86 protein-coding genes and 3 pseudogenes are annotated in these 100,618 nt (G+C 73.9%); 47 read left to right on the forward strand and 42 right to left on the reverse strand.

The genetic code is table 11. The features are described 5' to 3' along the window. On the reverse strand, window positions 1-359 hold a 359-nt coding region (locus tag ACRWND_RS08405), incomplete at its 3' end, for a transcriptional regulator (RefSeq protein ID WP_431947586.1). After that, a complete protein-coding gene (locus ACRWND_RS08410) occupies window positions 356-1,066 on the reverse strand; it encodes a hypothetical protein (RefSeq protein WP_431947588.1) in 711 nt (236 codons plus the stop codon). The genes ACRWND_RS08405 and ACRWND_RS08410, both read right to left, overlap by 4 nt. 1,156 nt (window positions 1,067-2,222) lie before the next feature. On the opposite strand from ACRWND_RS08410, the gene ACRWND_RS08415 reads away from it, so the two are divergent. Together ACRWND_RS08415 and ACRWND_RS08420 are read left to right on the forward strand one after the other, a co-directional pair. Next, on the forward strand, window positions 2,223-2,411 hold the full coding sequence (locus ACRWND_RS08415) for a hypothetical protein (protein WP_431947589.1): 189 nt from the start codon (window positions 2,223-2,225) through the stop codon (window positions 2,409-2,411). A gap of 312 nt (window positions 2,412-2,723) precedes the next feature. Next, window positions 2,724-3,365 (forward strand): carbonic anhydrase, encoded by a 642-nt coding sequence (locus ACRWND_RS08420; protein WP_431947591.1) that lies wholly within the window; start codon window positions 2,724-2,726, stop codon window positions 3,363-3,365. 55 nt (window positions 3,366-3,420) lie between these two features. Here ACRWND_RS08420 and ACRWND_RS08425 read toward each other — a convergent pair whose 3' ends face one another. Continuing rightward, the gene (locus tag ACRWND_RS08425; protein ID WP_431947593.1) at window positions 3,421-4,401 is read right to left on the reverse strand and encodes an L-threonylcarbamoyladenylate synthase; all 981 of its coding nucleotides are present in this window, start codon (window positions 4,399-4,401) and stop codon (window positions 3,421-3,423) included. A gap of 159 nt (window positions 4,402-4,560) precedes the next feature. On the opposite strand from ACRWND_RS08425, the gene ACRWND_RS08430 reads away from it, so the two are divergent. The 4 genes from ACRWND_RS08430 (at window position 4,561) to ACRWND_RS08445 (ending at window position 6,348) form a co-directional block, all read left to right on the forward strand. After that, window positions 4,561-4,908: an ArsR/SmtB family transcription factor gene (locus ACRWND_RS08430; protein WP_431947595.1), complete on the forward strand. Its 348-nt coding sequence runs from the start codon at window positions 4,561-4,563 to the stop codon at window positions 4,906-4,908. Between the two features lie 4 nt (window positions 4,909-4,912). Further along, the gene (locus tag ACRWND_RS08435) at window positions 4,913-5,149 is read left to right on the forward strand and encodes a hypothetical protein (RefSeq protein WP_431947597.1); all 237 of its coding nucleotides are present in this window, start codon (window positions 4,913-4,915) and stop codon (window positions 5,147-5,149) included. Window positions 5,150-5,436: 287 nt separating this feature from the next. Then, window positions 5,437-5,745, forward strand: a complete 309-nt coding sequence (locus ACRWND_RS08440) for a GYD domain-containing protein (RefSeq protein WP_431947599.1) — start codon at window positions 5,437-5,439, stop codon at window positions 5,743-5,745. A 303-nt stretch (window positions 5,746-6,048) separates the two neighbouring features. After that, on the forward strand, window positions 6,049-6,348 hold the full coding sequence (locus tag ACRWND_RS08445; RefSeq protein WP_431947601.1) for a hypothetical protein: 300 nt from the start codon (window positions 6,049-6,051) through the stop codon (window positions 6,346-6,348). A 159-nt stretch (window positions 6,349-6,507) separates the two neighbouring features. On the opposite strand, the gene ACRWND_RS08450 is transcribed toward ACRWND_RS08445, so the two are convergent. The 3 genes from ACRWND_RS08450 to ACRWND_RS08460 form a co-directional block, all read right to left on the reverse strand. After that, the gene (locus tag ACRWND_RS08450; RefSeq protein ID WP_431947603.1) at window positions 6,508-7,251 is read right to left on the reverse strand and encodes a hypothetical protein; all 744 of its coding nucleotides are present in this window, start codon (window positions 7,249-7,251) and stop codon (window positions 6,508-6,510) included. Beyond that, complete coding sequence (locus ACRWND_RS08455; protein WP_431947605.1) at window positions 7,248-7,838, reverse strand: RNA polymerase sigma factor; 591 nt, start codon at window positions 7,836-7,838, stop codon at window positions 7,248-7,250. Before ACRWND_RS08455 ends, ACRWND_RS08450 begins: the two co-directional genes overlap by 4 nt. 79 nt (window positions 7,839-7,917) lie before the next feature. After that, window positions 7,918-8,337 carry a hypothetical protein gene (locus ACRWND_RS08460; RefSeq protein WP_431947607.1) on the reverse strand — a complete coding sequence of 140 codons (420 nt, stop codon included), beginning with the start codon at window positions 8,335-8,337 and terminating at the stop codon, window positions 7,918-7,920. Between the two features lie 191 nt (window positions 8,338-8,528). Here ACRWND_RS08460 and ACRWND_RS08465 point away from each other — a divergent pair, with 191 nt between their 5' ends. The 3 genes from ACRWND_RS08465 to ACRWND_RS08475 all read left to right on the forward strand — a co-directional run bounded on the left by ACRWND_RS08465 (window position 8,529) and on the right by ACRWND_RS08475 (window position 11,809). Continuing rightward, window positions 8,529-8,750 (forward strand): cold shock domain-containing protein, encoded by a 222-nt coding sequence (locus ACRWND_RS08465; protein WP_431947609.1) that lies wholly within the window; start codon window positions 8,529-8,531, stop codon window positions 8,748-8,750. 555 nt (window positions 8,751-9,305) lie between these two features. Continuing rightward, window positions 9,306-9,515: a heavy-metal-associated domain-containing protein gene (locus tag ACRWND_RS08470; protein ID WP_431947611.1), complete on the forward strand. Its 210-nt coding sequence runs from the start codon at window positions 9,306-9,308 to the stop codon at window positions 9,513-9,515. Then, the gene (locus ACRWND_RS08475) at window positions 9,512-11,809 is read left to right on the forward strand and encodes a heavy metal translocating P-type ATPase (RefSeq protein ID WP_431947613.1); all 2,298 of its coding nucleotides are present in this window, start codon (window positions 9,512-9,514) and stop codon (window positions 11,807-11,809) included. The genes ACRWND_RS08470 and ACRWND_RS08475 overlap by 4 nt, the downstream gene beginning before the upstream one ends. 258 nt (window positions 11,810-12,067) lie before the next feature. On the opposite strand, the gene ACRWND_RS08480 is transcribed toward ACRWND_RS08475, so the two are convergent. Then, window positions 12,068-14,434, reverse strand: a complete 2,367-nt coding sequence (locus ACRWND_RS08480) for a D-alanyl-D-alanine carboxypeptidase (RefSeq protein ID WP_431947615.1) — start codon at window positions 14,432-14,434, stop codon at window positions 12,068-12,070. 250 nt (window positions 14,435-14,684) lie between these two features. Between ACRWND_RS08480 and ACRWND_RS08485 the strand changes: the two genes are divergently transcribed. The 4 genes from ACRWND_RS08485 (at window position 14,685) to ACRWND_RS08500 (ending at window position 19,200) form a co-directional block, all read left to right on the forward strand. Then, window positions 14,685-15,395: a GOLPH3/VPS74 family protein gene (locus ACRWND_RS08485; protein WP_431947617.1), complete on the forward strand. Its 711-nt coding sequence runs from the start codon at window positions 14,685-14,687 to the stop codon at window positions 15,393-15,395. A 264-nt stretch (window positions 15,396-15,659) separates the two neighbouring features. Further along, a complete protein-coding gene (locus ACRWND_RS08490) occupies window positions 15,660-16,517 on the forward strand; it encodes a helix-turn-helix domain-containing protein (RefSeq protein WP_431947619.1) in 858 nt (285 codons plus the stop codon). 182 nt (window positions 16,518-16,699) lie between these two features. Then, the gene (locus ACRWND_RS08495; RefSeq protein WP_431947621.1) at window positions 16,700-16,909 is read left to right on the forward strand and encodes a DUF397 domain-containing protein; all 210 of its coding nucleotides are present in this window, start codon (window positions 16,700-16,702) and stop codon (window positions 16,907-16,909) included. Between the two features lie 761 nt (window positions 16,910-17,670). After that, window positions 17,671-19,200: a sodium:solute symporter family protein gene (locus ACRWND_RS08500; protein ID WP_431947623.1), complete on the forward strand. Its 1,530-nt coding sequence runs from the start codon at window positions 17,671-17,673 to the stop codon at window positions 19,198-19,200. A gap of 58 nt (window positions 19,201-19,258) precedes the next feature. On the opposite strand, the gene trxA is transcribed toward ACRWND_RS08500, so the two are convergent. Both trxA and ACRWND_RS08510 read right to left on the reverse strand, forming a co-directional pair. After that, window positions 19,259-19,594 (reverse strand): thioredoxin, encoded by a 336-nt coding sequence (trxA, locus tag ACRWND_RS08505; protein WP_431947625.1) that lies wholly within the window; start codon window positions 19,592-19,594, stop codon window positions 19,259-19,261. Beyond that, window positions 19,591-20,010: a MerR family transcriptional regulator gene (locus tag ACRWND_RS08510; protein WP_431947627.1), complete on the reverse strand. Its 420-nt coding sequence runs from the start codon at window positions 20,008-20,010 to the stop codon at window positions 19,591-19,593. Before ACRWND_RS08510 ends, trxA begins: the two co-directional genes overlap by 4 nt. Before the next feature lie 152 nt (window positions 20,011-20,162). On the opposite strand from ACRWND_RS08510, the gene ACRWND_RS08515 reads away from it, so the two are divergent. The 4 genes from ACRWND_RS08515 to ACRWND_RS08530 all read left to right on the forward strand — a co-directional run bounded on the left by ACRWND_RS08515 (window position 20,163) and on the right by ACRWND_RS08530 (window position 25,479). After that, window positions 20,163-22,736 (forward strand): bifunctional FO biosynthesis protein CofGH, encoded by a 2,574-nt coding sequence (locus ACRWND_RS08515; RefSeq protein WP_431947629.1) that lies wholly within the window; start codon window positions 20,163-20,165, stop codon window positions 22,734-22,736. Window positions 22,737-22,935: 199 nt separating this feature from the next. Then, the gene (locus tag ACRWND_RS08520; protein ID WP_431947631.1) at window positions 22,936-23,724 is read left to right on the forward strand and encodes an SCO2400 family protein; all 789 of its coding nucleotides are present in this window, start codon (window positions 22,936-22,938) and stop codon (window positions 23,722-23,724) included. 17 nt (window positions 23,725-23,741) lie between these two features. Next, window positions 23,742-24,227 (forward strand): hypothetical protein, encoded by a 486-nt coding sequence (locus ACRWND_RS08525; protein ID WP_431947633.1) that lies wholly within the window; start codon window positions 23,742-23,744, stop codon window positions 24,225-24,227. Between the two features lie 145 nt (window positions 24,228-24,372). After that, window positions 24,373-25,479, forward strand: a complete 1,107-nt coding sequence (locus ACRWND_RS08530) for an ADP-ribosylglycohydrolase family protein (RefSeq protein ID WP_431947635.1) — start codon at window positions 24,373-24,375, stop codon at window positions 25,477-25,479. Between the two features lie 343 nt (window positions 25,480-25,822). Here the strand turns inward: ACRWND_RS08530 and ACRWND_RS08535 are convergent, their stop codons facing one another. Then, window positions 25,823-26,512 carry an AMP-binding protein gene (locus ACRWND_RS08535; RefSeq protein ID WP_431947636.1) on the reverse strand — a complete coding sequence of 230 codons (690 nt, stop codon included), beginning with the start codon at window positions 26,510-26,512 and terminating at the stop codon, window positions 25,823-25,825. A gap of 336 nt (window positions 26,513-26,848) precedes the next feature. Here ACRWND_RS08535 and ACRWND_RS08540 point away from each other — a divergent pair, with 336 nt between their 5' ends. Together ACRWND_RS08540 and ACRWND_RS08545 are read left to right on the forward strand one after the other, a co-directional pair. Then, complete coding sequence (locus tag ACRWND_RS08540) at window positions 26,849-29,803, forward strand: BTAD domain-containing putative transcriptional regulator (protein WP_431947638.1); 2,955 nt, start codon at window positions 26,849-26,851, stop codon at window positions 29,801-29,803. Between the two features lie 167 nt (window positions 29,804-29,970). Further along, the gene (locus ACRWND_RS08545) at window positions 29,971-30,105 is read left to right on the forward strand and encodes a hypothetical protein (RefSeq protein WP_431947640.1); all 135 of its coding nucleotides are present in this window, start codon (window positions 29,971-29,973) and stop codon (window positions 30,103-30,105) included. Between the two features lie 662 nt (window positions 30,106-30,767). Here the strand turns inward: ACRWND_RS08545 and ACRWND_RS08550 are convergent. After that, entirely contained in the window at window positions 30,768-33,113 is a 2,346-nt protein-coding gene (locus ACRWND_RS08550) for a PQQ-binding-like beta-propeller repeat protein (RefSeq protein ID WP_431947642.1), read from the reverse strand. A gap of 132 nt (window positions 33,114-33,245) precedes the next feature. After that, complete coding sequence (locus ACRWND_RS08555; protein ID WP_431947644.1) at window positions 33,246-34,046, reverse strand: VOC family protein; 801 nt, start codon at window positions 34,044-34,046, stop codon at window positions 33,246-33,248. A 193-nt stretch (window positions 34,047-34,239) separates the two neighbouring features. Between ACRWND_RS08555 and ACRWND_RS08560 the strand changes: the two genes are divergently transcribed. Then, on the forward strand, window positions 34,240-34,887 hold the full coding sequence (locus ACRWND_RS08560) for a TetR/AcrR family transcriptional regulator (protein ID WP_431947646.1): 648 nt from the start codon (window positions 34,240-34,242) through the stop codon (window positions 34,885-34,887). Window positions 34,888-35,338: 451 nt separating this feature from the next. Further along, on the forward strand, window positions 35,339-36,535 hold the full coding sequence (locus ACRWND_RS08565) for a flavin-containing monooxygenase (RefSeq protein WP_431947648.1): 1,197 nt from the start codon (window positions 35,339-35,341) through the stop codon (window positions 36,533-36,535). 29 nt (window positions 36,536-36,564) lie between these two features. On the opposite strand, the gene ACRWND_RS08570 is transcribed toward ACRWND_RS08565, so the two are convergent. Beyond that, on the reverse strand, window positions 36,565-36,939 hold the full coding sequence (locus tag ACRWND_RS08570; RefSeq protein WP_431947650.1) for a hypothetical protein: 375 nt from the start codon (window positions 36,937-36,939) through the stop codon (window positions 36,565-36,567). 46 nt (window positions 36,940-36,985) lie between these two features. Further along, a complete protein-coding gene (locus ACRWND_RS08575) occupies window positions 36,986-38,290 on the reverse strand; it encodes an MFS transporter (RefSeq protein WP_431947741.1) in 1,305 nt (434 codons plus the stop codon). A gap of 187 nt (window positions 38,291-38,477) precedes the next feature. On the opposite strand from ACRWND_RS08575, the gene ACRWND_RS08580 reads away from it, so the two are divergent. Further along, window positions 38,478-39,503 (forward strand): GlxA family transcriptional regulator, encoded by a 1,026-nt coding sequence (locus tag ACRWND_RS08580; protein WP_431947652.1) that lies wholly within the window; start codon window positions 38,478-38,480, stop codon window positions 39,501-39,503. A 79-nt stretch (window positions 39,504-39,582) separates the two neighbouring features. On the opposite strand, the gene ACRWND_RS08585 is transcribed toward ACRWND_RS08580, so the two are convergent. Then, window positions 39,583-40,056 carry an ATP-binding protein gene (locus ACRWND_RS08585; protein WP_431947654.1) on the reverse strand — a complete coding sequence of 158 codons (474 nt, stop codon included), beginning with the start codon at window positions 40,054-40,056 and terminating at the stop codon, window positions 39,583-39,585. A gap of 587 nt (window positions 40,057-40,643) precedes the next feature. On the opposite strand from ACRWND_RS08585, the gene ACRWND_RS08590 reads away from it, so the two are divergent. Then, window positions 40,644-41,747, forward strand: a complete 1,104-nt coding sequence (locus ACRWND_RS08590) for a tetratricopeptide repeat protein (protein ID WP_431947656.1) — start codon at window positions 40,644-40,646, stop codon at window positions 41,745-41,747. 128 nt (window positions 41,748-41,875) lie between these two features. Here the strand turns inward: ACRWND_RS08590 and ACRWND_RS08595 are convergent, their stop codons facing one another. The 3 genes from ACRWND_RS08595 to ACRWND_RS08605 all read right to left on the reverse strand — a co-directional run bounded on the left by ACRWND_RS08595 (window position 41,876) and on the right by ACRWND_RS08605 (window position 45,611). Further along, a complete protein-coding gene (locus ACRWND_RS08595; protein ID WP_431947658.1) occupies window positions 41,876-43,426 on the reverse strand; it encodes a cellulose binding domain-containing protein in 1,551 nt (516 codons plus the stop codon). Window positions 43,427-43,543: 117 nt separating this feature from the next. Beyond that, the gene (locus tag ACRWND_RS08600; RefSeq protein WP_431947660.1) at window positions 43,544-44,986 is read right to left on the reverse strand and encodes a glycosyltransferase; all 1,443 of its coding nucleotides are present in this window, start codon (window positions 44,984-44,986) and stop codon (window positions 43,544-43,546) included. Window positions 44,987-45,233: 247 nt separating this feature from the next. Further along, on the reverse strand, window positions 45,234-45,611 hold the full coding sequence (locus ACRWND_RS08605) for an STAS domain-containing protein (protein ID WP_431947662.1): 378 nt from the start codon (window positions 45,609-45,611) through the stop codon (window positions 45,234-45,236). Between the two features lie 228 nt (window positions 45,612-45,839). Between ACRWND_RS08605 and ACRWND_RS08610 the strand changes: the two genes are divergently transcribed. Then, a complete protein-coding gene (locus ACRWND_RS08610; protein ID WP_431947664.1) occupies window positions 45,840-46,388 on the forward strand; it encodes a sigma-70 family RNA polymerase sigma factor in 549 nt (182 codons plus the stop codon). A gap of 56 nt (window positions 46,389-46,444) precedes the next feature. Then, window positions 46,445-47,761 carry a maleylpyruvate isomerase N-terminal domain-containing protein gene (locus ACRWND_RS08615; protein WP_431947666.1) on the forward strand — a complete coding sequence of 439 codons (1,317 nt, stop codon included), beginning with the start codon at window positions 46,445-46,447 and terminating at the stop codon, window positions 47,759-47,761. Between the two features lie 455 nt (window positions 47,762-48,216). On the opposite strand, the gene ACRWND_RS08620 is transcribed toward ACRWND_RS08615, so the two are convergent. The 3 genes from ACRWND_RS08620 to ACRWND_RS08630 are packed head-to-tail and all read right to left on the reverse strand — an operon-like array spanning window position 48,217 to window position 51,393. After that, the gene (locus ACRWND_RS08620) at window positions 48,217-49,782 is read right to left on the reverse strand and encodes a transporter (RefSeq protein WP_431947668.1); all 1,566 of its coding nucleotides are present in this window, start codon (window positions 49,780-49,782) and stop codon (window positions 48,217-48,219) included. After that, the gene (locus ACRWND_RS08625) at window positions 49,779-50,690 is read right to left on the reverse strand and encodes an ABC transporter ATP-binding protein (protein WP_431947670.1); all 912 of its coding nucleotides are present in this window, start codon (window positions 50,688-50,690) and stop codon (window positions 49,779-49,781) included. Before ACRWND_RS08625 ends, ACRWND_RS08620 begins: the two co-directional genes overlap by 4 nt. Window positions 50,691-50,724: 34 nt before the next feature. Further along, a complete protein-coding gene (locus tag ACRWND_RS08630) occupies window positions 50,725-51,393 on the reverse strand; it encodes a bifunctional DNA primase/polymerase (RefSeq protein ID WP_431947743.1) in 669 nt (222 codons plus the stop codon). A 277-nt stretch (window positions 51,394-51,670) separates the two neighbouring features. Here ACRWND_RS08630 and ACRWND_RS08635 point away from each other — a divergent pair, with 277 nt between their 5' ends. Together ACRWND_RS08635 and ACRWND_RS08640 are read left to right on the forward strand one after the other, a co-directional pair. Continuing rightward, a complete protein-coding gene (locus ACRWND_RS08635; RefSeq protein ID WP_431947672.1) occupies window positions 51,671-53,053 on the forward strand; it encodes a transcriptional regulator in 1,383 nt (460 codons plus the stop codon). A gap of 237 nt (window positions 53,054-53,290) precedes the next feature. Then, window positions 53,291-54,571 (forward strand): hypothetical protein, encoded by a 1,281-nt coding sequence (locus ACRWND_RS08640; protein WP_431947674.1) that lies wholly within the window; start codon window positions 53,291-53,293, stop codon window positions 54,569-54,571. Window positions 54,572-54,700: 129 nt separating this feature from the next. Here ACRWND_RS08640 and ACRWND_RS08645 read toward each other — a convergent pair whose 3' ends face one another. Continuing rightward, window positions 54,701-55,975, reverse strand: a complete 1,275-nt coding sequence (locus ACRWND_RS08645; RefSeq protein WP_431947676.1) for an ABC transporter substrate-binding protein — start codon at window positions 55,973-55,975, stop codon at window positions 54,701-54,703. Between the two features lie 160 nt (window positions 55,976-56,135). On the opposite strand from ACRWND_RS08645, the gene ACRWND_RS08650 reads away from it, so the two are divergent. Further along, entirely contained in the window at window positions 56,136-56,582 is a 447-nt protein-coding gene (locus tag ACRWND_RS08650) for an SCO4402 family protein (RefSeq protein WP_431947745.1), read from the forward strand. 116 nt (window positions 56,583-56,698) lie between these two features. Beyond that, window positions 56,699-57,577, forward strand: coding sequence for a formyltetrahydrofolate deformylase (gene purU / locus ACRWND_RS08655; protein WP_431947678.1), 879 nt, complete (start codon window positions 56,699-56,701; stop codon window positions 57,575-57,577). A 10-nt stretch (window positions 57,578-57,587) separates the two neighbouring features. Here the strand turns inward: purU and ACRWND_RS08660 are convergent, their stop codons facing one another. Together ACRWND_RS08660 and ACRWND_RS08665 are read right to left on the reverse strand one after the other, a co-directional pair. Then, on the reverse strand, window positions 57,588-58,502 hold the full coding sequence (locus ACRWND_RS08660; protein ID WP_431947680.1) for an alpha/beta fold hydrolase: 915 nt from the start codon (window positions 58,500-58,502) through the stop codon (window positions 57,588-57,590). A 566-nt stretch (window positions 58,503-59,068) separates the two neighbouring features. Then, window positions 59,069-59,761, reverse strand: a complete 693-nt coding sequence (locus ACRWND_RS08665) for a metal-dependent transcriptional regulator (RefSeq protein ID WP_431947682.1) — start codon at window positions 59,759-59,761, stop codon at window positions 59,069-59,071. Window positions 59,762-59,872: 111 nt separating this feature from the next. Between ACRWND_RS08665 and ACRWND_RS08670 the strand changes: the two genes are divergently transcribed. Beyond that, the gene (locus ACRWND_RS08670; protein ID WP_431947684.1) at window positions 59,873-60,622 is read left to right on the forward strand and encodes an SIS domain-containing protein; all 750 of its coding nucleotides are present in this window, start codon (window positions 59,873-59,875) and stop codon (window positions 60,620-60,622) included. An 8-nt stretch (window positions 60,623-60,630) separates the two neighbouring features. Here the strand turns inward: ACRWND_RS08670 and ACRWND_RS08675 are convergent, their stop codons facing one another. Further along, a complete protein-coding gene (locus ACRWND_RS08675) occupies window positions 60,631-61,947 on the reverse strand; it encodes a PAS domain-containing protein (RefSeq protein WP_431947686.1) in 1,317 nt (438 codons plus the stop codon). A gap of 416 nt (window positions 61,948-62,363) precedes the next feature. After that, window positions 62,364-62,987 carry a pyridoxamine 5'-phosphate oxidase gene (gene pdxH / locus ACRWND_RS08680; RefSeq protein ID WP_431947747.1) on the reverse strand — a complete coding sequence of 208 codons (624 nt, stop codon included), beginning with the start codon at window positions 62,985-62,987 and terminating at the stop codon, window positions 62,364-62,366. Window positions 62,988-63,271: 284 nt separating this feature from the next. Between pdxH and ACRWND_RS08685 the strand changes: the two genes are divergently transcribed. Both ACRWND_RS08685 and thpR read left to right on the forward strand, forming a co-directional pair. Beyond that, window positions 63,272-64,372, forward strand: a complete 1,101-nt coding sequence (locus ACRWND_RS08685) for a citrate synthase 2 (RefSeq protein WP_431947688.1) — start codon at window positions 63,272-63,274, stop codon at window positions 64,370-64,372. 60 nt (window positions 64,373-64,432) lie between these two features. After that, a complete protein-coding gene (thpR, locus tag ACRWND_RS08690) occupies window positions 64,433-65,002 on the forward strand; it encodes an RNA 2',3'-cyclic phosphodiesterase (protein WP_431947690.1) in 570 nt (189 codons plus the stop codon). Between the two features lie 261 nt (window positions 65,003-65,263). Here the strand turns inward: thpR and ACRWND_RS08695 are convergent, their stop codons facing one another. The 3 genes from ACRWND_RS08695 to ACRWND_RS08705 form a co-directional block, all read right to left on the reverse strand. After that, window positions 65,264-65,683, reverse strand: a complete 420-nt coding sequence (locus tag ACRWND_RS08695) for a CBS domain-containing protein (RefSeq protein ID WP_431947692.1) — start codon at window positions 65,681-65,683, stop codon at window positions 65,264-65,266. 68 nt (window positions 65,684-65,751) lie between these two features. After that, on the reverse strand, window positions 65,752-66,750 hold the full coding sequence (locus tag ACRWND_RS08700) for an aldo/keto reductase (protein ID WP_431947694.1): 999 nt from the start codon (window positions 66,748-66,750) through the stop codon (window positions 65,752-65,754). 34 nt (window positions 66,751-66,784) lie between these two features. After that, entirely contained in the window at window positions 66,785-67,477 is a 693-nt protein-coding gene (locus ACRWND_RS08705) for a GDSL-type esterase/lipase family protein (protein WP_431947749.1), read from the reverse strand. Window positions 67,478-67,653: 176 nt separating this feature from the next. Here ACRWND_RS08705 and ACRWND_RS08710 point away from each other — a divergent pair, with 176 nt between their 5' ends. Continuing rightward, window positions 67,654-68,667 carry a hypothetical protein gene (locus tag ACRWND_RS08710; RefSeq protein ID WP_431947696.1) on the forward strand — a complete coding sequence of 338 codons (1,014 nt, stop codon included), beginning with the start codon at window positions 67,654-67,656 and terminating at the stop codon, window positions 68,665-68,667. A 302-nt stretch (window positions 68,668-68,969) separates the two neighbouring features. On the opposite strand, the gene serC is transcribed toward ACRWND_RS08710, so the two are convergent. Beyond that, window positions 68,970-70,088 carry a phosphoserine transaminase gene (gene serC, locus ACRWND_RS08715; RefSeq protein WP_431947698.1) on the reverse strand — a complete coding sequence of 373 codons (1,119 nt, stop codon included), beginning with the start codon at window positions 70,086-70,088 and terminating at the stop codon, window positions 68,970-68,972. 86 nt (window positions 70,089-70,174) lie between these two features. Between serC and ACRWND_RS08720 the strand changes: the two genes are divergently transcribed. Then, a complete protein-coding gene (locus ACRWND_RS08720; RefSeq protein WP_431947700.1) occupies window positions 70,175-72,976 on the forward strand; it encodes an FAD-binding and (Fe-S)-binding domain-containing protein in 2,802 nt (933 codons plus the stop codon). A 37-nt stretch (window positions 72,977-73,013) separates the two neighbouring features. On the opposite strand, the gene ACRWND_RS08725 is transcribed toward ACRWND_RS08720, so the two are convergent. From ACRWND_RS08725 to ACRWND_RS08735, 3 genes are all read right to left on the reverse strand, one after another. Next, entirely contained in the window at window positions 73,014-73,592 is a 579-nt protein-coding gene (locus ACRWND_RS08725) for a Uma2 family endonuclease (RefSeq protein WP_431947702.1), read from the reverse strand. 246 nt (window positions 73,593-73,838) lie between these two features. Beyond that, window positions 73,839-75,323, reverse strand: a complete 1,485-nt coding sequence (locus ACRWND_RS08730; protein ID WP_431947704.1) for an MFS transporter — start codon at window positions 75,321-75,323, stop codon at window positions 73,839-73,841. Window positions 75,324-75,341: 18 nt separating this feature from the next. Continuing rightward, a complete protein-coding gene (locus tag ACRWND_RS08735) occupies window positions 75,342-75,797 on the reverse strand; it encodes a MarR family winged helix-turn-helix transcriptional regulator (RefSeq protein ID WP_431947706.1) in 456 nt (151 codons plus the stop codon). A 144-nt stretch (window positions 75,798-75,941) separates the two neighbouring features. Between ACRWND_RS08735 and ACRWND_RS08740 the strand changes: the two genes are divergently transcribed. Further along, on the forward strand, window positions 75,942-76,151 hold the full coding sequence (locus tag ACRWND_RS08740; RefSeq protein ID WP_431947707.1) for a FitA-like ribbon-helix-helix domain-containing protein: 210 nt from the start codon (window positions 75,942-75,944) through the stop codon (window positions 76,149-76,151). Here the strand turns inward: ACRWND_RS08740 and ACRWND_RS08745 are convergent. Then, window positions 76,121-77,065: pseudogene (locus ACRWND_RS08745) on the reverse strand (solute carrier family 23 protein); the annotation flags it as partial. The gene ACRWND_RS08740 and the pseudogene ACRWND_RS08745 sit on opposite strands and share 31 nt — an antisense overlap. Window positions 77,066-77,204: 139 nt before the next feature. On the opposite strand from ACRWND_RS08745, the gene ACRWND_RS08750 reads away from it, so the two are divergent. Continuing rightward, on the forward strand, window positions 77,205-77,489 hold the full coding sequence (locus ACRWND_RS08750; RefSeq protein WP_431947709.1) for a DUF2530 domain-containing protein: 285 nt from the start codon (window positions 77,205-77,207) through the stop codon (window positions 77,487-77,489). 178 nt (window positions 77,490-77,667) lie between these two features. Then, a complete protein-coding gene (locus ACRWND_RS08755) occupies window positions 77,668-80,097 on the forward strand; it encodes an HAD-IC family P-type ATPase (protein WP_431947711.1) in 2,430 nt (809 codons plus the stop codon). 6 nt (window positions 80,098-80,103) lie between these two features. Here ACRWND_RS08755 and ACRWND_RS08760 read toward each other — a convergent pair whose 3' ends face one another. Together ACRWND_RS08760 and ACRWND_RS08765 are read right to left on the reverse strand one after the other, a co-directional pair. After that, window positions 80,104-83,274 (reverse strand): sacsin N-terminal ATP-binding-like domain-containing protein, encoded by a 3,171-nt coding sequence (locus ACRWND_RS08760; RefSeq protein WP_431947751.1) that lies wholly within the window; start codon window positions 83,272-83,274, stop codon window positions 80,104-80,106. Between the two features lie 1,191 nt (window positions 83,275-84,465). Further along, complete coding sequence (locus tag ACRWND_RS08765) at window positions 84,466-85,368, reverse strand: DUF3027 domain-containing protein (protein ID WP_431947713.1); 903 nt, start codon at window positions 85,366-85,368, stop codon at window positions 84,466-84,468. 213 nt (window positions 85,369-85,581) lie between these two features. Between ACRWND_RS08765 and ACRWND_RS08770 the strand changes: the two genes are divergently transcribed. The 4 genes from ACRWND_RS08770 to ACRWND_RS08785 all read left to right on the forward strand — a co-directional run bounded on the left by ACRWND_RS08770 (window position 85,582) and on the right by ACRWND_RS08785 (window position 89,122). Further along, window positions 85,582-86,961 (forward strand): MFS transporter, encoded by a 1,380-nt coding sequence (locus tag ACRWND_RS08770; protein WP_431947715.1) that lies wholly within the window; start codon window positions 85,582-85,584, stop codon window positions 86,959-86,961. Window positions 86,962-87,073: 112 nt separating this feature from the next. Next, complete coding sequence (locus ACRWND_RS08775; protein WP_431947717.1) at window positions 87,074-87,544, forward strand: hypothetical protein; 471 nt, start codon at window positions 87,074-87,076, stop codon at window positions 87,542-87,544. Between the two features lie 19 nt (window positions 87,545-87,563). Then, window positions 87,564-88,265 (forward strand): futalosine hydrolase, encoded by a 702-nt coding sequence (locus ACRWND_RS08780; RefSeq protein ID WP_431947719.1) that lies wholly within the window; start codon window positions 87,564-87,566, stop codon window positions 88,263-88,265. Beyond that, a complete protein-coding gene (locus tag ACRWND_RS08785; RefSeq protein WP_431947721.1) occupies window positions 88,262-89,122 on the forward strand; it encodes a 1,4-dihydroxy-6-naphthoate synthase in 861 nt (286 codons plus the stop codon). The genes ACRWND_RS08780 and ACRWND_RS08785 overlap by 4 nt, the downstream gene beginning before the upstream one ends. Before the next feature lie 19 nt (window positions 89,123-89,141). Here ACRWND_RS08785 and ACRWND_RS08790 read toward each other — a convergent pair whose 3' ends face one another. Next, the gene (locus tag ACRWND_RS08790) at window positions 89,142-89,525 is read right to left on the reverse strand and encodes a cold-shock protein (protein ID WP_319161765.1); all 384 of its coding nucleotides are present in this window, start codon (window positions 89,523-89,525) and stop codon (window positions 89,142-89,144) included. 187 nt (window positions 89,526-89,712) lie between these two features. Between ACRWND_RS08790 and ACRWND_RS08795 the strand changes: the two genes are divergently transcribed. Continuing rightward, a complete protein-coding gene (locus ACRWND_RS08795; RefSeq protein WP_431947723.1) occupies window positions 89,713-89,958 on the forward strand; it encodes a hypothetical protein in 246 nt (81 codons plus the stop codon). Here the strand turns inward: ACRWND_RS08795 and ACRWND_RS08800 are convergent. Together ACRWND_RS08800 and ACRWND_RS08805 are read right to left on the reverse strand one after the other, a co-directional pair. Then, window positions 89,928-90,572: an HAD family hydrolase gene (locus ACRWND_RS08800; RefSeq protein ID WP_431947725.1), complete on the reverse strand. Its 645-nt coding sequence runs from the start codon at window positions 90,570-90,572 to the stop codon at window positions 89,928-89,930. The two genes, ACRWND_RS08795 and ACRWND_RS08800, sit on opposite strands and share 31 nt — an antisense overlap. Before the next feature lie 10 nt (window positions 90,573-90,582). Next, the gene (locus ACRWND_RS08805; RefSeq protein ID WP_431947727.1) at window positions 90,583-91,476 is read right to left on the reverse strand and encodes an HAAS signaling domain-containing protein; all 894 of its coding nucleotides are present in this window, start codon (window positions 91,474-91,476) and stop codon (window positions 90,583-90,585) included. Window positions 91,477-91,752: 276 nt separating this feature from the next. Between ACRWND_RS08805 and ACRWND_RS08810 the strand changes: the two genes are divergently transcribed. Together ACRWND_RS08810 and ACRWND_RS08815 are read left to right on the forward strand one after the other, a co-directional pair. Next, entirely contained in the window at window positions 91,753-94,176 is a 2,424-nt protein-coding gene (locus ACRWND_RS08810) for a helicase C-terminal domain-containing protein (protein WP_431947729.1), read from the forward strand. A gap of 140 nt (window positions 94,177-94,316) precedes the next feature. After that, the gene (locus ACRWND_RS08815) at window positions 94,317-95,948 is read left to right on the forward strand and encodes a DNA repair helicase XPB (RefSeq protein WP_431947731.1); all 1,632 of its coding nucleotides are present in this window, start codon (window positions 94,317-94,319) and stop codon (window positions 95,946-95,948) included. 189 nt (window positions 95,949-96,137) lie between these two features. Here the strand turns inward: ACRWND_RS08815 and ACRWND_RS08820 are convergent, their stop codons facing one another. Continuing rightward, window positions 96,138-96,311: a hypothetical protein gene (locus tag ACRWND_RS08820; RefSeq protein WP_431947733.1), complete on the reverse strand. Its 174-nt coding sequence runs from the start codon at window positions 96,309-96,311 to the stop codon at window positions 96,138-96,140. A 260-nt stretch (window positions 96,312-96,571) separates the two neighbouring features. Here ACRWND_RS08820 and ACRWND_RS08825 point away from each other — a divergent pair, with 260 nt between their 5' ends. Then, window positions 96,572-98,632: a HelD family protein gene (locus tag ACRWND_RS08825; protein WP_431947735.1), complete on the forward strand. Its 2,061-nt coding sequence runs from the start codon at window positions 96,572-96,574 to the stop codon at window positions 98,630-98,632. A gap of 8 nt (window positions 98,633-98,640) precedes the next feature. Here ACRWND_RS08825 and ACRWND_RS08830 read toward each other — a convergent pair. Both ACRWND_RS08830 and ACRWND_RS08835 read right to left on the reverse strand, forming a co-directional pair. Next, a pseudogene (locus ACRWND_RS08830) lies at window positions 98,641-98,970 on the reverse strand (N-acetylmuramic acid 6-phosphate etherase); the annotation flags it as partial. Then, window positions 98,967-99,802, reverse strand: a pseudogene (locus tag ACRWND_RS08835) (MurR/RpiR family transcriptional regulator). The pseudogenes ACRWND_RS08830 and ACRWND_RS08835, both read right to left, overlap by 4 nt. Before the next feature lie 144 nt (window positions 99,803-99,946). Here ACRWND_RS08835 and ACRWND_RS08840 point away from each other — a divergent pair. After that, window positions 99,947-100,333 carry a hypothetical protein gene (locus tag ACRWND_RS08840; protein ID WP_431947737.1) on the forward strand — a complete coding sequence of 129 codons (387 nt, stop codon included), beginning with the start codon at window positions 99,947-99,949 and terminating at the stop codon, window positions 100,331-100,333. Window position 100,334: 1 nt separating this feature from the next. Continuing rightward, the coding region (locus ACRWND_RS08845; protein ID WP_431947739.1) for a DUF4031 domain-containing protein at window positions 100,335-100,618 on the forward strand (284 nt) is incomplete at its 3' end.

Consider the following 100,618-nt stretch of genomic DNA (forward strand, 5'->3'; position numbering starts at 1 on the left):
CCGATCACGGGGCCGGAGGCCTCCAGGCGGTGGACGAGTGCACGCAGAGCCCGGAGTTCGGCGTCCAGTGCCTGCGCGCCTTCGCGGGTGAGGGCGATCCACGTACGGGGGCGCTTGCCTGCGTAGCCCTTCTCCAAGGTGATCAGGCCTGAGTCCTCCAGCACCTTCAGATGCCGGGAGAGGTTTCCATCGGTAACGGCCAGGTGCTTCTTCAGGAAGACGAACTCAACCCGGTCGGCTTCGCGAGCGACGGTGAGGATGCCGAGCCGCACGCGCTGGTGGACGGTGTCGTCCAGCGCGTGGGTCGGATGCAGTCCTTCGTGGTTGTCACGCGCGACAGACGAGTCCTCGACGCTCATGAGGCGACGGTACCGGCAGCACCCGGGGAGGCCCGGCGGCGGACCGCCACCCGCTCCGCCAGACCAGCGAGGAGCAGGACGGCCGCAAGCAGGAGAGCCTTGGCCTGCGGGCCGTCGGTCCAGCCGGGGTGGGTGGGGTGCTCCCAGGGGAGCCACCCGCTGCCCCAAGAGGCTCCCAAGTACCCCGTGAGGACCACGGCGTGAGCAGTGCCGGCCGCTGCGGCGATCCAGCTGCGTTCGGCCATGCCGAGGGTGAGGAGTCCGATGCCGACCAGGTACCACGGGGAGGCGTAGCTGTTCTCCAGCAGTGCAGCCTCCCACGGTTGGTTCCTGCCGAACAGCAGCATGACCAGGGCCGTCGTGATCGCCGCGGTGGCTGTGACGGTTGCGCGAGTCCACACAGCGCGGCGCGGGACGATGCCGCGGGTCTCGCCACGCAGGCGATACCAGCGGGCGAAGACCAGCCATGCCAGGGGGAGGAGCGCGAACCAGACGCCCCAGGCCGCGAAGCGCAGGACAGCGCCGTCGAACTCGCCTTTCAAGCAGGGAGTTCCCGGCTCATGCACGACGCACAGGCCGGTCACCTCGGCGTAGGCGAAGGCCGGATAAGACCCGATGTAGCGCCCATGGGCCCCGAAGTTGAAGGCGTACCGGGCGACCGGAGCGACCGCCAGCGACAGGAGACGAAGCCGAGGAGCGGGACCCACGAGCCGTTCAGCTGTGTGCGGGCCCTGGCCCGCAGGCCTTCCGTCGCGGCCAACAGGCCGGCCGCGCGCGCCCTCGTCTCGGAATCCGCGCTGCTCGGTGCGGGTGGCGTTCCCATGATGTCCCCCGGTGGTCGCGTTTCGGCAGCGCTGGACATCGGATTGTCAGCTGCCATCCGCTACCGATCAACTTTGGAACGCAAAGTACATGGCCGTCAAGAGCAAGTGCACACCGACGGTGCCCCGACGGACCCCATGGGGGTCGACCACGGTCACTGCGGCCGACCGGCCAGGCCCAAGAGCCTGTTCGGCGGCTCCTGGCGGCCGAAGATGACGGCAACGGAGCTGTACGTACTCGGACCTCGGTGGTGCCGGGGGGCCTGACTCGAGGCCCTGCCACGGCAGCGCGGCAGCGCGCACAGCCACGAACAAAAATTGAAGCGGGCAGGTTCGAATCCGCCTAGGGCATACAGCGAAAGGGCCGGTTCAGGGGTTTGATGCCCTCGGACTGGGCCTTTCGCCATGAGATCCCGGTCCGGGGCGCCACCTCGCCCACAGGGAGGCACCGCGTGAGAGGGCGCGGCGCCGCTGCTCCGGTTCAGAACGGCGGGGACAAGCCACCGTGGGCACAGCCCCTTCTCGGTCTCCCGTCACGTTAGCGACTGCCCGTGATGCTCGCCCACCGACCCGAACGGCCGTCTCGCCGATTCCTCCTCCTCACCGAAGGGGCCGTCGGTGTCCTCGCAGCCGGGGAAGGTAGTGGCCCGGCCCGTGGCTCGGGGATGACCGCAGCCCGGGTGAGGCGGCGATGCCGTCGCTTGCGGGACCGCCGCTACAGCGCGAGCCGGTCGCTCACCGTTGCGAGACGGGCATCGGGAAGAGGCAGGCCGAGCCGGCGGCAGCCGAGCAGGAACGGCAGGTGCGGGCGATCGCCCGCAGGCAGGTCGACACGGGCCGCGGACCGGCGATCTCCCGAGAACGGGACGCCGAGGCGGCCGCACGCAGCACCGCCCACCGGGGGCCTGCCGGACGGGTCGCGTCACCGACCACGCACCGACAGCAATATCACCCGAACGGCCCACCATGACATGTCGCCCACACGGATGAACATCAAGCTGAGTAGTGACCCAACCGAGGCAATGCGTGAAAGGCGGACCACATGCGCATTCGACGAATCCTCACCGCCATCATCGCCACGGCAGCCCTCGCCGGACTCGGCCTCACGGGCGCTGCCACCGCCAACGCCGAAAGCCGCACCCCAGGTGAGTGCGAGCAGGGCGGCGGAACGGTCGATTGGGGACACAACATCTGCAAGGGCGGACAGTACGACGGACAGATGGTCGACTAGCCACGACCAGCCCCTACTATGCGCCCCGCGGCCGGCCGCTGCGGGGCGCACCCGCGCGACGTGAGAGTCCACGGCCTTCGGAATGCCCGTGCGTGCAGCGCCCGGGTCATGGGCCGGTCGCGGGGATGACGGACCGCCCCGGACCGCTGCCGTGATCCGGGGCTTCGCTTCTCGGCCCGCGCTTCGCCCGCGCGTCGGCCCGGAATGGGACGGCACGGTCGTGTGACCAGGCGGAACGGTCGGTGTGACCCACTCGGAGGACTCCGGTGGGCAGGAGGGGACTGCCGCTGGAAGGGGCTGTAGGCTGCCGAAATGACCGACATCCAGATCACGACGCCGCGCGACGCCTTCGATCTGCTCGTGGCCGGCAACCAGCGCTTCGTCAAGGGCACCCCCGAACACCCGAACCAGGACGCCGCTCGCCGCGCCGAGATCGCCCCGGGCCAGCAGCCCTTCGCCGTGCTGTTCGGCTGCTCGGACTCCCGGCTGGCCGCCGAGATCATCTTCGACCGCGGCCTGGGCGACCTGTTCGTGGTGCGCACCGCGGGCCACGTCGTGGGCGCGGAGGTGCTGGGCAGCGTCGAGTACGGCGTGGACGTCCTGGGCTGCCCCCTGGTCGTCGTTCTCGGTCACGACTCCTGCGGCGCGGTCGGCGCGGCGTGCGCCGCGCTGGAGGCCGGCATGGCGCCGGCCGGATATGTCCGGGACGTCGTCGAGCGGGTGACCTCCAGCGTCCTGGCGGCGCGGGCCGCCGGACGGGTCGAGCCGGAGGAGATCCTCGCCGAGCACGTCCGGCACACCGTCGACCTGCTGCTCGACCGTTCCCGAACGCTCGCTGAGAAGGTCGCCGCCGGTCAGGCCGCCGTCGTCGGCCTCTGCTACGGGCTGGCCGACGGAAATGCGCGGCTCGTGGCGGCCCGCGGCCTCGACGTGCTCGTTCCCGCTGCGTCCTGACCGCCCCGGCGGGGCAGGAGCGGTCGTCTCGCCCCGGCCCCGCATGCGGCGGCCCTCACAGACGCTCGGGCCGGGGACCCGCGGCGCGGCGGAGCCGGTTGGCGATCGCCAGGCCGAGCCCCTCCTCCCTCGGCAGGGACGCGATGATGAGCTCGCACCCGCGCTGGTCGAGCTCGCGGAGGAAGCCGTACAGCCCGCGCGCGTAGGCGTCCATCGAACCGGGGACCGCCACCGCGGCGTGCGCCTCGACCGGCGCGCCGGCGAGTGAGGGCGGGAGGAAGACTCCCACCCGGCGGCCCTGCCGCTGTGCGACCTCCGCTTCGGCGACCACCCTCTCGGGCTCCACGAGGACGACCCGGGCACGCGGCGCGTAGTGCGAGGGATGCTGCCCCGGCACGCGAACGCCGCTCGTCGAGGGGACGGCGAGTGGACGCCCCAGCGCGGCTTCGAGGTCCTCACGCGTCACCCCGCCGGGCCGCAGGATGCTCGGGGCCTCGCCCGTGACGTCGACGATGGTCGACTCGACGCCGACCGCGCAGAGGCCGCCGTCCAGCACGAAGTCGACGGCGTCGCCGAGCTCCGCGCGGACGTGGTCCGCCGCGGTGGGGCTGACGTTGCCGAAGCGGTTGGCGGACGGAGCCGTGACACCGCCGCCGAAGGCCGCCAGCAGCGCGAGGGCGACCGGGTGGTCGGGCACGCGGACGGCCACCGTCTCCAGGCCGCCGGTGGCCTCGTAGGGCACCCGGCGGCTGCGGCGCAGCACCAGGGTGAGAGGCCCCGGCCAGAAGCGTTCGGCCAGCAGGCGCGCGGTCTCCGGCACGTCCTCGACCCAGTCGTCCAGCTGGGCCGCGCCACCGATGTGGACGATCAGCGGGTGGGAGGGCGGGCGCCCCTTGACCTGGAAGATGCGCGAGACGGCGGCGGCGTCCTCGGCATTGGCTCCCAGGCCGTAGACGGTCTCGGTCGGAAAGGCCACCAGCCCTCCGGCGCGCAGCGTCCCGGCCGCCTTCTCGATGTCATCGATTCGTTCCGTCACGCTCGCAATCCTAGATGTGCGCCATTGGGTGCGTATGGCCGTCCGGCCCGGGACTGAGGGGGTCCGCGGGCAGCCGCGCGCTCCCCCGGGCGGCGCCGCCGTGATGGTTGACACGCCTTCTGCACATGCCAATAATTCTTTGCAGGTGCAGGAGGTCTTATGCAGACTAAGGATCTGACGGGCGAGGGTCTGGTCAGAGTGCTGGCGACGCTCGCGAGTCCCCACCGGATGCGCGTTCTCGCTGCCCTGTCGGCCGGTCCCACCTATGTGAGCCAGCTGGCCCGCGACCTGGGGATCAGCAGGGCTCTGCTGCAAGTGCACCTCAAGCGGCTGGAGGCGGTGGGCTTGGTCGCGTCCTGGATCGAGGTGTCCGACGACGGCAAGGCGATGAAGTTCTACGCAGTGACGCCGTTCGAGTTGCATCTGACACCGCAAACGCTGACGACTGCGGCCGAGTCGCTTCCGGAGGGTTCGGAACGCGGCGAGGCCACCGAGAAGGAGCCCTGAGGACATGCCCAGCTGGATCATCGAGGAGATCGTCGCCATCCCCGTCATCGGTTTCGTGCTGGTGGCGGTGATCCGGCTGATCGGCACGCACCTGCGGTCGAAGGCCGAACTGGCCCGGGACGTCGAGTACCGGGCGATCGCCGAGCGGGCCGTCGCGAACCAGGAGGCCCTGCAGAGCAGTCTGTCCGGGATAGAGGCGCGGGTCGCGAAGATCGAGCACGTCCTCAAGGACGTCGAGTGAAGGCGGCACCACATCGCTGTCCTCCGCCCGGTCCGGCGAGTGCGGCCGTAGGCGGGCGGCGCTCGCGGACCGACGAGGCCGTCGTCGGCGCGAAAGAGGCGCGAGGGGCAGGCGGCCGGGCGCCCGGCGGCCACGGTGCCGGGCGCCAAGGCGATGGCTTCGCAAGGGCGTTGGGGCATGAGGCTCCGGGACCGACGGCCGGCCACGCGCCGGATGCGGCCCGCCTGGGGCGCACATACGCTGAGAGGGAGCGCTGTTCTCCGTTCTCCGTGTCGAGGTGAGAGACCGTGCCGCGCTACATCACGCTGCTGAACTGGACCGACCAGGGGATCCGCGCGTACGCCGACACGGCCGAGCGGGCCGACGCGTTCGGCGCCGCGCTGCGGGACGCAGGGGGGAGACTGGCCGAGATCTACTGGACGGTAGGGCCCTACGACCTCGTCGCGGTCGTCGAGGCGCCCGACGACGAGACCGCCGCCGCGGCGCTGCTGCGGCTCGGCGCGGTCGGCAACGTCCGCAGCACCACCATGCGGGCGTTCGGGCGGAACGAGGTCGAGGGCGTCATCGCCAAGGCCTCTGACCGAGGGGCGGGTTGAGAGGGGCGGGTTGACGCGAAGGCGGCGATCGGAGCGGCCCCCCGTCGTGGGTGCGCCGGCCTTCGGATCGTGGGACCCGGCCCGGTGAATGGGGCGATCGCGCACATACCGCCTCGGCGCGCGGCCCACCGGTTGCCGTGCGGGCTCTGGGTGTTGACCTGCGTTCCAGATCATCACAAGATGACGCGTACGGCACCGCGCCGCGTTCGCCGGCCGGGCCGTCCTCGACCGCCTCGCCCGCTCCGGCACGGGCAGGCCGGTGTGCCCTCCGGTGCGTCCGGAATCCTGGAAGGTCACGCATCCATGCAGAGCTTCGCCTCGACGCAATTGGCTCCCCCTGCCGCCTACTTCCAGACAGCGGCGCTCTGCTGCCTGGTGGCGGTCGTGCTCATACGGGCGGGCCGTGTGTGGCGCCGCGCGGCCCGGGGCCTGCTCGCCCCCGACGAGCCGGTGCGGGTGGAGTCCGCGACGGCGCCCCTTCCGGCGCCGGCACGGGCGAAGGGCAACCGGACGGTGGGGCGGGTCTACCTCGGCTTCGGCTGGTTCCTGGCGGTGGGGACGGTCGTCAACCTGGTCAACGGTTTCCGTTCGGTCTGGGGCTGAAGGCCGTCTCGCGGACGGTGGACGGCGCGGCGACGCCCGCCGTGCCGGGAACCCTCGTCGTCTCGCACGGTGTCACATCACACACGCCCACGGTGTGGACCTGACGGCGTACGCCCGCGCCCGGTGGGTCGCATTCCGTCCCGTCCGGGCATCCGCTCCTCAACGGCTGCGGCGTCCCTCCGAAGGCGTCCCGGAAGCCGGTGGCCGCGCAGCGACGCCGGCGCCCGGAACGCCTTCGCAGTAGGGGCCCACGGCCTCTTCCCCGCCCGCCGCCTGCTCCAGCGCGGCCCGTCCGGCGGCGTCCATGGCCTCGCCGCGCCCGGCGGCCCTGGCGTACGCGCGGCAGAGCCCCTGCGGTTCCGCCCCGGCGAGGCCGGGGGGCGTGGCGCGTGTGTGCGGCACGGCCGGCGGCGCGCCCGGGGAGGACCCTCGCGCCGTGGGTCTCTTGGGCGGCGTAGGCACCGGTGCGGAGGGCGTGGCGGCGGCGGAGGCGGTGCCGGCGGAGGCGGTGCCGGCGGGGGCGACCGGCGCGGCCGGCCCTGCCGAGCCGGAGGTCGCCGGACGGGGTCCGGTCGTGGCCGAGTGGAAGGGGTTCCGCAGCGTGCCGGACTGCGCGGCGACGGCCACGCCGCCCAGCGCCAAGACCGCCGCCAGCTCGCCGACCGCCGCCCGGGCGCGTCGGCCGAGGACCCGCCGCGAGGCACGGGCGTCCCGCGCCTGTCGGTAGGCGGCCAGCGCCTCCTGCTCCCGTTCCGGGTCCCCCGGCGACGGCACCGATGCGGCCGCCAGGAGAGCGGCCAGACGGGACGCCCCGCCGTCGGCGTCCTCGGCGGCAGCGCCGTCGAGCAGCCGCTCCGCGAGGGCCGCGGTCAGCCAGTCCTGGTGTGCTCCGCTGTCCTTCATCCTCGGCTCCCCCCGTCACCGTCAAGGCGCTCCGCCAGCCGTTTGAGGCCCCGGTGGGCGGCGGTGCGCACCGCGCCCGGCCGCTTGCCCAGGACCTTGGCCGCGGTCGGCGCGGTGAGTCCGACGACCACCCGCAGCAGGACCGCCTCGGCCTGGTCCTGCGGCAGCCCGGCGATCAGATCGAGCGCCCTGCGCGTCGACAGGTTCTCCAGGGCCGAACCGCCGGCGTCCTCGGCGGTCATCGGCTCGGTGGCGCCGTCCTCGAGGGGCGTGGTGCGCGGCCGCGCCTTGATCCTCCTGACGTGGTCCAGGGCCCGGTGCCGGGCGATGGCCGCGGCCCAGCCGCGGAAGGCCTGGCCGTCGCCGCGGAAGCGCGGAATGCCCCGGACGATGTCGTGCCAGGTCTCGGAGGCCACGTCCTCGGCGTCGTCGCCGACCAGGCCGCGCAGGTATCCCAGGAGCATCGGATGGACCTCGCGGTAGACGACGGCGAACGCGGCCTCGTCACCGCCGCGGGCCTGCCGGACCGCGTCCCCCAGTTCGCCCTCGTCCGCCCGGCCGTGCCGACGGACCTCCGCCTTGCCCACTGCGTCCTCTTCGTGCTCGTCGCCCCGTGCGTGCCGCCGTGTCGCGCCGCGGGAGTCCGGCCCCGCGGCAGGGCGGAACTCACCCCTGGCTCCGGCCCAGCACGGAGAGGCAGAAGAGACGCAGACTGTCCGCCGCGCCGTTCTCGTACCGCTTCACCACCCGTCCGAGCGGGTTCCAGACCCGCCCGTCCGGTGTGCGGATCCCGAACGGCTGCCCGAATGTACCGCGCTCCGTTTCATCGAATTCCACCCAGGCGGCCCCCGCGGCCCGGACCAGCACCTCGCCCGTGTAGGCGCCGAAAGCCCGGAGGGTGGGTGCCACCGCCTGGAGAGGGGGTTCCTCACGGCGGATGGCCTCGATGACCCGGTCGACCAGGGTGAGGCTCGCCGGGGTGTAGTCGAGCCTGATCCCGGCCCCTTCCCGGGCCGTCGCCACCACGTCCGCGGCGAGGCGGGGCCCGAGCACGGCCACCGGTGGGTCGTTCACGTCCTGCTTCATCTGCCCCTCGCTCCTCGGGCCCGTGTGCGGCGCCGCACGGTGCTCTTCACGGGGGCGCAACCGGCCTCGAAACCGTTACACCCCGGTCCGGGCCGGCCGGCGGGGGCTGCGGCAGGGACGTCGCGCGGGGCCGTGACGCCCTGCGGTGTCGTGGACGCGCCGGGCGGCGCGGACGCGCTTAGGCTGCGGGCATGGCTCATGCGACCGTACGCGAGTGGTACGAGGAAGAGGGCTGGGGCGTGCTGGACTGCCCGGAGACGCCCGGGGGGTGCTTCGCCCACTACAGCGACATCGAGATGAACGGCTTCCGCACGCTGTCCGCCGGCCAGTCGGTGGCTCTGGAGTGGGAGGCGCCGGGCTTCGCCCAGGACGGGTACGCGTACCGGGCCCTGCGGATCGTCCCGAAGGGCTGACCGGGTCCGCGGCTCGGCCCGCGTCCCCCGGGAGACGGCGGTGCGGTCGCCGGTGTGCGGCGCCGCGCACCTCGGGGGACGTCATGGACGACCAGGGCGCAGGGCAGGGCAGGGCCCGGCGGCGGACCTCCGTGTGGACGGCCTCGCCGCGGGCGGCGAGCGCATCCGCGTCGGGTGCGGGCGTCCACCCGTACCCCCCGGGAAGGACGGACCGACCGGAGGCGTTCTATCGCTGGACGTCTCCTTGCGACGCGCACCCGGGCATGCCGTCCGGCTCGGGCAGCGCGGTGCCGCGAGGCGCGGCGCCCGAACCGGCGGCGACGGGCACGACGCGCCCGCCGCGGAGGGGCCGGCGAAGCCCCGGCAGGTCGGGCCGAGTTGCCGCGGCCTGCCGCGCGGCCTGGGCCCGCGGGGCGCGCGGACCCCGCGCCACACCTCCCCCGGTTCTCCCGCCCTCCCCTTCCCTGATACCCCCAGGGGGTATAGTTTGGCGGAGGTGGACGACACGGTGCCCGCGCCGCCCACCGGACCACACAGAACGCAGGAGGAGAACCCATGTCTGTCAGCTACAGCGTCTCCGGGATGAGCTGCGGTCACTGCGAGTCCGCGGTCAGCAAGGAGGTCTCGGCCCTCCCCGGCGTGACCGGCATCACCGTGGACGCCAAGACCGGCCTGCTCACCATCGACTCCGACGCGCCCCTGGAGGAGGCGGCCGTCCGCGCGGCCGTCGACGAGGCCGGATACGAGCTGGTCGGCCGGGCATGACCCTCCCGGATCAGCGGCAGGTCACCCCGCGGATCGCCGAGCAGGCCGCCCCCGCGGCCGTCACCGAGCTCGAACTCGCGATCGGCGGGATGACCTGCGCCTCGTGTGCGGCGCGGATCGAGAAGAAGCTCAACCGGATGGACGGCGTCACGGCCACCGTCAACTACGCCACCGAGAAGGCCAAGGTGGCGTTCGGCGACGGGATCGGCGTCGGCGACCTGATCGCCACCGTCGAGGCCACCGGCTACACCGCCGCGCTCCCCGCCCCGCCGGTCGCCGCCCCGCCGCTCGACGCCGCGCCCCAGCAGGAGCCCGAACCGCACGAGCTCACCGTGCTGCGGCAGCGGCTGCTGACCGCCGTCGTGCTCGCCGTGCCCGTCATCGCGACGGCCATGGTGCCGGCCCTGCAGTTCCGCAACTGGCAGTGGCTGTCGCTGGCCCTGGCCGCGCCGGTCGTGGCGTACGCCGCGTGGCCCTTCCACCGGGCGGCGTGGACGAACCTGCGGCACGGCGCCACCACCATGGACACGCTGATCTCCATGGGCACGCTGGCCGCCTTCGGCTGGTCGGTGTGGGCGCTGTTCCTCGGCGACGCGGGCGCACCCGGCCTCACGCACCCCTTCGAGCTGACCGTCGCCCCCGGCCACGGCTCCGCCGACCTGTACCTGGAGGTCGCCTCCGGCGTCACCGCCTTCATCCTGGCCGGGCGCTACTTCGAGGCCCGTGCCAAGCGCCGGGCGGGCGCCGCGCTGCGCGCCCTGATGGAGCTGGGCGCCAGGGACGTCGGCGTCCTGCGCGACGGGCGCGAGGTACGCGTCCCGACGGCCGAACTCGCCGTCGGCGACCTCTTCGTGGTGCGCCCGGGCGAGAAGATCGCCACCGACGGCGTCGTACGGGAGGGCACCTCGGCGGTCGACGCCTCGATGCTCACCGGCGAGTCCGTACCGGTCGAGGTGGGGCCGGGCGAGGCCGTCACCGGCGCCACGGTGAACGCCGGCGGCCGACTGGTCGTGGAGGCCGCCCGGGTCGGCGCCGACACGCAACTGGCACGGATGGCACGCCTGGTGGAGGACGCCCAGAACGGCAAGGCGGCGGCGCAGCGCCTCGCCGACCGGATCTCCGCGGTGTTCGTCCCCGTGGTGATCGGGCTCGCCCTGGCGACCCTCGGCTTCTGGCTCGGCAACGGCTCGGGCCCGGCCGCCGCCTTCACCGCGGCCGTCGCCGTGCTGATCATCGCCTGCCCGTGCGCGCTCGGCCTGGCCACGCCCACGGCGCTGCTGGTCGGCACCGGACGGGGCGCACAGCTGGGCATCCTCATCAAGGGGCCCGAGGTCCTCGAGACCACCCGGCGCATCGACACCATCGTGCTGGACAAGACCGGCACGGTCACCACCGGCGCCATGACGCTGACCGCCGTCCATCCGGCCGAGGGGGAGCGGGAGGACGAGGTGCTGCGCCTGGCCGGCGCGCTGGAGCACGCCTCCGAGCACCCCATCGCCCGCGCCGTCGCCCGGGCGGCGGAGGAGCGCACCGGCGCCCTGCCCGGCGTCACGGGCTTCCGGGCCCTGTCCGGCATCGGCGTCCAGGGCACCGTGGACGGCCACGAGGTCACCGTCGGGCGCCAGGAGCTGCCCGAGCCGCTGCCGGCGGGGCTGGCCCGCGCCAAGGCGGAGGCCGAGGCCCGCGGCAGCACCGTCGTCACCGCCGCCTGGGACGGCCGGGCCCGGGCCGTGCTCGTCGTCGCCGACGCGGTGAAGCCGACCAGCGCCGACGCCGTGCGCATGCTGCGCGGGCTGGGCCTCACCCCGGTGCTGCTCACCGGGGACAACGAGACGGTGGCCCGGGCCGTCGCCGCCGAGGTGGGCATCGACGCCGTCGATGTGATCGCGGACGTCATGCCGGAGGACAAGGTCGCCGTCGTGGCCCGGCTCCAACGGGAGGGGAAGTCCGTCGCCATGGTGGGGGACGGCGTCAACGACGCCGCCGCGCTGGCCCGCGCCGACCTCGGGCTCGCCCTGGGCACCGGCACGGACGCCGCCATCGAGGCGAGCGACCTGACGCTGGTCCGGGGCGACCTGCGGGTCGCCGCCGACGCCATCCGGCTGTCCCGGCGGACCCTCGGCACGATCAAGGGCAACCTCGTCTGGGCCTTCGGCTACAACGTGGCGGCCCTGCCGCTCGCCGCCGCCGGGCTGCTCAACCCGATGATCGCGGGCGCCGCCATGGCCTTCTCGTCGGTCTTCGTGGTCGGCAACTCCCTGCGGCTGCGCGGCTTCCGGCCCCTCGCCCGCTGACGGCGCCGAGCACGCCGAGCGCCGCGACCGCCCCCGGACCGCCGGGGGCGGTCGCTCGCGTTTTCGGGCCCGGCGCCCCGCCGGTCTGAACGAACGTCAGGGCAGGTGGCGGGTGCGGGCAGCGGGTGCGGATGAGCGCCGGGCCGTTCCGTCCGCCCGCCGAGTAGGCGAAGGCGGGCCGGCCGGCTGGACCATCGCACGTGGTCCGGCCGGCCCGCCCCGCCGATGGACCCGCAACCGCGGGCGGGGCCGACCGGGTCAGGAGACCCGGGTCAGCTTCGAGCCGAGGGAGGGTTCGACGAGGGCCGTCTCCAGCAGCACCGGCACGGTGGTCGCGCCGTCGCCGCTCCCGACGACCAGCGTGCCGACCCGGGCGCCGGCCTGCGCCGTGTGCGGGACGCCGCCCTTGAGGGCCTCCACCGAGATGGCGACCTTCAGACCGGCCCAGCCGATCGCGGTGACGTCCTTCCCGGCCACCACCGGGGTCCGGCCGCCGAGACCGTCGTCGACGTAGCCGACGACATCGCCCTTCTTGATGATCGTGGCGGAGGCGAGCGCGTCCCTTGTGCCGTCGATCAGGGTGCGGCTGCGGCTGAGGACGGTGTCGATGATCGGCGCCTTCTGCTGGTCGAGCATCGCGCCGACGATCAGCTGCCGGGTGCCGCCGATCGTGCGGTAGGCGGCGAAGAGCAGGTTGCCGCCGGCCTTCGTGCTGGTGCCCGTCTTGATGCCGACGATGCCGTTGTAGCCGGCCAGCTGGTTGTAGTTCTTCTGGACCCCGCCGTTGATGTCCGTGTACTGGATCTTGCCGGCGATCTCCGCGAAGACCGGGTCCTGCATCGCCGCGTGCCCCAGCTTGACCTGGTCGCTCGCGGTGCTGACGGTGGTCGCCTCCAGACCGCTCGGGTCGGTGTACGTCGTGTCGTCCATCCCGAGTTCCCGGGCGGCGGCGTTCATCTTCTCCACGAACGCGGCCTCGGAACCCGCGTCCCAGCGCGCCAGCAGGCGGGCGATGTTGTTGGCCGAGGGCAGCATGACGGCTTCCAGGGCCTCGTACTCGGTGAGTTCCTGCCCCTCGGTGACGGGGACGACGGACTCCGAGGCCGCGAGCCCGCTGTGGTACTGGTCCTCGGCCTTCTGGTCGACCTCGACCGTCTCGCCCTTGCCGCCCTTCTTGATCGGGTGGTCGCGCAGGATGACGTAGGTCGTCATCACCTTGGCGACGCTCGCGATCGGGGTCGGCTTCTGCTCGCCGAACGCGCCGACGCGGCCCAGGCCCTCGGCCTCGACGACGGCCTGGCCCTCGCTGGGCCAGGGCAGCGAGAGCTTGCCGCCCTCGAAGGTGTACGAGCTCGCGGCGGTCGCCCTCAGCTCCGGCTCGGGCAGCGGGCGCAGCGCCTGCGCCACGCAGAACACCGCGACCAGCAGCAGGACCAGCGGGGTCCAGATCTTGATCCGGCGCACGGTCGTGCGCAGCGGCGTCTGGGGCGGCGGCGGGGTGTTGGTCAGCTCCGCCAGCAGCCGCAGCGGCTCGTCGGGGTCGGGCGGCAGCGGCATCTGCTTCGTCCGCGAGCCGCCGCCCGGCTCCGTGGCCTGCGGGGGCGCGGTCCCCGCCGGTTGCGGGGGCTGCTGGGGCTGCGGGATCGCGGGCGGCCGGTCGTCCGTGCGCAGCGGGACGAACGTTCCGCTGGGCCGGGGAGGCGACGCGGCGGGCGCGGGGGCGGAGGGCGCCGAGGCGGGCGGCACGGAGGCAGCGGGCACGGAGGCAGCGGGCACGGACGCGGAGGGCGCGGACGCGGAGGGCGCGGGTGCCGCGGCAACGGGCGCGCGCAAGGTCAGGGTGCCGCTGTCGCGGACCGGCGTGCCGGCGCCCTCCGCGCCGGGCGCGCGCAGCGTGAGCGTGCCCTCCCCGGCCCTGGGGGCGTCGTGGCCGCCCCCGGACGCCTCGCGCGCCCCGGATCCGCCCTTGACGCCTCCCGGGCCCTGCGAGGGGCCTTCGGCGCCGTCGGGCCCGGAACCCTCCCGCGGGGTCTCGTCCCTTGACTGCCCGGCGGTGTCCGCGGGGGCGTCCTGCTCTGCTTGCGGCCGCGCGTCGTCGGCGGCGGGGGCGTCCTCCTGGGGCGCCTCCGGACCGTCCGCGGGGGTCTGCTCGTCCGCGTCGCCGGGCCCGGCCTCCTTCGCGGACCTCCCGCCCTCGGGCTTCTGCTCCGGCTCCGGCTCCGCCTTCGGTTCCGCGCCTTCCGCGGTACCGGCAGCGGCCTCGCGTCCCTCCAGGGGCGCGCCGGCCTCCTCCGCGACCACGTCGTCCGTGCGGGATTCCGCGCCACCGCGTGCGCCGCCGGCACCCGTGGCGTCTCCCGCGTCCGGCGTAGCGTCCCGCGCCCCGCCGTCCGCGTCCGCACCCTCGTCCGGCGTATCCGAAGCACTCGGCTCCGGCGTCGGTGCGTCCGTTCCTTCCGGCGGCTCCGGCACGGACTCCGGCTCGCCGGAGACCGGTTCGGCCGCGCCGCGCGGCGCTCCCACGACCCCGTGGAAGACCGTCAGCCGCGGATCCACCGCCCCGCCTCCGGTCGCCTCCCCCGACGACTCCTGCTGCTCCGCCCTGCCGGGGGACTCGCCCGCCACCGGACCTCCTCCACACGTCGCGAGGGGCGCCTCCGCGGCGCCCCGCTCACCGATACACCAGTTTCCCGGCCCCTGCCGTGCTGCCGCCGCGGGACCCGCCGCGGGGCAGCCGGCCTCCTGCGAGCCACCGCCGCCCCGTTGTCAGACGCAAACGACATATGAGTCGGTTCCCGCACGAACGGGCAAGGCGCTCTCGACAGGCCGGTGTGAGAGGCGTCACCCTGTCATTCATCCACGCGGGGAGGCATGGATGGGCAGGAGCCGCAGAACACTTCCGGAGGAGCTATTGCTGCTCGCCCTGGACCCGGCCACGGGTACCACGGCGCAGCCGCAGTCGCTCGACCTCGGTCTTGCGGGGGCACAGCTAGTGGAGCTGGCCCTGGCAGGACGGATAGCCCCTGACGGGGATCGTATCGCCGTGGTGCACCCACGGCCGACAGGAGATCCGACCCTGGACTCCGCGCTCGAACTGCTGCGCCGACGCGGCAGTCCGGTGCGCGCCGTCCACTGGATCGGCGGGCCCCGGCTGGGGCTGCGACAGACGTATCTGGCGCATCTGGAACGGTGCGGCATGGTGCACGCCGTGCCGGGACAGATGTGCGGGGTGCTGCCGACCACTCGCTATCAGGCGACCGACAGCGACGTCAGCCGGGAGATCAGGGCCCGACTGGACAGCGCGATCCGCACCGGGGTGCCACCGGACCCGCGGACCGCCGCGCTCGCCGCGATCGCCCATGCGGTGGGGCTCGGCAAGCACCTGTACCCGGGCAACGAGGGCCGGTCGTCCCGGTCACGGCTACGTGACCTGATCCGGTACGACCCCATGGGCGGCCTCGTCGCGCACGCCGTGATGGACGTGCAGAACGGCGCCGCCGCGCAGCAGAAGCGCGCCCCCGCCCAGGGTCGTCCGGCGGCGACGAGGGCGACGGGCCACGGCATGGTCCGCGCCGGCGTTCGCTGAGCCGGAGCGTCCGGGGACCAGACCCGGACACCTGACGTCGGCGATTCCCACGCAACAGCGACGCGCGGGGCGGCGACCGGCACCGGCCGGCCGCCGCCCCGCGCGTCGCCGTTCGTGCACGCGTCGCCGTTTGTGCGCTCTTTTGAAGAGCGCAGCATATGACCAATTCCCAGCGGCGGGATGACCGATAGTGGCACTCTGCTGACCAGCAGTACATATCTGCAGAGAACGCGGACCAGTCCGGAATCCGGAGGTGCACATCCCGTGGCCGCCAACGTCAATCCCACCGTCAGGCGACGCCGACTCGGCTCGGAACTGCGCAAGCTGCGCGAGCAGAAGGGGATGACCGCGGAGGAGGTCGCCGCACGGCTGCTGGTCTCCCAGTCGAAGATCAGCAGGCTGGAGAACGGGCGCCGCAGCATCAGCCAGCGTGACGTGCGCGATCTGTGCGGCGTGTACGGGGTCGAGGACAGCCGCCTGGTGGACTCCCTGATGAACATGGCGCGCGAGTCCCGCCAGCAGGGCTGGTGGCACGCCTTCGGCGACGTCCCCTACAGCGTCTACATCGGCCTGGAGACCGAGGCCGAGTCCCTGCGCGTCTACGAATCCCTCATCGTGCCGGGGCTGCTGCAGACCCGCGCCTACGCCGAGGCGGTCATCGAGGGCATGTGGCCGGAGGCGACTCCCGCCGATCTCGACAAGCGCATCCAGGTGCGGCTCAAGCGGCAGGAACGCATCCTGGACCCCGTCAAACCGCTGCGCTACTGGGCCGTCGTCGACGAGGCGCTCCTGCGCCGCGTGGTGGGCAGCAGGGTGGTGATGCGCGAGCAACTGGAGCACCTGGCGCACGTGAGCTCCATGCCGCACGTCACACTGCAGGTGCTCCCCTACACCGTGGGGGCCCACCCGGGGATGTACGGCAAGTTCGCCATCCTGGAGTTCGAGGACGAGTCCGACGCCAGCGTGGTCTACCTCGAGGGCGTCACGAGCGACCTGTACCTCGAGAAGCCGTCGGACGTGCAGAGCTACAGCGTGATGTACGAGCATTTGAGGGCCCAGGCGCTGAATGCCGAGCAGTCGAGGCAGTTCGTGATCGACATCGCCAAGGAGTACGCCACCTGACGGGGCCTCAGCAGGCAGGAGGGCGGCAGGGTACACCGCGGGAACCATGGCGAAAGCGGGTCATGGAATATGCCATCCGGTCGGGTGAAGCAGCCATCCGGGGAGCGAAGTTGGCGAGTAGCGTCATTCGCGCCGCAGGGCGTGATCACGCCTCCCCGACTGGAGCATCCGGAGTGTAAAGAATGGCAACACCGCGAATCCACAAGGAAGCCTGGAAGAAGTCCTCGTACTCGGCCGCCAACGGCGACTGCGTCGAGGTGGCGACCCAGAGCGACGAGGTCATCGCCGTACGCGACTCCAAGGACCCCAAGGGCCCAATTCTGAGCTTCCCGAAGGAATCCTGGGCCTCATTCGTCGCGGCCGCGCAGCAGGGCGCGTTCCCCGCCGCCTGACCCGCCGCCAGACGCAGACGACCCCCTCGACCGGCACGCCGTCCTGGCCGAGGGGGTTCCTTCTCACCACCGCGCATGATTGATCGCCGCTGATGACGCGGCAGAATGCGTCTCCGTCTCATAGGAGTGGCCCAGAGCGCGCTCAGCGGCCCCCGGGTGCCGTGACGCCGCTTTCACCGCCCCCTGCCTCACGCCATGGGACGCCGCTTTGCGAGGCAGGCCGGCGCCTCACGGGCGAGACGTACGGATACCCAGCCCCCGGCGCGCGCTCACGACCGACGACCGTCGCCCCCGGCCGATCGCATCTCGAAGCCCGCCAGCCCACTCGCGAGTCGCCAAAGCCGTCAGGTGGTCATTGCCAGGACCGCCCCCACAGGCCGCCACGACGCTCATGCGCGCCCCCGCAGGCCGCCACGACGCTTGCGCGACCACCCCGGACGAATCGGCGACCCCCGGCAGCTACGGGCCGAGGAGGCGGGACGGACGGATTCCGGGCCGGGTTCCCGGGGCGGTCGACGTGCGGTCGTTCCGGCGAAGTGCCCGTTCATGGTGGGACCGCGCCGACGCCCACGCCAATGTGACGTTAGGTCAAGAAAACGTAAAATCGTTCTACTTGCTGATCGACGTTCACGTCCTTGAACGTCAGTGGTCTTGACCATCCCCTTACCAGGCGGTTCAATCTGGGGCGCCGCCCCACGACGGACGTACCGGCGAAGTGCGCTCCCGTTCACAAGGCGGACCCCTGGAAGGGGCAACAACGCATGAACAGTCTCGACTGGGCCGTGCTCGTCGGCTACTTCGGCGTGATGGTCGCCATCGGCCTGTGGTCCCACAAACGCGTCGACGACGTCAGCGACTTCTTCACCGCCGGCGGCCGCATGCCCTGGTGGCTGTCCGGCATCTCGCACCACATGTCCGGCTACAGCGCGGTCATGTTCACCGGCTACGCGGGCATCGCCTACACCTACGGCATCACCTCGTACGTCACCTGGTCCTTCCCCATCGCCATCGGCATCGCCATCGGGGCCAACCTCTTCGCGCCCCGGCTGAACCGGCTGCGCTCCCGGCTGCACGTGGCCTCGCCGCTCGAATACCTGAAAAACCGTTACAACATCCCGACGCAGCAGGCACTGGCCGTCTCCGGCGTGCTGCTCAAGATCGTGGACGTGGGCGCCAAGTGGGCGGCGATCGCCACCCTCCTGTCGGTCTTCACCGGAGTCTCCCTCAACCAGGGCATCCTGATCACCGGTGCCGTCACGGCCGTCTACTGCACGGTCGGCGGGCTGTGGGCGGACGCCCTCACCGAGCTGGGCCAGTTCGTCATCCAGCTGCTGGCCGGGCTCGCCATGCTGGTGGCGGTGCTGGGCGAGATCGGCGGGATCAGCGGGCTGTGGACGGTCTGGGACAAGCTGCCCGACAACCACACCGCGCCGACCGCCGGGCCCTACACCCTCACCTTCCTGCTGGCATACCTCTTCATCAAGACGTTCGAGTACAACGGCGGCATGTGGAACCAGGCCCAGCGCTACATGGCCACCGGCAGCGCCCGCGAGGCCACCCGCTCGGCCCGGCTGTCGGCCCTGCTGTGGTTCGTCTGGCCGCTGGTCCTCTTCTTCCCGATGTGGGTCGCCCCGCTGCTGGTGAAGGCGCAGAAGCCGGACGCCTCGGACTCCTACGCCCTGCTGACCGAACAGCTGCTGCCGCACGGCCTGCTGGGCCTGGTGGTCGTCGGCTTCTTCTCCCACACCATGGCCATGTGCTCCTCGGACGCCAACGCCATCGCCGCCGTCTTCACCCGGGACATCGCGCCGGTGCTGTCCAAGGCGGCGCGCGGCTGGAACGCGCGGGCCGGGCTGATCGCCGCCCGGATCACCACCGTGGCCTTCCTCGCCCTGTCGATGGCGGTCGCCACCCAGGTGGACTCCCCGACGTTCAAGGACATCATCACGGTCGTCATCAAGTGGGTGGCCGGCCTGATGGGCCCGATCGCGATCCCCTTCATGCTCGGGCTGCTGCGCACGTTCCGGAAGTCCGGCCCGACGGCGGCGCTGGTCTCCTGGGCGGCGGGCCTGTTCGCCTTCTGGCTCACCACGTACGGCCTGGACGGCGTGCAGCTGCAGATCCAGATCGTCACACCGCTGGCGGTCAGCCTCGTGCTCTACGTGCTCATCGGCTTCGTCAAGCCCGAGGACACCCCGGAGCGCGACGCGATCCTGGCGCGCGTCAACACCGACGGGGACGGCGAGGGGGACGCCGCCGCGGCCCTGCCCGAGGAGCCCGCGAAGGCCTGACGGCCGGTGTCCCGGGGAGGGCCGTCACCCGCCCCGGGACACACGGCACCCGCCCCGTTCACAGGACGTCGGCGAGCTCCTGCCGCAACCGCCGCTTGGGCCGCGCGCCCACGAGGGCCCGCACCGGCTCCCCCGCCCGGAAGACCATCAGGGTCGGCATCGACAGGACGCCGTACGCCGACGTCGCCTGCGGGTTGCGGTCCACGTCCAGCTGGACGACCTTCAGCCGGCCCGCCTCCTCCCGCGCGAGCTCCGCCAGGACGGGGGCGATCCGGCGGCACGGCTCGCACCAGGCGGCGGTGAACTCCACCAGCACCGGCCCCTCGGCCGCCAGCACCTCCTCGGCCCAGGTCGCGTCGGTCACCGTCGTCAGGCCCTCGGTATGCGTCGTCATGGCGTACTCCTCTCGCTCGCCTCGCAGTCGAACTGGCAGCGCGGTGCGGAGGCGCCCTGGGCCGCGGTCCGTTCCGCGCGGGCGAGCTGCGAGCCGAGCCGCTCGCGGACCTCCGCCAGGCGGTCGATGCACTCGTCCAGTTCGGCGAGCTTGCGCCGGTAGACCTCGAGCGAGGCGGCGCACGAGTCGCCCTCGGGGTGGCCGGCCCGCAGGCAGTCCACGAACGGGCGGGTGTCGGCCAGTTCGAAGCCGAAGGCGCGCAGCTCCTGGATCTGCCGGAGCAGCCGCAGGTCCTGCTCGTCGTACGCCCGGTAGCCGTTGCCCGCGCGCCGGGCGCGCAGCAGGCCGAGCGCTTCGTAGTGACGCAGGGCGCGGGTGGTGGTCCCGGCCCGTTCGGCGAGTTCTCCGATCCGCATGCCGCCGACGGTAGACCTTGACGCGGGCGTCAAGGCCAGCGCGGGTCCAAGGCCCGCACCTGCCGCGCCGCCTCTTATTCCCGCCGGAGCCCCGCGGCCCGGTGATCCTTCCGACACCGCCGACCGGCCCGCGCCGCGCCTATCCTCGAAGGATGAGCCACACTCCGCCCACTGCCAACAGCATGCGTCGTGCCCTCAGGCGTGCCCGTGACGGCGTCGCGCTCGACACCGCGGAGGCCGCCGTGCTGCTGCAGGCCCGGGGGGAGGATCTCGCCTCCCTCACCGAGAGCGCCGCCCGGGTGCGGGACGCCGGTCTCGAGGCGGCGGGACGGCCGGGGGTCATCACCTACTCCAAGAGCGTCTTCATCCCGCTCACCCGCCTGTGCCGGGACAAGTGCCACTACTGCACCTTCGCGACCGTCCCCGGCAAGCTGCGGCGGGCCGGGCACGGGATGTTCATGTCCCCGGACGAGGTGCTGGAGATCGCGCGGCGCGGCGCCGAACTCGGCTGTAAGGAAGCCCTGATCACGCTGGGGGACAAGCCGGAGGACCGCTGGCCCGAGGCCCGTGAGTGGCTCGACGCCCACGGCTACGACGACACCATCGCCTACGTCCGGGCGATGTCGGTGCGGATCCTGGAGGAGACGGGGCTGCTCCCGCACCTCAACCCGGGGGTCATGAGCTGGACGGACTTCCAGCGTCTGAAGCCGGTCGCGCCCTCGATGGGCATGATGCTGGAGACGACGGCGACCCGGCTGTGGAGCGAGCCCGGCGGCCCGCACTACGGCTCCCCCGACAAGGAACCGGCCGTACGGCTGCGGGTGCTGGAGGACGCGGGCCGCAGCTCCGTGCCCTTCACCAGCGGACTGCTCATCGGCATCGGAGAGACGTACGAGGAGCGCGCCGAGTCGCTGTTCGCGCTGCGCCGCGTGGCCCGGTCGTACCAGGGCATCCAGGAGCTGATCATCCAGAACTTCCGCGCGAAGCCGGACACCGCGATGCGCGGCATGCCGGACGCGGAGCTGGACGACCTGGTGGCCACCGTGGCGGTCGCCCGGCACATCATGGGCCCCTCGGCCTGCCTGCAGGCGCCGCCGAACCTGGTGGACGCGGAGTACGCCCGGCTGATCGGGGCCGGCATCGACGACTGGGGCGGGGTCTCCCCGCTGACGCCGGACCACGTCAACCCCGAGCGGCCCTGGCCGCAGATCGAGGAACTGGCGGCGCGCTCGGCGGAGGCGGGCTTCTCCTTGCGCGAACGGCTCTGCGTGTACCCGGAGTTCGTCCTGCGCGGCGAGCCGTGGCTGGACCCGCGGCTGCTGCCGCACGTCACCGCGCTGGCCGACCCCGCCACGGGCCTGGCGCGCGAGGACGCCGAGGTCACCGGCCGTCCGTGGCAGGAGCCGGAGGAGGTCTTCACCGCCGCGGGCCGCACCGACCTGCACCGCACCATCGACACCGAGGGCCGCACCGGCGACCGCCGCGCGGACTTCGACGAGGTGTACGGCGACTGGGAGGCGCTGCGCGAGCAGGCCGCGCCCGGCCTGGTCCCGGACCGCATCGAGGCCGACGTGCGCACCGCGCTGTCCGTGGCCGCCGACGACCCCACGAAGCTGACCGACGCCGAGGCGCTCGCGCTGCTGCACGCGAACGGGCCGGCGCTGGACGCGCTGTGCCGGATCGCCGACGACGTCCGGCGTGACGCGGTGGGCGACGAGGTCACCTACGTCGTCACCCGCAACATCAACTTCACCAACGTCTGCTACACCGGCTGCCGTTTCTGCGCCTTCGCGCAGCGCCGCACCGACGCCGACGCCTACACCCTGTCGCTGTCCCAGGTCGCCGACCGGGCCGAGCAGGCCTGGCAGGTCGGCGCGACCGAGGTGTGCATGCAGGGCGGCATCCATCCCGACCTGCCCGGCACCGCCTACTTCGACATCGCGCGGGCGGTGAAGGAGCGCGTACCCGGCATGCATGTGCACGCCTTCTCCCCCATGGAGGTCGTCAACGGCGCCACCCGCACGGGCCTGTCCATCCGCGAGTGGCTGACCGCCGCCAAGGAGGCCGGACTGGACTCCATCCCGGGCACCGCCGCCGAGATCCTCGACGACGAGGTCCGCTGGGTGCTCACCAAGGGCAAGCTGCCCGCCGCCACCTGGGTCGAGGTGGTCACCACCGCCCACGAACTGGGCCTGCCCTCTTCCTCCACCATGATGTACGGGCACGTCGACCAGCCCCACCACTGGCTCGCCCACCTGCGTCTGCTGGCCGAGATCCAGCAGCGCACGGGCGGCTTCACCGAGTTCGTGACGCTGCCCTTCATCCACACCAACGCGCCCGTCTACCTGGCGGGCATCGCCCGCCCCGGGCCCACGCTGCGCGACAACCGCGCCGTCACCGCCATGGCCCGGCTCCTCCTGCACCCGCACATCCGCAACATCCAGACCAGCTGGGTCAAGCTCGGCACCGACGGCGCCGCCGAGATGCTGCGCTCTGGGGCCAACGACCTCGGCGGGACCCTGATGGAGGAGACCATCTCCCGCATGGCCGGCTCCAGCTACGGCTCCCACCGGTCCATCCGCGATCTGGTGGCCATCGCCGACGCCGCGGGCCGACCCGCCCGCCAGCGCACGACCACCTACGGCGAGGTGTCCGCCGAGCGCATCGCCACGGGTCTGGCCTCCGACGGCCACCTGCCGGAACTGCTGCCGGTCCTGGAGGACTGAGCGGGGGGCGCGGCCGGGCCGCGCCCCCCTCGACCTGTGCAAAAGAGTCCGAGCAACTCTCCAAAAGCGTCACACAGGCTGCGCACCTCCTGCGGGAGGTGTCGTTAGCGTTGCTGGCCTTCCGCCCCGCACGGGCCATGTGCGCGCGGACCGCCGCCGACGTCCCCCGGCGGCGCTGTCAGCAGAGAAAGACTCGGAGATGGACTACTGCTCCTTTTGCCGTCGGCATCTCAACGGGGCTCTGGTGTGTCCGGGGTGCGGAGCGTACGCACCCGACATCGCACCGCCGATGTGGCAGGGCCCGGGCTCCACCGCCGGGGAGACGCACCTCGACGCGGAGCCCGACGGCTCCGACGATCCCGACGGCACCGGACAGGACGACGCCGACCCGACCCGGCAGGGCCGCGCCGCCCGCCGCCGGCAGCTGGAGCGCTGGAAGAAGAACCGGCGCCGCGCAGCAGCCGCCACCGCCGTGGCGCTCTTCGGCGGCGGCCTGACCGTCGCGGTGACGCCGCACGGCGGCTCCAGGAGCCGGGCCGACACGGCAGCGGCGGCGGAGCCCCTGACTCCGGCGTCCACCCGTACCCTGCCGCTCTCCTCGGTCCCCGCGCGGTCCGGTGACGGCGCCCCGCACCGTCCAGCGGTCCAGCGCGCACACCCCCGCACCGCCGTGCCCCCTACGGGGGCAGGCGCGTACGGGCGTGAGGCCGCACCGTCCGACGCGAGCACCCCCGCCGGCACCGCCCCCGACCCGGCGCACACGGCTCCGCGGGGCGGCAGCGGTCCCCGGGTGCGCACGGGCACGACCGTCCCCGTCCCCGAGGACACCGCTGCGCGGGCCGACACGCCGCGCACCACCGGCCCTTCGTCCGCCCCCCACGCTCCCGCGGACGTCCCGGCCACTCCCCCCACCACGACGGCGGCCCCCGTGCCGTCGGCGACGACGTCACCGATGCAGCTGTGCCTCCTGGTGCTCTGCCTCGGCTGACCGGAAAGGAACGACACGTGCCGAGCAGCTACGCCGATCTCCACCGCCGACGCGTCCGCACCTGGCGGTTGTGGTTCGCCGGAGCCGCGGCCGCGGTACTCGCCGGGCTGCTGGCCAAGACCGGCATCCTGGTCGCGCAGAGGTTCCTGCTGCTGCCGCTGTTCGCCCCGGAGGGCTACGGGCTGTGGCGCGACGCGGCCGCCACCGCCTATGTCCTGGGAGCAGGGCTCGTCGCGCTCGCCGCGACGCTCCTGCTGCGCGTCCTGCTCACGGCGACACCGCGCGCCACGCTGTTCTTCGCCTGGACCATGACCGCGCTGACCGCCTTCGCCGTGCTCGTCCCGCTGGCCCTGCGGCCCTCCAACGAGGTGCTCGCCGCCTGTGTGGTGAACCTCTTCATCGGTCTGGTGGTCACCTCGCTGCTCGCGGGTGCGGCCCGCTGGGCGCTGACCCGCGGCGGCCCGGCACCCCGGCCCGTCCGGGAGGGGAGCCGGGGCTGGTAAGCCGATCCCGAGCCTCCTCAGAAGCCTCCGCTGCCCCGGCAGCGGAGGCCTTTTCGGCGCATGTCCGGCTGCTTTCGGTCGCGACCGGAAGCCCGCCGATTGAGTCGATTACAGTGCCTGGTCGAGTCGAGCAGAGAGGCGTTGCATGAGCGGGGGCGTGTGGGGGCGTGCCGAGCAGCAGGACTTCCGCAGCCGGGTGCGCGGGTGCCTGCTCGGCGGCGCCATCGGCGACGCCCTGGGCGCCGGCGTGGAGTTCGACTCGCTGACCGCCATCCGTCAGGCGCACGGCCAGGACGGGGTCACCGACTACGTCTCGGCGTACGGGCGGCGGGGGGCCGTCACCGACGACACCCAGATGTCGCTGTTCACCGCGGAGGGCCTGATACGCGCCCAGGTGCGCCGCGACACCGGGGCCTGGCACCCGCCCACCGATGTGCACCGCGCCTACCTGCGCTGGGCGGCCACCCAGAGCGACTGGGGGCCCGACGAGCGCCGTGAGGACACCGGCTGGCTGGCCCGCGAGGAGTGGCTGTACGCGCGCCGCGCCCCCGCGAAGGCCTGCCTCACCGGGCTCGGCGACGAGCGGATGGGCACTTTGGACAAGCCCAAGAACCCGCAGTCCAAGGACTGCGGAACGGTCACGCGGTCCGCCCCCTTCGGACTGCTGGTCGGCTGGGAGCCGCAGCTGGTGCTCCAGCTCGCCGCGGAGTGCGCCGCGCAGACGCACGGTCACCCCACGAGTGCCGTCGCGGCCGGGGCGTTCGCCGTCATCATCCACGGGCTGGCCCGCGGCCAGACCCTGGACGGTGCCGTTCAGCACGCGCTGGCCCTGATCGCGGCACGCCCCGGGCACGAGGAGACCTCCGCGGCCCTGCAGGCCGCCCTCGGCGCCGTGCGCCAGGGGCTCCCCAGCCCGGAGCGGGTGGAGTCCCTGGGCACGGGCCGGACGGCCGAGGAGGCGCTCGCCATCGGCGTCTACTGCGCCCTGGTGGCCGAGGACGTCCGGCACGGGCTGCTGCTCGCGGTCAACCACTCCGGGGACAGCGACTCCACCGGCTCGATCTGCGGCAACCTGCTCGGCGCACGGGACGGCGAGACCGCCCTGCCTCCGGCATGGGTCGCGGAGCTGGAGGGCCGGGGGACCATCCTCCAGGTCGCCGACGACTTCGCCATGGAGCTGACCCAGGGGGCGGTGCTGCACGGCCCCGGCGGCGCGTCGGCGGCGTGGCTGCGCCGCTATCCCGGCCGCTGACGGCCCGCGGCGGCCCGGCGGGAGTTCCGCACTCCCCAGGGACCGGGGTCCTGGGCCCTCGTCCCCCCAGCCGACGTCCGCACTGCGGACGGTTGTCCGGCGGGCGCGCCCGCTGACGACCCGAACGACCCGCCGTCACCCGGGGCCGGACCGCGATGGACCGGCCTACGGAACGGCATCGCCGGTGGTACGCCGGGATCGGGGTGGGCTGGCTGGTCGAGGTGGGCGACTTCACGACCCGCCGCCCTCGGCTGCGCGCCCCCTCCGAGCGCTGCACCTCCGGGCGCCGCGAACGCCACTCACCGGCCGGCACCCGCCCACCGACGACCCGAACAACCCGCCGTCACCCCGGGCCGGGTCGCGGCCGGGCGTCGTCCTGTACCGGCAGCAGCATGCGCCACACCGCGTCCTCCAGCCCGTGCACCCCGGCGATCCACCCCAAGCCGTCCTCCGGGGTCCCTTGACGCGCCGCGGCGGCCAGTTCGCCCAGAGCGCCGGCGAGGTCGCCGTGCCGCAGCACGGGCTCGACGCGGCCGCCGCCGGGACCGCCGGTGAGGTAGCGCTCGTAGGCGGGCGCCGTGCGCAGCACCCCCACCGGGCGCCACTCCTGCGCCGTCCGGTCCACCGGGCGGCCGCCCACCCGGACCCCGTCCGCCTCCAGCACCCGGGTGCGCGTGCGGTCCACGGCGAGCGCGGTCCACGCGTCGGCGCCGGTGAGCACCGCCGCGGGACGGCAGCGCTCGACGGCCTCCGCGACCGGCTCCGCCCCCGCCCGGCCGCCGCCGACCAGCGGCACCGCCGTCATGCCGGCGTACAGGCAGCCGTAGAACGCCCCCGCCAGGTCGGCGCCCTGCCGGTAGTCGAGCAGCACCCGGCTGCCCGGCGGCAGCAGCCGTCCCAGCTCCGCCGCGACGGCGCGGGCGCGGCGGTCGAGCCCGGCGAAGTCGCAGTCGTACGGCTCTCCCAGACGCCCCTCCGGGTCCCGCTCGGCCCGGCGTCGCAGGGCGGGGCCGGGCAGTCGGCCGACCGGCACCGCCGGCCGGCCGCCCCGGCTCCGCGCTCCGCTCCCGGCATGCCTCACACAACGCGCGCACATGGGCGGCCCTCCACCTCCTCCGGCGGAACTCCCGCCGGGTCGACGGCAATCGGCCGCACTCCATGGGAAACTGAACCGCGCATCTTCCGTTACTCCCTCATGCGCCCCTCCGGAAGGCCACCCCTGGGTGACCGCGTTCGGGAAAGGCGGCAAACTGGCACAGTCGGCGGAACCGATCAGGATGGTCCCGCCGTCCGGGGAAACTGTTCCGGCTCGTGATGAACGATCGATATACGCGCTCTCGCGAAGATCCGGCGGCATCAGGGGGCAGGCATGGCAAGCGGTAAGGACCCGGGCGGAGCGCTGCGCTTCGCGGTCCTCGGCCCGGTACGGGCCTGGCGCGGCACGGAGCCGCTCTCCGTCGGATCGCCGCAGCAGAAGGCACTGCTGTGCGCGCTGCTGCTGCGCGGCGGGCGCCCGGCCACCGCGCAGGAGCTGCTGAACGCCGTGTGGGGCGAGGAGCCTCCGCCCACAGCGCTGGCGGCGCTGCGCAGTTACGCCTTCCGCCTCCGCAAGGCCCTCGGTGCCGACGCGCTGGCCACCGTCGAGGGGGGCTACGTGCTGGACCCCGGCGAGGGCTTCGACCTCTTCCTCGCCGAACGGCACCAAGCCGCGGCCGAGAAGGCCCGCGCGGCGGGAGACCTGGCCACGGCCCGCGACGAGTTGCGCGGCGCCCTCGCCCTCTTCGACGGCGAGCCCCTGGCCGGTCTCCCCGGCCCGTACGCCGAGACCCAGCGCACCCGCCTGACGGAGTGGCGGCTGCAGCTCACCGAGACCTGCCTCGACCTGGACCTGCAGGCCGGCTGCCACGCCGAGGCCGTCTCCGAACTCACGGTGCTGTCCGCGGAGCACCCGCTACGCGAACGTCCGCGCGCCCTGCTGATGCTCGCCCTGTACCGCAGCGGGCGGCAGGCCGAGGCGCTGGGCGTCTACGCCGACACGCGCCGCCTGCTCGCCGACGAGCTGGGCGTCGACCCCGGTGCCGAGCTCGCCGAACTGCACCAGTGCGTGCTGGAGGCGGACCCTTCTCTGCTGCCCCCCGTCCCGCGGCCCGTAGCCGGGTCGGAGGCCGGGTCCGTCGCCGCCGAGCCGGTACGGCCGGCCCAGCTGCCCGCCACCGTCGCCGACTTCACCGGCCGCGAGGACTTCGTCCGGGAACTCGGCGAGCGTCTGGCCGGGGCCTCGGCGGAGGGCGGTGTCATGGCGGTCTCCGCGGTCGCCGGCATCGGCGGCGTCGGCAAGACGACCCTCGCCGTCCATGTCGCCCACGCCGTCGCGGGCGCCTTCCCCGACGGCCAGCTCTACGTGGACCTTCAGGGTGCCGACGCCGTGCCCGCGGAACCCGAGACGGTGCTCGCATCCTTCCTGCGCTCCCTCGGCGTCGCCGACTCCGCGATACCCGAGTCCCTCGCCGACCGCGCCGCGCTCTACCGCTCCACCCTCGCGGGCCGCCGGGTCCTGGCCCTGCTGGACAACGCCCACGACGCCGCCCAGGTCCGCCACCTTCTGCCGGGCACGCCCGGCTGCGCCGCGCTGATCACCAGCCGGCCCCGCATGGTCGACCTGGCCGGGGCCCACCTGGTCGACCTCGACGTCATGAGCCCGGAAGAGGCCCTGCTGCTCTTCACCCGCATCGTCGGGGAGGAACGCGTCGCCGGGGAACGCCAGGCCGCCCTCGAGGTCGTCGCCGCCTGCGGCTTCCTGCCGCTCGCCATCCGCATCGCCGCCTCCCGCCTGGCCACCCGCCGCAGCTGGACGGTCTCCTTCCTGGCCCGCAGGCTCAGCGACGAACGCCGCCGCCTGGACGAGCTCCGGGCCGGCGACCTCGCCGTCAGGGCCACCTTCGACTTCAGCTACGGCCAGCTCACCCCGTCGCAGGCCCGTGCCTTCAGCCTGCTGGCCCTCGCCGACGGCCCGGACATCTCCCTGGACGCGGCCGCGGCCGTCCTCGACCTGGACGTCGCCGACGCCGAGGAGCTGCTGGAGGCGCTGGTCGACATCAGCCTCCTCGAGTCCAACGCGCCCGCCCGCTACCGCTACCACGACCTGGTGCGCCTGTACGCCCGGGACTGCGCCCGGCGCCACGAGGGCGACCATGTCCGCTGCGCGGCCCTGTCCCGGCTGCTGGACTTCTACCTCGCGTCAGCCGCGCGCGCCTACGAGTTGGAGAACCCCGGCGACCGCGTGCTCGCGCACCTCGCCCCCGTCGGCCGCCCCGGACTGGCCTTCGACTCCCGGGCGGAGGGCCTGGAGTGGCTGTTCACCGAGGCGCCCTGCCTTCTCGCCGCCGTCCGGCAGGCGGCGGCCGACGGTTGTGAGGCGCCGCTGCGGCGGGCCGTCGACCTGCTCTTCACCACCCAGGACCTGATGGAGTCCGGGATCCACGCGCGCCAGTACGAGCAGGCCACGCGCGCCCTCGCCGCGACGGCGTGCACCTGCGGCGAGCAGCGCGTGGAGGCGAGGACGCGCGTGCTGCTGGGCCAGCTCCTGGGCCTTTCGGGCCACTTCAAGGAGGCGGACGGGCAGGCGCAGCGCGCACTCGTCCTCGGCCGCTCCGTCGAGGATCCGCTGACGTGCAGCTACGCGCCCATCGTGCGAGGCATGATCGCCGCGTACGGCCGGCACTTCGAGGAGGCGGCCGCCCACTACCAGAGCGGTCTCGACGCGTTCCGGGCCGACGGCAACCGGCATGGTGAGGCGGCCGCCCTGAGCAACCTGTCGCGGGTGAGGAACGACCTCGGCGACATCCCGGCGGCGGTGGCCGCGGCCGAGGACGCCCTGTCGATCTACCGGGGCCTGCGGGCGGGATTCCGTCTCGGCAACGGCCTGTACGCGCTCGCCATCGCGCTGACCGCCGCGCGCCGCGAGGACGAGGCCTACGCGTGCCTCACCGAGGCGCTCCCCATCTTCCGTGCGGCCAGGCAGCAGTTGTGGGAGGGGATGACCCTCTTCCGGATGGCCGAGGTCCAACTGGCCTCCGGGAGCCACCGCCAGGCGGCCTCCCTCGCTGAGCAGTCGCTGAACCTGCTGCGTGAGATCGGCGGCGCGTGGCGCCGCGCGCACGCCCTCACCGTCCTCGGCACGTCCCTCGACGGCATGGGTCAGCCCGACCGCGCGCGTGCCTGCTGGCGCGACGCCCTCGCGGAGTTCACGGCCCTGGGGTCCCCCGACGCGGAGACCGTGCGGCGTCTGCTCGCGGGCCCTGCCGCGCCGGCGGTCGCGGTCTGACGTCCGGGACGTGCAACACCACGGGCACAGGACGTCAACAATTCCGTTTATCAGTTGATTATCGTCCCCTGCCACGATTCCATCAGTTCCACAGCCACCCGCCTGGCGGCGTACGGGGGTCGTTGCCAGGCGGGTTCGGTGTCGACCAGTCCACAGCAGGAGGCAGCATGAGCGAGACGACGCCCGAGGCCGGCGCCGCGGAGGAGCCGGAGGTCACTCCCTCCGAGGAGGAGACCGCCGAGAAGGCGACCGCCAAGGGCGACGGCACGATCATCAAGCCGGACAACTGGCACCAGACCTGAGGTCCCGGCTCCACGCACCGGGGGGAGCGGGGAGCCGGACGGGCCGACGGGGGACACGGGGGACACCCGGCCCGGAAGATGCCGCCGGGCAGGACGGGGGGCGCTGCAGAACGGCAGCGCGGGGGGCAGCGGCGGCACGCACCATGGACCGACTGCGGCGCGGAGGGGGCGCCGTAGTCGGTCTTTCGCCATGTCGGGGACGCCGTGTCGGGGCGTCATGCGGGGGGCGCGGGCGCCCGCGCCTGCCGGCCAGGCAGCCGGACGAGGGCCGACGGGCCCGGGCCGGCCACGCGACCGGACGCCCTGCCTTCGTCCCCCCGCACCGCCGAGAACCGCCGCAGACGCCGACAGCCATCGCGCGCGCCACCGGCGCGCAGTGAGTGCCGCACCCCGGTGTCCCCCTCCGCGGGCCCCTGCAGCGAACCCGTGTGCCGCAAGGCCTTCCGGGTGCGCACGACGCCGGCTCGTCACCCATGGGCGGGGCGACGATGCCTCGCAGGAGCCGCCGTTGCGCCTCGACCGGACACGGCCGAGGGTGGTTCACCCCGAACGCCACCCCGCGTGGCGCCCCGCGCTCCCGCCGCGTAGGTTGAGCGACGGCGGCCGTCGTCTGCCCCTTCCGTGTGTGGCGCGACGGCCGTCAGCCTCCGTCAACCGGGCCGTCACGCGCGCCGGGTGGCCGCCTCGGTGCCCTTCACGGCGTTGAGCGCGTACACGCAGCGGTCCTTGCTGCTCGCGTACACCACGCCGTCGGCGACCACCGGGGAACCGGTGATCTCCCCGCCGGTCTCCAGCTTCCAGCGCAACTGGCCGCCGCCCGCGTCGACCGTGTAGAGGCAGTGGTCCTTGGAGCCGAAGTGCACCCGCCCGTCGGCCACCACGGGGGAGCCGACGATTTCGCCCTGGGCGGCGAAGCGCCACTTCGGGGTGCCGGAGACCGCGTCGAGCGTGTACAGCGCGCCGCCCGCGCCGAGCATCACCGAACCGCCCGCGACGAGCACGGGCTCCACGCTCTGCCGCTGCTCGGTGGCGACCCGCCAGCGATCGCGGCCGTCCGCCGGGTCCAGGGCGTACACGGTGCCCAGATAGTCCGCGACATAGACGCCGCCACCCGTGGCGCCCGGCCCGGGCACATGGGCGGGGGGCGCGAACATCACCGCGGGAGCGTCGAAACGCCACCGCTCGGCGCCGCTGCGGGCGTCCAGGGCGAGCACACGGTTCCCCACCGTCACGTACACCGCGCCGTCGGCGACGACCGGTCGGGTCGGCATGGCGCCGCCCTCCCCGGTCGGGTACGACCACTGCTCCCCGCCGCTCGTGGCGTCCATGGCCTGCAGGCGGCCGCCGCCGTGGAAGTAGACGACGCCGTCCACCACGCTCGGGCCCGACTCGGGCGTCTCGAAGTCAGTCTGAGCACCGCCGCGTTCCCAGCGCAGCCGCCCGGTCGCGGCGTCCCAGACCTGAACGCCGCCGCCGCGGGTGCCGGTGACCACCGTGCCGGCGTCCGCCCGCAGCGAGTAGATCCAGCCGTCCACTCCGGTGCGCCAGTGCTCGGAGCCGTCCCCGGCGTCCAGCGCGTACAGGCTCGGCCCGTCGGAGCCGTGGATCCGGCCGCCCGAGACCGCCATCGTCCACGCCACGTCGCGGGTCTTGAACTGCCGCCGCCCGGTGGCCACGTCCAGCGCGTGCACTTCGAAGGAGGTCACATAGAGCCGGCCCGAGGACACGACCGGGGTGCCCCACACGTCGTTGGACATGCGGAACCGCCACGGCCGCCACTCGCCCGGCGGGACGGCGGGGGGCTGCGGCCCCCCCTGCCGCACCCCGTGGGCGTTGCCCTGGCCGGGCACCGCCGCCGGGGGCGCTCCGGCCGCGCCGCCGCGGCCGGCCCAGCCGAGTCCGCCCCCGGCAGCGGCCGCGGCCTGGTTCTTGCGCTCGGCGCGCCGCATGCCGGGCCCTATCGGCGCGGAGCCGGCGAGCCGCACCGGTCCGCCCGGGCTCTCGGCGGCGGACGGAGGGGGAGGCGCGGGGGGCCGCGCCGGCATCGGGGGCACCTGAGGCGCCGCGGCGCCCGCGCCGCCGGCGGGGGCGCCCGGCCCGGCGCCAGGGCGGCCGCCGCTGCGCCGGTCCTCTATCAGGCTCACCGCCGCGGGCGGCAGCCACGCGGAGGCCGTACCGGTGTCGTCGCCGGCGGAGGAGAACAGGTGCGGCGCGAGCTGGGCCTGCAGATCCGCCGGGCTCGGCCGGCGGTCGGCCTCCATCCGCATGCACGCCTCGATGAGGGGCCGCAGTTCGTCGGGCAGACCCGACAGGTCCGGGCCCTCCCGGAGCAGCATGAAGACCGTCTCCACCGGGTTCGCCCCGTGGTAGGGCGCGTGCCCGGTCGCGGCGAAGACCAGCGTCGAGCCGAGCGAGAAGACATCGCTCGCGCCCGTGACGCTGCGTGAGTCCTTGGCCTGTTCGGGCGACATGTAGGCAGGCGTGCCGACCGCGACGTTGGTCATCGTCAGCCGGGTGTTGGACACCCCGCTCGCGATGCCGAAGTCGATCACGCGCGGGCCGTCCTCCACGACGAGCACGTTGGAGGGCTTCATGTCCCGGTGGACGAGTCCCGCCCCGTGGATCGACTGCAGTGCCTCCGCGACACCGGCCGCGAGCCACCGCACGGCCTGCACCGGCAGCGGACCGGACTCGTTGACGATCTCCTCGAGCGAGGGCGCCGGCACGAAGGCCGTCGCGAGCCAGGGCACGGCGGCCCTGGGGTCGGCGTCGACGACCGCCGCCGTGTAGAAGCCGCTGACCGCGCGGGCCGCCTCCACCTCACGGGCGAAGCGCACACGGAACAGCTGGTCCTCGGCGAGCTCCGCCCGCACCGTCTTGATCGCCACGCGCCGACCGGACGCCGAGCGCGCGAGATAGACCAGGCCCATACCGCCGGCACCCAGCCTGCCCAGCACCTCGAAAGGCCCGATCCGTCTCGGATCGTGCTGCGTCAGCTGCTGCACCACTGCCCTGCCACCTCCCCGTGGGTTCCCCCGTCCCGGGGTCCTCCCTGATTCTTCCTGGGATGAGTATCGGTTGCGAACCCGGGGCGGTGTCGACACGCGATGACCTTCGCTTCGGTTGCGGATGGCGTGCGTTCAGGACGGCTTCTCACCGACCGTGGTGCCGGGGTCGATCAGGGCGAAATGGGCGCCCTGGTCGTCGCTCGCCAGGAGAAAACGCCCGAAAGGCGAATCGATCGGACCCATGGTGACCCGCCCCCCGAGCCGCGCGACCGTCTCGGCGGCACGATCGGCGTCGGCGACGGCGAAGTAGACCATGAAGTGCGCCGGCAGTTCGTCGGGGAACCCCTCTCCCATCCGGAAGCGGCCGAACACGGCGTTGCCGGGTCCGACCTCCGCGTCCCGGGGCACGAAGATCCGGAAGTCGACGGCATCGTCCTCGATACGCCCGCTGCCCAGGCCGAAGACCTCCTCGTAGAAGGGGTCGGTGCGCTCGGTCTCGCGCGTGTAGACCTCGGTCCAGACATAGGAGCCCGGGACGCCGGTGACCTCGAAGCCCCGGTGCGTGCCGGGTTGCCACACCCCGAACACCGCGCCGCCCGGGTCGGCCGCCATGAGCATCGTGCCGCAGTCGCCAACGGCCACGGGTTCCATGATGAGTTGACCGCCGCTGTCACGGATCCTCCCCGCGGTGGCGCGGATGTCGGAGGAGGCGAGGTAGACGTTCCACACCGTCGGCATCCGGCCGTCCGGTTTGGGGGCGAGGGCCGCGACGTTCTTCCCGTCCGGGCCGTACGCCTGGGTGTACTGCCCGTACCGCTCCTCCCCCTCCCCGAAGGTCCAGCCGAGCAGTCCGCCGTAGAAGCGCTTGCCGGCCTCCAGGTCGTTGAGCATGGCGTCGGCCCAGCAGGGGGCGCCGTCGGGGTGTGCGGCCATCTCGTCCTCGATTCGTCCGATGATGCGACAGACGATCCTGATTCACATGGGGATTCACAGGGATCGACGGAGTGTCTGACTTGACACGTTATCGGCGGATCACCCTCAGCGCCCGGGGAAAATTCGAACACATGACCTTCCCCATTTGCAGGCGTCAAATCGCGCGCTGATCACCGACCCGTAAACTGACGGCATGACAGGACAAGTTCGCACCGTCGACGGCCGTGTGGCAGGCCGCCGGGGACAGGCGACGCGGCAGAAGCTGCTCGACTGTCTCGGCGACATGCTCAGCACGTCGCCGTACCGGGACGTCAAGGTGATAGACGTCGCCCGGATGGCGGGTACCTCCCCCGCAACGTTCTATCAGTACTTCCCCGACGTCGAGGGCGCCGTCCTCGAGCTCGCCGAGGAGATGGCCAAGGAGGGGGCCGCGCTGACGGACCTCGCCGCCGGCCGCTCCTGGGCCGGCAAGGCCGGCGCCACGACGGCGGAGGAACTGGTCGAGGGCTTCCTCTCCTTCTGGCGCAAGCACGACGCCATCCTGCGCGTCGTGGACCTGGGCGCCGCAGAAGGGGACAAGCGGTTCTACAAGATCCGCATGAAGGTCCTCAACCCCCTCACCAACTCCCTCTCCGACTCGATCAAGGAGCTCCAGGGCAAAGGCCGCGTCGACAAGGATGTCAGCCCCGCGGCCGTTGCCGGATCCCTCGTGACCATGCTCGCCGCGGTCGCCGCGCACCAGAAGGGCTTCCAGAGCCTGGGCGTCAAGCAGGCCGAGCTGAAGCCGAACCTCGCGCTTCTGGTGCACCTCGGTGTGACGGGCAAGAAGCTGGCGCGGTGACGCCGGGGCTCTGATGCCCGCCCTCGGCGGCATTGTTGCTCTACCTGTAAGAAGAAGTCCTGCATGCCTGCGACGACGCGGGCGCCTACCGGTCCTCGGGGGAGGTTGCCGGCCCGGGCGCCCGCGTCGTCCTTTTCGGGGGCCTCTCGCGCCACCGCTCCTTGCGCGGGCCGCCGCGCACACGGCACGAGTCCACGACGGCGGCGCACCATCCCCGCGAAGCGGCACGGTTGGCCATGCGGGCGGCGACGGCGCCCCTTCGCGGCGAGCCGCCCACCGCCGGCCTGCCCCACGCCTCCCCTGCCGCACGGCCACCTCCGGACCTCCGGAGAACCTCCAGCATCTGATGTGCAGTCAATTGCATGGATATGGACAGACTTTCACGGAGCACCGGGCCGAAGGCGCGCTACCTTCCGGTAGTGACCCTCACCCCGCAGGCCCGGGAGCAGCCTTGACCGACACCACGCCATCCGCCGGCACCTCCGCGTCCACCTCCGACCGCGTACCGAGCACGGCCGCGCCCGACGCCATCGTCGTCGGAGCCGGCCCCGGCGGTCTCGCCGTCGCGGCGTCGCTGCGGCACCGGGGCGTGCGCACCCTGGTCGTCGAGCGCTCGGGTGCGGTGGGCGCCTCCTGGCGCGGCCACTACGACCGGCTGCGCCTGCACACGACCAGACGCCTGTCCGCACTCCCCGGTCTGGGCATCCCCCGGGCGTACGGGCGCTGGGTGGCCCGCGACGACGTCGTGCGCTACCTCGAGCAGTACGCCGAGTTCCACGACCTCGACATCGCCACCGGCATAGCGGTCGAACGGATCGAGCCCGCGGCCGACCCGGCGGCGGGGTGGGTGCTCCCGGCCACCGGCGGACGCCTCCTGACCGCCCGCAGCGTCGTCGTCGCCACCGGCTACAACCACACGCCGCACCTGCCGGACTGGCCGGGCCGCGACACCTTCGCCGGGGAGTTGCTGCACGCCTCCCGCTACCGCAACGGCCGCCCGTACGAGGGCCGGGACGTCCTGGTCGTCGGCGTGGGCAACACGGGCGCCGAGATCGCCGTGGACCTCGCCGAGTCCGGCGCGGCCCGCGTCCGGCTGGCGGTGCGCACGCCCCCGCACATCATGCGCCGCTCCACCGCCGGGTGGCCCGCGCAGCGCACCGGGATCATGGTGCGCCGCCTCCCGACGAGGCTCGTCGACGCCATCGCGCCCTCCGTGGAGCGCGTCTTCGTGCCGGACCTGTCCGCGTACGGGCTGCCCCGGCCGGTGGGCGGGCTCTACTCGCGGGTGCGGGAGGGCTCCATCCCCGTCCAGGACGTGGGCATCGTCGCCGCCGTCCGTTCGGGGAAGGTCGAGCCCGTGGCCGCCGTCGAGGGCCTCGCCGGACACGAGGTGCTGCTCGCCGACGGCACGCGGATCACTCCGGACGCGGTGATCGCGGCCACCGGCTACCGGCGCGGCCTGGAACCGCTCGTCGGCCACCTCGGCGTCCTCGACGAGCGGGGCAGGCCCCTGACGCACGGCCGCCGCACCCCCGAGAACGCCACTGGCCTGTACTTCACCGGCTTCACCAACCCGATCAGCGGGATGTTCCGCGAGATGGCCATGGACGCACGCCGCATCGCCAAGGCGGTGGCGGCGCGGCGCTAGCCCGGCGCCCCCCAGGGCGGGGCGAGGGCTCACCCCGCGGAGCCGCGAACCCGGGCGGCGGACGGGTACTCCCCCATCAGCCCGGTCCCGTGGGCCAGGAGGGCGCCCGCGAAGACGACGCCCGACGCCGCGATCGTCACGACGGAGATCCGGAACGCGACCTGCCGCTGCGGCGCCCACCCGGTCCTTCCCTCCGGGTCCGGGCGCCCCGCGGAGCAGGCGGTGACCAGGACGGGCGCCGCACCGGCGCCCGCGACGCACAGCCACGCGAGCGGGTACGAACCACCGAGCCACACCACGGGCACCGAGAGCAGGGCGGCCGACGCGGTCTCCGACGCCAGGAGGCGGAGCGGCGCGGGCGCCCGGTGCGCGCGGCGGGCCTCAGTCGCAGTGGCACCGGCCACGGGGACTTCTGACGCATCGTCACACCGGTGCCGCGAGCCGCCCGCCCTACGCCGCGAGGGGCAGCCCCCCGGACTCCGGGGTCGCCCGACGCCGGATCACCAGTGACATGAGCGCCGCGAGCGCGCACAGCGCCCCGGCGGAGTACCAGACCGCGTCGTAGGAGCCGAAGGCGTCGCGTGCCGCGCCGCCGAGGAAGGCGACCAGGGCGGCGCCCACCTGGTGGGAGGCGAGCACCCAGCCGAAGACGATGGCGCTGTCGGCGCCGTAGAACTCGCGGCACAGGGCGATGGTGGGCGGGACGGTGGCCACCCAGTCCAAGCCGTAGAAAACGATGAACAGCACCATGGGCGGGTGCACGGAGTCGCCGAGGAGCACCGGCAGGAACATCAGCGACAGCCCGCGCAGCCCGTAGTAGGCGGCCAGCAGGCGCCGCGGGCTGAAGCGGTCGGTGAACCAGCCGGACGCGACGGTGCCCGCGATGTCGAAGACGCCGATCACGGCGAGCAGGGAGGCGGCGGCCGTCACCGCCATCCCGTGATCGTGCGCCGCGGGCACGAAGTGGGTCTTGACCAGCCCGTTCGTCGAGGCGCCGCAGATGGCGAAGGTCCCCGCCAGCAGCCAGAACGGGCCGCCCCGGGCGGCGTCGGACAGGGCCCTGACCGCACGCGTCGCCGCCCCCGTCACCGGCGGCGGCTTCGGCACGAACTCCGTGGCGCCGTAGGGGGCCAGGCCCACGTCGGCCGGGTGGTCCCGCAGCAGCAGGTAGACCAGGGGCGCGACGGCGACCGCGGCTCCCGCGACGGTGAGCGCCGCGGCGCGCCAGCCCACCTGCTCGACGATGACGGAGAGCAGGGGGAGGAAGATCAGCTGCCCCGCCGCACCGGCCGCGGTCAGGATGCCCGTGACCAGGCCGCGCCGATGCTCGAACCAGCGGTTGGTGACGGTCGTCGCGAAGGCCAGCGCCATGGAGCCGCTGCCGAGTCCGACGAGCACGCCCCACAGGAGCACGAGGTGCCAGCTCGCGGTCATGAAGACGGTCAGACCGGCTCCCGTCGCGATGGTGAGGAGCGCGGCCGCCACGACTCGGCGGATGCCGAAGCGGTCCATCAGCGCCGCGGCGAACGGCGCCGTCACCCCGTACAGGGCGAGGTTCACCGACACCGCGAGCCCGATCATGCCCCGCGACCAGCCGAACTCGCCGTTCAGCGGCTCGATCAGCAGCCCGGGCAGGGAGGCGAAGCCAGCGGCGCCGATCAGCGTGACGAAGGCGGCGGCGGCCACCCACCACGCGCGGTGGAGGCGTGGGTTGCGGAACGTGCGCGGGTTGCGGGACGTGCGCGGGTTGGACATGCGGGGCTCGCCGGGGGTGCGGGGCCGGCCGGGCTTTCGGAGGTCGCGGAACTGCCGGGATGCGTCGGGGACCCCGTCGGCCAGGGTCTGCGCGGGAAGTTCGGGGGGCTGGGTCACCGGATCAGCATCGGGCACGGTTTCCGGCGGAACGAGTGGCCGGATGGCCAGGTTGTGCAAGGATCGGGCCATGACCCCGTCCCTGGAGGCTTCTTCACGGAACGTCGCTCCCGGCGCACCGGTGCGCCACCGGGTCGCCGTCCTCGTCCAGCACGGGGTGATCCCCTTCGAAGTGGGCATCCCGCACCGCATCTTCGGCGGCGCGAGGGACCGCGCGGAGGCCGACCTGTACGAGGTCGTGACATGCTCCCCCTACGGCCCCGGGCCGGTGCGCGCCGACGCCGACTTCGACCTCCACGTCGCCCACGGACCCGAGGTGCTGGCGACGGCCGACACCGTCATCGTCCCCGCCGCCCACGAGCGTTCCGTCGCTCACACGGAGGGCCGCCTGCCCGAGGAGGTGGCGGCCGCCTTCGCACGCATCCGCCCCGGGGCCCGGCTCGTGTCCATCTGCACCGGCTCCTACTTCCTCGCCGCGGCCGGCTACCTGGACGGTCTGCGCGCCACCACGCACTGGTCGAGCACGGACCACTTCCAACGGCTCTTCCCCCAGGTGCGGGTCGACCCGGACGTGCTGTACGTCGACAACGGCGCCGTCCTCACCTCGGCGGGCGTCGGCTCGGGCGTCGACCTGTGCCTGCACCTCGTGCGCCGCGACCACGGCAGCGCCGTGGCCAACGCCAGTGCGCGCCGTACGGTCGTGCCGCCGCACCGGGAGGGCGGACAGGCGCAGTACATCCAGCGGCCCGTCCCGGAACCCTCGCGGGCCGGCACGGCCGCGGCACGCTCCTGGGCCCTGGAACGGCTCGACCAGCCGCTGACGCTGCGCGAGCTCGCCGAGCGCGAGGCGATGAGCGTGCGCACCTTCACCCGCCGTTTCCGGAAGGAGGTGGGCACCAGTCCCGGGCAGTGGCTCACGCAGCAGCGCGTCGAGCGGGCCCGGCACCTGCTGGAGTCCAGCGATCTGCCGGTCGACCAGGTCGCCCGGCGAGCCGGGTTCGGCACGGCGGCCTCCATGCGGCAGCATCTGCAGGCCGTCCTCGGCGTCTCGCCCAGCGCCTATCGGCGTACTTTCCGGGCGACGGAGGGTTTCTGAGGCGGCGCCTCGCGGCGCCGGCGCGCGCTCTGCCCACAAGGCGCGTCGCAGGGGAGGTGGCGGCGCCCGTCACACTCGGTCAGAAGGCGGGGCGGCGGATCAACCCGCCCACGGACTGCGCCGGGACGACCGCCGGACGCACGCTGCGGTCGATCTCGCACCAGATCTGCTTGCCGGCGCCCTCGCGCTGCCAGCCCCAGCGGTCCGCGAGGCCGTCCACGAGTTCCAGTCCGCGGCCGCCGGTCTCGTCGTCGTCGGCGTGCCGCGGGCGCGGCGGGGCGTCGCTGGCGTCGGCCACCTCGACGCGGACGGTCTCCTGCCGACCGCTCTGCGGGGCGCCGGAGGAGCGGAAGAGCATCCGCAGCACAGCGGGACAGCCGGTGTGCACCACCGCATTGGTGACGAGTTCGGAGATGAGCAGGATCAGCGTCTCGGCGACCGGTTCGTCGTCTCCTATGCCGGAGCCCGCGAGACGCGAGCGGGCCCACCTGCGGGCCCGGCCCACCTCCGCGGGATCGGGGCCGACCTCAAGCTGAACCTGGAGCACCTGCACCGCTCACACCATCCGAACCGGCGGACACATCGCCTCGCGCCTCACCAGGGTCACCTTCCGTGACCTCTTCGCCACCCAGCATGATTGACCCGCCGACACCACAACAAGCGCTTCGGGCATATTCCAGCGCAAGGGGGTACGAGTGCTGCATACTGTGCGGTGCTCATTACGGGTCGAAAACGCACAGCCCTGCCCAGGCAGCCCACCGCGCACCGAGGCACCGCTACTGCCGCATCCGTCGCGTTTCACCACCACACGCACCCGATGGAGCGTACCCGAGGCGGGCTCGGATCCAGGGTGTGACGAGTCACACCTCGGGCACAACCTGATATCAGCTGCCGGACACTCCTTATCCATGGCGAAGACGTCACAACCGGCACTTGCCGCAAAGAGCCTGAATCGCCAGCCGGATGGCGGCCGCGCCGACCGCCCGGGAACGGACCCGTACGCGGTCTGCGCGACCTGGTCGAAGTGCGCTCGGACGGCGCTCGGACGGCGCTCGAGCAGCGCTTTGCAGAAGCGTGAGGCACGTGTGACGCAAACCCGCGTAACCTCCTCCGCAGGAGCTCCAGAGGGGATGGGTCACGGTGGGCACACAGGACGGCCAGGACCGGGCGCAGGACGGCCTGGAGGAAGGTCCCGGCGCAGGTCCGGAAAGCGGCCCCCAGGACGGCCCGCAGGATCCGCTCGAGTTGCTGCGGCTCGGCGACGCCGCCCTCGACGCGGGTGAACTCGCGCAGGCACGCCTCCACTTCGAGACCGCCGAGCGGCTGATGGTCGCCGACCCCGCGGCCCCCGACGCCCGGCGCGCCGCGGCGCTGCGCGGCCGGGCCGTCTCCCATCTGCTGGCCGGTGAGGTGCGCTACGCCTCCCACCTGCTCGAGGAGGGCATCAACCGGCTCGAGCGGCGGATCCAGCCGGACGGCTCCCGGCCCGACCCCGACGCGCTGCTGCTGCTGTACATCGCGGCCATCGGCCCGTACACCGACCTGGGCGCCTACGCCCGCGCCGCCCACGCCGCCGAGCAGGCGCTCAACCTCGCTCCCGCGGCAGGTGATCCGGCCCTGGTCGCCCAGATGCACCGCAGCATCGCCCGCACGCTGATCGTCGCGGGGCGCACGGACGAGGCCGAGGCCTCGCTGGCGAAGGCGCAGGAGCTCTACCAGCGCCTGGACCTGCCCACGGAGCTGGCCCACTGCCACTGGATGCGCGGCTATGTCCACTCCCAGGACGGGGATCTGGAACAGGCCGAGCGGGAGTTGCGTACCGCCCGCGACATGCTGTCCGCCGGACGGTCCGTGCTGTTCACGGTGCAGGTCGAGGTGGAGCTGGCGGACGTGCTGCGGCGGCGCGGTAAATCCGTCGAGGCCGAGGACCTGCTGATCCGCCTGCTGGACGAGCTGGGCCCGTGGCGCGGCGCCGTCCACGCCGGCGGCGCGCACCGGCTGCTCGGGCTGCTCGCGGAGGAACGCGGCGACCCCGAGGCCGCGGAGGAGCACTTCGTGTCCGCACTTGCGCTGCTGGAACGCGCGGGAGCCGCCGGGGACCTCGCGGACATCTGCCGGCTGCTGGGCGACCTGCTGCGCCGTTCCGGGCGGGTGGAGGCCGCGTTGGACGCCTACCGGACGGGCCTGGGCCACCGGGCGGCGATCGGCACCACGACACTGGGCCCTGCACCGGCCGACTTCTGACCGACCGCCGGCTCCCGACCGGCCGCTGCCTTCTCTGACCAGCCGACCGGTGCACCGGCCGACCGGTGCACCGGCCGACCGCTGACCCGGTAGGCCGCTGACCCGGTGGGCCGGCGCACCCTGCCGGCTCAGTGCTCGCGGAGCGTGTCCGCATAGCCCGTGCCGCCCGCGGCGAGGCCGTGGACCGCCTTCTCCACCTCCGCCAGCGACTGGGCCTTGCCGGCGTCGTGGTAGAACCAGTCGACCTTCATGTCCCAGGTGCGCTTCCCGGAGAACGGCAGGTCGACGAACCAGGCGTTGAAGTTCGCCGACATGTCCCGGGTCGGGTAGTACGTGCCCGAGGTGCGGAACAGTTCGTGCCCGTCGAGGCTGTAGGTCACCACGCCGTGCGCGGCCGTGGTGACGAGCGTGTGCCACCCCTCGAGGCTGGACATCGTGGGCCTGGTCACCCGGTCCCCCTCCCTGGCGCTGTGCCACGTCGTCGTGTCGAGCCGCGGGCCCGGCGCTCCCCAACCGCCGTTGGGCTGGTACTCGTTGTCGAGTTCGCTGTACTCGGCGCCGCGGCGGGGCGAGATCATGAAGAAGGTCTCGTTGACGTGGTCGCCGTTGCGGCCGGCCGCCGGTTCGTCCGCGAAGTGGATCCGGGCGGCGAAGGTCCCGGTCAGGAACTTCAGGCCGGTGGTGTGCACCTCGGCCTGGGTGGTGCCGCGCCGCGTCCCGTCCGTGGCGGCGCGCAGCCGCAGGACCTGGCCGCCCAGGGCGTCCTTGTCCGCGGGGAAGCTGACGCCTCCCGCCGACCACGTGCCGGGGATGCCGGGACCGCCCCCGCTGGTGCGGACGAGCCAGCCGTGGGCGCGCAGCGCCGGGTCGCGGGGGCCGCTGTAGCGGAAGTCGTCGAAGAAGATCCCGGACGGCGGTGCGGGCCGTGCCGTGCCCGCGGCGGAGGCGGCCCCCGGTGCCGGCCGTGCCGTGCCCGCGGCCGAGGCAGAGGCAGAGGCGGTAGCGGAGGCGGAGGCCGCCCCCGTGGGGGCGGGCGCGGCGCCACCGCCTGGCTCGTCGCCCCAGACCTGCCTGCCGTCCAGGTAGCCGGTCACCAGCCGCGACGCCTGGAAGGTGTCGCGGCCTGCGCTGAAGGAGCGGTCGTCGCGCTGGTCCACCGTGCCGCCCGGACGGTACAGCTGGACCCCGACGGCGCCGCTTTTCGCGCCGGGCGCGAGCGTGCCGGCGGCCTTACTGAAGGTGACCTCGAGGTAGTGGTCGGCGGTCGGCGTCGTACGGTCCATGGCCACGGTCCGCCCGTCGACGTCGGAACACCCGACCGAGGCCTGCACGCAGTTGAAGGCGTACGGGGCGCCGCCGCCGTCCTGCGTGTAGTAGTACCGGATCGCCACGTCGGACAGCCGTATCCGGTGGCCGGAGGTGTTGACGACCTCCAGCCACGGCCGGGCGGTGGCCGCGGACACCGGCGTGCCCGCCTTGTAGCGGACGGTGATCTCCGGGGGCGGCGAGTGCGTCCCGCGCCAGGCGGGGACCAGTGCCGTGACACCCGCGCCGACGGCGGCCGCCAGCAGCAGGTACCCGGCCGCCCTGCGGACGGCGCGGCGCCGGTCGCCGCGTCCTCGGGGGACGGGGGGCCCGGGCCGGACGGAGGGTCGGAGGGAGGGGCGGGCAGAACCCACGGGAGCTCCTGGTGCGGTGGAGGGGCGGTGCCGGGGGCACGCCGTGCGGTCTCCGGGGCGCGTCGGACCGCGGTGGATCCACCGCGGCGGGATGGGGGTACGGCGCAGCGGACGCGGTTACGGGGCGTTCTCCGGCAGCGGTCCGGCGGTCCCGGCGGGCATGGACGCGTCCCATGGGTTCCACCGCTCCTGCCGGTCCCCCACGTCCCCGGCGGACTCCCGGCGCTGGCGCGGCAGAAGGGGCAGCGGGGCGGGTCGCGGGGTCGGCTGCGGCACGGGCTGGAAGGCGATGTCGTCACGGGCGCCGCCGACTTCGACCCGGGCCCGGGTCCCCCAGTTGGTGCGCCGCAGCGTCGCCAGGGACCACAGCCGCAGCGGCAGCAGCAGGCCGAGGTTGAGCAGGGCGTACAGCGGGGCGGCGAGGAAGGTCAGCACCCGGTCGGCGATCCGCACCTGCGCGGCGCCGCGCAGGTAGTGGACGGAGCGCACCCAGGCCATGACGCACATGTAGGCGAGGTAGCCGGCCAGCAGCGTCCAGCCCCGCGGGTGCGTCAGGACGGCGACGAGCGCGGCGAGCAGACCCGCGGTGAAGGCGACCCAGGTGACCAGTTCGACGAGGTTGAGCCACCAGTGCACGCGGCGCAACCGGAAGGTGGCGAGCAGCAGCACGCCCTCGCGGATGAACGACTTGCCCCAGCGGATCTGCTGGCGCACGTAGTGGCCGATGCGCTCGGGGACGTCGGTGTAGCCGACGGCCGAGGGCTGGATCAGGGAGAGCCCCTCGGTGAGGCAGTAGTACGTCAGGCGCCGGTCGTCGCCGAAGGTCGCGGGGCGGCCCAGGAAGCGCTGGCCGAGGAAGTCGTCGAGGTGCTTGCGGACGACCCACCCGCGGTACATGGCCAGCGAGCCGCAGGCGCAGAGCACCGAGCCCAGGCGCGAGTAGGCGACCCGTTCGCCGAGGAAGGCGTTGACGTACCGCATGTCGATCAGACGCGTGAGGAGGTTGGCGCCGCGGTTGTGGGCGAGCACCAGCCCGGTGACGCACTGGACCCGGCGCTTGGCGAAGGGCCGGGCCAGTTCGGCGACGGCGTGCCGGTCGAGCAGCGTGTCGGAGTCGATGCAGAGGTAGACGTCCGCAAGCGGCTCCTGCCCGAAGCCCGCGGCGAGGCCGTGGCGCTTGCCGCGGTTGTCGGGGAACCGGACGAAGTCGAGGCGTACTCCCGCGCGCTGGAAGCGCGGGCGCAACTCCTCGGTCAGGGCCCGCGCCGACTGGTCCTTGGAGCAGTCGTCGACCACGGTGAGGGAGTGCGGCAGCAGTGTCTGCGCGAGGACCGACTCCAGGCAGCCGCGCAGCATCGCGGGGGCCTCGTTGTAGACCGTGATCACGCCGTGGATGCGGAGCCGGGACGCCGGCGTGTCGAAGACGCGTTCCGCACGGCGCCGCCGCCGGACGGACAGCAGCAGCTTGACGGCGAGGAGGGAGCCGACGGCCACTCCGTACCAGTGCACTTCACGCAGGGACCACGAGAAGTGGTCCCATGCGCCCGAGAGATCGAGCATGGGCAGTGGAGACCTCCGTGCGAACGCCCCCACCCGCCGACAGAATCATGAACGCGTGTTCTGCGGACGAAGGTAACTCGAACGGAAGACCCGCGAAAGATGCGTCTCCCGCAGATTTCCCCTGGTACTCCGCAATCCGGCTCCCAGCGGCCCGATATGGACGAAGCAGACACCCCATGTGAGAGTGCTCACAGCACACTTGCCGGGTCCGCCCGCCCCCGGGAGTGGCAGGGGCCCGGGCAGCGCCTCAGGCCGACATCGGCCGCGCCGCGTCGTCGGTGGCGGCCGCCAGATCGGGGAAGACCTCGAAGAGCCGCCGCACGCCGAGCGCGGCCAGCACCCGGTTGACGTGGGCCACACCGTCGGAGGGACTGTTGCGCGGAAGGATCAGCCGCAGCTGCCCGGCACAGGACCGCATCAGCCGCCGGGCGGCGATCAGCACACCCACACCGCTGGAATCGCAGAAGTGGACCCCGGCCAGGTCGAGCACCACGCTGTGCCGCCCGTCGGCCACCGCGTCGTGCACATGCTGGCGCACCACCGGCGCCGTCACGAGATCCATCTCTCCCGAGACCGTCAGGATCAGCCATTCGTCCCGTTCGTCCCGCGACACCTGCAATGCCACTGTCTGGCCCTTCTCCCGGCAGCGGTCGTACAGACCCTATGCCCCGCCCGCGCCGCTTCCCCGCAATGTTCCGGTCACACCCGGGTAACGCATTACCAGAACCGATCAGTTGTGGCAGAAGGTTGCCGCAAGGCGTCCTCCGTGGCAGCCATCGGCGGATACATTCGATCCGAGGCAGTACGACCGTAGTAAGGCGGCGCCACAAGACCGCGACGAGGGGGAGACGCGATGGCAGCATCCGCACCACCCCGCTGGGACCGCACCATGCAGCAGCGGCTCGCGCGCGGCGAGGAGGCCGCCCTCGGGGAGCTCTACGACCGCTACGCCACCCTCGTGCACGGCCTCGCCCACCGCGTCATGGACGACGAGGAGGCCGCCGCCCAGATCACCCGTGAGGTCTTCGGCTATGTCTGGGAGAACCCGGACGCCTACAACCCCAAGCGGGGTTCGCTGCGCTCCTGGATCGCCGGCCTCGCCCAGCGGCAGGCCGTCCACCGGCTGCGCCAGGCCGAGAACCGCGGGACGGGCAGCCCGGAGCAGGTCGAGGCGCGGATCCGCGAGGCCTCGGAGGCCGCCCGCGCCGACTACATCGTGACCTCCATGCCCGCCCCCCTGCGCCAGGCCCTCGACCTCGCCTACCGCCGCCGCATGGACTACCGCGAGGCGGCCGCCGACCTCGGCGTCACCGAGGACGAGGCGCGCCGCCGCCTGCGCCTCGGGCTCCAGTTGCTGTCCACCGCCGTGCAGGACCCCTCGCCCCTGGGCAGGTCCCTGTGAACGGACCTGCCGGCAACGGCGAGCACCCGCCTGGGACGAATCTGCCCAGGGTGCCCATGCCTCGCGTCGCCGCCGAGGACGGCCCGCTGCCGCGGATCGCCCCCTCGCCCGCGCCGCCGGACGCGCCCGCGCGCACCGCGGTGGAGGCGGCCGAGTCGGCACGGGCGCACCAGGCGCGGGAGCCGGAGCACACGTCGGAGGAGGAAGCGCAGGAGGGGCAGAAGGCGGTGCTCGAGCCGGTGCGGAAACCCGCGCTCGAGCCCGTGCGGCCCGAGGCCCGGCCATACGACCACCGTGTGCTGCGCTCCCTGCTGGGCGCGTGGGCGCTGTCGGCCTGCTCCCGCGAGGAGGCCGGCGCCGTCGAGGCCCACCTCGCCGACTGCGCGCCCTGCGCCGACGAGGCGGATCGACTGCGGCGCGCGGTGGGCCTGCTGCACCAGGAGGAGTCCTCCCTCGACCTCGACCCGCTGCTGCGCGCCCGCGTACTGGAGGGATGCCTGGGCCGCCGTCCCGCCCGCATACCCGTCCCCGAGTGGGCCGCGCCGTACGACGCGGAGACCGCCCGCCTCGACGCGCTCCTCGCCGACCTCGGCGAGCCGGAGTGGGACATGCCCGTCCGGCTCGTCTGGGCCGGCGGGGCGCGTGAGCTCACGCTCTGCGGCGTCCTCGCGCATCTCGGCTCCGTGGACGGCATCGTGGCCACCGCCCTCGGCCTCGACGACCCGCTGGGTCCCGGGGCGCCGCACACCCGCCTGGAACGCACCGAACTCGCCGGCCGGCGCTGCCGCCGCCACACGCACCCCTTCGTCCGCAACAAGTGGCGCACCCAGACGCGGGACGTCGTCCGGACCCTGTCCCTCGCCGGCTCCGGGACGGGCGGGATGCCCGTGGACTTCTCCGACGCCGTCGTGCCGATGCGGGACGCCCTGATCGACCGAGCCTTCGAGTGCTGGATCCACGCCGAGGACATCGCACAGGCCCTGGACTACCCCGAGTACGGGCCGCCGGCGGCGCCGCACCTCAACCGCATGATCGACCTCACGGCCCGGATGCTGCCCACCGCCCTGGCCGCCCTGCGCCAGGCGGGGCTGGCCGAGTCCCCCACCCGTCTCGTCCCGGCCGGGACCCCCGGTCGCACCCTCGACCTCCACGTCGAGGGGGCCGGCGGCGGCCATTGGTACATCTGCCTGGACTCGCCCGGCGCGATCGGCACCCCCGAGACGGTCGTCGCCGAGATCGCCGTCGACCAGCTCGACTTCTGCCAGCTGGCCGCCGGCCATGTCTCCCCCGACCGCATCGCCGCGGGGCGCGAGGGCGACAGCGCGGCGATCCAGGACGTCCTGCACGCCACGGCATCGTTGTCACGCCTCTAGATGATCAATTCCAAGGGGTGGGGGCGGGCATGAGCACGAGGGCGCCCAAGATCGTTTTGTGACGAACTCCCTGGACACCCCCGCAACCGCACTCCGCACCGACCACCGACGACCCGCTGAAGGGGCGTCCGGACCTGGGCCATGGCGGCCGCAGGTCGGGCTGAACCGGTCTGGAGACCGGGATCGGGGGGCCGGCGTCTGCAGCGGATCGGCCGGACGCGAAGCACCCGGTCGGGGCCACCGGGGCGCCCGGCGCGGCGAGGGGCCGCGCCGGACCCGCCCATCCTCGCGGCCCCGAGGTCGCGCGGATAGGCGGGCCGGCGTCGCGGGCCGATGGCTCTCGCCCGGCGGCGTTGTCGTCGGTCGCCGCAGCTCCGCTGCGTCTCCCTTCTCCGCCTTGCCGGACTCGGCCCTCGACCCGCTCCTTTCTCCACCCCGCCTATCCGCGCGACCTCTTACTTGCTCACGGCCGTGAGCACCTCCGGCAGGCGGCCCAGCAGGCGGGGCGCCGCCGTGCGGACCCCCAGCACCGCGACCGCGGCGCCGTAGAGGCAGCCCAGCGGCAGGAGCAGCCACAGCGCGCCGTGCCGGCCCGTGACGTGCAGCCAGATCAGCAGGCCCAGCAGGGGAAGCGTGAGCGTCGCGCCCGTCAGCGCGCCCCCGACGGCGCCGATCCAGGCCAGGCCGGTCTGGCCCGGCGCGGCGGCGCTGCCGAAGCGGCTCTCGTGCGGCATGGAGTAGGGGAAGCGCACGCTCGCCCACGCGCCGGTGGCGACCAGCGCCCCCAGCAGGGCGAAAGAGAGCCCGAGCGTCTCGGCCGCCGCCTCGGCCCGCCCCAGCAGGAGGGCCGAGCCGAGGGTGACGACCGCGACGTACGGGACGCCGACCACCGCGATCGCCAGAGCGCGCCCGCGCAGTTCCGCGTACGCGTCCGCGCGGGAGGAGATGGTCGCCGCGACGGTCCAGAAGGCGGAACCGTCCATGCCGAACTGGTTGTACATCTGCAGCCCGAGCAGCCCGGCCGCCCAGAAGGCGGTGTAGACGCTGCCGTTCTGGATCGCCGAGGCCAGCGGCAGCAGCAGTCCCACCGCCAGCGCGGTGGCCCAGGCGGCCTTGGTCCGCGGATCGCGCCACGCGTAGCGGAACTGGCGCTCCATGACGGTGCCGGTGCGTCCCCCCGGGAGGAACCGGAACCGGGACGCGCGGACGCTCGACGGGGCCGCCTGCAGCGTGGAGGCGTCCGGCCGGGTCATGAGCCGGTCCAGACTGGTGTGCCACCAGACGAGCACCAGGCCCAGCACGGCGGCGCTCCACGCGAGTTCGGCCGCCGCGAGCCCGTACGAGCCCTCCGCCACCGAGCGCACCGCGTCGAGCGCCGACGCCGGCGGCACCCAGCGCAGCACGGCGGTGAAGGCGCCGAACCGCTCCAGACCGTGCCCGGAGGCGAGCGCGTTGACGGCCAGGCTGATCGACTGACCGCCCACCGCGATCAGCACGCCGCTGAGCACGGCCAGGTCGCGCCCCCTACGGCTGGTCAGCAGCCGGGTGTTGGCCGCGGCGACGGCCCGGGCCAGGGCGACGCACAGCAGCACGGCGAGCGGCACCGCGAGCACCGCGGCCACCACCGAGGCGGCGCCCGCCACCACGGACACCGCCGCGCCGGCCGTCACCAGGAGCGTCAGCAGCGGCCCGACGCCGACCAGCGAGGACACCAGCAGCGCCCTGATCAGCGGCGCGGGCCGCAGCGGCAGCATGGCCAGCCGGGTCGGGTCGAGGGTGTCGTCACCGCCGAACACGAACAGCGGCATCACGGCCCAGCCGACCCCGAACACCACCCCGACCCCGATGGCCGCGGACGGCGCGTACGCGTTCCCGCGCAGGGCGACGAGCCCCACGGCCATACCCAGCGCGTACAGCAGCGCCACCACGGTGCCGATGATCCAGCCGACCCGGCGGCCGGTGGACTGGCGCAACCCGTTGCGGAGCAGCGACAGCTTGAGCCGTACGAAGGTGCCGGTCACGACCGGCCCGCCGCGGCCGGTCCGTCCGCACCCTCCGCGCCCTTCGCGCCCTTCGCGCCATCTGCGCCCTTCGCGCCGTCTGCGGCGTCCGCAGCGCCCGCGCCTCCGGCGCCCCGCGCCGCCCTCGCCTCGGTCCCGCCGAGCCAGTCCAGTTCCTGACCCGGTCCGCGGTCACGGGCGCCCACCAGCGTCAGGAAGGCGTCCTGCAGCGTCGCTTCCTGCCCGCGCACCTCGGCGAGCGGTCCCTGGGCCACGATCCGCCCGGCGGCCATCACCGCCACCCAGTCGCACAGGCTCTCCACCAGTTCCATGACGTGCGAGGAGAAGACGACCGTCGCCCCGGACGAGGTGTAGCGCTCCAGCACCCCGCGGATCCCCTGGGCGGAGACGGGGTCGACCCCCTCGAAGGGCTCGTCCAGGAAGAGCACCTCGGGGTTGTGCAGCAGCGCGGCGGCCAGGCCGATCTTCTTGCGCATGCCCGTCGAGTAGTCGACGACGAGCTTGCCGGCGGCGCCGGCCAGGTCGAGGACGTCGAGCAACTGGGCGGCGCGGCGGTCGGTCTCCGCGCCCGGCATGCCCCGCAGCCGGCCGGTGTAGGCGAGCAGTTCGCGGCCGGTGAGCCGTTCGAACAGCCGCAGACCCTCCGGCAGCACGCCGATGCGGGCCTTCACGGCGACCGGATCCCGCCAGACATCGGCGCCGCCGACCTCGATGAGGCCGTGGTCGGGCCGCAGCAGCCCGGTCACCATCGACAGGGTCGTGGTCTTGCCCGCCCCGTTCGGCCCCACCAGTCCCACGAAGTGCCCCGCGGGCAGTGTGAGATCGATCCCGTCGACGGCGACCTGCCCCCCGAAGCGTTTCGACAGTCCCTGAACGCGCACGGCGGGAGCGGCAGATGTGTGCGGCATCCGGCCACCCTATGCCGAAGGGGGTACCGCCTGGCTAGCGGTTGCGCCCACATGCATAGGCGAGGGGGGAGATCAACTCGTCGGTGTCCGGCAGCCACCGGTTGAGGTCCGTGGGCTGGCGCACCCACTGGACGACGCCCCCGGTGCCGAGCCGCGTGGGCGGCGCCGGGACCCAGTCGCCGTCCCCTCGGACCACCAGGTCGAGCGAGGAGGGCGCCCAGCCGAGCCGGCGGAGCAGGCCCGGCGCCTTGGCGGCGGCCCCGGGCAGCACGAAGAAGATCATGCGGCGGGACGGCGTCCCGAGGACCGGGCCGAGCGGCAGTTCCATACGCTCCATACGGGCCAGCGCCAGGCAGCCGGCGTCCTCCGGGACGTCGATCGCGTCGAAGGTGCGCCCGGTGGGGAGCAGGACCGACGCGTGCGGGTGCCGCAGCCACATCCTGCGGACCGCGGGACCGCTCCCGCTCGCTTCACCCGCCCAGTCCGGGCCTGTCGGGTGCGCCCCGGGCGCCGGGCAGCCGGCGTCGCCGCAGGAGCAGCGCGCGGCGCGGGGACCCCCGCCCAAGGGGGCGGCGTCCTCGACGAGCCAGGCACCGGGCAGTACGTCCCAGTGCCGCTCCTCCGCGTACCGGACGGCGGCGTCGAGGAGTTGGCCGGCGCTCCGCCGCGGGGCCGGGACGGTGTGTTCCACAGGGCCGCGCACGTCTTTCACGTCTTTCACGACCTTCACAACTGCGCTGCCCAGCGCGGGTTACGGGCGGTGACGCCCCGGCCTCGCGGCTCATGGCGGGCGCATGGGAGCACGAGCGGGGGCGCGCGGTGGAGGAGGTCCGGCATCCGGGTAGTCACCCATGGGTGTGTAAGCATGCATCGCTCCGCAAATAATGTCGTTTGCGGGGCATTTGGAGGGCGCGTACCGGGAAGGGGTCTGCAGGAACGGAATCCCCAGTTCCGAAAGTGGCAGCTGCGAGGGGGAGCCCATGGCCGCACGACCGCTCGTCGCCCGCCAGCCGAACGAACGGCTGCAGGCACTGATCCAGGAGGCAGCCTGTTCCAACGCCGGATTGGCCCGCCGGGTCAACATGTGCGGCGCGGAGCACGGCCTCGACCTGCGTTACGACAAGACCTCCGTGGCCCGCTGGCTACGCGGCCAGCAACCGCGGGGCCGCGCCCCCGCGATCATCGCCGAGGCCATCGGCCGCAAACTCGGCCGCACCGTCACCATCGACGAGATCGGCATGGCCAACGGCAAGAACCTGGCATCCGGCGTGGGCCTGCACTTCGCGCCCACCGTGCTCGGCGCGATCGAGCAGGTCTGCGAGTTGTGGCGGAGCGACGTCGGCCGCCGGGACTTCCTCACCGGCTCCAGCGTGGCGGCATCGGCCCTGGTCGAGCCCAGCCGGGACTGGCTGATCACCCGGGCCGACGCGCAGGTCGCGCGCGCCGGCGGGCAACGCGTCGGCATGGCCGACGTCGAGGCGGTACGGGCCACCACCCGGGCGCTGAACGACCTCGACCACCGGTTCGGCAGCGGCCAGGTGCGCCCCGTGGTGGTGCACTACCTCAACAGCGTGGTCTCCGGGCTCCTCGCCGGCACCTACCGCGAGGCGACGGGACGCCAGCTCTTCTCCGCCGTCGCCCGGCTGACCGAACTCGCCGGCTACATGGCCGTCGACACCGGCCAGCCCGGCCTGGCGCAGCGCTACTACATCCAGGCGCTGCGGCTGGCCCAGGCCGCGGGCGACCGCGCGTACGGGGGCTACGTGCTGGCCGCGGGGATGAGCCACCTCGCCGCACAGCTCGGCACCCCGCGTGAGATCGCCCAACTGGCCCGCGCCGCCCAGGAGGGCGCCCGCGGTCAGGTCACCGCCACCGCGCAGGCCATGTTCTACGCGGCGGAGGCCCGCGGCCACGCGCTGATGGGCGACGCGCGGGCCTGTGCCGCCGTGGCGGGACAGGCCGTGGAGGCGCTGGAGCACTCCGAGCCGGACGACGACCCCGGCTGGATCCGGCACTTCGGCCCGGCCTACCTCGCCGACGAGCTCGCCCACTGCCACCGCGACCTCGACCAGGCGCCGCAGGCGGTCCGCCGCGCCGAGGAGGCGCTCGCCGGGCACCCCCCGGAGAAGTCCCGGCGCCGGGCCCTCGGCCTGCTGCTGCTGGCCCAGGCCCAGGTGCAGCAGCGGGAGGTCGAACAGGCCTGCCACACCGGCGCACAGGCCGTCGAACTGCTCGCCTCGCTCCGCAGCCACCGCGGCGCGGAGTACCTCGACGACCTCCGGACGCGCCTGCAGCCCTACGCGGCGGAGAGCGCCGTCCGCGAGTTCGGCGCCCGGTTGGAGGAGGAGGAACTGGCGGCGTGACGGCGCGGAGGCGGGGCCGGGACGGCGCGTGCCCCGGCCCCGCTCTCGTCCCCTCTCCGCCTCCGTCTCCGGAATCGTTACGGGAACGACATCAAGTCGGCGGTACGCGATCCCTGTTCTGCGCCGGAGGGCCGGCCGCACCCCCGTCGGACCGACCGCGGCGTGGTGACCGCCGAAGCAGACCCGGTAGCGTGAGCCGACGATTCCGTAGCGACGGAGAAGGCAGAGGTACCGGTGATGCACGGCGGACGCGGTGACGAGGCGTATCCGGAGGTGCACGAGGGCGTGGTGCTGCCCGCGGACGGAGGCATACCCGGCCCGGGAGGGACCACCGCCTGGGGTGCCGGCCCCGCGGCCGGGCAGCCGTGGGGCGAGCCGACGCAGGCGTACGGCTCCCCGCAGCAGTCCCTCCCGGACACCGACGCGACACAGCTCTTCCCGCCGTATCCTCAGAACCGGCCGCCCATGCCGCCGCACGAGCCGCAGCAGCCCCCGGCGCCGATGTACCAGACCGGCCCCGTGGCGGACGCCACGCAGGTCCTGCCGCCGTACCCGATGTCCGAGGCCGCACCCTACGACCTGCGCCCGGGCGCTCCTGCCGGCGCGGACCCCACCCAGCACCTGCCGCGCTTCGAGGACGCGCCGGCCTCGCCGCAGGCCTCCGGCTACGGCTATCCGAACGGTTCCCAGCACCCCGCAGGCCCCCAGGGCGGCCCGGCGCAGCAGCCCCACGACGACTTCGGGCACCTGTACCGCCAGGACGGCCCACCCCAGCAGCAGCCCGGCTACGCCGCGGCCCCGGACCACGGGCGGCCCTCCTACGCGCCGCCCGCCGCCACGCCGCCGCCGTCCTACGCGTACGGCCAGCCCGCGCCGGCCCGCCGCAAGCTCACCCCGGCCGCGCTGATCGGCATCGTCGTCGGCGGCTGCGCCGCGGCGGGACTGCTCGCGGGGGCCCTGATGAGCGGCGGGGACGACGGCAACCCGGTCGCGGGGCAGTCCCCGGCGCCCTCGACGAGCGCCTCGGCCCCGGCCTCCTCCAAGGGCGGCGGCACGGACGCGGCGGAGCAGCAGGCCAAGGGGCTGGAGGCGCTGCTCAAGACGAGCGGCAGCAGCCGCACCTCGGTGGTCAACGCGGTCGAGAGCATCAAGGGCTGCCGCAACCTGGACGGGGCGGCCGCCGACCTGCGGGCCGCGGCGCAACAGCGCAACGACCTGATGGCGCGGCTGAAGGCACTCCCGGTGGACAAGCTCCCCAACCACCAGGCGCTCACCGACGCCCTCAACAAGGCGTGGGCGGCCTCGGCCTCCGCCGACAACCACTATGCGGCCTGGGCCGACCAGATCAAGGACAACCGGAAGCTGTGCCGGCACGGACACGCCCGGTCGACCGACCAGTTGACGGCAGGCAACACCCAGAGCGGCAACGCCTCGCGGGCCAAGACGAGCGCGGCGGCGCTCTGGAACCCCATAGCGAGGAAGTACGGGCTGACGCAGCATCAGGGCAGTCAGCTCTGAGGGTGGGGCGGCAGCACCCTGTGACGCGTCCGCGCGGCACGGTGAGGGTCCCTCAGCCTTGGGGCTCGGGGCCAGAGTGCCGTGCGCGGCAGCGTGGACGCCGCCGTGGGGAGACCGGGCCCGGGCCCGTCAGCCCGGGGCGTGCTCCAGGGTCTCCGTCACATCCACGAAGCCCTTGCGGGCGGCGACCAGCCGGCCCTTCTCGACCTTCTGGAAGGTGACCCGGCCGTTGACCAGACGCGGCTGTTCGATGATGGCGGACGTGTCCTGCTCCCGCCAGCCGAGCGGCGGCGTGAGGCCGTCGGTGGAGACGTCGTGCGCCTCGTCCAGCGCCGTCTTCAGCGTCGCGGCGGTGACCGGCCGGTCCTTGCCCATCTTCTCGACGACCTTGGTGAGGACGTTGTAGGCGATCCAGGTGGTCTGCACACCCGGATCATCGGGGTCGATGTCGTTGTCCCCGAAGGCGTACTTCTTGATCGTGTTCCGCAGCGGCGCCCAGCGCGCGTCGGAGGCCGGCGGGTACCAGCCGGTGACGTAGGCGCCCTCGAGCGGGCTGTTGCCGCCGCCGGTGCTGTCGAGGGTGGTCTGCTGCACGCTGCCGAGGACGGAGGCGATCCGCGCCCTGGGACCGGCCTCCAGGCCGGTGACCGGGTCGGTGGTGGTCGTGCGGCGGAAGGCGTCGAAGAAGGTGGCGGTCTTGTCGCCGAGCGCGGCGCTCACGCAGGCGCCGTGTTCGTTGGCGCCGATCGCCTTCCGGGAGATCGTGTTGTAGTCGGTGGCGTCCTCGGCGGCGCGCAGGTCGGTGGCGCTGGTGCGGCCCGCGTCGCGCAGGCCGGCGTCGAGGAAGCGCAGGAAGATGTCGCCCGCGGCGGTGTCGGGGCGGACGAGGGTCACCTTCGTGCACTTGCCCGCCAGTTGCCGGCCCGCGCCGGCCATCAGGGCGGGCAGGCCGCCGTTGACGGGATAGGAGAGGAAGCTCTGGAACTCGTCCTGGGTGATGCCGTAGCCGCCGAGGTACGGGATGCCCTCGGCCTCCAGCGTGGTGGTGAAGGCGGCGCCGTACTGGCTGTAGGAGCCGACGACGGCGACCGCGCCCTTGTCGACGGCCTGCTCGGCGCAGTCGTCGGCGCCGAGCGCGGTGTTGTGGTCGTTGCAGGTGATGACCCGCAACTCCCGGCCGCCGATGCCGCCGCGGGCGTTGATGTACTTGGCGTAGGTCTTGGCCATGGCCGGCATGCCCGGCATGTTGGTCGCGCCGGTGTCCTGCGGCGCCCAGGTCATGACGGTGATCGGGCCCATGGCGTCGCCCGACTCCCCGGGGAGTGTGCCGCATCCCCCCAGCAGGACGACGCCGGTCATCGCGGACACAAAGGGAGCAGCTCTGCGCTTACGGCGATCACTCATGGAGCGGGACGATTCCGGGCTTACCGCAACCCCCGGATGAACACGGGGGAACGGAGGGTCACCATCGGGTGAACAAAGTGCGGGAATTCCGGAGCACGTACGATCGTGCACTGTGCAGAGTACGGAGAAGTCTTCCCGCCGCGGCACCCGCTCCTCCACGATGGGGGGCATGCCGCTCAACGACATGCCCTGGTGGCGCTGGCGCGCGAACGTGCGCTCCGCGCTGCACATGATCAGCGACCCGGTGTTCCAGCGTGAGGTGTGGCTCACCGGGCAGCCGGGCTACGGCGACGTGACCGACGCCGTCTACCGCCTGGTCGAGGACACCTGGCTCGACAACTGGTCCGCGGAGAAGTACGTGGGCACCGTCTTCAGGGATTCCCAGGAGGCGGCGCTGGTCGATGTGGCCGTGCTGCGGGTGCTGAAGATACTGCACCAGGTGGGCGCGGACGCCCCCGTCTCCGCCTACCTGGAGCACCACGCCTGGCCCGAGGCGGTACGGGCCGCCCGCGAGGCGCACGTGCGGCTGGCGGCCGGGGACGGCGAGGACCCGGACACACCGCCGCGCTCCCTGGACATCCTGCGGATCTACACGCGCACGGCCTGAGCCGCCGTCGGCCGCGGGCCGCGCCGCCGCGTGGCGGGCGCCCTCCCGGGCGAACGCGGCCGCCCGGTCGGTGGACGGCTTGGAACGGCGGGACGAGTTTGTGCGACCCTGGCCCCGTGAACGCCGCCGACGAGTCGCAGCCACAGGCCGAGCAGTACATCCTCACCCTCTCGTGCCCCGACAAGACGGGCATCGTGCACGCCGTGTCGAGCTACCTCTTCATGACCGGGTGCAACATCGAGGACAGCCAGCAGTTCGGCGACCACGACACCGGACTGTTCTTCATGCGGGTGCACTTCTCGGCCGGCCACCCCGTCACCGCCGGAAAGCTGCGGGCCAGCTTCGCGGCCGTCGCCGACGCCTACCGCATGGACTGGCAGATCACACCCTGCAACGAGCGGATGCGGGTCATCCTCATGGTGAGCAAGTTCGGGCACTGCCTGAACGACCTGCTCTTCCGTACCAGCATCGGCGCGCTGCCGGTGGAGATCGCCGCCGTGGTCTCCAACCACACCGACTTCGCGGAGCTGGCGGCCTCCTATGACGTCCCCTTCCACCACATCCCGGTGACGAAGGAGAACAAGGCCGAGGCCGAGGCGGAGCTGCTCTCCCTGGTGGAGCGGGAGAACGTGCAACTGGTCGTACTCGCCCGCTATATGCAGGTGCTGTCGGACCACCTCTGCAAGGCGCTGTCCGGCCGGATCATCAACATCCACCACTCCTTCCTGCCCAGTTTCAAGGGCGCCCGGCCCTATCACCAGGCCCACGCCCGCGGGGTGAAGCTGATCGGCGCGACGGCGCACTACGTCACCGCCGACCTCGACGAGGGCCCGATCATCGAGCAGGAGGTCGAGCGGGTGGGGCACGAGGCCGGCCCGGAGCAACTCGTCGCCGTCGGCCGCGACGTGGAGTGCCAGGCCCTGGCGCGCGCCGTGAAGTGGCACAGCGAGCACCGCGTCCTGCTCAACGGCCACCGCACGGTCGTCTTCGCCTGACACCCGTTGCTCAGGCCTGGCATACCGGCCGGCCCACGACGTCCGCCAGGAAGGTCTCGACAGCGGAGGCCCATGCCTCGGGCTGCTCCCAGGGGACGAGGTGCCCGGCGTGGGGGATCTCCGCGTACGAGCCGCGGGGCAGCACCCGCACCATTTCCTGGGCCTCGGCACGGCCCAGCTCGCTGTCCCATCCGCGTACCACGAGGGCGGGACAGGACACCTGTGCCAGCTCCTCCCAGTGGGCGTCGTGGACCCAGGACTCCCGGGACCGCAGCATGTGCCGCCGCGCGAACACCGGGCGCCAGCCGTCGGGGCGCTCCTCCATCACCTCGGCGAAGAACCGGCCCCGGGACGGGCGCGGGCCCTCCAGCCAGGGATCCTCCTCGCCGAACCACCGGCGGACCGCGTCGGGCCCCGGGAAGGGCAGCGGCCAGGCGCCGAACCAGTCCTCCCAGCGGCGCTGGCTCGCCTCTCCGAGAGCCGCCGCCCGCATGTCGCACAAGACCACCGCCCGCACCAGCGAGGGCCTGCGCGCGGCGAGCTGCCAGGCGGTGAGGGCGCCCATCGAGTGCCCCACGACGGTGACCGGGGCGAGCCCCAACTGCTCGACGGCGGCGGCGGCGTCGGCCACGTAGGCCTCCCGCGTGTAGGGCCCCTCGGGCTTGGCGCTGCCTCCGTGGCCGCGCTGGTCCAGGGCCACCACCCGGTGGCGCGCGGCAAGCCGGCGAGCGGTGCCGGCCCACTGGGAGGCCCGTCCCATCAGGCCGTGCAGCAGCAGCAGGACGGCGGGCCGCCGCACCTCCTCGGGCACCTCGTCGGACGCCGCCGCGGGCCCGGTGCCTGACTGCGGGGCGGGCCCGTCGGTGTACTCCCATGCCGTGAGCGGGAGGCCGCCCGCTCCGGTGACTTCGACGCGCCTGGCCATGTGCCGCACCCCCTGGTACGTGACGTTCAGACCCCCACGCTATCGAAATCCTGTTCGATATGCGTCTTCACGCGCGCAACACCGCTCTTTCGAGTGACAACGCTCAAGGATTGCCCGCCCACGCCGAGGGGAGTACTTCAGCGGGACGCGGTCCGGCGGGGAGACGGACAGCGGGGAGCCACCCGGACAGCTCGGGGATCCGGGTGGCCTCCATGGGGACGAGGGGGACCGGGGGGTCCGGAGGGGGACAGGGAGGGGACGGAGGGGGACAGGGGAGGGACGGGGGATCGGGGGAGAAAGGGACTCCGGCGCATGGGGAGGCGCCGGAGTCCCTCCGCCGGAACCGCCCACCGCCGACGACCCGCCTCACCGGCGCCCGAGAAGCGCCGCGCCGGCGGCGGACCGCCCTGGACCGGCCGGAACCGCCCGGCCCGACGTCACAGGACGATCCACCGAGCGCACCCCACAGACGATCCACCGAGCGCACAGCCGCAGGGGACCGCACAAGCCGCGACGAGACACCGCCACGCGGCGCCCCGGGCACCGCGACGCTCCGCGGGACCGTCCTACCGCTTGGCGACGAAGACGTGGGACGCGGTCTCCGAGCTCAGCTCCGCCGCCTCACCGCCGCTGCCGACCATCACACCGCCCGCCGACGGGGTCACCGACACCACCGCGCCCGGCTGCACACCGGCCCGCCGCAGCGTGTACATCAGCTGGGCGTCCGTCTGGATCGGCTCCCCGATCCGCCGGACGACCACGCTCGCGCCCGCCTGCCCCGTCTCCAGGTCGGTCAGGCTGACCATCCCCTCGTCGAGGAACGGGTCCGCGCCGTCCTTCTCGCCCAGCTCCTCCAGGCCCGGGATCGGGTTGCCGTACGGCGACTCCGTGGGATGCCGCAGCAGCTCCAGGACGCGTCGCTCGACCGCCTCGCTCATCACGTGCTCCCAGCGGCACGCCTCGGCGTGCACGTGCTCCCACTCCAGGCCGATGACGTCGACCAGCAGGCACTCGGCCAGCCGGTGCTTGCGCATCACGCGCGTCGCGATCCGCCGCCCTTCGGCGGTCAGCTCCAGATGCCGGTCGCCCGCGACGTTCACCAGCCCGTCCCGCTCCATACGCGCGACGGTCTGACTGACCGTCGGCCCGCTCTGGTCGAGCCGTTCGGCGATTCGGGCGCGCATGGGGACCACACCCTCCTCCTCCAGCTCCAGGATGGTGCGGAGATACATCTCCGTCGTGTCGATCAGTCCGGACATGCGTGCCCCTCGATGGCTCGTACGTGGCCCTGGCCTCAATTCTGACGCATGCGACCGGCAACCGGGACGCCGTGGTTGACAGGCGGACGCTGCGGCAGCACGGTTCTCGGCATGACCGATCTGGCCGCCGCATATTTCGACGCCGCCATCGCACTGCTCAGGCGCGTGAGGGACGAGGAGTCCCCAGCGATCGAGGCGGCCGCGGCCGCGCTCGCCGACACCGTGGCGGCCGGGGGGCGGGTGTTCGCCTACGGCGCCGGGCACTCCTCGCTCCCCGCACAGGACGTCGTCTACCGCGCGGGCGGTCTCGCCCTGGTCAACCTGCTGGCCGTGCCCGGCGCGGTCGGCGTGGACGTCGTCCCCGCCACCCTCGGCAGCGCCCTCGAACAGGTGGGCGGCCTGGCCCGGGTCGTGCTGCGAAGCTCCCCCGCGCGGGCGGGCGACCTGCTGTTCGTCATCTCCCTCTCCGGCCGCAACCCGCTCCCGGTGGAGATGGCGCAGGAGGCCAGGGCACTCGGGATGACGGTGATCGGCGTCACATCGGTGGCGTACGCCAAGGAGACGCATTCCCGGCACGCGAGCGGCACCTTCCTCAAGGACCACTGCGACCTCGTCGTCGACAGCAAGATCGCGCCGGGGGACGCCGAGCTGTCCGTGCCGGGCGTCCCGGCACCGTTCGGCCCGGCCTCCACGGTGGTGACCAGCGCGCTGATGCAGGCCGTCGTGGCCACGGCCGCGGCGGACCTGGCGGAGCGCGGCGTCACCCCGCCCATGCTCCGCTCCGGCAACGTCGACGGCGGGCACGAGTGGAACGCGCGGGTCTTCGAGGAGTACGCGGACCGGATCTTCTACCGCCGCTGAACCCGGCCTCAGGCCCGCGGCGGCAGGTCGAGACCGGCCGCCGCCCGCAGCGCGACGTCCTCGGCGAAGACGGCGTCCGCCCGGTCGAAGGGACGGCCGCCCGCGCCGCGCAGGAAGGTGAGCACGCCGAGCGTGCGGCCGCGGCTGCGCAGCACGGCGCACAGTGCGTGGGCGGTGCCCTCGGGCCAGCGCCGCGCGGCAGCCCAGCTGTCGACCTGGGACCGCGTGGCGGGGTCGGCGGCCCCGGCCCCGAAGCCGGCCCGCACGGAACCGGTGCGCGCGAGCGCCTGCAGGGCCGGGTGCCCCTCCCCGTACCGCACCGGGATGCCGCCGGGCACCGGCAGGCAGGGCCCCGGACCGCCGGAGGACGTGCCCGCCGCCCGGACGAGCCGCACCCCGTCGGGCGCCAGCACGTCGAGCAGCGCGTGCTCGGCGAACCCGGCGAGGGCGAAGTCCACCCAGCAGGTGGCCGCCTCCAGGGGGTCCTCGCACTCGGCGACGGCCAGCGCGGCCCGGTGCAGCTGGTTGCTGCGGAAGCGCAGCCGCACCGCCTCGCGCTCGGCGAGCTTGGTGTCGGTGATGTCGTGGAGCAGCAGCCCGACGCCGAGCGGCACCGGCTCCTCCCCCAGCGGCGAGCCGAGCCGCACGAAGCCGCTGCGCCAGCAGCGGCGGGTGCCGCCGTCCGCCCGCAGCCCCACCCACAGCTCGCTGGGCTCGGGGGGCGCGCCCTCGGCGAGGACGTGCTGCAGGGCGCTCTCCAGCTCCTCCGCGCCCTGGTCGAGGAAGTCGCCCAGGGGCCGCCCGAGGGGCGCGTCCCGGCTGGTGCGCAGCGCGCGGGCGGCGTACGCGTTGACGACGACCGGGCGCAGGTCGGCGTCGACCAGGACGACCCCGCACGGCGCGTCGTCGAAGAGCGCCTCGCTGAGGGCGATCGAGCGCTCCAGGTCGATCTGGGCGTGCACCTCGGAGAAGGCGCAGTAGACCCCGGCGGGGCGCCCGTCGGCGCCGTGCACGGCGGCGGCCTGGGTCCGCACCAGCACCCGGCGCCCGTCCTTGGTCAGCAGCGCGAACTCGTGGACCTGGCGGCCGTCCGCGGCCATGGCGCCCAGCAGCCGTTCGCGCACCTCCTCGGCGTCGGCGCTGCGCGCGGCCCAGCCGGCGAACCCGCGCCGGCCGACGGCCTCCTGCGCCGTCCAGCCCAGGATGCGGGCGGCCTCCGCGTTCCAGTGCGTGATCACTCCGTCCCGGTCCAGGGCGCAGAGTCCGGCCTCCATCCCGTCGAGGAGCGCGGCGAGCAGCTGCGGTGTCGCGTCAAATGACTGCACGTCTGGACATTCAACCCGTGTGTGACCGACGCCACAGGAAGTTCACGAAATTCGGCGCCCGCGAGGCCTCGGCGCGCGGGGCGGAAAAAACCGCTTGCCGTCCCACGAACCGTTTCTTAGGGTTGCGGGCACACATGAAGGGAGGTGGTCCGAAGAATGAGTTCCCATCGGACGCGTGAGGTGGCTGCGGGCTGACGCCTGCGCTCCTCGCCTGCGCGCGATGTGCGTAGCGGGCCAATCCATCGCAGTCACCCGACCCGCGGGCTCGTCGGATTCGTCCGGCCGATGCCCGGACGGTTCGCCGTCCGGGGAGCAGCCCGCGGGTCGTCTGCGTCCGCGGCCCTGACCTCACCGCGCCGCCTCCGCCACCCGGCGCGGGCGGCCGCGCCCGGGAACCGGCCCCCCTCCGGCACGCCTCAGGGCGAAAGGCGCCGCACCGTCCAGCCGCCCTCCGCGGCGGTGTACACCAACCGGTCGTGCAGCCGGTTCTCCCGCCCCTGCCAGAACTCGACGCGGCCCGCCACCACCCGGAAGCCTCCCCAATGCGGCGGCACGGGCACGTCCGTGCCCTCGGGATAGCGGGCCGCCAGCTCCGCGTAGCGGTGCTCCAGCACCTCGCGCGAGGCGATCTCCGCGGACTGCTCGCTCGCCCAGGCGCCGATCCGCGAGCCGTGCGGCCGGCTCCGGAAGTAGGCCTCGGTCTCCTCGCGTGAGACGCGCTCGACGGCGCCCGTCACGATCACCTGGCGCGCGACCGGGTGCCAGGGGAAGAGCAGCGAGGCGAAGGGCCGCTCGGCGAGCTCGCGCCCCTTCCTGGAGCCGTAGTTGGTGAAGAACACGAAGCCGCGGTGGTCGTAGCTCTTCAGCAGCACCGTGCGCGAGCTGGGCAGCCCGTCCGCTCCCGCGGTGGAGACCACCATGGCGTTGGGCTCGTCGATGCGGGCGTTGACGGCATCGGCGAACCAGCGCGCGAACTGCGTGTACGGGTCGCCGGCCAGCTCGGCCTCGGTCAGTCCGCGGGCGCGGTACTGCCTGCGCATGGCGGCGGGGTCGTGGTGGCTGTGCTGCACCCGCACATCTTGCAGCACGGAGGCGGCACCGCGTGCCGCCTCCGTGCTCCCCGGCCCCACCGTCACGGTCCGCCGCAAGATGTGCCGGACCTCACGCTTCACGTCACCTGCGGAAGGGGACAGACTTACAGGCCGGGTATCTGTGCACTCCCCACACCGGGGGATATCGTGCGGGCACCCAGTGCCGACCCCCGCGCCATTCCGCGTGCCACAAGCACCACCGGATCGTCGACCGCATCACGAGGAGCCGCCTGATGTCCGACTTCGTACCCGGACTCGAGGGAGTCGTCGCCTTCGAGACGGAGATCGCCGAACCCGACAAGGAAGGCGGCGCCCTGCGCTACCGCGGGGTGGACATCGAGGACCTGGTGGGCCGCGTCTCCTTCGGGAACGTCTGGGGCCTGCTGGTCGACGGTGCCTTCAACCCCGGCCTTCCTCCCGCCGAGCCCTTCCCGATCCCCGTCCACTCCGGCGACATCCGCGTCGACGTCCAGTCGGCGCTGGCCATGCTCGCTCCGGTGTGGGGACTGAAGCCGCTGCTGGACATCGACGCCGAGCAGGCCCGCGAGGACCTGGCGCGCGCGGCCGTGATGGCGCTGTCGTACGTGGCGCAGTCGGCACGCGGCCAGGGACTGCCGATGGTGCCGCAGCGCGAGATCGACAAGGCGCAGTCGGTGGTCGAGCGCTTCATGATCCGCTGGCGCGGCGAGCCCGACCCCAAACACGTCGCCGCCGTCGACGCCTACTGGACCTCCGCCGCCGAGCACGGCATGAACGCGTCCACCTTCACCGCCCGGGTCATCGCCTCCACCGGCGCCGACGTGGCCGCCGCGCTGTCGGGCGCGGTAGGCGCCATGTCGGGCCCGCTGCACGGCGGCGCGCCCTCCCGCGTGCTGGGCATGATCGAGGAGATCGAGCGGACCGGCGACGCCGAGGCGTACGTGAAGCAGGCCCTGGACAGGGGCGAGCGCCTGATGGGCTTCGGGCACCGCGTCTACCGTGCCGAGGACCCGCGGGCCCGGGTGCTGCGCCGTACCGCCAGGGAACTGGGCGCCCCCCGTTTCGAGATCGCGGAGGCGCTGGAGAAGGCCGCCCTGGAGGAGCTGCACTCCCGCCGCCCGGACCGCGTCCTGGCCACCAACGTGGAGTTCTGGGCGGCGATCATCCTGGACTTCGCCGAGGTCCCGGCCCACATGTTCACCTCGATGTTCAGCTGCGCCCGCACCGCCGGCTGGTCGGCGCACATCCTGGAGCAGAAGCGCACCGGCCGGCTGGTGCGCCCCTCGGCCCGCTACGTCGGCCCGGGCGCCCGCGACCCGCGTGAGGTTCCGGGCTACGCGGCCATCGCCCCGTAGGCGGCCCGCCCACACCCGGCGCACCTCGCACGCCCGCCGCGGGCGGTGCACCCTGGGGGCATGAGGCTGTTCGTGGCCGTTCTGCCTCCCGGCGCCGCCCTCGCCGAGCTGGCAGACGCCGTGGACGCGCTGCGCGCCCTGCCGGGCGCGGACGGGCTGCGCTGGACGGAACGCGCCGGGTGGCATGTGACGCTGGCGTTCCTCGGGGAGGTGGACGAGGCTCTGCTGCCCGCCCTGGTCGAACGGCTCGAGCGGGCGGCGCGGCGCCATCCTCCCTGCCGGGTGCGCCTGGGCCGTGGGGGCCGCTTCGGCGACCGGACTCTGTGGGCGGGACTGGACGGCGACGACCTGGGCGGCGCGGCCGCGGCGGCGCGGGCCGCCGCACGGCGGGCGGGCGTCCGCCACGAGGACGAGCATGGCGCCTTCCACGCCCACCTGACGCTCGCCCGGCAGCGCTCCGGGCGCGTCAGGGTGGGTCTGCGGCCCTTCACGGACGCGCTCGGCGCGTTCTCGGGGACGCCGTGGACGGCGGGGGCGGTCCGCCTGGTGCGGAGCCATCCGCCCACGCCCGGAGTGCCGGGTGCCCAGCCCCGCTACGAGACGGTGCGGACCTGCCCTCTGGGGCACTGAGGCCGCCCCGTTAACCTCGCTGTGTGGACCCGAAGACCCGTACCCGCGTAATGACCGCCGCTCTCGCTCTGCTGGTGGTCGTGGTGATCGTCGGCACGATCGTGCGCGGCTAGCCGCCGCGGCCGGGCGGCCGCAGGCGCTCGGGGCGGCCCTGCGACCGTCGGCCGCCCGGCGGCCGTGGTCGGCCGTGGCCGGCCGGGCAGTGTCGTCGGCCGTCGTCGTCTGTCGTCGGCCGTCGTCGGCCCGGCGGTGTCGTCCGCCTCAGGAGCCGGCGTACACCTTCTCGACGAATTCCGCGACCTGTTCGTCGCTGAGGTGGCGGGCCAGGTCGGCCTCGGTGATGATGCCGATCAGCTTCTTGTTCTCCACCACCGGGAGCCGCTTGATGCGGTGCGATTCCATCTCGGTGAGGACGTCGGACACGTCGGCCTCGGCGTCGATCCAGCGCGGGGTGCCCTCGCACAGGTCGCCGCAGGTCACCTTGGAGGGGTCGCGTCCCGCGGCTACGCACTTGGTGACGATGTCCCGGTCGGTGATGATGCCGCACATCCGGTCGTTCGCGTCGTGGACCGGCAGCGCGCCGACGTTGAGCTCGCGCATCAGCTGCGCGGCGCGGTCGAGAGTCTCGGTCGCCGGTATCGCACGGGCGCCTGGGTGCATGATCTCTTTGGCTGTGGTCATACCCTCATCGTGCGCCCGACCGGGTGAATCTGCGACCGGGGCGCACGACGGGGCGGGGCGGCGGACGCCTACCAGGCGAAAGCCTCGGGGGACGGGCCGGGGCCGGGGAAGATCTCGTCCAGCTCGGCGAGCAGCTCCGCGGGCAGCCGCAGGTCGACCGCGCGCACCGCGGAGTCCAGCTGCTCACGGGTGCGCGGGCCGACGATCGGGCCCGTGACGCCGGGACGGCCCAGCAGCCAGGCCAGGGCGACGTCACCGGGCTGCAGTCCGGCCTTGTCGACCGCGTCCTCGTACCGCTGCACCTGCTCGCGCAGAGCGCTGTCCTTCAGCGAGTCGGCGCTGCGGCCGGAGGTGGAACGGGAGCCGCCGCCCTCACGCTCCTTGCGCAGTGCGCCGCCCAGCAGGCCGCCGTGGAGCGGCGACCAGGGGATGACGCCCAGGCCGTACTCCTGCGCGGCCGGGATCACCTCCATCTCGGCGCGGCGCTCGGCCAGGTTGTACAGGCACTGCTCGCTGACCAGGCCGATCGTGCCGCCGCGCCGGGCCGCGATCTCATTGGCCTGGGCGATCTTGTACCCGGGGAAGTTGCTGGAGCCCGCGTAGAGGACCTTCCCCTGCTGCACGAGCACGTCGACCGCTTGCCAGATCTCCTCGAAGGGGGTGTTCCGGTCGATGTGGTGGAACTGGTAGAGGTCGATGTGGTCGGTCTGCAGGCGCTTCAGGCTGGCCTCCACCCCACGCCGGATGTTGAGGGCGGAGAGCCGGTCGTGGTTGGGCCAGGCGGGCCCGTCGGGACCCATGTTCCCGTAGACCTTGGTGGCGAGCACCACCTTGTCGCGCCGGTCGCCGCCCTTCGCGAGCCAGTTCCCGATGATGGATTCCGTGCGGCCCTTGTTCTCGCCCCAGCCGTAGACATTGGCCGTGTCGATGAAATTCACGCCCGCGTCGAGAGCGGCGTCCATGATGGCGTGGCTGTCCGCCTCGTCCGTCTGCGGGCCGAAGTTCATCGTCCCCAGCACGAGTCGGCTGACCTTGAGTCCGGTGCGTCCGAGCTGTGTGTACTCCATGGGCCTCAAGACAACTCCTTGGAGTGCGCTCCAATCAAGCGATGCCGATGGGGTGCCGGTACGGCGCTCCGAGGCCCCACGCCTGGTACGCCGCGTCGGCGAAGGCGGCCGCCAGGCGGTGTTCGCCGGAGGCGTTGGGGTGGGTGCCGTCGCGGGTGTCCCTGGCGATGTCGTACCCGGCGGGGCGGGAGGCCAGCAGCAGCGGCGAGGCCGAAGTGCACAGGTCCGCGGTCGTCTTGGCCAGGAGGGTGTTGAACTCCTCGCACTGGGCGGCGAATCCGGGGTCGTGGTCGCAGCGCGAGTTGGGTATGACGGGCAGCAGCACCGCGGCGACGCGGGGGTTGGCGGCCCGCGCCCGTGCGACGAACAGCCGCACATGGGCATCGGTCTGCGCCGGGTCGGTGTAGAAGCCGAGGTCGATCAGCCCGAGCGACACCAGCAGTACGTCGGGACGGTGCTCCCGGACGGCGTCCTCGATCAGCGGCGCCATGTGCAGCCAGCCCTCGCCCCAGCCCGCGAGATGGCGGCGCGCGGAGAGGGGGAAGGCGGGGTCGGCGTAGCGCTGCGAGACGGCCGCGTCGGCGGCGGGGTCGTACAGCGCGGTCCGCGGTCCGACGATCTCGAAGTCCTCGCCCTCCGTGCCGAACGAGCACAGGTGCTGCCACATCCGGTAGCGCCAGGAGAGCTCCCCCGCGCTGCCGACGGTCATGGAGTCGCCGACGAACATCCACGCCGTGCGGCGTCCTGGCGTGCGGCGGGGCCCGTCGCCGGGGCCGGGGGAGGCGCTGAGCATGCAGGGGATCCTAGGCCGTGCCCGTCGGACGGCGCACCGGACTCCGGCCTCCGCACGCGCCGCCCAAGGCCCCGGCGCCGCCCGGGCCGGGCACCTGGCAGGCTAGGCCCATGCGTCCACTGCTCGCCGCGGCCGCGGCCTCCGTTCTCGTCATGGGTCCCCTGGTCGGCACGGCGGCCGCCGACGACGACGGGGAGTCCGTGGCTTTCACGATCTCGGACCCGCGGATCACCGAATCGAGCGGCCTCGTCGCCAGCCGCCTCCACAAGGGCGTCTACTGGGCGCACAACGACAGCGACGACGGCCCGTACGTCTACGCCGTCGACTCCGCGACGGGCAAGACGGTCGCCACCGTCACGCTGCGCGGCGTGGGCAGCCCGCGCGACGTCGAGGCGATCTCCATGGGCCCGGACGGCGCGCTGTACGTCGGCGACATAGGCGACAATCTCGGCGGCTCCTGGCCGCACGTGTGGATCTACCGCTTCCCGGAGCCCGAGCGGCTGGCGAACCAGACGGTCAGGGCGACGCAGTACACCGTCCAGTACGAGGGCGGCCCGCGCAACGCCGAGGCGCTGATGGTCGACCCGAAGACCGGGCGGGTGTACATCGCGAGCAAGAACGAGGACGGTGGCGGCCTCTACGAGGGCCCGGCGAAGCTCTCCGCGAGCGGCACCAACATCTTCCGGCGCATCGCGGACATCCCGCTGTGGATCACCGACGGCGCTTTCTCCCCGGACGGCAGCCGGCTGGTGCTGCGCGGCTACTTCGGCGCCCTGATGTACCGCTGGGAGGACGGCGAGGCCCGCCGGATCGACCAGATGCACGTGCCGCTGCAGCGGCAGGGCGAGTCCGTGGCCTTCACCCCGGACGGCAGGGCCCTCATGTACGGCAGTGAGGGCGAGGACAGCGAGGTCTGGCGCGTACCGCTCAAGGGGGACGACCTGCCCGACGCCGCCCGACGCGAGACGGCCTCCTCCCCCGGAGCCTCGGGAACCTCCACCACGGACACCACCGGCACCGAAGAACCCGGCTCCACACGCCAGTTCACCCTCGGCGCCGTCACCCTCGCCGCGATCGCCGCCCTGCTGATCGGCGTACGCCGGCTCCTGCGCCGGGAACGCTGAACGCCCGCGGGACCACCGCAGTGAGGGCGAGGACAGCGAGGTCTGGCGCGTACCGCTCAAGGGGGACGACCTGCCCGACGCCGCCCGACGCGAGACGGCCTCCTCCCCCGGAGCCTCGGGAACCTCCACCACGGACACCACCGGCACCGGCACCGAAGAACCCGGCTCCACACGCCAGTTCACCCTCGGCGCCGTCACCCTCGCCGCGATCGCCGCCCTGCTGATCGGCGTACGCCGGCTCCTGCGCCGGGAACGCTGAACGCCCGCGGGACCACCGTCGCGGTGGCCCCGCGGGGCCCGTGTCAGAGCCGCTCGACGACGAAGTCGACGCAGGCGGTCAGGGCCTGGACGTCCGCCGGCTCCACGGCCGGGAACATGGCCACGCGCAGCTGGTTGCGGCCCAGCTTGCGGTACGGCTCGGTGTCGACGATGCCGTTGGCGCGCAGCACCTTGGCGACGGCCGCGGCGTCGATGTCGTCGTTGAAGTCGATCGTGCCGACGACCTGGGAGCGCTTGGCCGGGTCGGTGACGAACGGGGTGGCGTGCTTGGAGTCCTCGGCCCAGCCGTACAGATGACCCGAGGAGGCGGCGGTGCGGCGCACCGCCCAGTCGAGACCGCCCTTCCCGTTGATCCACTCCAGCTGGTCGTTCAGCAGGAACAGGGTGGCGAGTGCCGGGGTGTTGTACGTCTGGTTCTTCCGCGAGTTGTCGATCGCGGTCGGCAGGTCGAAGAAGGCCGGGATGTGGCGGCCGGAGGCGGCGATCCGCTCCGCGCGCTCCAGCGCCGCCGGGGAGAACACGGCGATCCACAACCCGCCGTCGGCGGCGAAGGACTTCTGCGGGGCGAAGTAGTAGACGTCGGTCTCGGCGATGTCGACCGGCAGGCCGCCCGCGCCGGAGGTGGCGTCGACCAGGACGAGGGCGCCCTCGTCCGCGCCGGGGACGCGCCGCAGCGGCATGGCGACACCGGTCGAGGTCTCGTTGTGGGTGAGGGCGTAGACGTCCACGCCCGCCTCCGCGACCGCCTCGGGGTGCGAACCCGGGTCGGCGGAGACCACGGTGGGCTCGTCCAGCCACGGCGCCAGTTTGGCGGCCTTGGCGAACTTGGAGGAGAACTCGCCGAAGCTGAGGTGCTGCGACCTGCGCTCGATCAGTCCGTGGGTGGCGATGTCCCAGAAGGCGGTGGAGCCGCCGTTGCCGAGCACCACCTCGTAGCCCTCGGGGAGCGCGAACAGCTCACGGATGCCGTCCCGGACCCGGCCGACCAGGTCCTTCACCGGTGCCTGCCGGTGAGAGGTGCCCATCAGCGAGGTGCCGGTGGCGGCCAGCGCGCTGAGCGCCTCAGGCCGCACCTTGGAGGGGCCCGAACCGAATCGTCCGTCGGCGGGCTTGATGTCAGCGGGAATCTGGATCTCGGCCACATTCGCAGCGTAATGCGTGACGAGCCCGTTACGGGGCCGTGTCCCATCCGGTGAGACATGTGCCGCGACGGGGCAGGCTACGGGACATGACGGGCGATGAGCGGCACGCGTTGCGCCGCGACCTGGAGCGGGCCCTGCGGGGCGAGGTCTTCTTCGACGCGCAGAGCAGGGCGCTGACCTCGATGGACGCGTCCAACTACCGGCGTATTCCGGTGGCCGTCGTCGCCCCGTACGACGCCGAGGACGTGGCCGCGGCGCTCGCCGTGTGCCGGGCGCACGGGGTGCCGGTGGTGCCGCGCGGCGGCGGCACGTCGATCGCGGGGCAGGCGACGGGCACCGGCGTCGTGCTCGACTTCACCCGGCACATGCACCGGATCGTGTCACTCAGCCCCGAGGCGTTGACGGCCCGGGTGCAGCCCGGGGTCGTCCTGGACGACCTGCGGCGCGCCGCCGCCGCGCACGGGCTGACCTTCGGCCCCGATCCGTCCACCCACAGCCGCTGCACCCTCGGCGGCATGATCGGCAACAACGCGTGCGGCGCGCACTCCGTCGCCTGGGGCACCACGGCCGACAACGTCCGCGCCCTGGAATGCCTCACCTACGGCGGCGAACCGCTGCGCACCACCGACCCGCTCCGCGCGGACCTGCGGGAACTCGTGGACGGCCACCTCGCCCTGCTGCGCACCGGCTATCCGCAGCACCTCCCCCGCCGCATCTCCGGCTACGCCCTGGACGCGCTGCTGCCCGAGCGCGGCCAGGACCTGGCCCGCGCCCTGACAGGCAGCGAGGGCACGCTCGCCGTGCTGACGGAGGCCGAGGTCCGGCTGGTGCCCGCGCCCGCGGTGCGCGTCCTGGTCGTCCTCGGCTACCCGGACGAGAGCGCCGCCGCCGACGCCGCGAACGGCCTGCTGCCGTACGGCCCGCTGACGGTGGAGGGCATGGCCGCCGACCTGGTGGGCGGCGGGGAGGCCGCCGAACTGCTGCCGCGGGGCGGGGCGTGGCTCTTCGTCGAGATGCCCGGCACCGGTGAGGCGGAGGCGCTGCGGCGGCTCGCCGACGCGGTCGACTCGGCCGTGGTGACCTCCCCGATCGCGCAGCGCGCGCTGTGGCGGCTCCGCGAGGAGGCCGCCGGGACGGCCACCCGGACGCCCGCCGGCGCGGAGGCCTGGCCGGGCTGGGAGGACTGCGCGGTGCCCCCGGCGCGGCTCGGCGCCTACCTGCGTGACTTCCGCGTGCTGCTGCGTGAGCACGGCCTGCACGGCACCCCGTACGGGCACTTCGGCGACGGCTGCATCCACGTCCGCATCGACTTCGACCTGCTCGGCGCGGACGGGGTGGCCCGCTTCCGGCGCTTCTCCGAGGCCGCCGCCGACCTCGTCGTCGCCCACGGCGGCTCGCTGTCCGGGGAGCACGGCGACGGTCAGGCGCGCGCGGAGCTGCTGCCCCGGATGTACGGGGAGGAACTGGTGGCCCTCTTCGGCCGGTTCAAGGACGCGCTGGACCCGGCGGGCGGCCTCAACCCGGGCATGCTCGTACGGCCCGCTCCCCTCGACGCCGATCTGCGCTTCGCTGTCCTGCCGCGGCGGCCCGTCGACGTCGCCTTCGGCTACCCCCGCGACGGCGGTGACTTCTCGGCGGCGGTGCGCCGCTGCGTCGGCGTCGCCAAGTGCCGCGAGACGGGCGCGGGGGCGGGGGCCGGCGTCATGTGCCCCTCGTACCGGGTGACAGGTGAGGAGCGGCACTCCACCCGCGGCCGGGCCCGGCTGCTGCACGAGATGCTCGCGGGCGAGATCGTCACCGGCGGCTGGCGCGCGCCGGAGGTCGCGGACGCACTCGACCTGTGCCTGTCCTGCAGGGGCTGCCGGTCGGACTGCCCGGTCGGCGTCGACATGGCCACCTACAAAGCGGAGTTCCTGCACCAGCGCTACCGGCGGCGGCTGCGGCCCGCCTCCCACTACGTGATGGGCGGTCTGCCGACCTGGCTGCGTCTCGCGGCACCGGCCACCGGGACCCTGAACGCGCTGGCGCGGGTCGGGCCGCTGACGGCTCTGGGCAAGCGGGTGGCGGGGATCGCGCCCGAGCGGGAGCTGCCCCTGCCGGCGGAGGAGTCCTTCGTGCGCTGGTGGCGGCGGCAGGAGCCGCCCGCACCGGGGGCGCGGGCCGGGGCCGGGGCCGGGGCGGACACGGAGGCGACCGTGGTCCTGTGGCCGGACACCTTCACCGACCGCTTCTCCCCCGAGGTGGGCCGCGCCGCCGTACGCGTCCTCAGGGCGGCCGGGCTGCGGGTCGTGCTGCCCCCGGGGCGCGTGTGCTGCGGCCTGACCTGGGTCTCGACCGGCCGGCTCGACCGGGCCCGAAGGGTGATGCGCCGCACGGTGGAGCGGATGGCGCCGGTGGTGGCCGCGGGACGTCCCGTCGTCGTCCTGGAACCGAGCTGCGCGGCGGCGCTCCGCACCGACCTGCCCGAGCTACTCGGCACCGGCGAGGCGGCGGCCCTGGCGGATTCGGTGCGCACCTTCGCGCAGGTGCTGGAGGAGGCGGCGCCCGGCTGGACACCGCCGCGCCTCGACCGGCCCGTCACCGGCCAGACCCACTGCCACCAGCACGCCGTCCTCGGCGACGCCGCCGAGCGCCGGCTGCGCGCCCGCGCCGGGCTCAGCGGGGCCCTGGCCTCCGGCTGCTGCGGTCTGGCCGGGAACTTCGGCTTCGAACGCGGCCACTACGAGGTCTCCGTCGCCTGCGCCGAGGACCGTCTGCTGCCCGCGGTCCGCGCTGCCCGGCCCCGTACGGCCGTCCTCGCGGACGGCTTCTCCTGCCGCACCCAGCTCGCCCAGCTCGCCGGGGTACGGGCGCGCCACCTCGCGGAGCTGCTGGCGGACGGGTTCTGAGGCGGCGGACCGGCGAGGACCTTGTGGGGTGCGGGCCTCAGAACTCCGCGGTGTCCAGCTCGAGCCCGAAGGGCTCGGGCAGCCGCAGCGGCGTGCCGAAGGGGTGCGGGCCGTCCACCGACCGGTAACCGAGCTCCCCCGGCTCCGCGTACAGGGTGCAGCTGCGCTCCTGCCGGTCGACGAGCAGATACAGGGGCGCACCGTACTCGGCGTAGCGCCGGCGTTTGACGATCCGGTCCGTGTCGCCGTTGGAGTCAGAGGTGACCTCCACCACCAGCAGGGTCTGGTGGGGGACGAGAGCATCGGCTTCCGCCAGCTCCTCCGGCACGACGGCCAGGTCCGGCACGTACCAGTTGCCGCTGCCGGGGAGGTCCAGATTCCCCGAGCCCGAAAGGCAGCCCATCTTCTGCACGACAGGGTCGATCTGCCGACGGATCATGGCGGCGGCCCTCTCATGCCCCCAGGTAGGTGGCACCACTTGCTGGATGACCCCCTCGACGATCTGCACCCGGTCCCCCCCGTGGTGCCGGATCGCGTACTTCAGCGCGGTTTCCGGGTCGTCCGGCGCATACGAACCGGCGGCCGCCCGAGGCGCCCGATGGGGCTGTGAGCTCATCGGTCCTCCAGGGACTCCGCGTATCCGAGTGACGACAGCTCCGATTCTCACGCAGCCGGCGCCCGCCTGGGGCGCCCCGATCGCACATTCACTCGAAACGATGAAGGGGACGCACCGGCGGAAGCGCCGCGCCTGCGCGAGGAGCGGGACCGCGGGGCGTGGGCCCGCGCGTCCGCCGCCGGAGACCGGGCGGCGAGGCCGCCGCCCGGCCCGGCGCGGACGCCACGGCCCACCGCCGCAGCGCGCTCAGGCGGCCACCGACTCCGCCCCCACCGGCTGCGGCTCCCGCGGCACCAGCTCGATCAGCTTGTGGTCCTTGCCGCGATGCAGGTCGATCTTGAGCCGCAGCCCGCCCATTCGGGCCAGCACGAGCCCCACGCAGGCCGCCGCCGCCGCGGCGACCAGGCCGCCGGCCAGGAAGCCGATCCGGGCGCCGAACACATCGGTGACCCAGCCGACGAGCGGCCCGCCCAGCGGGGTGCCGCCCACGAAGACCATCATGAACAGGCTCATGACCCGGCCGCGCATGGCGGGGTCGGTGGCGAGCTGCACACTGGCGTTGGCCGTGGTGTTGAAGGTCAGGCCGAAGACGCCGATCGGCAGCATGAGCGCCAGGAAGATCCAGTACGTCGGCGACAGCGCCGCCACGACCTCCAGCAGCCCGAAGGCCAGCGCCGCGCCGACCAGCAGCCGCAGCCGGCTGCTGCCGCGCCGGGCCGCCAGCAGCGCGCCGATCACGGAGCCGACCGCGAGGACGGTGTTGAACAGGCCGTACATCCCGGCGTCGCCGTGGAAGACATGGTCGGCGAAGGCGGTGAGCCAGATCGGGAAGTTGTAGGCGAAGGTGCCGATGAAGCCGACCAGCACGATGGGCCAGATCAGCTCGGGCCGCCCGGCGACATAGCGCAGCCCCTCACGCAGCTGGCCCTTGCCGCGCGGCGCGGTGGGCACCTCGTACAGCTCGGAGCGCCGCATGAGCAGCAGCCCGGCGAGCGGGGCGAGGAAGGACAGGCCGTTGAAGAGGAACGCCCAGCCGCTGCCGACCGCGGTGATCAGCACACCCGCGACGGCGGGGCCGATGAGCCGGGCGCTCTGGAAGTTGGCGGAGTTCAGGGAGACGGCGTTGCGGACGTCGGCGGGGCCCACCATCTCGACGACGAACGCCTGCCGTGCCGGGTTGTCGACGACGGTGACCATGCCGAGGCCGAAGGCGATGGCGTACACGTGCCAGACCTGCACGGCGCCGCTGAGGGTCAGTGCGGCGAGGCCGAGGCCCAGCAGTCCCAGGAGGGCCTGGGTGGTCAGCAGGATGCGGCGCTTGGGGTAGCGGTCGGCGATGACGCCGCCGTAGAGCCCGAAGAGGAGCATCGGGAGGAACTGCAGCGCGGTGGTGATACCCACGGCGAAGGAGGAACCGGTGAGGCTCAGCACCAGCCAGTCCTGCGCGATGCGGGACATCCAGGTGCCGGTGTTGGAGACGATCGCCCCGCCGGCGAAGAGCCGGTAGTTGCGGTTGCGGAGCGAGCTGAACATGCCGCCGGGCGCGGGCGGCGCGGCGGGGCGGCCGGCGCCGTCGCCCCGGGAGGTTCCGGCCGGCTCCGCACCCCCCGCGGCGGCGTCGGCGCCCGCCGGGATGGGCAGGTCGGCCGGGTCGGCCGTGCCCCCGGCCGGTCCGGTCCTCTCAGGGTTGGTCGGTTCGGGTGCGGCGTCTGATGCGGCTGCCGAACTCAATCCGGTCTCGCCTCCTCGTCATCGGGTCCTTGTGTCGGCGTGAGCGAGCTTCTCCAGGACGGGCGCCGCCTCCCTGAGCACGGCGCGTTCCTGCTCAGTCAGGGTGGCCATGAGTTCGGCCAGGAACGCGTTGCGCCGGGCCCGGCTCTCCTCGAGCATCGTCTCCGCCTGCTCTGTCTGCCGGACGACGACCTGCCTGCGGTCGTCGGGGTGCGGGTCCCGGTGGACCAGGCCCTTCGACTCAAGCATGGCGACGATCCGCGTCATGGACGGCGGCTGTACGTGCTCCCTGCGGGCCAGCTCCCCCGGAGTGGCGGATCCGCAGCGCGCGAGCGTGCCCAGCACGGACATCTCCGTCGGGCTCAGCGACTCGTCGACCCGGTGGTGGCGCAGCCGGCGCGAGAGCCGCATCACGGCGGCGCGCAGCGTGTTCACCGCCGCGCGGTCGTCCTCGGACAGTTCGGTCACGTTCATTAGACTAGCTCATTACCTATGCTAAGTAAAAATGGCGAGAGCGCCGCGGCCACCAAACCCATCCACCAGAAAAATCACCCGTACGGGTGACTTCCGCCCGGAAAGCGAGGCATGGCCGAAGAGGCCCGCCCGACCCTTGGGCGCATGGCTTCGAGAGTGCTCAGCATGCGCGTGGACGAGGAGCTGCACGAACGCCTTCAGGCCCGCGCGGCGAAGCGCGGAATGAGCGTCCAGGACTACATCGTCCGGACGCTCGCCCGCGATGACTTCGACGAACGGCTCAAGGCCTCGGTCGACGAGACCGAGCAGTTCTACGCGGGCGGTCACGTCAGGCCCAGCGCCGGCATCAGGTAGGAGAAGGCGAAGACCGCCGCCACCGCGTAGAGCGCGGGCGGCACCTCGCGGCCGCGCCCGGCCACCAGCCGCAGCGCGCAGAAGGTGATGAACCCGATGCCGATGCCGTTGGTGATCGAGTAGGTGAACGGCATGAGCAGCATCGTCAGGAACGCCGGGACCGCGATCGTGAAGTCGCTCCAGTCGAACCCCCGGATGCTGCCCACCATGATCAGGAAGCCCACCGCGACCAGCGCGGGGGTGGCCGCCTGCGCCGGGACCATCGTGGCCAGCGGCGCGAAGAACAGGGCGGCGACGAAGAGCAGCCCGGTGGCGACCGAGGCGAGGCCGGTGCGCGCTCCCTCACCGGTGCCGGCGGTGGACTCCGCGTAGCAGATGTTGGCCGAGCAGGAGGCCAGGCCGCCCGCCGCCGTCGCGACGCCGTCGACCATCAGGACCCGGCTCATCCCGGGCAGGTCGCCCCGGGAGTCCAGCAGGTGCGCCTCGTCGGCGACGCCGAGGATGGTGCCCATCGCGTCGAAGAAGCAGCTCAGCAGCACGGTGAAGACGAAGAGGACGCCGGTGAGCACACCGACCTCCTGGAAGCCGCCGAACAGACTCACCTTGCCGAGCAGCCCGAAGTCGGGGGGCGCGACCGGGTTGCCGGGCCACTGCGGGACGGTCAGGCCCCAGGAGGCGTCCTTGACGTTCGCCACCGCGTCCACGACGAGCGCCAGGAGCGTCATCGCGACGATGCTGATCAGGATGGCTCCGGGCACCTTGCGGATGATCAGCCCGAGGGTCAGCAGCGCGCCGAGGATGAAGATCAGCACCGGCCAGCCGGTCAGATGGCCGCCCGTGCCCAGTTGCAGCGGGACGGTGGTGTGCGCGGCGTCCGGGATGCGGGTCACGAAGCCGGAGTCGACCAGGCCGATCGACCGGCTCGAGAGAGGGATTTGGAGGTTCCTACGATGGAAACCAGCCACCCTAGGGACCGTTTCAGTTGAACATACGAGTGCTTCAAAGGCTATCTTCGCGCGTAGACCCCTCGGGGACACTCGGTACGCTGTGCGCATGAGCAGCAGCAGCCACAGCAAGGGGACAACCGGCCTGCGCGAGGCGCCGGCGCCCCTGGAGGCGAACGACGTCGCGACCGTCACCGTCGGAACGGTCGTCTGGTTCGCGCTCTTCCTCGTCCAGCTCCCCTTCTACGGCTGGTACTCCGACCACGGCCACGCCTGGTGGATCTGGACCTGCCTGGCCGGCGGCTGCCTCGGGCTCGTCGGCCTGTGGTACGTCCGCGCCCGCCGGGACGCGATCGAGCGGGCCCGTGCCGCGCAGGAGGCCGGACAGGGCTGAGCCGCGCCCCCACCGCCCGCGCCCCTACCGCCCGCGTCCGTCCCGCCCGCGCCGGGCCGCCGGCACGCCCGGCGACCGCCCCGGAACGGGCCGCCACCACCCCGCCGTACACCGCCCCGCTCCCCGCCCCCGCCGCTCCTCGTGCCGCGCGCGGCGCCCGGCACGTACCGTCGAAGCCATGACGGAACGCACGCGGCAGGAGGCGGCCGGACCGACACGACCGGCGACGCTCGGCGGGCTGACCGCCGCCGAGGTGGCGGAGCGGGTCGCGCGGGGCGAGGTCAACGACGTGCCCGTGCGCTCGTCCCGCTCGCTGGCGGAGATCGTCCGCGCGAACGTCCTCACCCGCTTCAACGCGATCATCGGGGTGCTCTTCCTGATCATCCTGGTCGTGGGGCCGATCCAGGACGGCCTGTTCGGCTTCGTCATCATCGCCAACACCGGCATCGGCATCTTCCAGGAGTGGCGCGCCAAGAAGACCCTGGACGGACTCGCCGTCATCGGCGAGGCGAAACCCACCGTCCGCCGCGACGGGGTCGCCCATGAGGTCTCCGTCTCCGACATCGTCCTGGGCGACCTCGTCGAACTCGGGCCGGGGGACAAGGTGGTGGTCGACGGCGAGGTGGCCGAGGCCGACAGCCTGGAGGTGGACGAGTCGCTGCTCACCGGGGAGGCCGACCCCGTCGTCAAGCACCCCGGCGACCTGGTGATGTCCGGCAGCTTCGTCGTCGCCGGCGGCGGGGCCTTCACCGCGACCAAGGTCGGCCGGGAGGCCTACGCCGCGCGACTCGCCGAGGAGGCGACCCGCTTCACGCTCGTCAGCTCCGAACTGCGCAACGGAATCAGCCGGATCCTCAAGTACGTCACGTGGATGATGGTCCCCACCGCGATCGGCCTGATCGTCAGCCAGCTCGTCCTGGAGGGCAACGACTGGCGCGAGGCGGTCCGCCGCATGGTCGGCGGCATCGTGCCGATGGTGCCCGAGGGGCTGGTCCTGCTGACCTCGGTGGCCTTCGCGATCGGCGTCATCCGGCTGGGCCGCAGGCAGTGCCTCGTCCAGGAGCTGCCCGCGATCGAGGGCCTGGCCCGGGTGGACGTGGTGTGCCTGGACAAGACCGGCACCCTCACCGAGGGCACGATGGACGTCGCCGAACTACGGATGCTGGACGGCCCGGCCGAGCCCTACGTGCGGCAGGTGCTCGGCGCGGTCAGCTCCGCCGATCCCCGCCCCAACCCCACGCTGACCGCCGTCGCCGCGGCCTTCCCCGCCCCCGGCGACGGCTGGCACGTCACAAAGGCGCTGCCCTTCTCCTCCGCCCGCAAATACAGCGGCGCGGCGTTCACCGAACCGGGCGGGGAACGCAGCGCCTGGCTGCTCGGCGCCCCCGATGTGCTGCTCGCCCCCGGCGACCCTGCGCTGGGCGAGGTCGACGACCTCAACGCCCACGGCCTGCGGGTGCTGCTGCTCGCCCGGACCGGCGCGGACCTCGACGACCCGGCGGCGGACGCCTCGGCCGTCCCGGCCGCACTGGTCGTCCTGGAGCAGCGGCTGCGCCCCGACGCCGCCGCCACCCTGCGCTACTTCGCCGAGCAGGACGTCCAGGCCAAGGTCATCTCCGGCGACAACGCGGTCTCCGTCGGCGCGGTCGCCCGGAAGCTGGGGCTGCCCGGCGCCGAGCGGACGGTCGACGCCCGCGAGCTGCCCGCCGAACGCGGCCCCATGGCGGCCGAGATCGGCCGGGGCGCGGTCTTCGGCCGGGTCACCCCGCGGCAGAAGCGGGAGATGGTGGGCGCGCTGCAGTCCGGCGGCCACACCGTGGCGATGACCGGGGACGGCGTCAACGACGTCCTCGCCCTCAAGGACGCGGACATCGGCGTTGCCATGGGGTCCGGCTCGGAGGCGACGCGGGCGGTCGCCCAGATCGTGCTGCTCGACAACAGCTTCTCGACCCTCCCGTCGGTCGTGGCCGAGGGCCGCCGCGTCATCGGCAACATCACGCGCGTCGCGACCCTCTTCCTCACCAAGACCGTCTACTCGGTCCTGCTCGCCCTGCTGGTGATCATCTGGCACGCGCCCTACCCGTTCCTCCCCCGGCACCTGACGCTGCTGTCCACGCTGACCATCGGCGTCCCCGCCTTCTTCCTCGCCCTGGCCCCCAACACCGAGCGGGCCAGGCCGCACTTCGTGCGCCGGGTCATGCGCTACTCGCTGCCCGCCGGGGTGATCGCGGGCGTCGCCACCTTTGTGACGTACATGCTCGCCCGGCACCATTACCGCGGCGACGGCGCGCTGGAGGCCGAGACCAGTGCCGCGACGCTGACCCTCTTCCTCATAGCGACCTGGGTGCTGGCGCTGGTGGCACGCCCCTACACCTGGTGGCGGATCGGCCTGGTCCTCGCCATGGGCGCCGGTTTCCTCGTCGTGCTGGTCACCCCCTGGCTGCAGGAGTTCTTCGCCCTCCGCCTGGTCGGCACGCGGGGCCCCTGGACGGCCGTCGCCGTGGCGGCGGCCGCCGCCTTCCTGCTGGAGCTGGTCTGGCGCCGCGTCGGCCGCGTGGACGACGACACCGCCGCGCCGGAGCGGGAGGGCGCGCCAGGTCCCCGCTGAGGGGGCTCAGTCGAACCAGCGGTCGCGGGCCAGCTCCTCCGTACGGGTCGGGTCCTCCAGCAGCGCCGCCACCTCGAAGCGGCGCTGCCAGGCGCCGGCCGCCCAAGCCAGGCCCGCGGCGACGCCTTCCAGCGTGGCGGCGTGCAGGGTGCCGTCGACCCACCGCCAGTCGAGCTCGACGGTGCCGCCGTCGGGGGCCGCGACCAGCAACTCCTCGTGCTCGACATACGACAGGGGGACGCCCGGCAGCAGCTCGCGGACCGTGTCCGCGACGTCGTGCGGTTCCCCCTGCGAGACGACCGGGGCGTCGAACGCCTCACTGAGCCGACGCACCTGGAACAACTCGGCCAGCGCCGCGGCACGGACCGGCGGCACCGGGAGCAGGGGCAGGTCCGCGGCGAGCGGCAGCAGGTCCGGCGCGTCCGCGACGAGGGCCTCCCCGGCGTCGACCACGCGCGGCTCACGGCCGTCGACGACGGCTCGCAGCTCGTCGGGGAGGGTCACCTGCTCGGGGTCGACGGTGGCCAGCTCGGAGTAGAGCCGGTGCAGCTGGGCCGGGGTGACGGCGGAGTCCGGGTCGGCGAGGCGGGCGAGCAGTTCGGCGGCGCCGCCCGGCTCGACCAGCAGAGCCGGGACGGACGTGCGCACGCCGAGCGCGCGCAGCACCTCGTCGTCGACGGCCCCGGCCTCGGCGTCCTCGTACAGCCCGGCGAGCAGCGGGTCGCCGCCGGCGGCGCGCAGGCCGACCGGGCGGCGGCCGTCGAGGACCGGGTGGTCGCGCAGCCACCACGCGGTGTAGGGCCGCACGGTGCGCGTGGTGCCGTCCGGCAGCAGGACCCGCACCGGCTGGGTGACCGCGTCGCGCAGCGGCGGCACGGAGAGCATCGCCAGAGCCTGCGGCCAGGCGTCGTCGTCGACGAGGTCGAGGTCCCGCACGGCGACGATCTCGGTGGCGACCGGCGGCACGTCGGTGTCCGGCAGCTGGTCCAGGACGTCCTCGCACCAGACGTCGACCGCGTCAAGCAGCCCGGCGTCGTCCGGCTCGGCCCAGTCGCCGTCCCGGGGCTCCAGCTCGTCCGGGTCGAGCACCACGTCGGTGGCCCGCACCAGCGCGAAGGTGGCGAGCACGCCGACCGCGGTCAGCGGCTGCTCGCCCCAGCGGGCCGCCAGGTCCGCGTCGACCAGGCCCAGCTCCCCTTCCCGGACGACCCGCTCGAAGGCGCTGCCCGGCAGCACCAGTTCACCGGCGGGGGCGAGCTCGCCCTCGTCGTCGGTCAGGGCCAGCGCGGCCAGCCACGGCTCGTCGCCCGGGGCGAGGTTCGCGGCCCGGACCAGGCCCAGGACGACCTCGGCCAGCTCCTCCGCGTCCAGCGCGGGGGCGGCATCCGCCCCGACGCCGTCGTACCACGCCTCGTCGGCGTCCAGGGACGCGGCCACGGCGGCCCGCACCTGCGGGGTGGTCAGGACGGCGCGCGGCGTCGCGGGGGTGGCTCCGAGCTTCTCCAGCAGCGGGTGCGCGGCCCGCGGATCGGCCACTTTCAGGCCCAGCCGGCCCAGCTCCGACGCGGTGGGCAGTGCGGTGCCGGCCGGGACGGCCTCGTCGGCGTAGACGCTGTCCATCTCGGGCAGCGGCAGCAGCACCTGGCGCGGTCCGACGACCGTACGGCCGTCCGCGAGCGGCACGGGGAGCCCGCTCAGCCGGTCCGGGTCGGTGCCGGCCAGAGAGTCGTAGAGTCGGCGCCACCAGGCCGCGGGCCGCTCCACCCCGGCCAGCCGGTCGATCGCGTCGCCCAGCGGCAACCGGGCGACCCCGAGGGCCCGCAGCTCGGGACGGCGCTCCAGCCCTGGCGGCAGCAGCGTCGGGAAGACCTCCGCCAGCACCCGGACGGTCTCCGCGCCGGCGCCCTCCACGACCTCGGCCTCCACCGGGCGCAGCGCGGGCGGGAGGTCGTCCCCCTCGTCGGTTCCGGACACGTCGGCGGCGCGCGGCAGGAAGGCGGTGCGCGGCAGTTGCTCCAGCACGTGGCGGCGCAGTTCGGCGTCGAGTTCGCCCTTGCCCAGCGGGCCGGGCACCAGGTCCACGATGCCCGCGGCGACCGGCCGCCAGTCCGCCAGCAGCCGTACGTACAACTCGGCGGCCCGCGCGACCAGGAAGCCGGTGAGGGCGCCGGGCGCGGCGTGGCGCCGGCTCGGGTCCAGCGGCAGCGAGGCGATGAGCAGGGCGGGCAGCCCCAGCGGTTCGTCGGTAGGCGTCGGGGCGTGCACGAAGGGCGCGGTCCGCGGCCGCTCGGGCGCGCCGTCCCGGCCCACCGGCACGGCCCAGGTCACCGACCACACCGGACGCAGCCGCTCCTCGACCGGGCGGTCGGCCAGCAGCGCCGCCTCCAGCGCGCCGGCCTCGCTCACGGTGCGCCAGCGGGTCGTCCCGCCGGCGCTGTCCACGACGACGGTCAGCCCGTCCTCCTGACCCCGGGTCAAGGTCCGCACGCCCTCCGGCGTCTCCACGACCACCTCGGCGAGGCCCGGAAGGGACAGCAGCAGCGCGTCGTCGATCCCGGCGAGCAGGCGCGCCGCGAGGTCCGCGGCGGCGCCGTCGCGCAGCGGCAGCACGACGCACGTGTCGTAGCCCTCCGGAGCGGTTCCCTCGGCGGGCAGCGGCAGCCGCAGCAGCGGTACGTGGCCGTCCCTTCGGCGCAGTTCGTCGGCGAGCCCGGCAGACCCCGCCCCGGTCTCCCGCGCCAGGTCCCGGGCCTCCGCCAGCGACCAGCGCACGCCGCCGCTGCGGCTGAGGATCGCGGGCTCGTCGCTGACCGCGAGCACGGCGGAGAAGCCGACGCCGAAGCGGCCGACGGACAGGTCGCCGTCCTCGCGCTTGGCGCTGGCCCGCAGCGTCGACAACGACTCCACGCCCACGGCGTCCAGGTGGGCCCCGGTGTTCGCGGCGGCGAGCACCCCCTCGCGCAGGGTCAGCCGCAGCCGGCCTGCCACCCCGGCACGGGCCGCCGCGTCGGCGGCGTTCTGGGCCAGTTCGACGACGAGTCGGTCGCGGTAGCCGCCGAGCGCGAGGTCCTCCTCCGCGTTGGCGTCCTCCCGGAACCGGGCGGGCGACGCGGCCCACGCGTCCAGCACGGCCCGCCGCAGCCGTGCGGTCCCGAACGGATCTGCGCCCCGGTCCATCGCGGTCCCGCTCACGTCGTCTTCTCCTCACGCGTACTCGCATGCCCTGTGCGGGTCGACGCTACAGCGTGCGCGGCCACGGCCGCCCGGCGTGCCCGCGGGGGCCGGGCGGCCCATGCGGGTGTGGTGCCCGCACGCAGCAGCACCGAGCGCACAGCGGCCCGGGCCCGCGGTGCCGTCCGGCCGCGACCCCGGGGCCACCCGCAGCGCCGCCACCGGCCCGGCGAAGCCGCGAGCAGGCCGGAGGCCCCGCGGCACCAACCCGCACCGCCACCGCTGTACCGGCCCGGGCCGGTGTAGGCGACAGCCCCCGTCACAAGGCGATGCCCTCACAGACGGCCGGGCGGCGCGCCGACCTGGCCGCCCCACCCGGCGGCACAGACCAGCCGCATGAGGGCACCCGCGCTCACCAGCCCGCAGCCTCGCCGCCCCCCACCCGCCCAAGCGTCAACGGTGCCCAACCCGGACGGCCCGGCCTCGACGACGCCTTGGAGATCCGCAGGGCCCGCGCTCCTGGGCGGCCCCACCCCTCCCGCAAGCCCCGCCACTCCGCCCGGCAAGACCGCCGACAGCGGCGCGGTCCCGGGCCCCGAAGTCGCCGCCGAGCGGCAGGCGGGCTCGCCGGACGCGCCGCGGGCGACCGGCCGCTGCCGCAGGTGCGCCCCCGCGCGCACGTCACGGCGGGCGTGGAAGGGCAGGGCTGGACGGCACGAACCCCGGTGGGCGGTCGCCTTCGGCGGTGCCGGCCACGGCCGGCTCATAGAAGTGCCGCCCAGCGGGCACCGGCTCGGGCACACATCCTGGGCGCCCGCAGCGCCGACCCGGCCCGGCGGAGCCGTGAGCGGTCCAGTGCCCAGCGCCCCCCGGGCCTCAGCCCGCACCATCAGTGCCCAGCGCGCCCCGCTCGGACACAGCACCCCCGGGCATCAGCCCGCACCCCCAGGGCATCAGCCCGCACCACCAGTGCTCAGCACCCCCCGCTCGGACACAGCACCCCCGGGCATCAGCCCGCACCACCAGTGCCCAGCGCCCCCCGCTCGGACACAGCACCCCCGGGCATCAGCCCGCACCACCAGTGCCCAGCGCCCCCCGCTCGGACACAACACCCGCGGGCATCAGCCCGCACGCGCACCGGCCCGCGGCCCGGCGGCGCCACCCGGCACCCGCCGGAGCCGCCCGCCGGCGGAGCCGTCAGCTGTGGCCGAGTTCCTCGGCGGGGGTCGTGTCCTCGACGGAGCCCTGCCGGTCCGGGTGCAGGCGCAGCGGCTCCACCGCGGTCTCGTCGAGGACCGGCGGCGCCGGGCGGGGAGGCTTGGGCATCACGGCGGCCTCGGAGTGGGCGCCGCACCCGTACGCGAGGGAGACGACGCGCCCGTCCGCCGGGGAGAACTCGTTCGCGCAGATGCCGAAGGCCTGCCGCAGCGAGCCCGCGATAGGGACGAGGAAGCCGCAGGAGACGCACTGGGCGGGGGCGGCCTGGGCCATGGGGGCCTTCGCGCCGTACTCGTCCTCCCATCGGTCCGCGGCGACGTGCAGCCCGTAACGGGACAGCACGCGCGGCCGGGCCATGCCGATCTCCTCCGCGACGGCCGCGATCGAGCCGACCGCCGGCGCCATCGGCAGGGCCGCGGGCGGACCTCCGGAGACGTCGGCGTCCTCGGCCTCGACGAGGTCGGCCATCTCGTGCGAGACCGGCGAGTTCGGCGGCGGCGCGTCCTCCCCGGAGAAGCCGGGCTCCAGGCGCAGGTCCTCCGCCTCGGTGGGCAGCAGATCGCCGGGGCCGAGGTCACCGGGGCGCAGACGCTCGCTCCACGGCACCCATTCGGGCGCGAGGACGGCGTCCGGCCCGGGCACCAGGACCGTCTCGTCCAGGGTGACCGCCTTGGCACGGGAGGCGCGGGTGAGCGTGACCGCCCAGCGCCAGCCGCGGTAGGCGGCCTCGCGGCAGGCGAACAGATGCGTCACCACCCTGTCACCCTCGGCGACCGTGCCGAGGTGCTCGCCGACCGCTTTCTCGCCGAAGGCCTCGACGGCGGCTTCGAGGGCGAGGTCGACCGCCTCGGCGCACAGGCGGTCAGGGGTACGGCTTCGCATCGCAGCACTCACAAGAATCGATTCTCTCCTACGCCGTCTTATGCGTGCGCCGCCGAGGGTCGGGCGGGCGGTGGCGGAGCGGACCGGGGGACCGCTTCAAACGCTGCCTGCCCGTACGTCCACGGGCGCACCTGATGACTCCATTCTGCGCGATCGCACGCTATCGGTGCGCGCCCCGTTCGGAAAGCCGCCCGGTAGGGCAGACTGGCGTGCGTGGCACGCACAGTGACGTCCGGCCCAGGACCGGTTCGCAGGGCGGGGAGCGCCGTCGCGCGTGCCACGCGGCGTTCGTCGTCCGCCGTGGTGCGCCGCGTCCGGCGCCACACGCACGCGGACGGGGCGGGCGAGTCGGGGCTCGCGAAGCTGATCGAGCTGCACGCGGTGAACTCGGCCGGCGACATGCTGATCACCGTCGCGCTCGCCAGCACGATCTTCTTCTCCGTGCCGACCGGTGAGGCGCGCGGCCGGGTGGCGCTCTACCTGCTCGTCACGATGGCCCCGTTCGCGCTGCTGGCCCCGGTGGTCGGGCCGCTGCTGGACCGGATCCCGCACGGGCGGCGCGCCGCGATGGCGATGTCGATGCTGGCCCGCGCGATCCTGGCCTGGACGATGGCAGGAGTGGTGGCGACCGCCGGACTGGAGCTGTACCCGGCCGCCCTGGGCGTGCTCGTGGCCTCGAAGGCGTACGGCGTGGTGCGCAGCGCCGTGGTGCCGCGGCTGCTGCCGGAGCGCACCACCCTGGTGAAGGCGAACTCGCGGGTGAGCCTGACGGGTCTGCTGGCCACGGCCGTGGCCGCGCCGGTCGGCGCACTGCTGCATCTGATCGGGCCGGGCGTGCCGTTGTACGGGGCGTTCGCCGTCTTCGTCTGCGGGACACTGCTCTCCTTCTCCCTCCCGCACAGGGTGGACTCCGCCAAGGGCGAAGCACGCGCGGAGCTGAGCGCGGGCGAGGACGCCGGGCCCGACCGCCCGGACCGCCGGTGGCAGGAGAAGCGGCCGGGACTGCGGAGCGTCGGAGGCCCGGTGCTGCACGCCCTGCAGGCCAACGCCTCGCTGCGGGCGCTGTCCGGGTTCCTGACGCTCTTCCTCGCGTTCCTGCTGCGCGAGCATCCGGTGGGCGGCCTCTCGGGGCCCGTCGCGCTGGGCGCGGTCGCCGTGGCGGCCGGCGGCGGCAACGCCTTCGGCACCGCGCTGGGCTCCTGGCTGCGCGCCCGCGGACCGGAGCGGATCATCATCGTCGCGCTGGCCGCCGCCCTGGCGGCGACCTGCGTGGCGGCGTCCTGGTACGGGGTGCTGACCATCGCCCTCGTCGCGGCCGCGGCGGGCATCGCGCAGGCACTGGGCAAGCTCTCGCTGGACGCCCTGATCCAGCGCGACGTCCCGGAGGAGGTGCGCACCTCGGCGTTCGCCCGCTCGGAGACCGCCCTCCAGCTGGCGTGGGTGTCGGGCGGCGCCATCGGCATCCTCCTGCCCCTCCACGGCACGCTCGGGATGGCGGTGGGCGCGGCCCTGGTGGCGCTCGGCGTCGTCTTCTCGGTCCGCGGGCTGCTGCGCGGCTCCCGGGGGACGGCGGCACGTCCGCGCACGGTGTGAGCCCGGCCCCGGCCCCGGCCCGACCTCGGCATCGCGCGGAAGGCGGCAGCCGGGGGACACGAGCGGGCCCCCCGGCGTAGCGGGAGCACGACCGCCCGGTAGCCTCACCCTCATGAGCAATCGCCGCCGTGCCGCCGCCCTCGGTGCTGTGTCCCTCGGGCTGATCGCCCTCTCCGCCTGCGAGAAGCCGACCCCCCTGGCGACCGTCACCGTCGGCGACAGGACCGTGACCACCGAGGCCACCGCCAAGTGCTACCTCGACGGGAAGAAGCTGTCGGAGAAGGACTTCATCGACTGCCTGCAGGGCAAGCCCGAGAAGACCATCACGGTCCGGCCCGGCGACAAGGTGCGGATCGGCGTCGACCCCGCGATCGCCGAGAAGGGCTGGGTCGTGGCCACAGGCACCGCCGGCAAGTCGGGGCTGCTGAAGGACACCACCTACCGCTCCCTCGACGCCGACACCCTGCTCGCCGACCCGCAGACCGGCGCCCCGGCCGGCGAGGTCACGCTCAACGTCATCGAGACCGGCGGCGGCCAGGACTACCTCGGTGTCTGGCAGTTCAAGCTGGAGACGGCGAGCTGACCCCCCGCCGGCCCCGGACATGACGCCCCGCCTGCTCGTCGTCACCGCCGTCGCGGCGGAACGCGACGCGGTCGTCCGCGGTCTCGGCGGCACGGCCACCGAGCGGCCCGTGCCCGGTGGCCGCGTCCTGCTGCGCACCGCGCTCGCGGACGTGCTGGCCGCCGGGGTCGGGCCCGCGGCAGCCGCCGCCGGCACGGCGGCGGCGCTCGCCGCGGCCGAGTACGCCCTCGTCGTCTCGGCCGGGATCGCCGGCGGCTTCCCGCCCGGCGCGCCGGTCGGCGCGACCGTCGTCGCCGACGCCCTCGTCGCCGCCGATCTGGGCGCCGAGGGCCCGGAGGGCTTCCTCCCGGTCGCCGCACTGGGCTTCGGCACCTCCGAGCACCGTCCGCCCGAAGCGCTGTCGCGCCGGGTCGCCGAGGTGCTCGGCGCGGCGTACGGGCCGGTCCTGACGGTGTCGACGGCGACCGGTACGGCGGCCCGGGCGGCAGAACTGACGCGCCGTCACCCAGGCGCGGTGGCCGAGGCCATGGAGGGCTTCGGCGTCGCGGAGGCCGCCGCGGCACACAAGCTGCCCGTTCTGGAGCTCCGCACGGTGTCCAACCCCGTGGGCCCGCGCGACCGGGCGGCCTGGAGGATCGGCGAGGCGCTCGAGGCGCTCGCCGACGCCTTCGCCCGGCTGGGGAAGGAACCGGCCGTACTCGGCGTTGGGGAACGGACATGAGCCAAGAGCGCGCGCTGCGGATCGCCTACTCCCCGTGTCCCAACGACACCTTCGTCTTCCACGCCTGGGCGCACGGCCTGGTCCCGGGCGCGCCACCGATCGACGTGACGTTCGCCGACATCGACATCACCAACGGCATGGCCGAGCGCGGCGAGTTCGAGATCCTGAAGGTCTCGTACGCGGTGCTGCCCTATGTGCTCGACGAGTACGCGCTGCTGCCCTGCGGCGGCGCGCTGGGCCGTGGCTGCGGTCCGCTCGTGCTGACCAGGGACGAGGGCACGGGCAGGGGCGCCGACCTGAGCGGGCGCACGGTGGCGGTGCCGAGCGAGCGCTCGACGGCGTATCTGCTCTTCAGGCTGTGGGCGGCCGCCGAAGTGCCGGGCGGTGTCGGGCAGATCGTCGTCCTGCCGTTCCACGAGATCATGCCTGCGGTGCGGGACGGCCGGGTCGACGCGGGACTCGTCATCCACGAGGCGCGCTTCACCTACCAGGACTACGGCCTGCACAAGCTCGCCGACATGGGCGAGCACTGGGAGCGGACGACCGGCCTGCCCATCCCGCTCGGCGCGATCATCGCCAAGCGCTCCCTCGGCGAGGAGCGGCTGCGCGAACTGGCGGACGCCGCCCGCGCATCCGTCCGGATGGCCTGGGACGAGCCGGAGGCCTCACGCGGCTACGTCATGGAGCACGCGCAGGAGATGGACCCGAAGGTGGCGGACCAGCACATCGGGCTGTACGTCAACGAGTTCACCGCGGCGCTCGGCGAGGAGGGCTACGCGGCGGTCCGCGGCCTGCTCACCCGGGCCGCGGCCGAGGGGCTGGTACCGCCCCTCGGTCCGCACGCGCTCGAGGTGTGAGCCCGCACCCGGGCAGGGCTCAGACGTCCAGCTGGTCGGCGACGACGCGCAGGACGGAGGCGATCTTGTGGCCGTGGGCCTTGTCCGGGTAACGACCGCGCTGCAGCGAGCGGGCGACGTCCTCCAGCAGCGTGGTGAGGTCCTGCACGATGGGCAGCAGCTCGTCGGGCTTGCGCCGCTGCGCGGCCGCCACGGAGGGCGCCGGCTCCAGCAGGGTCACCGAGAGGGCCTGGTCGCCGCGTTGCCCGGCGACCACCCCGAACTCGACGCGCTGCCCGGGCTTCAGTGTGGCCACGCCGTCCGGCAGGACGGAGGAGTGGACGAAGACGTCGCCGCCGTCGTCGCGGGAGAGGAAGCCGAAGCCCTTCTCGCTGTTGAACCACTTGACCTTGCCGGTAGGCACCGTCCGACCTCGTCCTCGCTGTAGACACGAAAAAGCTCTTGGATAGCAAGACAGCGGGTCCTCTGGCAGACCCGCCGTCCATAAGGCTAATGGCCCAGGGGCGTGTGACAAGACTTTGCGGAGCTGCCGCTCCCGGCCGTCATCCGGCCGGTGCGCTGCGACTTCCCCGGCGATCTACCCTGGTCGGGTGACCAACGAAACCCGGAAACCCGGCGATCTCCTCGTACGCGTCGGCGCCGCCGTCTTCGTCGTCGGCGCCCTCGGCACCCTGGCCACCGTGGCCCCGCTCTTCCTGGGGTCCGACCCGCTGCCGACCGCCGCCTACCTGGTGTCGATGCTCATGGGCGTCGGCTTCGCGCTGGGCCTGGCCGGGCTGCTGCGCTCCGCGCGGGCACAGAGCCGTCAGGCGACGGCGTCCGGTCCCGGGAGGTAGGCGGCGAACCAGGCGGGGAACTCCGTCAGGTCGGTGAGCACGACGTCCGCGCCGGCGGCGCGCAGCTCGTCCGCCGCGACCGGTCCCGTGGCCACCGCCACGGACAGCGCCCCGGCAGTCCGGGCTCCGACGACGTCCCCCACGTGGTCCCCGACGTAGACCGCCGCCCCGTACTCGGTCAGCGCCTCCGCCTTCGCCTCGGCCCACAGCCAGCCGCGCACCTCGTCGGCCTCGATGCCCAGGTGCGTGAGGTGCAGCTTGGCGTTCGGCTCGTGCTTCGCGGTGACGACGACGACCCGGCCGCCCGCGGCATGCACGGCGGCGACGGCCTCGCGCGCGCCGGGCATGGCCGGGGTGGGGGCGACGGCGAACTCGGGGTAGAGCTCGCGGTAGCGGTCGGCGACCGCGGGGACGTCCTCCGCCGGGAACCAGTGCGCCAGCTCCCAGTCGAGCGGCGGCCCGAGGCGGGTCACGGCGAGCGCGGCGTCGATGAAGACGCCGGTCTCCGCCGCGAGGCGCTCGTACACGGCCCTGATGCCGGGCCGTGAGTCGATCAGGGTCATGTCGAGGTCGAACCCGACCGTGATCGGGGACGTCTGCGGGGAAACGGGCATGGCAGCCACCCTAACGAGGGGACCGGCCGGCCCTGCCGCCCCACCAGAGCAGGAAGGCGGCGGAGGCGACCGCCGCGATCCGCACGACGACGGGCAGCGCGTCCGCGAGCGCGGTGGCCACGCCCCCCTCGGGGATCGGCTCGCCCCACCGCCCGGCGAAGCGGCCCCAGACCCAGACCAGCGCGCCCCCCGCCGTCAGCCCCGGCAGGCCGAGCGCGGCGAACCGGGACGCGCGGCGGGACAGGCGGCGTGAGCCGTACGCCACGGCCCAGCCGGCGAGGAGGGCGATCCAGGAGCCGAGGGCGGCGCCGGCGAGCAGCAGGAGCGCGGCGGCGGTCTCCAGGAAACCGGCTCGCCACCGCCGCCGCCTCGCGCGGCGCTCGGCGGGGGCGGTGTCCTGCTCGGCGTCCGGCGCGGAGTCGGGATCGGAGCCGGGCTCCGGTTCCTTCTGCCCGGCGAAGCGGGCGGCGGCCGCCGCCTCCTCCTCGGGAACCTGCGGGATGAGCAGGCCGCCGGTCATGCCGGGGAGCCCGTCGAGTTCGTCGCCGGGGACGGGCCTGCGCGGCGGGGCGGCGGACGGGGGCGGCGTGCGCTGCTCGGGCAGCCGCCACCACTGCGGCTCCGGGGGCACGGGTGCCTGCGGCGCCTGCGGGGGCGGCGCCTGGGCGGCGCGGGGCGCGGGGACGGCGGCGGCATCCTGCACCACCGTGTCGGGCGCGCCCATCCGTCCCAGGATCCGCCGCACCACGGCCGGGTTGTCACTGCCGCGCCGCTGCCGGTCTATGTCCTCGCGCAGCTGTGCCACGAGGTCCCGCCGGCGGTCCGCCGGCAGGGACGTCTGCGCCAGGTCCCCCACCTTGCTGAGGTAGTCCAGTACCAGCCGGTCGCTCTCCTCCGCACCCATGCGCCGACGCTATCGCCCTCCGGGCCGGCCGTGGGGTGGGGTCGGGTGCACGTCACCCCCGGCCCGGCGCCCCCGGCGCACACGACGCCGCAGGGGCGCGGGAAGGGCGCACGGAGCGGGCGGGGAGGCCGCGCTGGGTGGGGTCCGCCCATGGGACAGGCGCCGCGCCTGCGCACCGTCCGCAGCTCACCCTGCGGGCTCGCGGCGCACACGCCGGGGGAGAACCGGGGCCCGGGCCCGCCGTGGGCGGGGGCGGGCCGGGCTAATGTGGGGGAGATGAGCACTGACGGCCCCGCGGCGGCGCCGCGCACGCTCGCGGAGGACCTGCGCGCCCGCGGCGACGAAGCGTTGACCGCACTGCTCCGGGCGCGCCCGGACCTGCTGAACCCGGTCCCCAACGACCTCTCGCAGCTGGCGACCCGGGCCGGCACCCGGGCTTCCGTCGTCCGCGCCCTCGAACGCCTGGACCGGTTCACCCATCAGACCGCCGAGGCGCTCGCCGTGGCGCCGGACGGCGCGCCCTACGAGGCGCTCGCCGCTCTGATGGGCCCGGAGGCGGCGGAGGCGCTGCCCGGCGCCGTGGCGACGCTGCGGACCCAGGCGCTGCTGTGGGGCTGCGAGGAGCGGCTGCGCCTGGTGCGCACCGCGCGGGACCTTCTGGCCCCGACCGCGGGAAGCCCCTCGCCGACCGGCCTGGGGCCGACGGTGGCGGAGGCGACGTCCGGCATGTCGCCGACGCGGTTGCAGCAGGTCCTCGCGGGGGCCGGGCTGCCGCCGACGCATGACCCGGTGAGCGCGGTGGAGGCGTTGACCTCGCTCTTCGTCGACCGGGCGCGTATGGCGGCGCTGCTCGACGGGGCGCCCCCGGAGGCGGGGGCGGTGCTGCGCAAACTGATGTGGGGTCCGCCGTACGGGGAGGTGGCGGACGTGTCGTCGCCGCCGCCCCCGGTGACCTGGCTGCTGGAGCGGGGGCTGCTGCTGCCGGCCGGGGCGCGCAACGTCGTCCTCCCCCGCGAGGTGGCCCTGCATCTGCGCGAGGGCAGGGCGCACCGGTCCGTCGAGCCGGCGGCGCCCGCGGTGGAGGCGAAGGAACACGATCCACAGGCTGTGGACAGGACCGCCGCGGGCCAGGCCTTCACGGCCGTCCGCACGGTCGAGGAGCTGCTGAAGCAATGGGAGACCGGCGGCCCGCAGGTACTGCGCGCCGGCGGGCTGAGCGTGCGGGATCTGAAGCGGGTGGCCACGGCGCTGGACGTGCCGGAGCCGCTGGCCGCGTTCTGGCTGGAGCTGGCGTACGCCGCGGGCCTGGTCGCAGCGGACGGAGAGGTGGACGAGGCGTACGCGCCCACCCCTGCCGCCGACGCGTGGCTGGCGCTGCCCGCCGAGGACCGGTGGGCGGAGCTCGCGACGGCGTGGCTGGCCGCCACCCGGGTGCCCGGCGTCGTCGGCACGCGGGACGCGAAGGGCCGCGCGCTGGCCGCCCTCGGCCCGGACCTGGACCGATCGCTCGCGCCCGAGGTGCGCCGGCGGACGCTGGAGCTGCTGGCCGCGCTCCCCGATGGCGCCTCGGCGGACGGGGACGCGCTGCTGGCCCGGCTGCGCTGGGAGCGCCCGCTGCGGGGCGGCGCCGCGCTGGACCCGTTCCGGGCCGACCTGGTGCGCTGGACGGTGTCGGAGGCCGAGCTGCTGGGCATCACCGGCCGCGGCGCGTTGTCGGCGCACGGTCGTGCGCTGCTGCACCGCTCCGGGGACGCGGCGGCGGCGCTGCTCGGGCCGCTGCTGCCGGAGCCGCTGGATCATGTGCTGCTCCAGGCGGATCTGACGGCGGTCGCGCCGGGCCCCCTGCAGCCGCATCTGGCCGAGACCCTGCACGTGCTGGCGGACGTGGAGTCCAAGGGCGGCGCGACGGTCTTCCGCTTCACCCCGGAGTCGGTGCGCCGGGCGCTGGACGCCGGACGTACCGCCGCCGACCTGCACGCCTTCCTCGCGGCGCATTCCCGAACGCCCGTGCCGCAGCCGCTGAGCTATCTCGTGGACGACGTCGCCCGCCGGCACGGCCGGCTGCGCGTCGGTGCTGCCTCGGCGTATGTGCGCTGCGACGACGACGCCCTGCTGAGCGAGCTGCTGGCCGACCGCCGGGCGGCCGGCCTGGGGCTGCGCCGGCTGGCGCCGACGGTGCTGGCCGCCCAGAGCGATCCGGCGACGCTGCTGGAGCGGCTGCGCGCGCTGGGCCACGCGCCGGCCGCGGAGTCCGCCGAGGGCGATGTGCTGATCACCCGGGCGGATGCCCGGCGCACCCCGCCGCGCAGCGCACCGGTGCCCGTGGTGGACGGTCCTCCGGCCCCGGACGCGACGCTTCTCGGGGCGGCCGTGAAGGCGATCCGGGCCGGCGACCGGGCCTCGACCGCGGTCCGCCGGGAGCACGCGGGCCGGCCTGCCGTCGACGGCCACGGCCACGGGCGGCTGCCCCGTACGGCCGCGGCCGAGACGCTGGCGACGATGCAGGCGGCGGTGCTGACCGGCGAGTCGGTGTGGATCGGCTACGTCAACGCGGAGGGCGCGGCGAGCCAGCGCGTGATCGGCCCGATGCGGGTGGAGGGCGGCTTCGTCACCGCGTACGACCACACCGCCGACGAGGTGCGCACCTTCGCGCTGCACCGGATAACCGGTGTCGCCGAGCTGGCCGACGACCCGGCCTGACCCCCGTAGACCGACCGACCGAGCCCGGCCGCGGGATCGATCCGGGGGACCGGGGCGTTTGCCTCCGGGGATGGGGGACCATGGATAGTTCAACCCCGGCCCCTGCCCCGGTCCCGGCCCGCCCCTTCGCGGAGGTTTGTGTGTCCTGCCTGATCGTCCAGAGCGACAAGACCCTGCTCCTGGAGGTCGATCACGAGCTCGCCGAAGCGTGCCGGCGTGCCATCGCCCCCTTCGCGGAACTCGAGCGCGCGCCCGAGCACATCCACACCTACCGGATCACGCCGCTGGGGCTGTGGAACGCCCGCGCCGCCGGGCACGACGCGGAGCAGGTCGTGGACGCGCTCGTGCAGTACTCCCGCTACCCGGTGCCGCACGCACTGCTGGTGGACGTCGCCGAGACGATGGCCCGCTACGGGCGGCTGACGCTGAGCAAGCACCCGGCGCACGGCCTTGTGCTGACCAGCACGGACCGCCCCGTGCTGGAGGAGGTGCTCCGCTCGAAGAAGATCGCGCCGCTGGTGGGCGCCCGGCTCGACCCGGACACGGTGGTCGTCCACCCCTCCGAGCGCGGCCAGATCAAGCAGGTGCTGCTGAAGCTGGGCTGGCCGGCCGAGGACCTGGCCGGCTACGTGGACGGCGAGGCGCACCCGATCGAGCTGGACCAGAACGGCTGGAAGCTCCGCCCCTACCAGGAGCAGGCGGTGGAAGGCTTCTGGCACGGCGGCTCCGGCGTGGTGGTGCTGCCCTGCGGCGCCGGCAAGACGCTGGTGGGCGCGGGTGCGATGGCGCAGGCGAAGGCGACGACCCTGATCCTGGTGACGAACACGGTCTCCGCCCGGCAGTGGAAGCACGAGCTGGTGAAGCGGACCTCGCTGACCGAGGACGAGATCGGCGAGTACAGCGGCACCCGCAAGGAGATCCGCCCGGTCACCATCGCCACCTACCAGGTGCTGACGACCAAGCGGAAGGGCGTCTACTCGCACCTGGAGCTCTTCGACTCCCGCGACTGGGGTCTGATCGTCTACGACGAGGTGCACCTGCTGCCGGCGCCGGTCTTCAAGTTCACCGCGGACCTCCAGGCCCGCCGCCGGCTCGGCCTGACGGCGACGCTGGTGCGCGAGGACGGCCGCGAGTCGGACGTCTTCTCGCTGATCGGCCCCAAGCGCTTCGACGCGCCGTGGAAGGAGATCGAGGCGCAGGGCTACATCGCGCCCGCCGACTGCGTGGAGGTGCGGGTCAATCTGACGGACTCCGAGCGGCTGGCGTACGCGACCGCCGAGCCGGAGGAGAAGTACCGGTACTGCGCGACGACGGAGAGCAAGCGCAGGGTCACCGAGGCGCTGGTGGCCAAGCACCGCGGGGAGCAGACGCTGGTGATCGGCCAGTACATCGACCAGCTCGACGAGCTGGGCGAGCACCTGGACGCGCCGGTGATCAAGGGCGAGACGACGAACGCACAGCGCGAGAAGCTCTTCGACGCCTTCCGGCAGGGCGAGATCTCGGTGCTCGTGGTCTCCAAGGTGGCCAACTTCTCGATCGACCTGCCGGAGGCGACGGTCGCCATCCAGGTCTCGGGCACGTTCGGTTCGCGGCAGGAGGAGGCCCAGCGCCTGGGCCGGGTGCTGCGCCCCAAGGCGGACGGCCACGAGGCCCGCTTCTACTCCGTGGTCGCCCGCGACACCATCGACCAGGACTTCGCCGCACACCGGCAGCGGTTCCTGGCCGAGCAGGGGTACGCGTACCGCATCGTCGACGCGGACGAGCTGCTCTAGCTCCGGGGCCGTGACGTCAGCTCCGGGGTCGTGACGTCGTGCCTTCTGCTCGAGGCGGCGCCGCCGGGCCCCGCTTCCGGTGGTCGCGAACCGGCACCTCGGGAGCCTTTGGACGGCTTCGCCCGAGGCATGGCGTCGCGGCCCTGACTCTCGCTCTGGGCGCCGCGCCCGTCCGGCCGGCCCGCCGCGTCAGTCGCGCGCGGCGGTGCCGTCCTGGCCCAGCACCACGACCCGGAAGGCCGTGGCGACGAACACCCGGACCGCGCGCAGCGCGTCCCCCACAGGGTGGACCGGATGCCGGTGCGTGGCGTCCTCGGCGAGGGCGCTGCTGCCGTGGACAGCGGAGACCATGGGGCGTGCCATGCCCCCAATGTACGCATATGTGATGCTTTGGGCAGAGGTTTGGGCGGCCGGCGCCGGGAAAACCGGTTAGCGCCACGCGTCGCGCAGGCGTAAGATCCTGCGTCTTGCCGCCCGCCCCCCGCAGGGGCGGCGCCGCCGGCCGGACGGAAACCGGTCGGCCCGTGTCGAATCCGTATCAGGACAGCGCCCCGCCCCGTGCCCCCGCGCGCGCCGGTCGGGGGCCGGCTGAGCCATGCCCTACGTGCCGCCGGAGGCAACCCGTGCCAGGGGAACGATCCCTCACCGCCGACAATCCGCTCGACCGCGAACGCGCCCACCTCGCCGCGTCCCGCTCCGCCCTCCGCGCGATGCGCGCCGACGTCGAAGCCCTCGACATCAGGGATGTGACCGCCAACTGGGTGAACGCGGAAGTGCTGCAGTCCGAGATCGACGCCCGCATCAAAGCGCTCGCCGATCTTGCGCACACCCCGCTCTTCTTCGGCCGCCTGGACTACGAGAAGGGCGAGGCCTTCGGCGGGGAGGAGGTGGGCCACCGCTTCTACATCGGCCGCCGCCACGTCCACGACGCGGACGGCGACCCCATGGTCATCGACTGGCGCGCGCCGGTCTCGCAGCCCTTCTACCGGGCCTCCCGCACCGACCCGCAGGACGTCGCGCTGCGCCGCCGCTTCGGCTACACCGGCGGGGAGCTCACCGCCTACGAGGACGAGCACCTCACCGACCCGGCCGAGGCGCAGACCTCCAGCAAGCTGCTCCAGCGCGAGATCGAGCGGCCGCGCGTCGGCCCGATGCGGGACATCGTCGCCACCATCCAGCCCGAGCAGGACGAGATCGTCCGCGCCGAGGTCGGCGGGACGGTCTGCGTGCAGGGCGCGCCCGGCACCGGGAAGACCGCCGTCGGCCTGCACCGGGTGGCGTACCTCCTCTACGCGCACCGCGAGCGGCTCGCCCGTTCGGGCACCCTCGTCGTCGGTCCCAACGCGTCCTTCCTGCACTACATCGAGCAGGTGCTGCCCGCGCTGGGCGAGCTGAGCGTCCAGCAGGCCACGGTCGACGACCTGGTCGCCCACGTCCCGGTCAAGGGCGCCGACTCGGCGGCCGCCGCCGGCGTCAAGGGCGACGCGCGCATGGCCGAGGTGCTGCGGCGGGCGGTCCGCTCCGGCATCCGGATGCCCACCGAGCCGGTGGTCGTGGTGCGCGGCTCGCGCCGCTGGCGCGTCCCGGCGTACGAGGTGGAGGAGCTGGTCCGCGAGCTCATGGCGCGCGACATCCGCTACGGCGCCGCCCGAGAGGCGCTGCCGCAGCGGATCGCGCACGCCGTGCTGGTCCGGATGGAGGCGGCCGGGGAGGCCCCCGACGACCGGGTGCAGGACGCGGTCGCACGCAACGCGGCGGTCAAGGCGGCCGTCAAGGAGCTGTGGCCGCCGGCGGACCCGGCGAAGACGGTGCTGCGACTGCTGTCCGACCCGGAGTTCCTGGCCGCCTGCGCCGAGGGCGTGCTGACCGAGGAGGAGCAGAAGCAGATCCTGTGGGAGAAGCCCGCCCGCTCGGTGGCCTCCGCGAAGTGGTCGGCAGCCGACGCCGTGCTGGTCGACGAGGCCCACGATCTGGTGCACCGCACGGCCTCGCTCGGCCACGTCGTGCTGGACGAGGCGCAGGACCTCTCCCCCATGCAGTACCGGGCGGTGGGCCGCCGCTGCTCCACCGGCTCCGCGACCGTGCTGGGCGACCTCGCCCAGGGCACGACCCCGTGGGCGACCGGGACCTGGGACGAGGCGCTCACGCACCTCGGGAAGCCCGATGCCCGGATCGAGGAGCTGACCCAGGGTTTCCGCGTTCCGCTGGAGGTCATCGCCTACGCGTCCCGGCTGCTGCCGCAGATCGCCCCCGGGCTGAAGGAGGCGACCTCGGTCCGGGAGAACCCCGGCGCCTTCTCGGTGACCGAGGTCCCGGCGGACGGGCTGACCGAGGCCGTGCTGGACGCCTGCCGCCAGGCGCTGGACCGGGAGGGGTCGATCGGCCTGATCGCGGCCGACGCGCGCCTGCCCGTGCTGGCGGAGGCGCTGGCGGCGGCCGGGCTGCCGTATCTGTCTCCCGGCCAGGAGACCACGCCGGAGGTACGGCTCACCCTCGTCCCCGCCTCGCTGGCCAAGGGTCTGGAGTACGACTACGTGGTCCTGGACGAGCCCGTCGCGGTCGTCGACGGCGAGCCCGACGAGCGCACCGGCCTGCGCCGCCTGTACGTCGCGCTCACCCGTGCGGTCTCGGGCCTCGCCGTCCTCCACGCGGCGCCCCTGCCGGAGGCCCTTCGGCTGCCCTGATCCACCGCAGGTCCGCCGGCGACGAGCCCGCTGACCCGGCCCGGAGCGGTGTTGAAGGTCGGCGGGCACTCGCCGGCGTCGGGCACCCCGAGCCGTCCCGCGGTGCCCGCGCCCGCGTGGACGAGGCGGCCGCCGCGGGCCGTGCGCGCGACGATGGCGTCGATTGCGGTGGCGACTGCGGGCAGTTCCGCCGCGACGGCGGCCGGGACGGTGGCGTCCTCGGCGTTCATCAGCGTGGCGATGTCCAGCATCGGGAGCCGGTCGACCTCGGCGAGCTCGGCGCGGAAGCCCTCGGTGGCGAGGCGGTCCAGCTCGCGGCGGAGCTCGGCGTGCGTCATCGCTGGTGGCTTCTTCGCGGGCTGTGGCGTTGGGCGAGGGCCTCGTACGAGGCGGACAGCGCCGGGGCGGCGGTGTCGTAGGTGCGCTGGGCGACGCCGACGAACAGGCAGTCCACCACCAGCAGCTGACTGGTGCGGCTGGCCATGGCGGCGGGGCGCAGTGCGCTCTCCCGGCCGCTGGAGGTGAGCAGCACATGGTCGGCGTAGCGGGTGACGGTGCCGTCCGCCCGGCCGGTCACGGCGATGGTGGTGGCGCCCCGATCGAACGCGGCGCGCAGCGGTTCGACGACGTCGTGGGTGTGCCCGGAGTGCGTGACGGCCACGGCCACGTCGCCCTGACGCAGTTGGACGGCGTTGGTGAGGGTGAGGTGGGGGTCGCCCAGGGCGTGCGCGACCAGGCCGATGCGCAGCAGCTTCTGCACCAGGTCCTGGGCGACCAGACTCGACGCCCCTATTCCGTAGACGTCGATGCGGCGGGCGGCGGCCAGCGCGCCCACCGCCGCCTCCAGTTGGGCCACGTCCAGTTGGGCCGCGGTGTCGGCCAGGCACCGCTGCTCGTCCAGCGCGAGCTTGGCGACCACGTCGGCCGGCGGGTCGTCCACCGCGATTCCGGGGTGACGGCGGGAGGGGCGCCGGCCTCCTCCCGGGCGGCCAGCGCGGCCAGTGCGAGCCGCAGGTCCCGGTAGCCGGGGTAGCCCAGCAGCCGCGCGGTGCGCACCACGGTGGCCTCGCTCGTCCCCGCGCGGGCCGCGAGCGCCGTCACGGTCAGCCGGGAGCAGCCCGCCGGGTCCTCGGCCACGGCCTGCGCGACGGACCGCATCGACCGGGGCATGGAGGGGGCCAGGGTCCTGACTCTGGCGGCCAGCCCCCCGGCGTCGAAGGTTTCCTTCAGTGTCTCGGCCACGGACGAAAGCTATTTTTCGGCTGCTGACGGCGTCAAGAACGCCCGCCCGGCGGGGTGGTCCACAATGGGGCCATGGATCCTGACGCACCCGGTTCCTCCGCCGGCCTGGAGGCGGCCCTGCACGGCGCCCGCGCGCTCGTCCTCGCGGACCTGTCCGCGACGGGCGTGGCCGACGCCGACGTCGTCTCGCTCGTGGAGGACGCCGTCTCCCAGCGCCGCTGGTGGGTGGAGCAGTGGCCCGACGGCGCCGCGTTCGTCGCGGGGCTGGTCGCCCAGGACGTCAAGGACGCCCTGCTGGAACGCATGGGCCGCTGGCCGCTCTGCCCGCGCTGCGCCGACCCCCACGGCCTCGATGTGGAGCCCGAACTCGGCCCCGACCCGCACTGGGTGTGCGAGTCGCTCGGCGAGGCCATCGCCCCCGTCGGCGCCCTGTCCGCCGCCCTCGGCGGTCCGCGCTGAGGTGACCGTCTACATCGACCCGCCGACGTGGCCGGGCCACGGCCGCATGTGGTCCCACCTGGTGAGCGACACCTCCTATGAGGAGCTCCACGCCTTCGCCGCCGCCATAGGCGCGCCGCGCCGGGCCTTCGACGGCGACCACTACGACCTGCCCAGCGAGCGCTACGCCTCGGCCGTCGCCGCGGGCGCCGTCCAGGTCGGCAGCAAGGAACTGCTGCGCCACCTCACCGCGGCGGGTTTGCGCCGTCCCAAGCGCAGGTCCCCCCAAGGTGAGGCCGGCCGGAC

Origin of the sequence: Actinacidiphila sp. bgisy167, assembly GCF_965342175.1 — a bacterium.
Taxonomy (GTDB): Bacteria; Actinomycetota; Actinomycetes; order Streptomycetales; family Streptomycetaceae; genus Actinacidiphila.

Bases quoted from the DNA above. Each gene is read 5' to 3' on its own strand.
- thpR (WP_431947690.1), top strand. From the start codon at position 64,433: ATGAGGCTGTTCGTGGCCGTTCTGCCTCCCGGCGCCGCCCTCGCCGAG.
- ACRWND_RS08755 (WP_431947711.1), top strand. From the start codon at position 77,668: ATGACGGAACGCACGCGGCAGGAGGCGGCCGGACCGACACGACCGGCG.
- ACRWND_RS08450 (WP_431947603.1), bottom strand. From the start codon at position 7,251: ATGAAGGACAGCGGAGCACACCAGGACTGGCTGACCGCGGCCCTCGCG.
- ACRWND_RS08430 (WP_431947595.1), top strand. From the start codon at position 4,561: ATGCAGACTAAGGATCTGACGGGCGAGGGTCTGGTCAGAGTGCTGGCG.
- ACRWND_RS08785 (WP_431947721.1), top strand. From the start codon at position 88,262: ATGAGCCAAGAGCGCGCGCTGCGGATCGCCTACTCCCCGTGTCCCAAC.
- ACRWND_RS08700 (WP_431947694.1), bottom strand. From the start codon at position 66,750: ATGGAGTACACACAGCTCGGACGCACCGGACTCAAGGTCAGCCGACTC.
- ACRWND_RS08420 (WP_431947591.1), top strand. From the start codon at position 2,724: ATGACCGACATCCAGATCACGACGCCGCGCGACGCCTTCGATCTGCTC.
- ACRWND_RS08820 (WP_431947733.1), bottom strand. From the start codon at position 96,311: ATGGCACGCCCCATGGTCTCCGCTGTCCACGGCAGCAGCGCCCTCGCC.
- ACRWND_RS08695 (WP_431947692.1), bottom strand. From the start codon at position 65,683: ATGACCACAGCCAAAGAGATCATGCACCCAGGCGCCCGTGCGATACCG.
- ACRWND_RS08475 (WP_431947613.1), top strand. From the start codon at position 9,512: ATGACCCTCCCGGATCAGCGGCAGGTCACCCCGCGGATCGCCGAGCAG.
- ACRWND_RS08435 (WP_431947597.1), top strand. From the start codon at position 4,913: ATGCCCAGCTGGATCATCGAGGAGATCGTCGCCATCCCCGTCATCGGT.
- ACRWND_RS08710 (WP_431947696.1), top strand. From the start codon at position 67,654: ATGCGTCCACTGCTCGCCGCGGCCGCGGCCTCCGTTCTCGTCATGGGT.
- ACRWND_RS08840 (WP_431947737.1), top strand. From the start codon at position 99,947: ATGGATCCTGACGCACCCGGTTCCTCCGCCGGCCTGGAGGCGGCCCTG.
- ACRWND_RS08575 (WP_431947741.1), bottom strand. From the start codon at position 38,290: ATGTCCAACCCGCGCACGTCCCGCAACCCGCGCACGTTCCGCAACCCA.
- ACRWND_RS08685 (WP_431947688.1), top strand. From the start codon at position 63,272: ATGTCCGACTTCGTACCCGGACTCGAGGGAGTCGTCGCCTTCGAGACG.
- ACRWND_RS08580 (WP_431947652.1), top strand. From the start codon at position 38,478: ATGACCCCGTCCCTGGAGGCTTCTTCACGGAACGTCGCTCCCGGCGCA.
- ACRWND_RS08740 (WP_431947707.1), top strand. From the start codon at position 75,942: ATGGCTTCGAGAGTGCTCAGCATGCGCGTGGACGAGGAGCTGCACGAA.
- ACRWND_RS08495 (WP_431947621.1), top strand. From the start codon at position 16,700: ATGGCAACACCGCGAATCCACAAGGAAGCCTGGAAGAAGTCCTCGTAC.
- ACRWND_RS08625 (WP_431947670.1), bottom strand. From the start codon at position 50,690: ATGCCGCACACATCTGCCGCTCCCGCCGTGCGCGTTCAGGGACTGTCG.
- ACRWND_RS08660 (WP_431947680.1), bottom strand. From the start codon at position 58,502: ATGGCCAGGCGCGTCGAAGTCACCGGAGCGGGCGGCCTCCCGCTCACG.
- ACRWND_RS08665 (WP_431947682.1), bottom strand. From the start codon at position 59,761: ATGTCCGGACTGATCGACACGACGGAGATGTATCTCCGCACCATCCTG.
- ACRWND_RS08540 (WP_431947638.1), top strand. From the start codon at position 26,849: ATGGCAAGCGGTAAGGACCCGGGCGGAGCGCTGCGCTTCGCGGTCCTC.
- ACRWND_RS08765 (WP_431947713.1), bottom strand. From the start codon at position 85,368: ATGCGAAGCCGTACCCCTGACCGCCTGTGCGCCGAGGCGGTCGACCTC.
- ACRWND_RS08445 (WP_431947601.1), top strand. From the start codon at position 6,049: ATGCAGAGCTTCGCCTCGACGCAATTGGCTCCCCCTGCCGCCTACTTC.
- ACRWND_RS08555 (WP_431947644.1), bottom strand. From the start codon at position 34,046: ATGGCCGCACACCCCGACGGCGCCCCCTGCTGGGCCGACGCCATGCTC.
- ACRWND_RS08510 (WP_431947627.1), bottom strand. From the start codon at position 20,010: ATGCGGATCGGAGAACTCGCCGAACGGGCCGGGACCACCACCCGCGCC.
- ACRWND_RS08530 (WP_431947635.1), top strand. From the start codon at position 24,373: ATGAGCGGGGGCGTGTGGGGGCGTGCCGAGCAGCAGGACTTCCGCAGC.
- ACRWND_RS08775 (WP_431947717.1), top strand. From the start codon at position 87,074: ATGAGCAATCGCCGCCGTGCCGCCGCCCTCGGTGCTGTGTCCCTCGGG.
- ACRWND_RS08800 (WP_431947725.1), bottom strand. From the start codon at position 90,572: ATGCCCGTTTCCCCGCAGACGTCCCCGATCACGGTCGGGTTCGACCTC.
- ACRWND_RS08705 (WP_431947749.1), bottom strand. From the start codon at position 67,477: ATGTTCGTCGGCGACTCCATGACCGTCGGCAGCGCGGGGGAGCTCTCC.
- ACRWND_RS08650 (WP_431947745.1), top strand. From the start codon at position 56,136: ATGGGGGGCATGCCGCTCAACGACATGCCCTGGTGGCGCTGGCGCGCG.
- pdxH (WP_431947747.1), bottom strand. From the start codon at position 62,987: ATGCGCAGGCAGTACCGCGCCCGCGGACTGACCGAGGCCGAGCTGGCC.
- ACRWND_RS08515 (WP_431947629.1), top strand. From the start codon at position 20,163: ATGAGCCACACTCCGCCCACTGCCAACAGCATGCGTCGTGCCCTCAGG.
- ACRWND_RS08615 (WP_431947666.1), top strand. From the start codon at position 46,445: ATGCCTCGCGTCGCCGCCGAGGACGGCCCGCTGCCGCGGATCGCCCCC.
- ACRWND_RS08810 (WP_431947729.1), top strand. From the start codon at position 91,753: ATGAGCACTGACGGCCCCGCGGCGGCGCCGCGCACGCTCGCGGAGGAC.
- ACRWND_RS08640 (WP_431947674.1), top strand. From the start codon at position 53,291: ATGCACGGCGGACGCGGTGACGAGGCGTATCCGGAGGTGCACGAGGGC.
- ACRWND_RS08725 (WP_431947702.1), bottom strand. From the start codon at position 73,592: ATGAGCTCACAGCCCCATCGGGCGCCTCGGGCGGCCGCCGGTTCGTAT.
- ACRWND_RS08520 (WP_431947631.1), top strand. From the start codon at position 22,936: ATGGACTACTGCTCCTTTTGCCGTCGGCATCTCAACGGGGCTCTGGTG.
- ACRWND_RS08780 (WP_431947719.1), top strand. From the start codon at position 87,564: ATGACGCCCCGCCTGCTCGTCGTCACCGCCGTCGCGGCGGAACGCGAC.
- ACRWND_RS08500 (WP_431947623.1), top strand. From the start codon at position 17,671: ATGAACAGTCTCGACTGGGCCGTGCTCGTCGGCTACTTCGGCGTGATG.
- ACRWND_RS08750 (WP_431947709.1), top strand. From the start codon at position 77,205: ATGAGCAGCAGCAGCCACAGCAAGGGGACAACCGGCCTGCGCGAGGCG.
- trxA (WP_431947625.1), bottom strand. From the start codon at position 19,594: ATGACGACGCATACCGAGGGCCTGACGACGGTGACCGACGCGACCTGG.
- ACRWND_RS08645 (WP_431947676.1), bottom strand. From the start codon at position 55,975: ATGAGTGATCGCCGTAAGCGCAGAGCTGCTCCCTTTGTGTCCGCGATG.
- ACRWND_RS08735 (WP_431947706.1), bottom strand. From the start codon at position 75,797: ATGAACGTGACCGAACTGTCCGAGGACGACCGCGCGGCGGTGAACACG.
- ACRWND_RS08600 (WP_431947660.1), bottom strand. From the start codon at position 44,986: ATGCTCGATCTCTCGGGCGCATGGGACCACTTCTCGTGGTCCCTGCGT.
- ACRWND_RS08635 (WP_431947672.1), top strand. From the start codon at position 51,671: ATGGCCGCACGACCGCTCGTCGCCCGCCAGCCGAACGAACGGCTGCAG.
- ACRWND_RS08415 (WP_431947589.1), top strand. From the start codon at position 2,223: ATGCGCATTCGACGAATCCTCACCGCCATCATCGCCACGGCAGCCCTC.
- ACRWND_RS08485 (WP_431947617.1), top strand. From the start codon at position 14,685: ATGGGCAGGAGCCGCAGAACACTTCCGGAGGAGCTATTGCTGCTCGCC.
- ACRWND_RS08805 (WP_431947727.1), bottom strand. From the start codon at position 91,476: ATGGGTGCGGAGGAGAGCGACCGGCTGGTACTGGACTACCTCAGCAAG.
- ACRWND_RS08610 (WP_431947664.1), top strand. From the start codon at position 45,840: ATGGCAGCATCCGCACCACCCCGCTGGGACCGCACCATGCAGCAGCGG.
- ACRWND_RS08760 (WP_431947751.1), bottom strand. From the start codon at position 83,274: ATGGACCGGGGCGCAGATCCGTTCGGGACCGCACGGCTGCGGCGGGCC.
- ACRWND_RS08465 (WP_431947609.1), top strand. From the start codon at position 8,529: ATGGCTCATGCGACCGTACGCGAGTGGTACGAGGAAGAGGGCTGGGGC.
- ACRWND_RS08460 (WP_431947607.1), bottom strand. From the start codon at position 8,337: ATGAAGCAGGACGTGAACGACCCACCGGTGGCCGTGCTCGGGCCCCGC.
- ACRWND_RS08545 (WP_431947640.1), top strand. From the start codon at position 29,971: ATGAGCGAGACGACGCCCGAGGCCGGCGCCGCGGAGGAGCCGGAGGTC.
- ACRWND_RS08470 (WP_431947611.1), top strand. From the start codon at position 9,306: ATGTCTGTCAGCTACAGCGTCTCCGGGATGAGCTGCGGTCACTGCGAG.
- ACRWND_RS08670 (WP_431947684.1), top strand. From the start codon at position 59,873: ATGACCGATCTGGCCGCCGCATATTTCGACGCCGCCATCGCACTGCTC.
- ACRWND_RS08720 (WP_431947700.1), top strand. From the start codon at position 70,175: ATGACGGGCGATGAGCGGCACGCGTTGCGCCGCGACCTGGAGCGGGCC.
- ACRWND_RS08560 (WP_431947646.1), top strand. From the start codon at position 34,240: ATGACAGGACAAGTTCGCACCGTCGACGGCCGTGTGGCAGGCCGCCGG.